This is a genomic window from Neobacillus oceani (assembly GCF_046237595.1).
GTDB classification, from domain to species: Bacteria; Bacillota; Bacilli; order Bacillales; family Cytobacillaceae; genus Bacillus_D; species Bacillus_D oceani.
Map to the genome: position 1 here is coordinate 1958007 of NZ_CP143543.1, position 115343 is coordinate 2073349.

Below are 115343 nucleotides of genomic sequence, written 5' to 3' on the forward strand. Positions count from 1 at the left end.
GTTGTCAAGGAGCTGGCCGAAAATGCCCTTGACGCGGGTAGCACCATCATTGAAATAGAGGTTGAAGAAGCTGGACTTGCGAAAATCAGGATTACCGATAACGGGGAGGGCATCTCCGAGGACGATGTGGCGAAAGCATTCCATCGCCATGCAACCAGCAAGATCAAGGATGAAGCGGATTTGTTCAGAATTCGGACGCTTGGTTTCCGCGGGGAAGCTCTCCCGAGTATCGCTTCGGTTTCCCGGCTGGAAATGAAAACATCGACGGGCGACTCAGCTGGAACAAGGATTGTAATCGAAGGCGGGCGGGAAACCGCATTCGAAAAGGCGCCGAGCAGGCGGGGAACGGATATTACGGTCACTGATCTGTTTTTCAACACACCGGCTCGCCTGAAATATGTGAAAACAATCCATACGGAACTTGGCAACATCACGGACTTGGTCAATAGGCTTGCGTTGTCCCATCCCGAGGTATCGTTCCGGCTCGTCCATAATGGGAAAAAGCTTCTCCATACGAATGGAAATGGGGATGTCCGCCAGGTGCTTGCCGCGATTTACGGTATGGGAATCGCGAAGATGCTCGTGCCGATTGAGGGGAAATCACTCGATTACAAGATTAGCGGCTATGCGTCCCTCCCAGAAGTAACAAGGGCGTCGCGGAATTACATTTCGACGATGATCAACGGCCGGTTTATCCGGAACTACGGGCTCGCGAAGGCGGTCATGGAGGGGTACCACACGCTCCTCCCGATTGGCCGGTATCCAATCGTGCTACTGAACGTTGAAATGGACCCGATCCTCGTCGATGTGAACGTCCATCCTTCTAAAATGGAAGTACGAATCAGCAAGGAAGCCGAATTGTTTGAACTCGTCCAGTCGGCGATTTCGGCTGCCTTCAAGCAAAAACAGCTCATCCCGTCAGGGTTCAAACCTGAACGGACTGAAAAACCAAAATCCGAACAAATCTTCTTGGAACTTGATAATGGCCCGGAACAAACCCCAAGCTCAGATGGACTTCAAAGTTTTGGGGACCAAACACCTTCAGGGACTGGATCACCAACCGGGGCGGTGGCACAAGTACCTTCTAATTTTCAGGGCGGCGCGGTGCAGCGAACCGAAACAGGTATTGAAAGGCCAACCTCACAGGCACAATCGCCTACTTCGTACCCATCGAGGCGGACTTCTGGGCAGGAAACGTCCTGGTCGAGTTTGCCGGATCAGGTGAAGGAAATGTTCCTGCCGAAAGCCGAAGATGTGAGCCCGCAGCCGTTACCTATGGAAGGCGAACCCGATTTCGCTTCTGGCGGCACGGCTCAATCTGACACTGCGGCTCCTGAACGCGTACCCCGCATGTACCCGATTGGCCAGATGCACGGCACGTATATACTCGCGCAGAATGAGAACGGACTTTATATAATTGACCAACATGCGGCGCAGGAGCGGCTGAAGTATGAATTTTTCCGCGAAAAGGTCGGGCAAGTAGAAAGCGAGCTACAGGATATGCTTGTCCCGCTGACCTTTGAATATTCAACCGATGACTGTGTGAAAATCAATGAATACAAGGAAGAACTTGAAAGGGTCGGCGTCTTCCTTGAGGAGTTCGGGCCGAATAGTTTCATCGTACGGTCCCACCCGCAATGGCTTCCTCAGGGCGAGGAAAAGGAAGTCATCGAGGAAATGATTGAACAATTGCTCTCCATGAAGAAGGTGGATATTAAAAAACTTCGCGAAGAAGCTGCGATTATGATGAGCTGCAAAGGCTCCATCAAAGCGAACCGCCATTTGCGGAATGACGAAATCCAGGCGCTCCTTGATGATCTTCGTAGCGCTTCGGACCCATTCACCTGTCCGCACGGCCGCCCGATTATTGTCCATTTTACTTCGTATGAAATGGAGAAGATGTTCAAACGCGTTATGTAATGGATTTACTTTGCTGAGACCTTCTTGGAAAGAGCATTTGCATAAAATAAAAACATCCCCTGTTTTTTTCGGCAGGGGATGTTTTTTATTTATGTTTATTTAACTTTTGTCAGTTGGATGGTAACGACATATTCCTTACCCGGTTCAAAACGGGAATTGTCAATTGTTTCACCGGTGTTGCTCAAAGTAATGATGGTCTTGTTGGTATCGATTGTAATGGAATTGTGCTGCAACTAGTTTCTCCCCTTGCGCGTCCTTCTATGGGTTGCTTAAAGTTTCCGCTTTCGACAGCAACCTGTCCTTTCATTCTACAATGTCCGAGGGCCTGGTGGATAGATGATAGTGACAAATTTATTACACTTATACATTATGCATAGCTTGTCAACTGCATTCCGCCCTGGACGGGTTTATGGTTGTCCGGGTAGTGGAAAAGGGAAAGAGACTAACCGTTAAAGGGGATGTAATCATGAGTGAAAAAATTCTTACTTCAACTGCTACAGCATCTGGAGGAAGGGAAGGACATGTCCGTTCTTCCGATGGAAAAATCGACATGGATTTGGCAATGCCAGGTACCGACAGAGCGAAACAACTTCCTGACGCGGTAAATCCCGAGGAGTTTTTCGCAGCGGGTTACTCAGCCTGTTTTGACGGAGCGCTGCAGCTGATGGCAAAGAAGGAGCGCATAAAGTTTGACTCTGAGGTAACCGCGAATGTAAGCTTATTGAAAGACGAACAGGATGATGGCTTCAAGCTCGCTGTCACTCTCCAAGTAAAAGGGAAAGGAATCGAGCAGGAAAAACTTGAGGACCTTGTCGAAAAAGCCCATCAATTCTGTCCGTATTCAAAGGCAACCCGAGGAAACATCGAAGTCACGCTTGAATCGGCGGCGGAATAATCGAGCGAATCGGACCGCTTCCAAAGTGTAAGCTAAATACACCAGACGGACAACAGGGTGCTGCCATGCGGCACCTTTTGATTTTTTTGCGAAAAATATACAAACCAAGCGAATAGCTATTTTTAAAAAGGATGGTAATAATGGAGATTATCATAAAACCCGCAGCACTTGAAGAATTGAAAAAAGCCAATCTCGAGGACGGGGAAGGGATCCGGATAGAGGCTGTCTTTATCGGGAGCTGTTCAATCTATGCGGAGTACTCCCTGAAAATCGATAAAAAGAATGAAGATGACGATCTTTTTGAGGGGGAGGGCGTTCCGGTCCTTGTTTCGAAAGAAAGCCAAAAGCATCTGTACAAACGAATCACACTCGATTTCAATCCGGGGCTTGGATTCAAGCTGTCATCGGATGAAGAGGTGTACAGGTACAACCTGAAATTGCAAAGGGTATAGAAAAATGGGGATGATGACGAATGACTCCTGATTCAATCATTGAAAAATTAAAGAAGCATACGCCGAAGATATTGGGGAGCGAAAATTATTCCAAATACGCCGTCCTCCTGCCGCTCATCGAGACGGAAAATGGAGTATCGGTCATGTTCGAGGTGCGGTCGATGAATCTCCGCCGGCAGCCAGGCGAAATTTGTTTTCCTGGCGGGCGGTTCGACCCGGAGGATCCGGATGAAAAGGGAGCCGCCATCAGGGAAACCTGCGAAGAGCTTGGAATTAAGCGGGATTCCATTTCGGGAGTTCAGCCGCTTGATTACCTGATCTCCCCATTCGGCATGATTATCTACCCGTTTGCCGGCTTCATTCGGGATGCGGATGCAATCAAACCGAATGAAGCTGAGGTAGGCGAGGTGTTTACGGTTCCGCTCAGCTTCTTCATGGTGGCAAAGCCCGAAGTTTACCATATCCATTTTAAGCCGGAACCTGAGGAGAATTTTCCTTTCGACTGGGTTCCAGGGGGTAAAAATTATAACTGGCGGGGCAGGCATATGGAGGAGTATTTTTACCATTATGAAGGCAGGATTATCTGGGGCCTGACCGCCCGTATCCTAGCCCATTTCATAGAGATTTTAAAGGAAAACGGGCTGGGCGAAGTTTGATTATTTTAAGGAAACGGGCTTGCCAAAGCTAGCTCCTTTTTTAAGGACATCAGCCTTACAAAGGCTTGATTATATTTTTTTAAAAAAATTACTGGACATTCCCCGTAACAGATTAATAAAAATGTCAAGAGTGCCAAAATGTCTATCATTTGGCACTCTTTTCAGATTTAAAGACATTGTGATTAAATTACATAACTTTTTGGAATTTAAATCCAAGTAGAACCAACTAGTTATGTTAAGATGAAGGAAAGTTGGTGGAAAATGTAGAGGGGGGTTATCATGTATGTTGCCTTACTAATTTTAATATTGCTTCTTCCAATATCAGAATATTTCTTAAGGAGATGGATAGTCGGACCAGGAGGGCAGTATATTTCCGAAACGGATGGAAAGTATTTTTACTTAATGGGAAGAATTATACTCGTCATAACGGGTTTATTTCTTCTGTTTTTTGTAATAGATAGAACGGATGAAGTGACCATAAAAAGTTTTTTGCTAATTTTGATGGCAATCATTTATGGATTTGATTCATTTATTGAATGGAAGTATATCAAAAGTTCAAAGTCATTTCTTGTACCAATTTTATTGTTGTTGATTGGCGTAATATATTGTTTTCTTTTTATCTTTTAAAGCTGTTGGGTTTGTGAAAAAAGTAATTAAATCAATGTTCTTTAGTAAAAGAACACATAGAATCGATAGTGGTTCGCTTAGCTCAATCAATGAGGGCTGGGCTTTTTTTTCGAAAACAAAAAGCACGCCAAAATCAAGATAACGGATTCGGTTTTCGAGTACAAAAACTTAATTCACACACTAATTAGCAGTCCAAATTCGCAACTGAATTGGACTGCATCTTTTTATCGATATATCAGGGATTTCTGTGCGTTTTGTAGCGTTTAACACTCGAATTCGCACCCCTTTTAGCAGAGTGACTGAAGTTATTGTCAGCGTGCGAATTCGTATGCTAATTGCTATGCTGAATTGGTTAGTTAAAAATAGAACTTAGGTTTTTGGGTATTTATGTTAAAATTAATGAAGAGCATATTCAACATAAGGGAGTTTAGTATAATAAAGGAATTCAATAAAATGTATTAATGTGGTTTTAAGGGGGGAGTTCAATTGTCTATAGTAGACTTTTTATTTAATAAAGAATTAGTATATACGGCAACAAATCACAATGATTATTTTAAAGTAGCCCAAATATTCAAAAATGGTGGCTTGAAGTATAAAGTAAAGAAACAATCCCCGAATAGTTCACCTGGTCAACCGTTTAGTGCCGATAAATTTAGACAATCTGTTATTTACGATTTTTATGTACATAAAAATGAACGACATCTTGCCCAAAAGTTGCTTTCCACATTAAACGAATATTAATCATTAGGAATATTCAACAAACGGGGCAGCGTTGTATATGAAAAAGTTTGTGGAATTATTGACTAATGGTTAAGTTTTTTTATATTATTATACATAGAATATCTATATATATAGAATATTTATAGTGCAAAATAATAATGCGGAGATCACAAAAGCAAACTGGTGGGTTAGTTAATAGTGTTGTTTAATTTGATTTCAAAAATTGGGGGAAAATTATTGAGCAGTGTGGAGCTTTTTAAGATAACTATGGGGGGAAAAGATGAAGCAAACAATAAGAGCAAGGATGTTGGGCATTTATGATTTGTTTTTGGCGACAGGTGCAATTTGGATAGGAGCTCAAATGGTGTTGTCAAGTAGTGGAACAATCTTTGCTGAGGAATATCCTGATAGTGGGCATCCAGGCTCCCTTTTGATAGTTGGGTTATGCCTGGGGTTCTCGCAATCGTCATATTTGGACTGGGTAATATTATAGCGGCCGTGTTTAGTTTTAAAAAACGTCATAACAGTTCGTGGTATGCATCTGCCATTATGGGAGCCGTTTTCTTTTTCGGGTTGGCTTTTCAGTACATTGCTGTAGGTGAAATGTATATAGTAACTGGTCCTTTTTTAATCCTTAGCATTATACAGCTATGTCTTAGTGGGTATGTTTTCTTGGGTTATAAAAAAGGTCTCAAATTGTGACCAATTTAAGAATGGAGGGTCTTCGCAAACCGATTGTGATGTAAACGACATTCTCCTTCTTATAGTAACGGGTGCTTTAGTTGAACAACGCACTACTATAAAGAAAGCTCGAAGCATAATGCTTCGAGCTTTTTTGTGCTAATTTTACTGCTAAAGTGTTTGCTAATTCAACTGCGAATTACACTACGAAAAGCACTGCTAATTCGAATTTTGTTCTTCAAAACCGAACCCGTTAAAATCAAGGCGTGCTTTGTTTTTTTGCTGAAAGACTGCTATTTCGCGACAGTCTGCAGCTTTCCGATGTACTGGAGCGCTTTGCCTGTACCAATCGCAACCGATTCAAGCGGGTTTTCCGCGACATGGACAGGAACGAAGATTTCAGTTGAAAGCCATTCTTCCATCCCCTTCATCAATGCGCCGCCTCCTGTTAAAATAACGCCGCGGTCAACGATGTCGCCGCTAAGCTCAGCCGGGCAATCCTCTAGTGTCGCTCTGATTGCTTCAAGGATGTGAAGAAGCGATTCCTTAATGGCATCCCTAATTTCATAGGAAGAGAGTGTAATGGTTTTCGGCAGGCCTGTTACGAGGTCGCGGCCGCGGATTTCCATATGAAGCTCCTGATGGTCGACAAGCGCATAGCCGATTTCCATTTTGATTGCTTCTGCGGTCCGTTCTCCGATCAGGACATTGTATTCGCTCCGGACATGTTTGATAATGTCATCGTCCAGGCGGTCGCCGGCAATTCGGATTGAATGGCAGGCAACAACGCCGCCAAATGAAATGATGGCGACTTCAGTCGTTCCGCCGCCGATATCGACGACCACATTGGCGACAGGCTCGTCAACCGGCATCCCCGCGCCAATAGCAGCGGCGACAGGCTCTTCAATCAAGTGGATTTTCTTGGCGCCCGCGTTCCTGACAGCATCGTGGATGGCGCGTCGTTCGACACTAGTGGAACCAGATGGCGTGCAGACGACCACATTCGGCTTCCTCATCGACAGGCCGATTTTTTTCGAGGCTTGCTTCATAATATGGGTGAGCATTTCCGTGGTCATGTCGTAATCGGCAATCACCCCGTCCTTGAGAGGTCTGATGGCGACAATTTTACCAGGCGTCTTGCCGATCATTTCCTTCGCTTCCTTCCCGACGGCAAGGACGTTTTTCGTTTCCGTATCAATGGCTACAACGGAAGGTTCGTTGACGGCAATTCCTTTATGTTTGCTGTAAACAAGTATATTTGCGGTTCCTAAATCAATTCCGATTTCAGCAGATGTAAACATGTTTCTCAAATCCCCCATTCATAAATTTCGGAAGGCAGGGCGAAATGCCCTGAAAATCTCGTAATCAACGGGAGCAAAGTGAAATCTCCCTCACAAGATAGACTTCTATTAGATTACCATTGCTATGGGGGTAGACTGCCGAATGTAACGCATTCGTTATCGAACTGTAAAGAAACATGTAAATTTATGCAAGGCAACCAATTCAGTTAGAATAAGATTGAAAAAGAACGTCGATACTTGAACGGGATTTGCTACGGTTTGGTTCCTGCGCTTTCATTGTGTATAATAAGGGCATCCAGTATGAGAGGGCAGTGTGAGGCAATTTGGAAAGCTTGCAAAAATTAGTCGTCATTGTTGGTCCGACCGCGGTGGGAAAAACGAGGCTTGGAGTTGAAATGGCGAAACACTTCAATGGCGAGGTGATCAGCGGAGATTCAATGCAAATTTACCGAGGGATGGATATTGGGACGGCAAAAGTAACCGAAGAGGAAATGGAAGGTATTCCCCATTATCTCATTGATATTAAAAACCCGGAAGAAAGTTTTTCGGTTGCCGAATTCAAAAGCCTTGTCAGGGAAAAAATCGACGAAATCACATCCAAGGGAAAACTCCCGATCATTGTCGGCGGCACAGGCCTTTACATCCAGTCCGTGCTCTATGACTACCAATTTTCCGAAGCGCCTGCAGACGAGGCATTTCGCGCCAGGCTGGAAAGGAAAGCCGAAGAAGAGGGCAACGAGGCAGTGCATCGGGAATTGGCGGATCTCGATCCCGAAGCGGCGGAACAGCTTCACCCGAACAATGTGAGAAGGGTCATCAGGGCTCTCGAAATAGTGAAATCAACTGGCATGCCCCTAGCCGAAGTCCAGAAATCCACCAAGCCGGAACTCCTCTACAACGCCGCCATCATCGGTTTGACGATGGAGCGGGAAATGCTGTACGAGAGGATTAATCGGCGCGTTGACAAAATGGTGGAAGAAGGGCTCGTCGACGAGGTAAAGAAATTTTACGATATGGGCCTTCGTGATTGCCAATCCATCCAGGCAATCGGGTATAAGGAGTTTTATAGCTATTTCGACGGAACTTCGACTTTGGAGGAATCGGTCGATACCCTGAAACAAAATACAAGAAGGTATGCAAAACGCCAGCTTACCTGGTTTCGAAACAAGATGGACGTGGAATGGTATGATATGTCAGATACAGATGCCTTCCCAAAAATAATTCCGGAAATATTCAAGTATGTGGAAGGAAAGCTTGAACTTTAAATCGAATACATAAAATGTAGAGACTATAGAGGAGGATTTTAAATGAAAACAGCCATCAATATCCAGGACCAATTTTTGAACCAACTTCGCAAGGATAACACGAATGTTACCGTATTCCTTTTGAACGGTTTCCAGCTAAGGGGACAAATCAAAGGATTTGATAACTTCACCGTATTGTTCGAATCTGAAGGAAAACAGCAGCTTGTCTACAAGCACGCCATCTCAACGTTCGCGCCAGCCCGCAATGTCCAGCTCGACCTCGAAGGCCAGGGGCAGTAAAAATTTAAAATGAAACAGGTCCGGTTTTAATGAGCCGGGCCTTTTTTCGTGTTTTGAAGTGGCGGATAAATTCAAAATGTCCCCTCCGAAAAGGTGTTTTTGGCAAAAAAGAAATGTTTTCCCCATGGGCGAATAGGATAGTATGAAGGATTAATTCTCCGGTCGGGAACCGGAATCCGCGCAAAAGAGAAGGATTCTGAGAGGTGAAAGCTTTGGACCAGCCGATGCGCATGAAAGACAATGGCCAAATCAGCATTGTCCTGAATACCCAGAAACGAAATCCGGCACTTCTGCGTGAGCACGAACCCTCTCTGCCCAAGGCGGTACAGAAAATAGAGCACGCGGCATTGAAGGAAATTGAAGAAGAACTCGGCTCTCTTGTCGGAATGGAAGAAATGAAAAAAACGATTAAAGAAATTTATGCCTGGATATATATTAATAAAAAAAGGGAAGAGGCTGGCCTGAAAGCGAAGAAGCAGGCACTGCATATGATGTTTAAGGGGAATCCCGGAACTGGGAAGACGACCGTCGCCAGGCTGATTGGCAAGCTTTTTTTAAAAATGAATGTCCTCTCAAAAGGGCATCTGATCGAGGCGGAACGAGCGGACTTGGTGGGTGAGTACATCGGACACACGGCGCAGAAAACGCGCGACCTTGTCAAAAAGGCGATGGGGGGCATCCTGTTCATTGATGAAGCCTACTCGCTCGGGAGGGGCGGGGAAAAGGATTTCGGAAAAGAAGCGATCGACACACTAGTCAAACATATGGAAGATAAGCAGCATGAATTTATCCTTATCCTTGCCGGTTATTCACGGGAAATGGATTATTTCCTGTCGCTGAACCCCGGCCTCCATTCACGGTTTCCCCTCGTGATTGATTTTCCCGATTATAAAATTGATCAGCTAATGGACATTGCGGACAGGATGGTAAAGGAAAGGGAATATTCGCTCAGCCATGAGGCCGAAAAGAAATTAAGGGAGCATCTCATTTGGATCAAATCGGTCCTGTCGCCAAACAGCTTCTCGAATGGCAGATACATCCGGAACATCATCGAAAAATCGATCCGCGCCCAGGCGATGAGGCTACTTATTCAAAACAGCTACGACCGGCATGATCTCATGACACTCAGAAGCAATGACCTTGTTTTTGAAGATGGCTAACTTGCCCCAAAAACGGGGCTTTTTTGTTTTTTAAAAAAATTATTCCAATGATTTGGTAAGGAACGCAAATAGTTAAAAAAGCATTATGGTTAAATCCGTGTAATAAGGGAATGACAATATTGTATCCTCTTTTGCAAAGAACGAGGCAAAGCAGATTCATTGCACGAAAAGAGAATTTGGACAATAATACCTAAACAGGTAGAAATTAATAAGGAGGCAATTGAAATGAACGAAATTATTGTTTACACAACGAACACTTGACCGTACTGCACAATGATGAAAAACTTCCTTGAGGCTCAAGGATTGGACTATAGTGAAGTGAATGTTCAGAACGACCGCGCCGCCGCTGAAAAACTGGTGAACGAAACAGGGCAGATGGGCGTGCCGCAAACAAAAGTCAATGGCCACTGGGTACTTGGCTTTGATCCAGAAACATTAATGCAATACGTGAAAGAGTAGTTGAAAAAGAGGCCGCGGCCTCTTTTTTCTTTGGGCTGAGGGGACCTATCCACAAAGTTGAATAAGAAGCCAATTGATTGCAGGATTAGTGACATTATCCGGAGAGGATGTTCCTTAAAATCGGTTGAGTGACATTGTTCGGCCAAAATCCGAAAAGGAAGTCACTCAAACGCAGATGAGTGACATTGTCCAGCCAATATCCAAAAAGGAAGTCACTCAAACCCGAATGAGTGACATTGTCGGGCTAAAATCCAAAAAGGAAGTCACTCAAACCCGAATGAGTGACATTGTAGGGCTAAAATCCAAAAAGGAAGTCACTCAAACCCGAATGAGTGACATTGTAGGGCTAAAATCCAAAAAGGAAGTCACTCAAACCCGAATGAGTGACATTGTCCAGCCAATATCCAAAAAAGGAAGTCACTCAAACCCGAATGAGTGACATTGATGGACCAAAATCCAAAAATTATGTCACTCAAACCTCACCTACTCCAACCGAAACCAGAATTTATCATTTATCCGCAACCTCATTTATTCATTCCGAAAACTAGGCCAACATAGAGAAATCACCAAACTTTTGTTATGATGGGAACAAGATTATGGTGAAGGAAGTGTGGCGCATGGAAGTAAAGATGGAAAAAGAAAAAGCTATCCTAGTCGGCTGCCAGACGACCGAAGACGATGACCTTCGCTTTCAGTATTCAATGGAAGAGCTTGTTTCCTTGACTGAAACTGCGAAGGGCGAAGTACTGATTTCTGTTGTCCAAAAGCGTGAGCGGATCCACCCCGCCACTTATATTGGTAAAGGAAAGGTAGAAGAGCTGAAGGCGCTCGTCGGACAGCTTGAGGCCGATATTGTAATTTTTAATGACGAATTGTCTCCGAGCCAAAAACGGAACCTTGGAACGGAGCTTGATGCCAGAATTATAGACAGAACTCAATTAATCCTTGATATTTTCGCGCAAAGGGCCCGCTCGAAAGAAGGCAAGCTGCAGGTCGAGCTCGCCCAGTTGCAATACATACTACCTAGGCTTGCCGGCCAGGGGACGGAGCTTTCCCGGCTTGGAGGCGGAATCGGCACAAGGGGTCCCGGGGAAACAAAGCTTGAATCGGACCGGAGGCATATCCGAAGAAGGATCGATGAAATCAAGCAGCAGCTTGCCATCATCGTCCAGCACAGAGACAGGTACCGGGAGCGCAGGAAAAAGAACAAAGCGTTCCAAATCGCGATTGCCGGCTATACGAATGCTGGGAAATCCACGTTGTTCAACAGGCTTTCAGAAGCGGACTCCTACGAGGAAAATCAGCTTTTCGCGACACTCGACCCGATGACCCGGAAAATAATTTTACCAAGCGGATTCATTTGCCTGATCACCGATACGGTGGGATTCATCCAGGACTTGCCGACTTCGCTCATCGCGGCTTTCCGGTCCACGCTCGAGGAAGTAAGGGAAGCGGATTTAATACTTCACGTAGTCGACATGTCGAACCCGGATTATTTTCACCATGAAAAGACGGTTAACAGGCTGCTTGAGGAGCTTGATGTGAAAGACATCCCGCAGCTGACGGTCTACAACAAACGGGACATTCAGCATCCTGATTTCGTTCCGACCGCTGATACACCGACTGCCTTTATATCAGCATTTGACAAAGAAGACCGCGACGCGTTGAAAAAGAAAATTGAAGAAACGGCCATCGCAATGATGGAGCCATACAATGTCCTCGTTCCGGCGAATGAAGGAAAGCTTTTGTCGATGCTGAAAAACGAAACGATCCTAAGGGAGCTTTCTTTCCAGGAAAATGACCAAGTTTATCGCTGCACAGGCTATGCGTTAAGGGACCATCAGGTTGCTGGGCAGCTGCAAAAATTCACAATATAAGCTGGAAAAGACGAAGACTCTTCGTCGGAAAGGTCCAGCTGCAAAAATTTACATGATAGATTGGAGAAGCACCATGTATAAGCAATTGAAGCACGGAGAACGCCTAAGCCAGGCTGCGCGGGAGGTGGAAACACAAATTGCCAATATCCACAGGGCAATAGATGAAATAATTGAGACGAATCAATTCAGGGTACTGCAAAGCTTTCAAAAGCACAGGGTGAGCGACTCGCACTTCACCCCAAGCACTGGCTATGGCTATGATGATACAGGAAGGGACGTGCTCGCGAGCATCTATGCGGATGTATTCGGAGCGGAAGCAGGTCTTGTCCGTCCGCAAATCATATCAGGCACCCATGCAATTTCCATCGCCCTGTTCGGAATATTAAGGCCGGGCGACGAGCTACTCTACATAACAGGGAAGCCGTACGACACGCTTGAGGAAATCGTCGGAATCCGCGGGGCCGGGAATGGGTCGCTAAAGGAATTCGGGATTTCGTACAATAGCGTGGCGCTTACAGAAGAAGGTGGCATCGATTGGAACGCTGTCTCTGCCGCAATCAAACCGAATACGAAAATGATTGGCATCCAGCGTTCCAAAGGGTATGCGACAAGGCCGTCATTTACGGTTGCGGAAATCGGTGAAATGGTCCGTTTTGTAAAGGAAATCAAGCCGGACGTTGTTGTTTTCGTCGATAACTGTTATGGCGAATTCGTGGAATTGGAGGAGCCGTGCCACGCGGGTGCCGACCTGATGGCTGGTTCCCTGATTAAAAACCCCGGTGGCGGCATTGCAAAAACGGGCGGTTATATCGTTGGAAAGCAGGAGTACGTAGATGCATGTTCCTACCGAATGACCTCACCGGGAATCGGAGCCGAAGCTGGCGCGTCGCTTTATAGCCTCCATGAAATGTATCAGGGATTTTTCCTGGCACCACATGTTGTGGGCCAGGCGCTGAAAGGGGCTGTTTTTACAGCGGCGATGCTTGAGCGGTTCGGGATGAAGTCGTTTCCTAAATGGGATGCCCCAAGAACAGACCTTATCCAGGCGGTGGAGTTCAATGACCGCCAAAAGATGGTATCGTTCTGCCAGGCAATCCAGTTTTCGTCGCCGGTTAATTCTTACGTTACTCCATATCCCGCCTACATGCCTGGATACGAAGACGATGTTATCATGGCTGCGGGCACATTTATTCAGGGAGCAAGTATTGAGCTTACCGCAGATGGGCCATTGCGGCCGCCTTATGCAGCTTATGTGCAGGGAGGGCTTACGTATTCCCATGTGAAAATCGCCATCTGCCTGGCACTTGACCGGCTGATTGAAGAAGGATTGATATAGAGAAGAAGGCACCTCTCGAACAGGTGCCTTCTTTATATTTTTATAAAGGCGGTTGCATAAATGGGTACTTTTTGTCCACACCTGTATTTATTTCTATAAGCTTTTTTCAATTTTGGCTATTAAAGTAGAGAAAATAGGGAATAAGCCTAAAGGGACTGAAAATGCCGTTGTGCAAAAAAGGGCTTCTCAGCATGTGGCTCAAACAATCGGAAAGGCGCAGCCGGCCTGGCAAGCATGTGGAATGTTCCGCCACTTGGTGAAGGCTTCGGCTATATTAGCCTATTTTTCCTTTTCGGCATCCTGATTTCGGTTTCAACAGGAATCTTTTTTAGGATGTTCAGCTCAAAATAGGAAAAAGCAAAAGCCGTTTCATCAATGGTTTCCTGATTTTTCAGCCTGGGAAAATTTTTTAATTCCCATGTAAGGAAACCTAACATAGTATTGACAGATTTTTTAACATTGGAATATAATTCAGTTTGTAAGTCACGATAAGGAGGAGAAATCATGGGGGGAAGCAAGATCCGCCGCTCCATGCCGCTGTTTCCGATTGGAATTGTGATGCAGCTGACCGATTTGACCGCGAGGCAAATCCGCTATTATGAAGAGCACCAATTGATTTCTCCCGCTCGGACTGAAGGGAATAGGCGAATGTTCAGTTTGAATGATATTGACAGGCTCCTTGAAATTAAGGATCTGATTGACAAGGGCGTCAATATGGCTGGAATCAGGGAGTTGTTCCTCGTCAACAAGGAGAAAAGGCAGCGCGAATCCGAAAAGGAAAAGAAGCCGAAAAAGGAATTGACGGAAGTTGAATTAAGGAAATTGCTTCGCAATGAATTGCTCCATGCCGGGCGGTTCAACCGTTCGACCTTAAGGCAAGGCGATATGTCCCGATTTTTCAATTAATCCGTTGCTATTATAAAGGAGGAAACAACTTGGCAAGGTACACACGTGAAGACATCGAAAAAATGGCAAAAGAGGAGAACGTAAAGTTTGTCCGTCTGCAGTTCACGGACATTCTCGGGACAATCAAAAACGTGGAAATCCCAATTTCCCAGCTTGGAAAGGCGCTTGACAATAAAATGATGTTCGACGGATCCTCCATTGAAGGCTTTGTCCGGATTGAGGAATCCGATATGTATCTTTTCCCTGATCCTGATACATGGGTCATTTTCCCGTGGACAGCCGAGAAAGGGAAAGTTGCGCGCCTCATTTGCGACATCCATAACGCGGATGGAACGCCATTTGGCGGCGACCCACGCAATAATTTGAAACGAATTCTTAAAGAAATGGAAGAGCTTGGCTTTACAACCTTCAACATTGGGCCGGAACCGGAATTTTTCCTATTCAAGCTTGATCAGAATGGCGAACCCACTCTTGAACTGAATGACAGCGGAGGCTATTTTGACCTCGCCCCAACCGATCTTGGCGAAAACTGCCGCCGCGATATCGTACTTGAGCTTGAAGAAATGGGCTTTGAAATCGAAGCCTCCCACCATGAAACGGCGGCGGGCCAGCACGAAATCGACTTTAAATATGCGGATGCCATCACTGCGTGCGACAATATCCAAACGTTTAAGCTTGTTGTAAAAACAATCGCCAGGAAGCATGGTTTGCATGCTACGTTCATGCCAAAGCCATTGTTCGGCGTGAGCGGTTCCGGCATGCACTGCAACCTGTCCCTGTTCAAAGGTAATGAGAACGTGTTTTATGAAAAAGGGAGCAAATTGGACCTGAGTGAGAATGCATACCATTTCATCGCCGGCATCCTTAAACACTCAACAAACTTCACTGCCGTCACAAACCCGACTGTCAACTCTTATAAGCGTCTGGTTCCTGGCTATGAAGCGCCATGCTATGTTGCTTGGTCCGCGAAAAACAGGTCACCGCTCATCCGTATCCCTGCTTCACGCGGAATGAGCACGCGTGTTGAGGTGCGCAGCGTCGACCCTGCAGCCAATCCGTATTTGGCTATGGCTGTCCTATTGAAGGCTGGCTTAGACGGTATCAAAAACAAGTTGACACCGCCAGCAGCAGTTGACCGTAACATTTATGTGATGTCGAAGGAAGAGCGCATCGAAGAAGGAATTGCCGACCTGCCGGCTACACTTGCACAAGCGCTTGATATGATGAAAACAGACGATGTCATCCTGTCCGCGCTTGGCGAGCATATCGTTGAGCACTTCCTCGAAGCGAAGGAAATCGAATGGGATATGTTTAGAACCCAGGTACACCCTTGGGAACGCGAACAGTATATGAGTATGTACTAATAGAATTTAAAAAAGCAGTTCACTTTTGTAAAAGTGGACTGCTTTTTTTCATAGGATTTGTGTTTGGTATGGAATTGAGATACGTGTAAATGTGAAAAAACATTAAAATATGACAATTTTGTGACTTTTGTTTATGACTTTATATTCCAGGATGGTATATAATAAAAGAGAGACAACAAAAATAGCCGCCAAGGGGGTTAGCGGCTACTTTGGAATATATACAGGATTTTTCAATGCGGGTAATCCGGCTCAGCTGGCAGCCAGTTAAGCAAGTGCCAGCTGATCTGATGTAGTTCTTTATCTGCGCTGTCTCAGAGATGCATTTTCCTGGTGTCTCTGGGGTGCGATGGTGCACATTATGTCTCATGTTGCCATTCATTGATGTTACTAAGCTGTGTTGTTTTGTATCATGGTGCAATTCTTAGGTGTTTCTAGGCTGTGATGCTGTGTTTCTGGATGCGAATCATAGCTATTTCTAAGATGACCATTCTGTATCTTTGTGCAAATCGTAGATGTTTCTAAGTTGTAAGGTTTTGTATCTTGGTGCCAATCTTAGGTGCTTCTAGGCTGTGATGCTGTGTATCTGGATGCAAATCATAGCTGTTTCTAAGATGACCATTCTGTATCTGGATGCAAATCATAGATGAATCTAGTTGGAACCCCTGTCAATGACGATGCGATTCGTTTCCACTGATGCGTCTAGGCTGTTCGATCTCGTTGTGTTCTGGCTGTTCAATGCGATGTTTGACTAAGCAATCTTATGATGGCTTGTTTTTGAATCGATTGCTGTTGAAGTTTTTCTGTACTTTTAAAATAACAGATTCAAGGTTAAAAATGTTGGTATGTTGTTTATGTTCACAAAGCTGTAAAAACAAAGTGACAAACTTTTGAATTTCCGAACTTTGAGGGGGTATCAGCATGATCAGAATGGCAGTTGCAGGTGCGGCTGGGTTCGTATTGGTTTTTATTGAATCCTATCTTGTGATGATTTTAAAGGGGTATAAAACAATCGAGTTTGGGGGCATAAGCCCATTCATCGGAGTTTGGGCAATGAATTTCTTCCTGGTTTTCTCAATCCTTACCCACGCGAAGCTTTGGTATGACGAGCGGGCACAGCAAAGGGAAGAAGCCCAGACGGAACAATAAATATATAGAAGCAAAGAAAAACAGGCTATCCGCAATAGCCTGTTTTTTAATGGATGCTCCGGTATACGCCGATAACTTTTCCCAAAATGGATACTTCCCTAAGGATGATAGGCTCCATGGTTGGGTTTTCCGGCTGGAGGCGGATATAGTCTTTTTCTTTGTAAAATCTTTTACACGTAGCTTCGTCCTCTTCTGTCATTGCGACAACGATATCTCCGTTATTTGCTGTCTTCTGTTGCTTTACAATGACATAGTCCCCATCAAGGATACCAGCCTCAATCATACTTTCCCCCATAATTTCAAGCATGAAAACCTGCTCGTCTGAAGGGACCATCGTTTCCGGAAGGGGGAAATACTCCTCGACATTTTCAACAGCGGTGATTGGCTGTCCGGCAGTAACACGCCCAACGACTGGAACATTGACGACCCTGACTTTCGGGATGTATGCTTCATCGGCTTCAAGAATTTCAATTGCCCTTGGCTTTGTCGGGTCCCTTCTAATAAGGCCCTTCATTTCCAGCCGTTCCAGGTGGCCGTGTACGGTCGAGCTTGAGGCGAGCCCCACTGCTTCACCGATTTCACGGACGGACGGCGGATAACCCTTTCTTTTTACTTCACTTTTAATATAATCAAGGATCTCCTGCTGCCTCTTCGATATTTTAGCCATAAATGGAAACACCTCTTCTGGTATTGTTACCTAATTATAGCATGGGTTGTACAAAGATACAAACATAAGTTCGAGTTTTTTCATTGACATCAAACAGACGTTCGGATTATAATCAAATCAAATAAACCGAACATACATTCTTAAGGGGTGCGTCCAATGAAGAAATTTTTGATAAATAACTCTTATGTCGTACTATTGATTTTTGTCAGCAGCCTATGTGCAGGAGCGGTATCGTACTTTAGCAAACCTGCAACTGAAGATACATACATGACCATTACAGTGAAAGAAGGGGATTCCATTTGGGCGGTTGCGGAAGAGCTTGCCGAACGCCATTCGATGGACCGGTCTGATATTATAAACTGGGTAAAGAAAAACAATGAACTCGCGAGCGACACGATTTATCCAGGGGACAAAATCATTGTCCCTATTAAAAAGCTCACCATTAGCGAGGGACAGCAGCTAGCAAGTGTTGGAAAGGGTGAGTAAATATGGGGAACAAGGGCGTCCGGGCAGCGATATATTGCCGAGTCAGCACAGAAAAGGAAGCCCAGGAAACGTCCCTTGCAAGGCAGGAGGAGGAACTTCTTGCTCTTGCGAAAAGGCACGGGTTTGAAAAGGCAGCGGTCTACAGGGAGCAGGCAAGCGGATATTCCCTTGAAAGGGAGGGGCTCCTAGAACTGCTTAACCTCATAAAGGATGGGGAAATTGATGCCGTTCTTATTCAGGATGAAACAAGGCTTGGCAGGGGAAATGCCAAAATAGCCATCCTTCATGTATTATCAAAAAATGGCATCAAGCTATACAGTGTGGCGCATGACGGTGAACTCCAGCTGTCTGAATCCGACTCGATGATTCTTAATATTGTCGCGATGGTCGAGGAATATCAGCGTAAATTGCACAATATCAAGATAAAGCGTGGAATGAAAAGGGCCATTGAAAAAGGCTATAAGCCCCAGAAAAACCTGAAAAACCTGGATGAGAGCCCTGGCCGTGAACGGATCGAAGTCCCAGTAAATGAAATTATCAGGCTGAAAGACAATGGCCTCACCTTTGCGGAAATCGCCGCGACCCTTAGAGGGTTCGGTTACGATGTATCCAAAGCGACGGTGCACCGACGGTATAGGGAAGCAATCGAATCGGACAAGCCCTCTTCCTTGTAAAGGGCGGCGTTTTCTAGTATTATGCATGGTAGTCTAACCGAAAGAGGGAGTGCCATGCTTTCAAAAGAAAAAATCGCCAGGATAAATGAATTGGCCAGGAAATCGAAATCGGTCGGATTGACAGATGAAGAAGCCAAAGAGCAAACCATGTTACGGAAGGAATATCTCGAGGTTTTCCGTTCTTCCATGCTGGATACATTGACCAACACGACCATCATTGATCCGGAAGGGAACGACGTCACTCCGGAGAAAATAAAAGCGAGAAAAAACAACAGGCATCTCCACTAAAATGGGGTGCCTGTTTTTTTTACCAAAAATAACAATAATATTGCCTTTTTTTCGGCTTTTTTTCCGGAAAAACAAAAATAATGAAATGACAGCGCCTTCATGAAAGGGGATTTGTTGAATAATTCACATGAGAGCTATAATATTAAGAAGGTAGGAATTTGATGACGAAAGGATGTAATGTATGTTTGACAAAATTGATGCTTTGTCCGTGACCTCAATTAGGACGTTATCAATTGATGCAATTGAGAAAGCAAATTCCGGTCACCCGGGAATGCCAATGGGCGCAGCCCCTATGGCTTATACACTATGGACCCGGTTCATGAACCATAATCCGAAAAATCCAAACTGGCTTAACCGTGACCGTTTTGTTCTATCCGCGGGACATGGTTCCATGCTTTTGTACAGCCTGCTTCACCTTTCCGGTTACAATGTGACCATGGATGACATTAAACAATTCCGCCAATGGGGTTCAAAAACTCCTGGGCATCCTGAGTACGGCCACACCGAAGGCGTTGAAGCCACAACAGGCCCACTTGGACAAGGAATCGCAATGGCTGTAGGTATGGCAATGGCAGAACGCCACTTGGCAGCTACCTACAACAAAGACAACTACGAGCTCGTAGATCATTTTACATACAGCATTTGCGGTGACGGCGACTTGATGGAAGGCGTATCCGCAGAAGCTGCTTCGCTTGCGGGCCACTTGAAGCTTGGAAGGCTTGTGGTTCTTTATGATTCCAACGACATCTCACTCGATGGCGATCTTCACATGTCTTTCTCTGAAAGTGTAAAAGAACGCTTCCTATCCTACGGCTGGCAGTATATTAGAGTCGAAGATGGAAACGACCTTCATGAAATTGCAAAGGCGCTTGAGGAAGCAAGAAGCGATTTGGACCGCCCGACTATGATTGAGGTTAAAACAGTCATTGGGTTCGGTTCTCCGAATCTTTCCGGTAAATCCGATGTCCATGGCGCTCCGCTTGGAATGGATGAACTGAAGCTTACAAAAGAAGCGTACAAATGGACATTCGAAGAAGATTTCCATGTGCCTGAAGAAGTTTATTCCCACTTCCGCAAGCTGGTCGAGGAAAACGGCGCGAAAAAAGAAGCCGAATGGAACAGCTTGTTCGAGCAATACAAGAAAGACCATCCTGAACTGGGCAACCAGCTGGAACAGGCGCTTAAAGGCGAGCTTCCAGAGGGCTGGGATAAAGATCTGCCAGTTTACAGCGAAGGGAAGAGCCTTGCGAGCAGGGCATCATCCGGTGAAGCGATCAATGCAATCGCCAAAAACCTGCCAACCTTCTTTGGCGGCTCCGCTGACCTGGCTGGTTCCAACAAAACCTTGATCAAAAATGCAGGAGATTTCCTCCCGAATTCTTACGAAGGACGTAACATTTGGTTCGGCGTCAGGGAATTCGCGATGGGTGCCGCCCTTAACGGAATGGCTCTCCACGGTGGTTTGAAGGTGTTCGCTGGAACGTTCTTTGTATTCTCCGATTACCTGCGCCCGTCAATCAGGCTGGCAGCTCTAATGGGACTTCCGGTTACGTATGTCTTTACTCATGACAGCATTGCTGTTGGAGAAGATGGCCCGACCCACGAACCAATCGAGCAGCTTGCAGCGTTAAGGGCAATGCCAAATCTTTCTGTTATCCGTCCGGCTGATGGAAACGAAACTTCGGCTGCGTGGAAATTGGCTGTAGAATCAAGAGACGTACCAACTGCTCTTGTCTTGACTAGGCAAAACCTGCCTACCCTTAAAGGTACGGATAAAAACGCCTATGAAGGTGTTAAGAAAGGTGCTTATGTGGTCTCTCCTTCCTCTAAGGAAACTCCTGACGCGCTTCTCCTTGCTTCAGGTTCAGAAGTTAGCCTTGCAGTGAAAGCACAGGAAGAACTCGCGAAAGAAGGAATCGAGGTATCCGTAGTGAGCATGCCATCATGGGATCGATTCGAAAAGCAATCGAAGGAATACAAAGACTCTGTCATTCCGAAGTCCGTGAAGAAACGCCTTGGCATCGAAATGGGCTCTTCCCTTGGTTGGCACCGTTACACAGGTGACGAAGGCGAAGTACTAGCAATCGATACATTCGGCGCTTCGGCACCGGGCGAACTGGTCATGAAAGAATATGGATTCAGTGTTGAAAATGTTGTATCCAAGGTAAAAGACCTTCTTGAAAAATAAAATAATAAAGTTACTTAAAAGGCCGGGCAGAAAATTGCTCGGCCTTTTGCATAAAACCGTTTTGTAAATTCTTTGTTAAGGAATACCTCTCTATTCCGTGACAGTCCGGCCTTAAAATAGTATAATGAAAGACAAGGCAAAATTTCACAATTATCGAAATAATAAGCTCTATATAGTTATTTTTCAAAAAGTGATTATAAAAGGGGATACCGACAAACCAGCCACCGTAAATGATTAAGATTCGCTTTTCCTCCGTCACACGGTAACAGGAGAAAGGAATTGAAGCAGGGAGAGAATGGAATGAGAAAGTACCAGCTCTATTTAATTGAAGACGAGTTTGCCTCCCATTACTTCGGAAGAGAGCGCATATTTTTTCATTTATTTAAGGAAAATAGGCAGGCTGCCGGTGAACTGAAACAAATAACAGACAAGCAAATCAGCTACATAACTAAACAACTGCCCGTGCTGCGGATCCACCAACTGCTCCACAGACAGCTTGAAAAGACGAATAGCCTGAAGGTGGAAAATGGCCTTTATACAATTGAACTGAACAATCGGACAAGCAGGGCGAACCTCACCGTGCAGGAAACCTTCATATTAATTGAGGCGGAAGGCGGATACGAGGCGGAGACAGCATTCTTTGAAGTCCTCCGTAAATGCGAAGCGTCGTTCCTGGCGATTGATTTGGAAAATGATAAATATGGGTGGTTGAAACCAATCAAGGAAAGAAAATTTGTCTAAATGCCATGAACTATTGTATAATTACGCTTGGTAAATTACACTGTATTAGCAGGACAACATGAAGGAGGAAATAGTATGGTAAGTACTGGTTATGTAATCCTTATTGCTGTTCTGGCCCTAGTCGCTGGAATTGCAATTGGATTTTTTATAACACGTAAGTACATGATGGATTATCTGAAAAAAAATCCGCCAATCAACGAACAAATGCTGAAAGTCATGATGATGCAAATGGGCATGAAACCGTCCCAAAAGAAGATCAACCAAATGATGGCAGCAATGAACAAGCAGCAAACCAAATAACAAACTGGATGAAAACCCTTATGGGACAAGGTTTCTACAGTGTTCTAATAACCATAATAGGTAAATTATATGGAAGCAGATTCGTGATTTGAATCCTTTCACAATTTTTTTAGCATACTTGGTTAATCATGCCTCAATCCCAACTTAAGCCACTTTTACTGCGAATGATAAAGCAGGAGAGGTGGCTTTTTTATGTTGTTGAAAGAAGTAATCGAGAAATACCGGTACACGGGTTAGCCAGGGGATTTAATGGAGAACAACGCCCATAAACACCAGGAATTAAATTAGGCATGGTTTTTGTTGGAGAAAAGAGCCGTTAAAGAATTGGAGAGTGTTCAGGGCCAAAATTTAAAAGCCTATATTTATTTCTAAATCGGTGGGTGACGGGTTGGATAAAAACTGTCCTCTTCCTTACTCAAGAAAAATTTTAACCGAAAGAGAGAAATTTTTATAAAATGGCTAAAAATACGGTCATAAGGGATGTCAGCCACTTTTTCTGATTAGCTTTCCTGTAGGAAAGATTAACCGTTTCTGTGAATTAAGGGTAAAATCGGCTATTCAATACCTCTAATCGGAAAAATGAGCCGCTAGCATACCATTTTACTCACCCAGAAAAAAATAGAATTATTGATAAAATCGAAATTCCATGTAATCATATATTTTGGGTGATCAAAATGGAAAAATTTGATGAAAAAATTTATTGTAGAGTTTGTCGCAAGAAAACTTTTAATAACATAGTTTATGAAATTAGGGAAGAAGTTACAATTAAAGGTTCTATGGGTGGCTTTTTGGTCAAACACTCTGTTGTTGAATGTGGCGGTTGTCGTACGATAACTTATGCCGACATTATTTATGCTTTGGAATTTGACGGTGAAAATTGGGTAATTTCAGACTTACCACAACATATTAATGTTTTTCCAGAAGAACCAAAGGCCGCAGTAAGTAAAAATGTGAAGATGGATATTCAATATTCAATGACTGTTCCAGATAACATTAAGGAAATTTATATTGAGTTAATTTCCTCCTATAATATGGGACATAATCTACTTTGTGCAATTGGAATAAGAACACTAATAGAAGCGATCTGTAATGAATTAAATATTTCTAAAGGCTTTAAGCATGATAATGAAGGTAATCCATTAACAAAGGAAGGTAAGAAGGAAAGTATAGAAGGAAAAATTTATGGATTGTTTGAGAATAAACATATTGTCTGGAATCAGTGTCTTATTCTCCAAAGGATTAGGGAAATAGGGAACGCTGCAACTCATCAATTAATCACTCCTACTTCGGAAGAAATTTATTATGCTATTGATATTGTTGAAGGAGTAATTGAAAATATCTATAATTTAAAAAATCACAAACTATTAAGAAGTTAATAAGACATACAAAAACATTTTGTCTATTAATATCAAAAAATGTAAAACGATTTATTACTTTCCCCCTATTTTGTAATGGTAAAATTTAACTATAACTAGTTAGGGGGGGGTAAAGTTGGAGGAAATAATCAAAGGCCAAGAAACTAAGCAACCTAATGTAAAAAAAGAATCAATAATTATTGGTGCAATATTAATCATTATGGTTGTTGTAATTGCGATTGTATGGAATTATTTTCGATTGGATGATTCACGACTGAATAATTTATAAGAAATATTATCTAATGATAAAGAGATAAGTCCATACTTCATAGTTCCGAGTTTCAGTGAAAATGAATTTGATGAAGTTTTAAAACATGAAGGAAAGACGGTCTATCCATATAACCTCCTGGGTAGTTTAACTCAATCGTTTATGAAATTATCACCTAACGAACAATATAATGTATTTAAAAAGATAGAAGAAATAATAGAAGATAATGAACATAGTACCCTAATCAGATGTGGTAATAATAAATATTGTAGTATAAAGGAAATAACTGGATTAAAACCGCATGAAGGAGATTCCTTTTCAGATATTGAATCATATTCATATGACACTTACAGTGGTAAATTAGAACACTCTTATGTTGATAAGAAAGTTGGGTTACGGAAGGTAGAAACTGTTTCAAATACTACAACTAAATCTTCTAGTTCCACTCAAACTACTTCTACTGGCGGTTTAAAAATAGTTGAGAAGTCAGGAACAATTAATGGGGATTATATCTATGTTAGAGGGGCAGTACAGAATTTTGGTTCTGATTCTTATTCATATGTTGAAATAAAAGTAACTTATACAGACGATAACGGAAATGTATTGGATACTGATAGGACTTATGTGAATAGTTCAGATACCTTATTACCAAAGGAAAGAAAATCTTTTGAGATTATGACCAGAATGGTTGGTCAGAAATACCCAAAGTACAAAGTAGAAATTGTTGATTATGATATTGAGTAGAAAGAAGGATTTTCCATTTATTTGCCGAATGTTGTAAATGTAAATGTTTGGTGAGGAGTGGTTGTTATGATGTTAGAAGAAAAACATTTATGTGAAAATTGTAATAAGGAGTTTGAGTGGTATTATATTGTTCCTCAGCATATGAGTAGTGGACACTTTAAAACTCATGTTATCCCAAGAAATAAGTCGGAAGTTAAGCATGTGAATGCTCACATTAACAAAGTACCAACGAATGTTACTGTACATTGTAGTAATTGCGATCATTTGAATACTTTTGATGTGGATGTAAAAAATGGAACAGTATGAACTAGATTTTCTTAATCAGTGGAAAGAGGAATTACAGATACAAAAGGAACTGATTCATGAAGAACTTTCTACATTAGCAAAAAATCCACATATACTTAATCTAAGAAAGCAAATTATTGAAGATGTGATAAGTGTAAATAAGGAACTACATCATGACTCTGAAGAGTTTAGACAATTTTTTGATTATGATAAGACTTTAGAAGAAATTAAAGAGTATCAATTGACAGTAACCGAAAAAGTTGAGTATTTGAATAAGGAATTAAAATATACCAACTATTTACTCAGATATATAGAATTTAGATTAAAAAATAGAGTTTAACTTATTTTTGTCCACGATAAATAATCGTGGGCTTTTTTATTTTGTATGGAAGGGGATGTGAAATAATCAATAACCTTCTGCTGCAAAATTAAAAAGCAGTAGAAAGCCTAGAATAGCATAGCTACTTAGCCTCACTCAAAAATGGGAGGGACGTTTTTAATAGAAAATTTTTATTCAATTTTAACCAATTTAGGAAATGTTAGTATATAATAAGTGATGACAAATCATAGGGGGCCCAGAGTGAAAAATAAAATATTTTTATCAATTCTATTAATACTTCTTTTATCTGGTTGTGTAAAGATGGATAATACCCTAATAATCAATAAAGACGGCAGCAGTGATTTTACTATGATATATGGTATAGATAGTCAATTGTATTCATCCGAAATGGGCGCACCAGAAAGCATGGATGAATTCAAGAGTGATGCCGAGAAGAGCGGATTCAAAGTAGTTACTTATAAAGACAAAGAGTTTACTGGTCTTAAAATTTCAAAACACTTTGAGTCTTATAAGGATATAAAATTTGTCAACAATAGTGAATCAAAAATGAACTTCAAAGTAAACGAACAAAAAGGATTTTTTAAAAACAAGTACGCTGTAGAAGCTGTTTATGATTTAAGAGGCATGTCAGATGAAATGGGAGACGGATCAGAAGGCTTTGATGAGCAGATATTAAACTCAATCTTAGGTAAAATGGATTTAAAATTTACGTTAAAATTACCTGTCAAATCCGGAGATAACAACGCTTCTAATGTTTCTGATGAAGGAAAAACTTTAACGTGGGATTTGCTCCCTGATAAAAATAATGAGTTAAAGGTGCAATTTGAAAAGGTAAACACATTGAATATTGTTTTATTGGCAGTTGGTATTGTAGTAGCTCTAATTTCAACATTAATTGTTATTTTTAAGAAAAGAAAACCTACAATAGAAGAAACGTTTTAATTGTTAAAACCTCACTAATATAGTGGGGTTTTTCTTATTCCTTTTTCCAAATGTCACCCAGCTTAATGTCAGGGTTTCTTTTTCTTAACTCCTCAACTATAATGTTACCTTCAATGCTGATAACTGAATAATTAATGGGAACCCAAAAGTAAGAGGTTCCCATTCTATTAAGCGATATTCTTTAACCAAGTAATAATCCGAAGAATCTCCAATGGTTCGAACCAAGTAATTAAAAACATCACAACGAAAAAAGAAATAAGTGATATGTATTTTAAGGCTCCTACTTCACGTTTAGCAATTGCAATAAAACTTAGTACAATTCCAATTAAAAAAGAAATAAAACCAAAAAGGACTGCCAGTTCCGAATAGCCATCTATTATCCAATTCACACCGTATAATGATAGTCCTAAAACCAGCAAGGTTGTTGACAATATACTTAATTTTTTCACAATTTCACCCCCGAATATGATTTTACCATAAACAGGGTGAAAAATTGAAGGAGCGTAAATCAATTTGATTAGGTGCTCTTATACACGAAGTTCTTTTTCGTGAATCGGATTGAGTATCTACTTTCCCTTTCTTCTATAAGATGGCAGCTTAAATAAGTATTTTTGCCAGTTTCATTCAAAAATGTGAATTAACTGCTTAATTTTTTTGTCTTTGTGTACTTGTCCAAACCATTTTTATTACTTTTGAATTTATTAAAGAGAGGAGCGGAATGATTATAGTAGAGATGTAAGTTATTAAAATACATTTATACTAGAACATTCGATACTCATTTATGAAAGTATTTCAATAATATAATGACCGAAGGGAGGTAAAACAATGGCAAAGGTTCTTAATTTTACTATGCCTGCGGGTGGCACAATTACAAGTCCTTGCAACAATGAAACTATAGTTTTAACAGGAAATACTCATGTATTAATTACTCAAACAGTGGATGGTAAAGGAGGTTTTCATTTTAAATTTCATGTTAATACTCAAAACCTTTCGGGGACAGGTCTAACAACGGGTGCCCAATATAAATTTGTATCAACATCAAATGCCGAACAAAACACTGGATCTTCTGGCTTTCCATCTGAGTTTACCGCGATAGATACCCTTAGGGTAATAGCCCAAGGTAATGTTCCAAATTTCCTAACGCATGCTATTGGCAAATTTACATTCAATGCCAATGGTGAACTCACTTCATTTAAAATAGATTTCGATTCAGAATGTAAATAACCTTAAAATACCATTAAGTAGAGGATAAATTTACGATTCATTCTCTGCTTTCTTTTTTTTTGACTCACGTTAACAGTTTTAAAAATCAGCCTGGTGGTTTAAAAAAAATTTTCGCCTTCAACAATCAGCTAGTTTACAGCCATCAGCGCGTTCTTCAAGATTTAATAATCTTCCTTATTTTTAAAAAATTTGATAAAATAGTAATTCCGGTGATTGGGTAAAGTGGCTGGAATTGTCTCCGCCAACGCCCACTCGACGGAATCTAGAGAGAAAGAGTGGGGGGAATAATGAAAATATTTGCTGACTTAAAATGGTTTTTTTGGCAAGAGAGAAAGGCATACATAACCGGAATCATTATGCTTTTATTAGTTGCATTCCTTCAATTAATCCCGCCAAAGGTCATTGGGATTGTCGCCGACCAGATTAAGGACGGGTCGATGACATCGACCTCATTGATTCAATGGGTGCTGGTTTTGCTTGGCGCGGGGCTTTCGATGTACATCCTCCGCTATTTCTGGAGGATTAAGATCTTCGGCTCGGCGGTAAAACTGACGAGGAATCTCAGGAATAATCTTTATGAGCACTTCACCAATATGTCGCCAAACTTTTACCAAAACAGGCGAATTGGCGACTTGATGGCGCATGCGACAAACGACCTTTCCGCCATTCAGCAAACTGCTGGCGCCGGAGTGTTGACGCTGGTCGATTCACTCGCTACCGGAGGCTTTGTTATCCTTGCGATGGCGTTTACGATCAGCTGGAAATTGACGCTGATCGCACTCATCCCAATGCCGTTCATGGCGTTGTTGACGAGCTGGTTCGGGAAGATGCTTCACCGATCCTTCCACAAGGCACAGGAAGCATTTTCATCGCTCAATGACAAAACGCAGGAAAGCATTACCGGGATCAAGGTAATCAAAACATTCGGCCAGGAAGAAGAAGACATCGAGGATTTCCGTAACCAGTCTGAGGATGTTGTTCAGAAAAACATGGTCGTTGCGAAGATTGATTCCCTTTATGACCCGACGATTTCCATCATTGCCGGCATTTCCTTTTTCCTATCCATTGGCTTTGGAGCAAGGGAAGTCCTCAATGATAACCTGACGATTGGGCAGCTGATTTCCTTCACTACGTATCTTGGCCTCCTGATTTGGCCAATGCTCGCATTTGGGTGGCTGTTCAATATCGTGGAACGTGGCCGGGCCTCGTATGACCGTGTATCCCTATTATTACGCCAGCCAGTGGACATCCAGGACAAAGAAAACGCGATAGACGAAGTTCCTGCTGGGAGCATCGAATTCTCGATTGATGAATTTACATTCCCGGGTGAAAACGCGCCTCTTTTAAAAAATATCAATTTCGAAATTGGAAAAGGGCAAACGCTTGGCATTGTCGGGAAAACAGGCGCTGGAAAAACAACGCTGATCAAGCTTTTAATCCGGGAGTATGACATTAAAAAAGGAGAAATCCTGTTTGGCGGGCATAACATCTCGGACTATAAGCTCGAAAAATTAAGGCAGGCCATCGGCTATGTGCCGCAGGACCACTTCCTGTTTTCAGCTACAGTAGGGGAGAACATTGCGTTCACTAAGGCGGATGCGTCAGAGGATGAAATTATCGCGGCCGCGAAACTTGCGAATATCCATGACGATATCCTCGGATTCACCGATGGCTATGACACTGTCGTCGGGGAGCGCGGCGTATCGCTCTCGGGGGGGCAAAAACAGCGGATTTCGATTGCTCGAGCCCTACTTATGAACCCGGAAGTTCTGATTCTCGACGATTCGCTCTCCGCCGTTGACGCGAAAACGGAAGAAGCGATCCTATCCGCCCTGAAGCAGGAGAGGGAAGGGAAGACGACGATCATCACTTCCCACAGGCTGAGCGCCATCCAGCACGCGAATCTCGTCCTTGTCATCGAGGACGGCAAGATTGCGGAGCGCGGCACACACGAAGAGCTGATGGAAGAAGGCGGCTGGTACAGGGAAATGTATTTGCGCCAGCAGCTTGAAGAGCTCGTTGAGCATGGGGGGCATTAAGGTGGACACACATTTGACAGAAAAGGGGCAAAGGAAAATCCTCATTAGGCTCCTGACCTATACAAAACCGCATAAGAAACTGATCATCGTGGCCTTCACGCTCCTTTTGCTGACAACGATAGGGGACATTGCCGGGCCATATCTTGTGAAAATTTTCATCGATGACTATTTGACGCCGGGGAATTTGGCTGTGAAGCCGATGCTTATCCTCGGGTCAATCTATATGGGCATACAAGTTGTGAAAGTGTTCCTGTTGTTCTTCCAGCTCGTGAAGTTCCAGGAGATTGCGTTGAAAATCATCCAGCAGCTTCGGATTGAAGTTTTTTCAAAAGTCCAGGCGCTTGGGATGAGGTATTTTGACAAAACGCCTGCCGGAAGCATCGTATCAAGGGTGACGAACGATACCGAGGCGATCAAGGATATGTTCGTTACAGTCCTTGCGACATTCATCCAGAGCGGGGTCTTCCTGCTCGGGATTTATGTGGCGATGTTCTTCCTGAATGTAAAGCTTGCATTGTTCTGTACAATCCTGCTGCCGGTTATCCTCGGCGTCATGACAATGTACAGGAAATTCAGCTCACGTTTTTACATGGATATGCGCGAACGCCTGAGCCAGTTGAATGCAAAGCTTGCCGAATCGCTTGGGGGCATGCAAATCATCCAGGTATTCAGGCAGGAAAAGCGGCTCCGGAAGGAATTCGGAGATATTAACGAAAAGCATTTCCAGGCTGGGATGAAAAACATCAAGCTGGACGGCCTGCTTTTAAGGCCAGCTATTGACCTGATTTACATCATGGCCCTCATTATGGTCCTAAGCTATTTCGGCATCACATCAATGGATACTGCTGTTGAGATTGGGGTCTTGTATGCGTTCATCAGTTACTTGGATCGTTTTTTTGAACCTGTCAATCAGATGATGATGAGGCTTTCCTTGTACCAGCAGGCGATTGTCGCCGGTTCAAGGGTTTTCAGGCTCCTTGACGAAAGCGACCACGCACCAGAACAGGAAAGCATACCAGGGCTTGAAATCGAGGATGGAAAAATTGAAATCCGCAACTTGAGCTTCTCCTATGACGGGAAAACGGATGTGTTAAAAAACATCTCGTTCACCGCCAATCCAGGGGAAACGGTGGCGCTAGTCGGCCATACGGGAAGCGGAAAGAGCTCGATCATCAACCTCCTGATGCGGTTCTACGAGTATGAAAGGGGAGACATCCTCATTGACGGGAAGTCCACACGCGACTATTCAAAGGATGAATTGCGCAAGAAAATGGGGCTTGTCCTTCAGGATCCATTCCTGTTTTACGGGACAGTAAAAGACAACATCCGCCTCCATAATCACGATATGCCGGATGAGAAGGTAATCGAGGCGGCAAGGTTCGTCCAGGCTCATACGTTCATTGAAAAGCTAGATGATAAATATGACCACAAAGTCGTCGAACGGGGCTCCGCATTCTCGAGCGGGCAAAGGCAATTGATCGCGTTTGCAAGGACGATCGCGACCGACCCGAAAATCCTCGTCCTCGACGAAGCAACGGCGAACATCGATACGGAAACGGAAGAAGCCATCCAGACCGCTCTCGAAAAGATGCGGGAAGGGCGGACGACAATTGCAATCGCGCACCGGCTTTCCACCATCCAGGACGCCGACCTCATCCTCGTCCTGCACCAGGGCGAAATTGTCGAGCGTGGTACCCATCAGGAACTTCTGGCGCATAAGGGCTTGTACCACAAGATGTACCTCCTGCAAAACGGATTGGTCGATCGGATGGAGCACGCGGTCAGGCAAGGTTCGTAGAATCAAGAATAATATTGTGATAAAATGAAACAGCCTGGCAAATTTGCCAGGCCGTTTCTATGAATGGGTCGGAATTTTTTTTAGAAAGTCATTGTTATACTGGTTCAATAACTGGTCCAATTCTTGGCTGTGTCGTATAGCAATGGAGGAACTCAAGCCGTTGGTGCATGCGACTTGAATCAATTCCGCCCTCTTTTGCTCTATCAACGAGAGCAAGTCCTGTTTCAACACGGCTGCAATTCCTTTCTGGAGTTTCTCCGGTTATGAAGGCGTCCATATCAGACAAAATCTAACAATGTATGATTCTCGACTTAGTATAACGTATTATGGTAATAAATTCAAAAGATTTTTGTAAAAAAATATCCAATACATTTCTACGGTGGGAACAATTATTAAATTGGATACCCGACACAAAACGTTCAATCCAATTTGTATCTTTACTACCGCCCGGTTTGATAGAATGAAAGCAACAACATGTTTAGGAGTTGGATCGATGGCTACAGAAGTTAACTTATTCCTTGCGCTCGGCGCTGGCTTCCTGAGCTTCATATCGCCTTGCTGCCTGCCTTTATACCCAGCATTCCTTTCCTATATCACCGGAATGTCCGTGAGCGAACTGAAGGATGAAAACGGAATGATGCAAAGGCGCAGCATTATTCATACAATCTTCTTCCTGATTGGGTTCTCGTCCATCTTTATCATGCTGGGCTTTACTACTTCATTTATAGGGGAGTTTTTATTCCAGAACCAGGAACTAATCCGCCGGATCGGCGCAATTTTCATGATCCTTTTCGGTCTGATTATTGTCGGTGTGTTCAAACCGGAATTTTTGATGAAAGATGTGAAGTTCCAATTTAAGAACCGGCCTTCAGGATATGCGGGATCCATCCTAATCGGGATGGCGTTCGCCGCCGGTTGGACGCCATGTACAGGCCCAATCCTCGGCGCAGTCCTTTCAATGGCCGCAACGGATCCAAGTTCGAGCATGCCGCTCATGATCGCCTATGTACTTGGATTTGCGATTCCGTTCTTCATCCTGTCCTTCTTCATCGGACGCATGGCATGGATCAAACGCAACTCCTTGAAAATCATGAAGGTTGGCGGCTATGTCATGATTGTGATGGGAATCATGCTGTTCTTCGACTGGCTGACGCAAATCATTATCGTCCTTACTGAACTGTTTGGCGGATTTACCGGGTTTTAAGGCGCTTTTTTAAAAAAAGAGTTGTCGTCATAAACAGCATTGCTTCCGTGGAGCGGATGTGAAGTCCCTTTAATTTTTTAGTATACTAATAGTGTTAATCATACAAGAATGGGATGAAGCCTCAGTGAATCTAGTTCTCGTTTCTTCAATCGGCGCGATTGGCATGGCAATGCTCGCGATGTTCGTCCGAATGAAGGCTGCCAAAAAGCCCGCTTCCATCAAGAAAATTATCCTGCCCCCGGTATTCATGAGCAGTGGGGCGCTAATGTATATCGTACCGCAATTCAGGCTGACTCCACTTGAGATCGCCGAAGCAGTCATTGTAGGAATGCTGTTCTCGATTCTATTGATCAAAACATCGGCGTTCGAAATTAAAGGAAACGACATTTATTTAAAACGTTCCAAAGCGTTTTTCATTATCCTCGTTGGCCTTTTGGTTGTCAGAATCATTTTAAAGGCGATTTTGAGCACGACAATTGATTACGGGGAAGTGTCAGGGATGTTCTTCCTGCTGGCATTTTCGATGATTGTCCCGTGGCGGATTGCCATGTACAGGGATTTTAAGAAACTGCAAATCAAACTGAAGAATAGCAAACAGCCGGCTTAAGTGAGCCGGCTGTTTTTTTCTGCATGAATAAGGGAATAGAAAAAACCGCTCAGGCTGGCGGCTCTTTAAAATAAATGCTCATACGGCGTCATATCAATCTGCTTTTCTCTTAGATGCTTTCTTAGGAACTTATGGTCACGCTTCGGCGTGGCGAGGATATAGCCCCTGATCACCAGTTCCTGATCGATCCGATTCACCTTTTCAGTCAACGCCAATTCGCCAATCTTGCCGGCAATCTTGTGCCGCGCAACGTCGCGAAACAGTTCGGGAACAGGCGTCACCAATTCCTCGAGGAAATGCTTCTGCTCCTCGGGCCACAGGTGGCGCGACTCATTCACATAGTATTCTTCCCAATCCATGATGGACTTCCCATCTTCCTTGGGCAACTTTTTCAAAAACTTGCGGAACATAAAATAACCGCCAATCGCAAACAACCCAATCAGCGTTAATCCCCAGAAAAATATAAACCACTGGGCCCAAATGTTTTCCATACCCCTCACCTACAGAACATATTTATCCACTCTTAACGGGGAAGAAAAGACCCCGCTGCGTAAATAGTTATCCTTTATCTCCCTCTATTATAGGGTTAATCAGCAAAATATGACAAGACTTAGACATTTTAAGCGTTTTGTTAGATAAAACAAAACGATTTTAGTAGGAATAACTTTTCTTTTTGAAGGAAAATACTTCCTATTTGTCGAAATTAATCAAATAGATGAAAATAATAAATTATAAATAAAGATATGTATAGTTAATAAAAATGAAGTTCCACTTTTATTAATTAACTAAGAGGAGGGTTTTAGGGAATATTGGATTTATAATAAAATTTTACATAAATCACCTTTATAGGAAGTGAACTTTTTTATGTGGAAAGATAGTGAAACGGAATTAGATTACTTAGATTTTGACCATATAATAGGCTTAATTGAAGGACTCATTTCAGATGAATCTCTTTTACCTTCAAGTATAGGCGTATATGGTGACTGGGGTAGTGGTAAATCTAGCTTAATTCGAATGAGTATGAAAAAAGCGGAAGAAGTAGATGGGACAGTTTGTTTAATTTTTAATGGTTGGTTATTTGAGGGCTATGAAGATGCAAAAACGGCCTTAATGGGAACTATCTTAGATACCATTCGAGAAAATCAACCCCTTACTGATAAAGCTAAAAAGTGTATTAGTGGGTTATATAAAAGTATAGACAAATTTAAACTCGTAAAGAGTGGTATTAAATATACGGGAGATATTCTTTTTACTGGAGGAGTAGGGACAATAATTGATTTGACTGTCAAAAATGTTTTAGCAAATACTAAAGAAAAAGCACCTAGTTTGTTTGAAGAATTTTCTGGAATGGATTTAGAAAAGATAGTGTCTTCAATCAAGGATGAACTTGATAATAAAGAAATTCGGCAAGATATTAAAGTCTTTCAAAAGAACTTTGCTGAGTTATTGGAAGAAACCAAAATAAACCGGCTAGTAGTATTTATAGATGAATTAGACCGATGTAGTCCAGATACTATATTGGACACTTTAGAGGCTTTAAGGCTCTTTTTATTTACAGGTAGAACTGTATTTATTATAGGAGCTGATGAACGACACATTTCTTATGCTGTCCAAAAGAACTTTGATGAGATTGAAGGGCAACAGATCAACATAGGCAAGGAATATTTAGAGAAAATAATACAATATCCTATAAGAATTCCAAGAATGAGTGATAGAGAGATGGAATTTTATATCAATTGTTTACTCTTTGAAAAAGAATTAACAAAAGATGAATTCGAACAAGTAATTCGACTTTTACAAGATAAAAAGAGTGAAAACTTCTTGGAGTTTGAGTTGACATACGAATTAATAAGCGAAAAATATCCAGAAATAGCTGAAAAACTCAAAGATAGCTTAGTTGTTGCAAGACAATTATCAGATGTATTGGCCCAAGGATTAAATGGAAATCCAAGACATTGTAAACGCTTTCTAAACTCTTTGGTAATGCGTGAAAAGATGTCAAAGAACAAAAACATGAATTTAGATAGAAAAGTATTAGCAAAAATAATGTTATTGGAGTACTTTAAGCCCTCATTATTTAAAAAACTTGCTGAACTACAAAGTTTAGAAAATGGGAAGCCTAATGATTTAAAGTTACTAGAGCTTAAGGAATTAGGAGATGATAGTCCATTAAAAGTATGGAAAGACGATATTTGGGTTCAAAGATGGTGTGAGCTTAATCCATCTCTAAAAGATGTAGATTTAAGAGCGTATTTTTATTTTTCTAGAGATTCTTTACCTGAAAAAATTAATACAATAAGTAAGAAATTGAGTCCTATAGCACAAGATATTTATCAGAAATTGATTAGTAGGTCGGATGTTCAGAGAAATGCAGCTATTGAACATGCCATAGAATTAAATGATTATGAAGCAACTGAAATTGCACAAAGAATCTTTACTCTTATGATTAGTGAAACTAATATTGATAAAAATCTATTAAAGTCGTACTTAGAATTTTGCAACTTAAGAGACATATTGCATACACAAGTGCTAAATGAACTTGAGTCTTTACCTGGACAAAAGATTTTACTTGCGTTAGTACCTAGTATCTGTAGGTTTATAAAGATTACAAAGCAACAAAGTGCATTTCATTCAATTATACAAAAGTGGGTTGAAGATAATCCTACAATTCAAACAGCAATTGAGGTAGGGTTACGAGAGGAGTGAGGGAATAAATGGGAACCTCTAGTATTTATAATGGTCCTAAAGATAAAAATCCTTTATTACCTGAAGGATTTGAAGATGAATATAATCAGAATAAGCAAGAGAATAATGATGATTATCAAGAACCATCAGAACCATCATTGGATTTTCCATGGCAAGCTACAAAAAAATCAATGTCACAATTCATAAATGGACGATCACAAAATAGAGGAAGAATTGCTAAAAACTATGTAAGGGCTCTTGGTGGTGCAACTAATGCAGCTAAAAGTGCAAAAGCTGCCAAAAGTTCAACCATTCAATTAGGTAGATTTCTATCAGACATAATAACTGAGGGTATTGAAAAGACTCTCAATAGCTTAGAAATTGAATTTCGTGGAAAGAGTGTTGAGTCCTTATTTTCTGAACTTGTCAATGTGGTTGCGGGCAATTCGAATTCTAAAGAGGATATTGCCGCAAAAAATGCCTCAATGGAAGCTCTCTCGGAACTTTATGAATTTCTTGTGGAGAATGAAATGGATATACGACTATTAGAAAAAATAGATGAAAATCTTTTTAATAAAGTGATGAAGACTTTTGTCAATAGTTATTTAAAAGAGAGATTATTAAAAGATTTACAGAGTAGATTTGAGAAATATGCGGATGATCTTTCTATTGCTGTCGCAAAAGAGAATGAGGTGAAAGAATACATTTTTGAGTCAGTAGCGGTGAAATTAGATGAAGTTCGTTTTAATAGTTTGGATTATAGAAATAAAAACATTGATCAGATTGTTGAAGGTATCTTTAGGGATTGTTATGAAGTATTGGAGGCCTATATATGAGTAAAATTAACATAGTTGCCAAGATTGACAAAGAAGATGATTTTTCTGTTGATAGCACAGATATGCACTATAATCTTTATGATAATAACATATTTACTTATACATTTTGGAATAACAACTATTGTAACTTTCCAAATTTTTTCTCTGCAAGTGCCTTAGACTTATTTTACATCTCATTGATTATCTATGGCCTAGACAGAATTATACCAAGAGAAAAAGGTGACGATTGTTGGTCTAGGGATTTAAAAGTTTATTTACCGGTTCTTGATATTGAAAAATGGAATGAAAATAAAAACCATTTAGAAGAAATGTTAAATTTCCTGAGTGGGGACACTTGGGAATTTGAATTTAGAAAAAGAGAGTTTACAGCATTGGAACTAAAAGTGAAGAACAAAATGGAAAGCTCTACCACTGAAAAATTAGACATAAGAATAATTTGTATGTTTTCAGGGGGATTAGACTCTTTTATTGGTGCTATTGACTTACTCGAGCAGATACAGCCATCTGACATCTTATTTGTAAGTCATTATGGAGGAGGTAAGGGAGTAATTGAATATCAAAAAGCGCTATCAAAGAACTTAATTTCTGAATATAATTTAAGTCCTGAAAATTTTAAATCATTTTATGCAAGTGCTAAGCATGGTGTTGAAGATACTACTAGAACACGGTCATTTATGTTCTTTGCACATGCAATTGTTTTAGCTTCTACTATGAATAAGAATATTAAATTAGTAATACCCGAAAATGGTTTGATTTCTCTAAATATACCTTTGACCAATTCTAGATTAGGAAGTAGCAGTACTAGAACCACTCATCCCTATTATATTAAACTTTTAAAACAATTAATTAATAACCTTAATATAGAAGTTGATATAGAGAACCCATATCAATTTACAACAAAAGGCGAGATGATTCTTGAATGTCTTAATTTGGAATTTTTGAAGGAAAACATTAATAATACGATGTCATGTTCACATCCAGATCAAGGAAGAATGAAAGGTGATACGGTCACATCCCATTGTGGATATTGCTTACCTTGTGTAATTAGAAGGGCTTCGATTCTAAAAGCAACAATTACAGATACCAGCATTTATAGAGATTTAGATTTTTCTAGTGGACCAACCGCTAAAACTAACCTTATGTCGTACAAAATTGGAGTGCAAAAGTTTAATGAAAAATTATCCTTTTTAAAAATCCAAAATTCAGGGCCAATTACTTCCAACATAGAAGACTTTATAGGTGTATATAATAGAGGGATGAATGAACTCACAAATTTATTGGGGGAATTTAATGAATCAGTTTTATCATGATAGTCATGTTCATCTCGACCTTTATACAAATACGATTGAAATTATACGTGAAATTGAAATTAATAAATCATACACAATAGCTGTTACAAACTTGCCAGTTCTGTATGAGAAAGCAATTAAAATATACCCCAATAGCAAATATGTTAGATTTGCAGCAGGTCTTCACCCAGAATTAGTTGGCAAGTTCCCTGAACAAATTCCTAAATTGTATGAATCGATTAAAGAAAGTAGATATATAGGGGAAATCGGTTTAGACTTTTCAAATGAAAATATTATTTATAAGGAATTACAATTGGAAGTTTTTAAACAGACAATGGATATTTGCAATAGTATTGGTAATAAAATAGTTAATATTCATTCAAGAGGAGCCACTAGCAAAGTTATAGAAATAGTTGGCTCAGAGTTTAATGGGCAAGTTATTTTACACTGGTTCAGCGGAAGCATAGAAGATTTAAAAAAAGCAATCCATAATGGATATTTTTTATCAGTGAATATGAATATGTTAAAAACGGTAAGCGGACAAAAAATAGTTAATAATATCCCATTAGATAGAATTCTTATAGAAAGTGATGGTCCGTTTACTAAACCATTTAAAGATAATTACAACGTTTCTTCTATAAAAGAGACTATTTATTTGCTTTCCAAAGTTAAGTCGGTAAATTTAGAAGAATTAAATACTAAATTAAAGAATAATTTTAAAAACCTTCTCAAATAAAGCATTTCAAAATTATAATTCTGGATTCCAATTTAAGAAATCGTTATAAAAAAAGAGGTTATCGATATATAGTTTCTATTAATGTATAGAATACTTCTATAATTCACCACCTAGTATAAAAATTATAATATAGTAAAGCGTTTCAAACTTTATACTAAAATATAATTTAGAGTGGTGAAGTAAATGCAGAAAGTGGTTGGAATTATTGGGGGAATGGGTCCATTAGCAACTGTTGACCTTATGAGTAAAATTATTTTCTATACACCTGCCAAGAAGGATCAGGATCATATTCATATTATCGTGGACAATTATTCGCAAATACCGGATCGGACGACAGCTATTTTAGGAAAAGGTACAGACCCGACTCCTTTTATGATCCAATCAGCACGATTGCTAGAAAATGCCGGTGCCGATTTCCTGGTCATGGCTTGCAACACGGCTCACTTTTACTTTAATGCAGTAAGCAATTCTGTTAGCATCCCGATTCTAAACATGCCTTTAGAAACAGCTCGCTTTTTACATGGAAATAAGTTGAGAAGAGCTGGTTTGTTGGCTACTGATGGAACCATAAATACAAAGCTTTATCAACATAGTTGTGAAACTTATGATATTCATGTCATTGAACCTGATTTACAAATGCAGAAAGAGGTAATGGAAGGAATCTATGCGATAAAAGCCGGAAATTTAGATGAAGGATTTTTACATCTTTCTGAAGCTGCCGATAAGCTGAGAGAAAGTGGAGCTGAGGCCATTATTGCTGGTTGCACCGAAATACCGCTTGTATTGAAGTCATCCGAACAAATGAACATCATTGATCCAACAGAAATTTTAGCCAAAAGAGTGATTGAAACTGCGACTGAAACAGCTAAAGAATTAGTAGAGGTATAATGTGAAAGTAGAGAGCGTTAGGAGGCCGCATCCTTACTTTATGAAGGTGGTTTAAATACATCAATTGTACATGGTATAGTAATGATAATAGAGCAAAAGTAAGGAGCATGTACATATGAACATTGAAAATATTGAAGCTTTTATCTACGTTTGCCAACTAGGAAGTTTCAATAAAGCGGCCGAAGCTCTTTATTTAACCCAACCATCCGTAACAGCACGGATTCAATCACTCGAACGTGAAATTAACATAAAACTTTTTCACCGGAACGGAAATAAGATTTCCTTGACTGAAAAAGGAGAGTATTTTTTCCCGCATGCACAAAAAATCCTGCAATCTTATCAAGAAGCAAGGTATGGTTTGCAACAGGTCGCAATCCCATACGATTTGGTAATAGGGAGTGCTCTATCAATATCGAATAATATTCTTCCTGAAATTTTACCTGGTTTCAAATCGACATTTCAGGATGTCAAAATAAAAATTGTGACAGGCCATTCGAAAGATATCTTACAGAAGGTTATCAATAAGGAAGTTGACTTTGGCATAGTCCGGACAGAAACACATCCCCAAATAGAATCAATTCGTCTTTACAACGATCCCATCGGTCTTTTTGTTCCCCGAAATCATATTCTTTTAAAAGAAGAAAAAGTAACAATCGAACATGTAAGTAAACAACCCCTTATCTTTTTTGATTACGGATCAATGGATTGGCTCATGATTAATCGACTTTTTTCAAGTAACAATGTGGCCCCTAATATTTCTTTAGAAGTAGATAATATGGCAACAACGAAAAACTTAGTCCTCCAGGGGATGGGTATTAGTTTTTTGCCTGAACATTGTGTCAAACAAGAAGTAGAAAATGGAGAATTGGTTCGAGTGGAAATGACTCCTCCAGTGAAAATTGATATTAGTATCGATTTAATCTATTTAAAAGGAAAACCAAAATCTGTTTTTATTAATTTTATAAAAGATAAAATGTGTAAAGTAAATACCCAACACGCAAACACTGTTTAAGCTCCATGTTTTGGCTCCTGTTGGAGTCCTTACAGCTTTCCTAATTCCAATAAGACTACTGAAGCTGCTTTACTTCAGTGGTCTTTTTTTACTTGATAATTATACAGAGATAGTTCATAATGAAATTCGTTGACATATAAGTGGGACTGCACGAAAAACCGAGTGGGTACCGCTTGAAAACATTGATATTAACGCTTTTTTCACGGGGCTGAATGGGGTACTGGTGTCCTCCACGGTCTTCAAAACCGCTTGTGACCTGCGTGCCAGGTCAGGTGGGTTCGATTCCCACACAGTCCCGCCAATCCAGTAGTATCAAGGCTTTTAGCTATCATACATAGAGCAGGAGACCGAGCGCAATCGGTCTTTTTTTATTGAGTGGTGCCCAAAATGGTGCCATTTGTATTTTTGGTGCCCAAATTACCTAAGCAACCCAATTAAATGGTCGACTGCAATCCCTTCAATTGAATCTGTCAGGTGAGAATAGAGATCCATGGTCACGTTAATTTTGGAGTGGCCTAAACGGGCACTGACAATCTTCGGGTGAACATTCTCTTTTAGCAAGATCGTTGCATGTGAGTGCCTTAAATCATGGAACCGAATGTCTGGAAGGTTTGCTGCCTTTAAGCACCTTTTTAACGCTCTTGTAATTTCAGTTGGAGCCATGGTGTTTCCTTTTGTATTGCAAAAGACTAAGTGATGGGGGTTAAATGAATCTCCTAGGATTTCTTCTCGATGGTCGTTTTCAGCCTGCAGTTTTTGTAGAAGCTTAAATAATTCCACTGTTAGTCTAATACCTCTGGTTTTTTCGTTTTTTGGAATTCGATTAAAAAAATATTTCCCGTTCGCTTCTGTAATGGTTTGACGAATGTAAACCTTACCTGTTGTAAAATCAACATTTCCCCAAGAGAGTCCAATTAACTCACTCTTTCGCATGCCGGTATGGGCAGCTGCATAGATGACTGGAAAGTATACTGGAGTTTTTTCCTTTGCAACTTTTAACAATGCATTGAGCTGTACTATACTAAGAGTTTTCATTTCTCGCTTAACCGGTTTTGGGGCTAAGCTCCTTTAGTCGCATTTTTGCTAATAAATTCCCAATCAATTGCATCTTTTAGCTCCTTTGACAGAACGCGATGATGGTGAGTGACAGTTTGAGGATAAGAAATCTACTCAAGTCCCTTAAAATCAATATGCAAAAGAGTGGTTTTACGGTGAACATTCTTATATCGTTACAACTCAGACTTTAAGAGTGCATTAAATAGCTCCGGTGGGCAGTATGCATAAGTATATGAGGTTTTCCGAAGTGGAGTTGGAAGGGTTTTCGGAGATGAATTTGAATGGTAATATATTACTAGAAGACAGAAAGACGGTGAATAGAATGAAACTAAAAAAGGAATCAATAAAATGGGCAATAGAACATATTTACAATGATAGTGATACTGATTTATTTCCAAAACCAGAAGAAATAGTCATAATATACAAAGATAAAGAGAATATTTCGAATAAATTAGCAGATCTCGACTTAAGTAATTATATATGGAAACCTTATCGACGTTTTATCATCCCAAAAACAGAACTATCTTATAGAGTCGCTACTCAGTTAGACCCTTTAGATAGTATATTATTAGCCGCGATAATATATGAGTTTGGGCAAAAGATTGAAAACAAAAGGGTACCTGTATCAGAAGAAAAGGTTTTTAACTACAGATTTAATCCAAGTAATGATGGATACTTTTATAGTAGCTATAAATCTTGGGATAGGTTTTGGGAAACTTGTTTAAATAAGTCAAAAAAGTATAAATTTGCAGTTTATGTTGATATTGCTGACTTTTATAACCAAATCTATCATCATGTTATTGAAAACCAACTAATTAATTGTGAATTTCCAAATGCAGTGAAAAATTCAATAATGAATCTCCTTGAATCAGTTACTCAAGGCGTATCAAGAGGAATCCCCATAGGACCACATTCTGTACACTTACTTGCTGAAATGTCATTAATACCTGTAGACAATAGTTTATTGACGAGAGGAATTGATTTTTGTCGTTATTCTGATGATATTGTATTGTTTTGTGATGATGAAATAGAGGCTCAAAAATTAGTTTATGAAATAGCAACAGTACTAGATAAACAACAGAGATTAATGCTGCAAAACAAAAAAACAAAAATTTATGCAACGGCAGATTTTATAGATGTATGCGAAAATAATATAAAAGATAATCCCATTGATGAGTTAGAAGAAGAAATGATCGGTATACTTAGAAATTATACAACTGGGGGGTATGCGCTTTATTTAGTAAAAAAAATTCCTCCAGAAAAAATGTCGGTGTTCTCTGAGGAAAATATTAAAAAGTTATTAGATAAATATTTGGAACAAGCTGAACCTGATTTTTCTAGAATTAGATGGTTTTTTAGAAGACTTTCAATACTAGGAACTCCAAATGCAATCAATTATGTTTCAAGAAATATAAATAATCTTTTTCCGGCAATTAGTGACATTTGCAGATATTTTATTTCGGTTGCTAAAAAACAGGATACATCAATGCATGATGTAGGAGAAGATCTTATTAATCTACTAGATAATGACCTCATCGAAATAAATGAGTTTTTTTTAATCTCAATATTAAGCTTATTTTCAGGAACAATACATTTTAATCATATTGAAAAAATTATTAATTTATATAGAAACTCATCTGACATCGTAAGAAGAAAAGTCATATTATCTGCATATGAGGCTAATAAGTCCGACTGGATAAGGGAACTTAAAGAAGATTACCCAAGGTTAGACGTTTGGAGTAAAAGAGCACTATTAATTGCAGCAAGTAGGTTACCTTTAGATGAAAAGAAATTCTATTTAAATGGAATTAAAGGTAAATTATTAAAGAGTGATATACTTGATAATATTTTGATTGATTGGGCAAAAAAGTCTTAGTTATTTGCCGAGTAATGTTTTACAAGAGTTAACACCGGTTTATATAAAAACTGCGGAGACATAAAAATAAACAGCTACTTGGGGTCTAACATCAACTGGCTGTTTATTTTTTTCTTTTACATATAATAGGTTAAAAATCACTAAAGTGCTTATTGAATTTTTATTAAGGGAGGAATTTTGATCAATGTCAGATGATAAAGGAATAGCGAAAAAGATAGTATCAAAAGGGTATTTTGCAGATCAGATACCAGGAGAATTTAAATCTACTTCTTTAGGTGAAAATATAAGCAAACTTGATTTATAACAAAATCAAGACTATCAAAAGATGGTTTAAACAAATGGTGTAAACTAATAGATTTTTCAATACCAAAAACGGAAAACTTCCGAAGAATTTTATCGGTTCCACACCCGCTACACTTATATATTATTAGCGAGATTAATAGAAGAAAATTGGGAAGATTTAGAGGCACATTTTTTAAAGTCACAGTTTCTTTAACTACTTCACAAATTTATGAAGATAAGATAGAACCAAAATATAAAATGTCTGAGAAGATAAATAGAAGAATATATAATCTTGTATTAAAAAGATATATTTTACAAGCCGATATCACCAGGTAGGACACATCATTCTTGATTAAATACTAAGGATTGTAGTCGATGAGATTCTACTGAGCTTATAGTTTGTAAGTACCCATTGTCTTTAATTATAATGCTGTCTTTTTACATGAAGAAACTTTTGGAGAACAGGTGCATCATTTAGTTCGTGAAAACTAAAAGTATAATCCATAATGTACTTTTGGTGCCATGCATGGTGCCAAAATTTTGAAAATTTGAAATCACATAGAAACATCAGAAAGCAGGAAACCTTGATTTATCAGTATTTCTGAGTACATCAAGGTACTTGAAAAACAGATGCTGCGCAAACTTCAAAACTGCTTGTGACCTGCGTGCCAGGTCAGGTGGGTTCGATTCCCACACAGTCCCGCCAACTATACATAAATCTGAGGATTAAGCCGTACGGTGTGTTTTTCACGCGTTCGGTTTTTTTGCGTTTTTATGGTAGACCGAGGGAGACCAAGGGCTTAGAACGTGAGTGGCTCTCGCTTTAGATTGTACACATCTACTTCGGGTTCTCACAATTTAGTCCGAGTAAAGGAGTGCATTAATTGCCAAGTAAATTAAATGGAAGAAAGTAAGAAAATACAATGCAGGTAGGTCGTCAAGCAAATGCAAAATGCTAACCTAGAGACCGAAAGCGGGATAGTCGAGACCCTAGAGCGTAGCGAGGGAAGCGGCTCGGCCCAGCCCACGGAAAGCGTCCGCTTTGAGTGGAAATCTAGACGCACTGTCATTTCGATGTACAAAAATTGGACAATCAGCCTTGCACAGGTTGTGACATAATTTCCCTAATAATGCAGGGATTTTGCTTTTTTTGTCTAATTAGTTAATATGTATAAATTGTATCGAATACAAAGTATTAGGTTGTGTATTTATTGAAAAAACAAGGGACAGGCATGGTACCTAAAAAAGCGATACAACCTTTAGTGGATGTAATTAAGCGAGCTCAAAAAGAAACATGGGAAGCTAGGAAAAAGGGGGAAATCACACAAGAACATAAAATAACTTCTAGTCTAGCGACAAATATTAGAAGAGAGTGTAGAGACGTATTTAAACGACTTAACCTTAATATAGAAGTCTTATGTCACAATGTCCACGATAAAGGTCCAGGTGTAGAAGAATCCATTTCTGGGGCAGATATAGGAATCACCCTACGAGTAAATAAAAATGAAAATATTGAAAAAGTCGGCAAAGTTAAGACCGTATTAATACAATCAAAATTGCCTAAAAATACAAAAATGGACATTCTGGAAAATGAAATAGCACATATGGTAGGTGTATCGGGTGCGGGCATGAATGGTTCATTTGTTGCAGTTTATAATAATAATCAAACAAAGGTCTCTACTATTTTGGACATTGAAAATGCCAATTACAATGCGAATATTGCTAAAGTGGGATCGTTAAAAATATTTTTTAAGAAATTTTTTAGTTGCCATTATGGAAAAAGAGGGTTAGATTCCACAGATTTACGATTTAAACCGAAGTTTTATCTAGAGTTCATTGTTAACAAATAATATTTATAGAATTTAACAAAAAATTAGGCTTACCAATAGTTGAACCATGCCTCACAAAGTCATTCACACCCAATGAGATAAAGAGATTGCTTTCTGCCATTTTAAAAGGGCATACAACGAATTTAACGACAAAGTGATTATTTATGGATTGTTAGATACAAAGGAAAGTAAAATCTATTTATTAACTTTGATGGAGATTTTTCATAGTTGGCTATAAGGAGAATATTTTTGAAATATTTTTATGTCTCGAAAGTGCATGGCTTGGAATTAAATAGGACTTTAAATAAAGGTATTCAGGTGGTAGATAATTTACGCTTATCAACCAGTAGAAAAAGAATTGAAGAAAAAGCAGATGATTTCTTTATTGAGTTGGTAGGAATGTTAGAATATGATAGTTTGCTTTATGGTCCATATCTTTATGCAGAAGGGGAATATAATTTAGATGGAGAAAAAAATAGAGAAGACAGACTAGAGTTATTGAATTATTTTATGAGGTTAAGTCAAACTTTGCCTAATGCCTTATGGACTATTAAAGATAATAGTGTAAAAACTGAGTTAGGATTTTTATATATTTACGACAAAGACAAGGATTTACATTTGGAACAAGCTTCGGTCTCTTCGAATACCAGGGCTTCATATTTTTTAAATTCACATGGGGAAAATGTAGATACTAATTTTACTTTTGATGAAGTCTCCGAATGCTTAAAGCGCTATACTCTAATATTTGACCAAAATACCGCAGAGTTAGAAGACATGGAAACAGCTGGAATTGTAACTACTAAAGCAAATCGTATTGAAAGGTTTATGTATTTTCTTCAGTCTGCAAGAACGCAGTCCTTTTTACCTAATAGAATATCTTCTTATTGTACTGCATTAGAAACCCTTTTCTCTACAGATAACCAAGAAATTAGTCATAAAATGTCTGAGAGAATAGCAAGGATTATAGGTAAAGATTTTCCTTCTCGCGAGAAGATATTTAAATTCATGAAAACCGCCTACTCAGTTAGATCCTCTAATGTGCATGGGGATAAGTTACACAAAAAGTATAGAAGTGTAGAGAAGCAGTCACAAATCTCATCAGAATTGGATGAATATGTTAGACAATTGTATAACTTTGTTACGAGTGATGATGAAATTGGACCAATATACTTAAGAGATAACCAGGATGAATTAATTCAATATTTCAATAAACTAACGCTTGCTTAATTAGAAACTGCTTTTCACTCTGCTTATAAATCCTATTCATTTAAAAAATGAGGTGGAATAATGGCTGGTACTCGTTTGACAGATATTGCAGGGGTTGAACCAAACATCGATTAGGAATTGTTCAATCAAAGTTTAAACAAAATATAAACGATGTAATAGAAATTAAATGGGAGTATATATTGGGGAATGATGGAATTAGAGATGACTTTTTCTTGTTAATCCATACTGGTAAAGAGGATAAAAAGGAGAAATATTTTTGACTGCGACTGATATTGCTAACTTTCATGAAGAAAATGGGCTTTATAAAATTAAAAATTTGAACACTAGCAAATAAAAGTATACATCTAATAAGCAGATTCTTGACACTATAGAAGAGAATATAGAAAAACTAACATTTTATAACAATCGTAAGTTTGCTCATCAATACTTAACTGGTACTCTAGGAGATTTGAATAATATTAACAACCGATATAATCTTTATTTCACAGTCACTGATGATGATGAAACAGTGTTGGACGGCAGTTACAGAATAATGGTTTAAAGGCTCAAGGGCTTATTGAAAAGTAATTTCTCTGTAAAAAGAAACCTCAATTGCATTAAAAACTTAATGTAATAGAGGTATATATCTTTCATTTTGTTAACCGGTATACGTTATGGGCAAATTCTAGTGGATTGTTATCGTTAATTATAGTGCTTGAATGTTCACGAATACGCAAAAAACCTACTTGCTCATTGGATTCTTTTATTAAAATACCAATGTCGCAAAATGGGCTAACAGATTGGTTAACTAGTGAGATATCCTCTACGAATGCTGCACAGTTTTTAAGTGTTGTTACAAAATTTTGCTCGTGGTTTATTTTAGACTGGTAGCTATTAACAATAGAGACTTGATCTTCGCTGTGTCCAAAAGAAAAAAACTTATTTTTTCCACTTAATCCTCGTCTGCCCAAAATGCAATGGAGAGTCTCAATATGCATATCTGGATGACCTTGATCGTTAGCGTATGTAAACAAATAAGCAATCTGAGTGTTATCCAATAGATGGTCATTCGCATTAGTAGTATTCAAATGACCATTACCATTTAACATATCGATAAACATTCGGTCAATATCATCTACTCCAACAATTAATCTAGAACTAGTTATTTCATTAAAATTATCGATAAATGCAGCAGAGCCAGCACCTGCCACCCAGCCTCCATTGAACATGGCAAGTTTGACAGCATTATCGTTGTAATAAGATGGTTCGGTTTCTGGTAAGTAAGTAATTCTTGTATCTGCACCTAAAATTGCATATTCGTCTCTTACTATTCCAAATATTATGGTCACGTTTTTCTCCTTTTCCTTAATAGTGGTAAGTTATTTTAAAAAATTAACACTTTTCCCTAATGATATTTTAGCAAAAACTGGTCAGGGAATAAATTCAATTTCAGGCGGATTCTTAAACCAGGGGAGCAATTTCGAGTATATGGTTTTGAGCAGTTATATAGCGGCCAGTACAATGTCGGCGACGGCCTATGGATTACCAAGTTGGATGGCCATGTTTTGTATGTGATTCCGTCAAAGCAGTTACTGAAACCGGTCAGAGAATATTATAAACAATTATAAACCCTTCCCATGAGGGAGGGGCTTTTTTATTTTTATTGAATAGTCAATTTTATTAATCCTGATTAGATAATTCTTTTCTAATGTTTTCTTTAACTGTTTTCATATAATCTTGTAATTCATATTTAAGTTGCTTATCAAAATCAATATCATGGTCTGTAATAATCCCTGTTTCAGCATATGATCCATATGCGGTAATTAAAAAAATCATATTGCGGAGCAGAAGTGAAATCGTTTCTGATAATTCCTCGGGCAGATAAATGTCTACCCCGTAGTAGTAATCATGTGCATCAGTAATTAATTTTCTTGTCATTTCATAAGTGTAAAGAGAAAGTATCCTTTGTAAGATGAAAGAAATGGGAACGTCATGTCCCTGCCAACGTTCGTAGACTTTTGATAGGAATTCATTTGGAATATTTCTATCCTTCAGAAACAAATCAATTGATTTTATGTTTTCAAGTCGGGGTAAGGTTGTATTAATTTCATAAATTGATAAAGTGTCATAAGCCTTTTTTATAATTTTATATAATTCTGGATAAATCTCGTGTTTACGCGAAGAGAATAAATTAAAGTTCTGAATTTTTTTTTCATATTCATATTGCCTTTGTTCAGCAGTAATATTGATCTGCTCTTTAAACAATTCAAGTTTTTTAGTGAAAAAATTATTAACTCCAGCTTGTGATAAGTATTGGAATAAGGAAACTACCAAGGTACTTGTTAAAAAGGATACAAAAAAACTAGAAAAATTCATTTTATTATTTTGCCCCCTATCCTAAAATATTTGACGAAATTCTACCTTTAATTTTAATCATTTTTCATAATAATTCCATATAATAAAAAAGTCTGCCTGAGCAGTCTTCAAAGCTTTTCCAATCGTCAAGAGTGTAGCGGTATCAATTTCTCTAACGATGTATGTGTGTAAAACTCCTAATAGGTCAGGAAGCTTGGCGATGCTATGGACTTACGGCTTCATCCTCCTTTAATTTTGAGAGGGCTAATTGCTGTCTTTGCACCCGGAAACAATCTTGTCGAAAGCAAAAATTTCCTAACAGTTCTTTGCCATGAAGTCTTTGATTCCCTTCCTCTAAAGTCCTTCCAATCCCATTAGACAACTCTTAGGGTATGTTTACTTCAAATCCATTAGGAATGAGTAGGTCCACCTTTTTCGAATCCTTAAAGGTCGACAATCGCATAGTGATGAATATCACACGATAAAGTTAAATACAATGGTCTTCCTTAAAAATTCATTCCCTCGGTCTGGATATATGAATCGCCTTAATCCTTCTTTTAATATATTCTGTTTCTCCATTAATTCCACTCCTCCCGATTCGCCTGTCTACCCCCACGAAGAATGACACTTTATTCCTGTAAAATTACAGTCTTTTAACAAATCGCAGAAAAAGACAGAATTTCCAAGTTGGTGTCGAATTTTGTTGGTATAGAGAAAAATAGGGGTCAACATTTAAAGCTAATTGGAGGGGCTATATTTGCTAGAATTTGAAACTTATATCGATCAAGTTGCCACTATAAAAGTAATTGGGGTTGGCGGCGGCGGAAATAATGCCGTGAACCGGATGATTGAGGACGGTGTGCAGGGAGTGGAGTTCATTGCCGTGAATACAGATGCGCAGGCGCTCAAGATGTCAAGAGCGGAGGTAACCATGCAAATCGGTGGTTCGCTGACCAGAGGCTTGGGGGCGGGTGCCAATCCTGAAATCGGCAGAAATGCTGTCGAAGAAAGTAGGCAGCAGATCAAGGATGCCCTCGAAGGTGCGGACATGGTGTTCGTAACAGCCGGAATGGGCGGCGGAACCGGGACCGGGGCTGCACCGGAGATTGCACAAATCGCGCGCGAACTTGGTGCACTTACAATTGGAGTGGTGACTCGTCCGTTCGCTTTTGAAGGCCGTAAGCGAGCACAAAATGCGGCAACCGGAATTGAAGAGATGAAGAAAGCGGTTAATACCTTGATCATTATTCCAAACGAGCGATTACTGGAAATCGTCGATAAGAGAACGCCGATGATTGAAGCCTTCCGTGAGGCGGACAATGTCCTCAGGCAGGGTGTCCAGGGCATTTCCGATTTGATCGCCGTCCCAGGGATGATTAACCTCGACTTTGCTGATGTGAAAACGATCATGTCCCACAATGGAACGGCGCTTATGGGTATCGGAGTAGCTTCAGGCGAAAACCGTGCTGCAGAAGCTGCCAAAAAGGCCATCTCCTCGCCACTGCTTGAAACAAGCATCAATGGCGCAAAAGGAGTATTGATGAACATCACAGGCGGCATGAACCTCAGTTTATTTGAGGTCCAAGAAGCGGCAGATATTGTGGCGTCTTCAACAGATGACGAGCTTAACATGATTTTTGGATCGGTGATTAATGAAAATCTGGAAAAAGAAATCATGGTGACCGTGATTGCGACCGGCTTCGATCATGATGATGAGGAGGAAGATCCGCCGTCGAACAGATCGCGCCGTCCTGCAGATATGATTGCTAATTCCCGTGAGCATTACCATGCTCAGTCGAAACGACGAGAACCTGTTTCCCATGCAGAATGGGGGAATTACGGCCATACGCAAAACTATAGCCAGTCCGACAGCTACGGCCAATCAGGAAACTACAGCCAATCCGGCAATCACAGCCAGCCGCCACCCTACGAAGAGCATGTCAATTACGAACAGGATACTCAGCAGAAAGACGACTTTGATATTCCAATGTTCTTTCGGAATCGAAACAGAAGGCGGTAACCCAAACAAAAAGGCCAAATCATTTGCGATTTGGCCTTTTAAAATGGATAAAAACTAACGTAAATTCCACGTTTTAACGGGTAAATGTTGGTTGGAGAATTTACAAAACAGAATTACTATCATTTTGGGCTGGGAATTACAGGCGGGCATTTCTTTATTCATCTTCTACGCTGAGTATACATTTCAGTAGGGTTACAATTTTATAAAACCTATCCGTTCAAAGGTATTTATAATTAACCTCATAGTCATGTCACAAATACCCCTCCTATTCCGTCACAAGTGTGAAAGATAAAACAGGTTGAAAATGAAAAGGAGGCATATTTTATGGCAAATATTCATTCATCTTCCAAGGTTGGCTTTGGCAGAAAGGTAGCATTCAAGCTTGCACAATCGAAATTATTAGGTAAATTGGTGGAGAAATACCCCAAATTAATTGATCGAATCAGTAAAAAAAGTATGAATTTAGGGAGAGAAAGGAATGGAGATGTTCCCTGGACTCCATTAAAAAGGCCGATTGAGGAAAGTCGGGTGGCTCTCATTACCACTGGAGGCATCATCCTGAAAAGCCAACCAGCATTTGACTTGAACGATTCCAAGGGGGATTGCTCCTATCGTGAGATTCCCTCAGATACACCCCCAAGTGAAACGGTGATTAGTCATTTATTTTATGATCATAGCGACGTAAAGGTTGATTTGGAAATCATGTTCCCTTTAGCCACTCTTCACCGCTTGCAACGGGAAGGTAAAGTAGGGAGTATCGCTCCACGTCACTTTAGTTTTCAGGGAGGAATTCATGATCCCACCCCGTTGGTTGAAAAAACAGCACCGGAAGTTGCACGCAGTCTTGTGAATGACCAGGTGGAGCTGGCAATTCTGACTCCTGCCTGAAGCCACTGCCATCGGTCCGTGGGACTGATCGCACGAGAATTGGAAAAGCAGGGAATATCGACAATCACAGTAACCCTGTTACCCGAAACGACAAATGCTGTGGGGGTACCCCGATCGATTTATTTCCCCAACAAACTGGGGAGTCCGATTGGTCGTGCCAACAGAAAGGAGGAACAGTACTCCGCTTTGTTACAATGTTTGGATGCATTGGCCAAAGCAAAAAAAGGGGAGATGATCACCGGGACGAGATGAAACAATCTCGTCCCAATGGATAGAATAGCCCTATTGGACCCAAAATTGTGCTAAAATTTAGAAAATAGCGTAATACAGGGTCTAACAAACAAAAGGGTGTGCTTTGAATGCCGGACGGCTTTGAATCTAAACATCTTCCTTATGATGATGGTATGACCAACATGACAGAAGTTTACTCTTCTTATAAATCGGTACTTTTTTCGCTTGCTTATCGTATGTTGGGAAGTGTGACCGATGCAGAAGACATTGTGCAAGAAGCTTTTTTGAATTTGAATCAAGTTTCTTTGGATTCGATTCATCATGTGAAAAGTTATTTATGGAAGGTTACAACAAACCTAAGCATTGACCTCTTGCGTTCTGCACGAAAGAGGAGAGAAGTGTATGTCGGTTCCTGGTTACCGGAACCGATCCTTAACGGAAAGGATGCGGATCTGGCAGACCGGGTGATTGCCAATGAGGAGTTATCCATCGCTTTTTTACTCCTACTTGAAAACTTAACTCCGGTGGAAAGAGCGGTGTTCCTTCTGAGGGAAGTTTACTCTTATTCTTACGATGAGATTGCTCATTTAATCGGTAAATCTCCTGATAACAGCAGAAAAATCCAAAGCAGAGCGAAACAAAAAATCGGCGATTTATCCCCAAAAGAGGGGGGAGATAGGAGTAAAAAAGAAGAAACTGTGCGTGACTTTATGGAGGCAGTTCAAAGCAACAACACCGAAAAACTTTTGTCCATTTTATCAGACGACTTCACTATTTATTCCGACGGTGGAGGTAAAGCGAAATCAAACTTGCGTCCTATCTTTGGAATTGAACGAGCCGTCGCCGCTTTAAGGTCTTTCCACCGTAAAATCCCATCCAATTTGATTATCATCGAAGCCGATGTGAACGGACAACCGGGAATGATTATGAAGGTGGACGATCAAATTTTTTATGTATTTGCATTTCAATTCGATGAAGATAAACTTTCTGCTTTATACAACATCGTTAATCCAGATAAACTGAAGCATTTGAAAAAGCTGAAATGACAGTGGGAGTGAATCTTTATAGGGTTTGAACGTTATCTGCGGTGTTCACTGGCTGAACGGGTATAAAATCCAGGAAGTAAATGCTGAAAAGGTTGGCAGCTAATTCATAAAATCTTGTTGAAGCAAGGATATTTTCCTTGCTTCTTTTCTATTTGAACGGGGTTGAAAGTAAAGATCCACTAAACTTACATTTTTTTATTTTTTTGGGATGAATTATCTGCTTAAAAGAGACAGTAAAAAAGGTGGATACTATTTCTCAATAAAGGAAGTGTTTTGATGGATTTAATACTGAAGAAAATAATTTCTTCCTCTTTAATTGTGTTTTTAACGTTTTCTTTATTTGTTCCGCAGGTGGGTGCGGAGAAAAGGCAACAAACGGCGCAGCCAGTAATCGATGCTAGAGCTAAACAAACATTAACGGTTGAGGGAAAGACCTTTAAGGACTTAAACGGGAATGGACAGCTAGACCCTTATGAAAACTGGCAGCTTTCCGATGATGAACGGGCGCGGGACTTGATTTCTAAAATGACATTAGAGGAGAAGGCGGGTCTGCTGGTAATTCCGGAGTTTCCTAAGTTCCAGGAAGGGAAGCTGGTCCTCCCGAATAAGATGATTAACCAGACTACCCGTTATTTCATTTTCCGTGAATTCCCGAGCGCGGATGTGATCGCAGGTTACAATAATCAGATTCAGGAAGCGGCGGAGGCTACAAGATTAGGAATTCCGGCCGTGATTATTTCAAATCCTCGGAATCATCCGGCCAATGTCCCAAATTTGGAGGCTGCTGGGCAATTTTCTTACTGGCCGGATCCTTTGGGCCTGACAGCTACACGCGATTTGAATCTGATTTCGGAATTTGCGAGAATTTCCGGAAGAGAGTTCAGGGCTTCAGGTATACGAAAACTATATGGGTACTCAGCAGATGTGTCGACCGATCCTGAATGGCCAAGGATTGATGAAACATTTGGTGAAGATCCGAGGATTATTTCAGATATCATTTTTAGAATTGTTAAAGGATATCAGGGTGATATCCTTAATGAAAACAGTGTAACCACCACTGTTAGGCATTTTCCGGGCGGAGGAGCGCGTGAAGAAGGGAAGGATCCTCATTTTGAAGAAGGCCAATATAATATTTATCCGACAAAAGGAAGTCTTGTGAGGTACCATATTCCGCCTTTTCGGGCAGCGATTGAAGCCGATGCAACGTCAATCATGCCTTATTACGCGTATCCAAGTAATAAAAGTGCGGAGCAGGGCCTGCCACACTTTAGTCCACAACAGCAGTTTGAAGAAGTTGGCTTCGCATTGAACAGAAGTTTTATTACCGACTACCTTCGCGGCCAGCTGGGATTCCTCGGCTATGTCAACTCTGATACAAGTGCTGTCGTTGAGAGAGCATGGGGAGCTCTAGATTTGCCAATCGAACAACGGTTTGCGAAAGCACTGAACGCAGGAACGAATATTTTCTCTGGTGTTGCAAATCCAACTCCAATTATTACGGCGGTTAACCAAGGTTTGGTAAGTGTAGATAGAGTAAACCGGTCTGCAACCTATTTGGTGACTGAAATGATGAAGCTGGGCCTTTTTGAAAATCCTTATGTAGATCCACAGAATGCCCTTAACGTTGCGAATGACCCAGCATCACAAGAACGTGCTGATTTGGCGCATCGAAAATCCGTTGTTTTAATGAGGAATGACAACAATTTATTGCCGTTAACGGATGAAAAAATCAGAGGAATAAGGCTTTATGTGGAAATGTTTCCTGGAGGAACGAATGGAGCCGCCACACAAAGGCTTAGAGAAACAATTCGAAACTTCGATAAGAGTATTACGTTAACAGACAATCTGGAGAACGCAACGCATGCTCTTATCTGGATTATGCCGAAGCAAGACATATTAAAACGCTTCCCTCAGCTTTTGATCGGGCCTGAAACTGAAGTCAGCCAAATTGACAGAATCAATCAAATACAAAAGAGGGTTCCAACGATTACCGCTATTAACTTGAGAAGCCCATGGCTGCTTAATAATGTTGAGCCGAATGCCGCATCGTTTATAGGTACTTTTGGAACGAAACCAGAAGCATTAATCGATGTCATCCGCGGCAGATTTAATCCTGTCGGGAAACTTCCTTTTACGATGCCTGCCAACCAGCAGGCAGTCGACAATGAAGTGGGGGATATCCCAGGATTCAGGGAAGATCCATCCTATGTTTACCGTGCGAAAAGCGGGGATGCGTATATTTATAATTTTGGCCTCTCCTATAATACGGTAAGAAATGAGCGGAAAGGCTTCTTCGACAGATTAAAGGATTTTTTTGGTCAATAAATGGAGTAATTCCTTAAGTTGAAAAACCGCACAAGTCATCTTTGACTTGTGCGGTTTATAGCCGTCAAAAAGTGGTCATTAGAGGTTTCGAAAATATAATCAAGGATTACTTTCTTCTTTTCCTAAAAATTTATTAAGTGCTGCCTTATTTTGTTCCAAATCAATTTCTAGGACTTCTCCAATTCCTTCATGGCGTTCATTTGAAAAAGTTCCATCTTCCGGGATTCGAAGTGTTTGTATTTTTCCACTTTCATTGGTCAATATGTCTTTACCGATCGTCAAGAGTGTAGCAGTGTCAATGTCTGTATCGATGTATGTATGTAAAACGTCTAATAGATCAGGAAGCTTTGCGACACTTTGGATGCTTACGGCTTCGTCCTTTAATTTTGTGACGACTTCTTGCTGCCTTTGCACCCGGCCGAAGTCACTTAAACGGTCCTGACGGAAACGAACATATCCTAACAATTCTTTTCCATGAAGTCGTTGATTCCCTTCCTCTAAAGTCATTCCGATCCCATCAGACATCTCATAGGGGATGTCTACTTCAATTCCATCCGGAACGAGGAGGTCGACAGCTTTTTCGAATCCTTTAAAGTCGACAATCGCATAATGATGAATATCCAGACCAAAATTTAATTGAATGGTTTTCCTTAATAGTTCAGGTCCTCCAATTGCATAAGCAGCATTTAATTTATACTCTCCATGTTCGGGTATGGTTACATGCATATCTCGCATTAGCGAAATAAGTTTTGCTTGTTGGGTTTTGGGATTATAGTGGGCTACCATTATCGTATCCGTTCTAGCTTGTTTTTCTCCCTTGGAATCACTTCCCAGTAAAAGAACATTTACTGCGTCTTTTTTGATTTTCTCTCCTTGAAACGAATGCTTTGCTTCAACTTTTTTGAATGGTTGATTAACCTTTTTTACCGTTCCTTCTATAAACTGAAACACAGTAAAAAGACCAACAAAAAAAATACTAAATAGAAGAAGGGCAGTAGTTAATCTCATCCATCTTATCTTTTTTCTCTTTCGTGTTTCTGACATACTTGCACCACCTAGAATAATAGAAAATCAACTATTAAAATAAACTATGGGCCGATCCTCAGTTTTTGATAGGGTGAATCAGAAACTGAAAGGGTTGCCATCTTTTTAACTTGAAGTAGATAGTATCCCATAATAACATTTCAAATGAAGGGATATTGGATTACAATTCTTTATTATTTTGATAACAGTCTTTCGTTTCTACACTGTTACCTCCTTTGCGTATGTTGAGGCAAAACCCAGCTAACGCGAAGGAAGTTTTTGTTTTGCTGATTTTGGGGTCAAGACAAATCCGTTATTTCGAGTAGTTCAACAGAAAATTGTTGCAAACCTAGACCGGACCGGGGGATTGGATTGGCATCGTTTTGGGTTTTGAGAGGGTGAAATGGAACCAAAACTGTATTGGTACCGTTTATCAAGTACCGGTAGCCTAACTCCAGTAAAGGATAACTACATCTTTTTTTGGTTGAAGTGTACTTACTAATGAAGATTTTCAATATTTATAAATAAGAAAACTATAAAACCATAAATATGGACATTCCATTCGTATCGGGGAATCCATACGAATTTTTTGAAAGGAAGGTGTAATATGAAAGTTGCTGTATTAGGCTCTGGATTAATGGGGAAAGAAGCAGCCCGTGATTTAGTGCAAAGTGTTGGAGTAGAGGCGGTTGGATTGGCAGATATTGATTTAGAGCGAGCACAACAAGTTTGCAATCAACTTCAATCATCGAAATTAAAAGCGTTTTCCGTAGATGCCGGGAACTACGAGGAGCTGGCTAACTTTATTAGCCAATATGATGTCGTGGTAAATGCGCTATTTTATTCCTTTAATGTGGCGGTTGCGAAAGCGGCTATTTCAACTGGGGTAAGTTCAGTTGATCTTGGTGGGCATATCGGTAATATTACAGATCGAGTGTTGGAGCTTAATGAAAAGGCGATGGCAGCTCATTCAACGATTATCCCTGATTTGGGTGTCGCCCCAGGTATGATAAATATTTTGGCCGGCTATGGAGCAAGCAAGCTCGATTATGTGAAGTCCATTAAGATGTATGTAGGAGGGATTCCGGCAAGGCCAGAACCCCCGCTTGAATATAACCATGTTTTTTCAATGGAAGGATTACTCGATCATTATACCGACCCTTCATTGATCATTCGGAATGGAATAAAGATAGAAGTACCATCGCTTTCAGAGATAGAAAAAATCTATTTTGAGAAATTTGGTCCCCTGGAAGCATTTCATACGTCGGGTGGGACCTCCACATTGCCTCATTCATACCCATATTTAGATGAATTGGAGTATAAAACGATCCGCTATCCTCGACATGCGGAAAAATTCAAATTGCTTGTTGATCTTAACCTTACCCGTAAAGATTACGAGGTTGAGATTAAAGGGCAGCAAGTGAAGCCCCGAGACGTCTTGTTAAAGGTTCTTGCCCCGATTGTTGACTTAAAGGACAAAGATGATGTAGTATTGCTTCGCGTCATCGTCTCAGGAGAGAAAAATGGTGTGAAAACCACGTACGAATATGAAATGACGACATTTAAAGACCGTATAAATAATGTAACAGCGATGGCACGGGCAACCGCTAACACCATTTCCGTCGTAGCTCAAATGATTGGCAATGGAACGATAGACAAAAAAGGGGTTCATCCACCTGAGCAAATCGTTCCAGGAAAAGAATACATCGAAGAAATGGCAAAAAGAAATATTATCATCACGGAAAAGAAGTAGGATAATCTTATTAAATATTATTTCCTGAGCCTTCCTGCTATATTGAGGAAGGGCTTTTCTTTAACCTTAGGAGCAATATTTCATCCTCATTTACTATTCTATTATTTTACTTTTTTAGGAACCTCAATCAAATCGGGATCGGCAATGGAATATCCTTTGGACTGCAGCCCTTTGACGATATCCTCAAGTGCGTCCTTCGTCCACTGACGGTCATGCATCAAAAGGTTTGCCCCGTTTGTGAGGAATGGGCTTCCTACCATGATTTCAGCCAAAGAGTCGGGGTTCTGGTATTGTTTCTCCCAGTCATAGCCGTATGTCCAGTTCATCAGCAGCATTCCTTCCTCTGCGGCAATTTCCTTGGAATATTCTGTATTCATGCCGAAAGGGGCCCTAAAAAAGGCAGGAGAAACACCGATGATTTCTTTTACCCGTTCATTCAAACTTACGATTTCCTGCTTCTGTTCCACTTCAGGAATTTTTGTCAAGGTTGGATGCGAATATGTATGGTTGCCAATGGCAAAGCCCATTTCATGGATCTTTTTCAATCTTTCCTCTTCTTCGGGAGTGTCAAGAAAGTGCCCATTCACGAAAAAAATCGCTTTAACGCCAATCCTGTTGAGAATCTCAGCCATTTCAAGGGAATGTTTGTCTGGGGCATCATCGATTGTTAGCAGGACATTTTTTTCTTCTGACCCATCCAGCCGTTCGATGACCCAATTGGCCTCATTCAGCTTGTAGACTGGCTGGGTTTCTTCGGTAGTTTCCTCAGTGTTCTTTTCAATAGACTCATTTGTTTCCTGAGGTTTTTCTACTTTTTCCGTTTCCGTCGTTTCCGCTGTGGGTATAGTTTCTGTGACTCGAGTTTCATTGCTTTGCTTCGTTCCGCTGCATGCAACAAGCATGGTAGCGGCAAAGAAAACGGGAATAAATGATTTCATGCTGATTCCTCCAATATGCTGATTCTACTATCTGCATACCCACTGGGAAAGGGGGAAACCCATATTTCTTGAATTTCTCAGCGAAATTCGAAAAATTATCGAGTTTCGTCTTTATTATAGATAAAAGACTTACTAGAGGAGACATCACGATATGAACTACAAAACTCTTATCATTTTATTGATTGCTTTCCTGTTAATAGGATGCAGCAATCAGGAAAGAAGTGCTGGCCAGCCACCGCCAACGGAAAGTAAGCCAGAAAAACAAGAAGGAGAACCTGCTGACAAGCCCAAGCATGATAGGAAATCATCTGAAAAGCCTGAGCCTGAAGGTTCAACCGAAAAACCAGAGCCTGAAGGTTTTAAGTCACCATTTTCTTTTGAGTACCCGAAAGATGGGGTAAAAGGAATTTATGTGACCGGACCGACTGTGAGCGTTTCAAGATTCGATGAGCTTCTGCAGCTTGTCGAAACGACGGAATTGAATAGCATGGTCATCGATATCAAGGATGATTTTGGTTTATTGCAATATAAGCCGAAGGAAGGCTCCCCATTTGAAGAGATTGGCCGCAATTACATAAAAGATCCTGGCAAACTATTAAAAACTTTGGAAGAAAAAAAGATTTACCCGATCGCCCGTGTGGTGGTTTTTAAGGACAACCACCTTGCAACAAAAAGGCCGGACCTTAGTTTTACGGAAAACGGAAAAGTATGGAAGAACAGTAGAGGCGAAAGCTTTGTCAATCCGTTTATGAAGGAAGTATGGGAATATAACGTCGAAATTGCCAAAGAAGCAGCCAAAATGGGCTTCAAAGACATCCAGTTCGATTATGTCCGTTTCCCGGAAGGTTTTGAAACAAGGGATAGCTCACTTAAGTATTCCCAGGGGGATTACAGCCAAGTGGAAAAAGATAATGTCCAAAAAAGAGTCGATGCGGTAACCGATTTTGTCGCCTATGCGAAGAAAGAACTTGAGCCCTATAATGTAGATGTCTCTGTTGATATTTTCGGCTACTCGGCTACTCTTCCGGAAGCTCCGGGAATCGGGCAGAACTTTTCCAAAATCTCTGCCAATGTGGATGCCATCTCCAGCATGATTTATCCGAGCCACTGGACAAGCTATTTCGGCATTGAAAAGCCTGACCTGCATCCGTACGAAATCATTAACGAGTACGCCAAGCATGAAAATACAGTACTTGGAGCATTGGAAAACCGCCCGGTCTCAAGGCCGTGGATCCAGGATTTCACCGCAAGCTATCTTGGAGCAGGGAACTATAAAAAATACGGGAAAGCGGAAGTGGAGGCCCAAATCCGTGCCTTGAATGAAAATGGAATCAACGAATTCCTTCTATGGAATGCATCCAACCGCTATACACAAGGGGTTGACTATACTCCACTTACACCTTAAATAATTGTTGCGGATTCGGAACGATTATAAGAGCAATAGACTGAGGGGAAAAAGACTCGCCACGTGTGCGAGTCTTTTTCTTTGCTCAATTAAAGTATCCGTTTCTATCGAATGTAAATATCACAAGGGCTAAAGTATACTAAACTGTTCATTTTTTAGATCAGTTACAAACATATGGCCAGGGGCATGAGTAATCATAATCTCCGGTTTCATATGCATGGCAACAGCCTGGGGAGTCACCCCGCATGCCCAAAAGACAGGAATCTCACCATCCTTTATCGTTACGCTGTCACCGAAATCCGGAGAATGGATATCCTCGATGCCAATGGCAGCTGGATTGCCGATATGAATTGGGGCTCCATGTACAGAAGGGAACCGGCTTGTGACCTGGATTGCTCGGATGGCATCCTTTTCTGTCATTGGGCGCATGCTGACAACGGTCGGGCCTTCAAATTTGCCCGCTTTAACTGTTGGAATGTTTGTCTTGTACATGGGAACATTCCGTCCCTCTTCAATATGGCGGATTGGGATCCCGTTTTTTAAAAGCGCTTCTTCAAATGTAAAGCTGCAGCCGATTAGAAAACCAACCATGGAATCATCCCATAGGGCTGATACGTCTAATAATTCTTCGGTAGAGACCCCATTTCGATAAACGCGGTATTTCGGGATATCGGTCCTCAAATCGGCATCAGGCGCTGAAAGGGCTGGGACCCCGGACCCTGGCAAAGTGACATCAATAATGGGGCAGGGTTTTGGATTCCTTTGGCAAAACAAAAGAAATTCAAACGCCAAATCCTTCGGAAGCACAGCCAGGTTCGCCTGGATATAACCCGGAGCTAGACCGGAAGTAGGTTTTACCCACTGGTTTGTACGGATTTTTTCACGTATGGCATGTGGAGTCATTTTTCCTATTGTGCTATTCATAAAAGAACCTCGTTTCCTTCTTATTTAAATAGCTGAGGGATTCCGTTAACCAGTGAATATCCCCCCATAATCGCCATTGCAATGACGACGACAATTCCAAAGATCGTCATCCAGAGAGGGTGTTTATAGTCGCCAACAATTTTTGTCCTGTAGGCAGCGACCAGCATGACCCCTAGTGCGATAGGTAAAATAAGGCCATTAAGGGAACCGACCAGTACAAGGATTTTGACAGGCCTTCCTATTATCACAAAAACAAGGGTGGAAATTGCAATGAAGGCGACAATTGTCCATTTATTATACTTATCGACCGTCTTGCTTAACGTCTGGATGAACGATACGGACGTATAAGCAGCGCCGACAACAGAGGTAACGGCGGCAGCCCACATGACGACACCGAAGATTTTGTATCCGACGTTTCCGGCAGCCAGTTTAAACACAGAGGCTGGGGGATTGGCAGGATCAATCGCAAGACCCTGTGCCACTACTCCTAGGGCAGCGAGGAACAGGAAAATCCTCATAATCGAAGCGATACCAATGGCGCTCACGGCACTTTTGGTGACTTCCGGTAATGACTCTTTTCCTTTAATTCCAGCATCCAGCAAGCGGTGCCCACCGGCAAACGTGATATAGCCTCCTACGGTTCCACCGACAAGAGTAACAATGGCAAGGAGGTCAATTTTATCAGGAACAAAGGTTTTTACGACTGCTTCTCCCACAGGAGGCTGGGCTGTAAACATCACATAAACAGTAAGGGCAATCATGACAAATCCCATGATCTGGGCGAAACGATCCATGGCTTTGCCGGCTTCACGAACGAGGAAAATTCCAATTGCAATAATCCCGCTTAGAAGCGCTCCCATCTCTGTCGACCAGCCAAATAGAACATTGACACCAAGTCCGGCACCGGCGATATTTCCAATGTTAAAAGCAAGTCCTCCGGCAACGATAAGGGCCGCCAGGAAATAACCAAGGCCGGGAAGAACATCATTGGCAATGTCCTGGGCGCGTTTTTCTGAAATAGCGATGATCCTCCATATATTCATCTGGGCGCCAATATCAATGATAATCGACATTAAAATGACAAATCCGAAGCTCGCAAGAAGGGTCTGTGTAAAAACGGTTGTCTGAGTAAGGAACCCCGGGCCTATTGCTGAGGTTGCCATCAGGAACGCGGCACCCATTAGAATACTGGCAGTTGATTTTTTCTGCATATGAACCCCCTAAATGTTATAGCCTGCTAATAGGCCTAATTTTCATTATTTTAAAAAGCTGCCGATTGAGGCAATTGTGATACCACTTTCCTTTAATGCAGAGGTGATATACTTGGCAAAATCAAGGGCGTTTTCCCCATCGCCGTGAATACAGACCGTATCAGCCTTTATTGAGATATCGGTACCCTGTTGGGAAGTCACCTTGCTCTCCTTGACCATTCTAATAACCTGTCTTACCGCGGTTTCATGGTCCTTAATTAGAGCATTTGGTTCTCGCCTTGATGTTAAAGAACCATCTTCCTGATAGGTACGATCGGAAAAGACTTCACTAGCAGTCCGAAGACCCAGTCTATGACCGGCTTTCACCAATTCACTACCTGCAAGGCCGAAAAAGACAAGCTCCGGATCGACCTTGTATACCGCCTCAGCAATGGCCTCCGCAAGTCCAGCATTTTTTGCAGCCATGTTAAACAGAGCACCATGAGGTTTAACATGCTGAACTTGACCGCCTTCCGCTTTTACAAAAGCGCTAAGAGCTCCGATTTGGTAGACCACCATGTCGTATGCTTCCTGAGGAGAAATGTTCATTTCTCTTCTTCCGAATCCAGCAAGGTCCGGAAGGCCGGGGTGAACCCCGATTCCGACATTTTTCTCGATTGCTAGTTTTACAGTTTTCCTCATCGTTGCAGGGTCCCCGGCATGGAATCCGCATGCAATGTTGGCGGAAGTTACATAATCGAGGATTTCCGTATCCATTCCAAGTGTGTACGTACCAAAGCTTTCTCCCATGTCACAGTTAATATCAACAATCGGCATTTACTTGTTCCTCCTATTTGAATTTTAAAATAATCCCATTTTTAAGTTGTTTAATGTTTTCCTCTCTTTCCAGTAAAAGAAGCTGGGCCTCCTCATGTGTCACTTCTTTAAAGGTAATATAATCCCCAGGCTTTGCCTGGGCGATGAGGGGCAAATCAACTGAAGCAATTTGTCCAATTTTCGGATAGCCACCTGTAGTCTGCCGGTCGGCCAGCAGTATGATCGGGTTTCCTTCTGGAGGAACCTGGATGGACCCAAAACTTACGGCCTCTGAAATAAGTTCCTCTGGAACCTCAAGACGTAGAAGGGGGCCTTTAAGGCGGTATCCCATTCGATCTGATTGAGGGGAAACTTCAAACCTTTCACTGAAAATTTTTAGTTTGCTTTCCTCATCGAATAGATGATATTGCCTGCCTTTCATGACGCGAATCGGCATGTCCTTTCGGTGAATCGGAATTAAATTTGATGTTATTGACCAATCCATTTCGGCAAAAGGCTTATCCCCGGTTTGGCCCTCCAAGCTTTCCATCATGGCTGTTGAAAGGTCTCTTGGCTTGTCCACTCGTATGACGTCTCCTGGTTTTAAAGCACGGCCTTCATAACCTCCAATTCCCGCCCTTAAGTAGGTGGATTTACTATTCATGGCTTCCTGGACCGTTATACCTCCAGCCACGGCCAGATACACCCTGGTTCCAGCTACCGCTGGCCCAAATCGAAGTTCACTGCCTTTTTTTACAAAGATAGTTCGCCATGTCCTCACCGGAAAGCGGTTAATAGAAGGGGAAAGGTCTCCTCCACATATGGAAATCAAGCAATTCTTTTCAAATCGTAATACTGGTCCGAGCAGGGTTATTTCAAGAGTAGGCTCATTATCTTCGTTGCCTACCAGTATATTAGCAACCCGGTGAGCTATCTGGTCCATCACTCCGCTGGCTATCACTCCGTATTTTTGGTATCCATAGCGGCCCATATCCTGAACACTTGTAAGGAGGCCTGGTTTTACTACGGTGATCATGTTCGATCTCCTCCAAGCCTTTTGTATTCTTCAATGCTAATCGGAATAAACTTAATTTTATCGCCGGCCCTCAAGAGGGTGGGAGGATCGTCTTCAGGACGAAACAGCTCTACCGGTGTCCGGCCAATCAACTGCCAGCCACCTGGCGTTTCAATCGGGTATACCCCTGTTTGTTTGCCAGCAATCCCGACGGTTCTCGGAGGGATTTTTAATCTGGGACTATCTCTTCGTGGCGTGGCTATTTTTTCCGACATGCCTCCGATAAAAGGGAACCCTGGAGCAAAGCCAATCATAAAAACGGTGTAGTCACCAGCGGAATGTATGTGGATCACTTCTTCTTCGGAAAGGCCGTTATGCTTTGCCACAAACGGGAGATCCGGGCCCATTTCCCCTCCATAGCAAACCGGGATTTCTACTGTCCGCTGCAAGGTTTCTTCTGATGAAGACATTTTCTCCAATAATTTTTTTAGCTGGATACAGACAATATCATATGGGAATTCGGATATGCCTCTATACTTAGAAATTACCTCAACCGGGTCGTAAAACACCGTGACAGTCGTGAAGGCAGGTATGTATTCAATCATCCACGGTACCATGTTTCTATCTAGAAACGAGGTAACTAGCTGGACCTTTCGCTGTGTTTCTTCATTGATATCTTTTCCAAGCTCTATGACGACTGCCTGGTCTCCTAGAGGATGGAAAATGAACTTCAGGTTTTCTTCCATCATGCATTTAGTCTCCCTAAAATAATATTCTGTTTATTATAGCTCAAACATTTTGAATTTTGAAACATTACGTATATCACCTGGATTTTTTTAAGCTGACCATATGAATCCAATTGTCAGCAGGTTCGAAAACTGCGATAGTCGGTCCAAGCGGTTCAGGAAAATCATCTTTACTTCAACTTCTTTTGAAAATTTATCTTGTTGATTCAGGAGATATCCGCATTGCCAATCAATCAATTTCTGATATTAGCCAGGGAAACCTTTGGAGTGTGGCCAATGTAGTGTTGAAGGAAAAACATTTTTTCTATGGAACGATACGAAGTAATTTGCAGCTAGCGGGGGACGAACTGACTGATGAAGAAATGGAGGCAGCCCTGCAGAAAGTAAAGCTTGGCCATTTTTTGCTGGAAGATCCGGTATTTGAAAAAGAAGAAAATCTGGAGCAAGGGAGAATCATTGAGTCCGGTTCTTTCGCAAAGCTCGTTCGGAAAAAAGGGTATTTTTATGAAATGAAGAAATTGAAAAGTATTTGCTTTAGGGAAGAAACTATTCCATTGGGCCGCAAGCCTTTTAGGGGCTAGTTTTTTTCTAGTGAAATAAAAGACATATACTAAGATAAGCACTACCCAAACAGGTAGTACTCATCTTAGTATTCAAATCAAAATTATCTGCCTGCCTGAATAAATCGTACTGCATTCAAACCAATCATCTGACAAGGCAAAGCAGTGTTTCCATCAGGCAAAATCGGGGCGATGGATAAATCGGCCACTTTAAGATTCCGGGTGCCGAAGACATTCAGAAATCCGTCTACAACACCCTCTTCTTTAGTGTTGCCCATCCGGCACTGTCCCCCATAATGGTTTAGAGCAGTATAGGAGGCTCTGACATAGTCTGCGAGCTGGGCTCGTTTTTCTTGCTCATCCCTTAAATGAAAAATATTTTCAGATGGGTATACAACACGATAAACCCCTTCTGGATCTATTCTGCGGGCTCTTTCCATTATTTCGAAAGTATCAATATATCGATCAATCATGTAATTTAAGTCATCAGGATTTTCTAACGGGTTAAAGGAAACGGATGGAAGAGCCTCGGGATCGCTGTGCGCTGCCAAAATGGTTCCCGTGCTTTTGGGGTTAAGGTCGACAATGCCAATACTCATAACATTGGTAGGGTTATCGGGATTAAATTCCCAATTATTTATTGTGATATCTGGACCAGGTACAAATCTTGGTCCTATGTTACCTAATAATTGAAGGCGCCGTCCTGATCGCTGTACCCCATCTTCCTTTTTAAAAGCGCCTATTGGTATAGGTTGATCTGGATCTTTTTCCATGACCCTTAGAAGCCTTGATGTTTCCACCTCAATTCCGATCCCGACGGCATAATGGGTTTGAAGATTATGCCCGACATTTGGGCTTTCAACTACTGTAATAATACCCGCCTTAGCCAAATCCTCTGATTTTCCTATGCCTGAGCGCTGTAAGATAACCGAGGACATATTTCCAGCACATACGATGATTCCTTTACTTGCTGAAGCTTTTTGTGATTTTCCGTCCCTGACAAACTCAACAGTCCTGGCAACAGGGATTCCTTCATTTTCTGTAAAGAGAATTTTATTTACGGTCGTCTTGGTTAAAATCGCCAATTTTCTCCGGCCAACTCCAATCTCATCAGGGTTGAATTCATTTCCCTGTGTGACTATATGTTCATTTAAATACCCAGTTGCAGTAGATGAACGTATGAATCCGCCATCAACCTCTTCCTGGGTGTATTGGGACCTGAAAAACGTGCAATCTCTTATCCCTGTATTATAATCTTCAACAATAGGAATATCTAAAACATCCGATGTTGCCCTAGCCAAAACTGTAGTAAGTCCTTTGTTGGGGATTATTTGCTGTCTAACAAAAATCGGTCCGTCTGTTCCCCGTTCTTCGGGTTCTTGTGACTTCCCTGTATAGGTCTCGTTTTTAATGAATAGTGGGCGGACATTTTTGTAACTCCACTGGGGTCCCACCAAATTTGCCCACTCATTATATAGGTTGCTGCTGCAACGTACTGCCAACATTGCGTTATGCTCTGAACTTCCACCGATTGCTCTTCCGTTTGATAATAGAAGCTGGCGGCCTATCGTTGGTTCAAGTCTAGAAAGAACAATTAAGGAATGCCTATTATCACTTGCTAAAGCAGAGGATATTGCTCCTGAAGGACTGCTTAGTTCTTCAGTCATATTTGTTCCAGCTTCTAGAACAAGCACTGTAGTCCTTCTATCATCCGTTAATTTTTTTGCAATTACGCCTCCTGCTGTTCCGGCACCAATTACGATATAGTCGAATGGTTTTGTTCTTGACATCAAATCATTCCTTTCAAAAGGAGATACTGCAAACGCAAAATTATTCCGGACAAGTTCTTGCCCGCTAATAATTATTTATAAGTATTAATTTTTTTAAAGATAAATATAGGCCTCCTTTTACTTTAATAATCAGTTTATGAGTAGAATTTCAGAATTGTTATTACTTTTATTCTGTATTAATTGCCGAGTCTTCGTGCAAAAGTTTTTTATATGTACAACTCTTGATACTGAACAGCTTAATTTAATGGGGGATTGAGACACTTTGCTCTCTCAAATATAGATATAGGCAACGCTCTTCAATAGGACTTCGTAAAGCGATAAATAAAGCACCTCCCAGTAATGGAAGGTGCCCAAAGATTATTCTTGTAACATCATTTCAAGCTCCAGTATTGAATTCGCTAGGATTTCTTGAGTCAATGGGATGTCCATGAAATGAATCGATTCGTTTGAAGCAAGCGCATTGGCCGCTATGACTTTGGCTGCGCTTTCGGTGGAAAGGATGCCAAGGCTTTTTAGGCTGTATGGCAGGCCGGTTTTTTTGTAAAAGGGAAGTAACTCCAAAACTTCTTCTTTCCTGTCCTCGAGCATTAGCTGGACAAGGATTCCGTAAGCGACTTTATCCCCGTGAAGGTGCTGATGGGATTCCGGCAAATGGGTGAGGGCATTATGGATGGAATGGGCCCCGGCAATCCTTCCGAACCGGTCGCCAAAACCTCCAACCATTCCGCCTGCCATAATGATCGTTTCACAGACCTTTACAAGTTCCGGGGTAATCGTTGCCGTTGCCGCGGCTTCAAGCGCCTGCTGGCCGAAAGCAAGTAAATTCGTTTTGCATAGGAGGGCTGCTTCTCTCGCAATTTGCATTGGCACGGTCCAATTTTCAACCTGCCTGAGCAATGCGTCCGCTTCATACCATTTTGCGAGTGTGTCCCCGATTCCTGCACGAAGATAAGCGGGAGGGGAGGTGGCCAGGATTGCTGGCTCGACAAGAACGGCTAGGGCACTTCCTTTGAAAATGGAATAGTAAAGGAATCGGCCGTCATTGTCATAAATTACGCTTAGCGGTGTCCAGGCTGCACACGTTGCCGCAAGAGTTGGAATTAATAAGAATGGAACCGAAACAAGGTTTCCGGCCGCCTTTGCGAGGTCAAGTACTTTCCCGCCGCCAATTGCGATGATTGCATCAAGGCCTTTATTTTTAATGAGCCCGCCAATCCGTTCGATTTCTTCAATAGAACATTCCCCGCAATACGTTTCATGCCGCGCAACGATTCCTTTTGGAAAAAGAGATTTTGCCGCGTTCCATGAGTTTTTTCCTGTCAACAAAAGGGGCTTTCTTAGTCCATGGTTGGCAAGGATATCGGGGAGGGTATCTAGAATCCCGGACTCACACGCATAATAATTTGGTGCGCCCCGGACTTCAAGTTTCATGCTGCTCATCTCCTTATAAATGAAGCCAGCCCATAACGGTGCTGGCTTCTTAAAATGATTATTTTTCAAAAAAAAGTTGTTAAAAATGTTCCGTTTCAGGCAACGCAACGGTTACAGCGCAGCGCCAGCAATCCTCTTAGCGGTTTTTCATCCATTCAGGCTTGCCGAACCCCTGGAAGTCGCTGTCGATTGTCTTTTCGAATTCTTCTGATTCAACTGCGGCCTTCAGGTCTTTTGCAAGCTGAGAATCAAGGTCTTTCGTATTGACAACGACGCGGTTGCGGTAATCATCCGGCATATCTTCCAGCTGAAGTGCATCGAGCAGGTTCATTTTTGCTGCAAGGGCGAAGTTGCCTGGTACAAGGGCAAGGTCTACGCTTTCAACAGAGCGTGGAAGCTGGGCTGCCTCGATCGGAGTGAACTTAAGCTTCTTTGGGTTATCCTTAACATCCTTTTCTGACGCTGTTAGTGGATCGATTGAAGAGTCAATTGTAATGAGATTGGCGTCTTCAAGCACACCCAGCGCCCTTGCTAGGTTTGTCGGGTCGTTTGGCAGGGAAACCGTGCTGCCTTCCGCGACTTCATCGATTGATTTGAATTTCGTAGAGAAAATTCCCATTGGGGCAGTCGGAACGATGACGAGTTCAGAAAGCTCCAGGTTGTTTTGTTTCGCGAAGTTTTCCATATAGATTTTGTGCTGGAACAGGTTTGCATCGATATCGCCATTTCCAAGGGCAAGGTTTGGCTGGACGTAGTCGCTGAATTCAACTACTTCAACTTTGTAGCCATTCTTTTCAAGGACAGGCTTGATCGCTTTTGTCACCATATCGCTGTATGGGCCAGCGGTAGCACCGATTTTAATGTCTTTCTTCTCGGCTTTTTCCCCGCCTTTGGAGGCGGATTGGCCGGAATTGCCACAGGCAGCCATGACACCGAGGCTTAGTACGAGAATAAGGGCAAACAAAACTTTTTTCATTTTGGAATCTCCTTTGTTGTTTTAATTTATTTTGAAAAGCAAAGTGCTTTTGCAAAAGCAGGTTAACGTCTGTCGACTTTCCGGCTGATCGCATCGCCAGATAGCTGGATAATCTGGACCAGGCAAATCAAGACCACGATCGTAACGAGCATGACGGTGTTATCGTAGCGGTAATAGCCAAAGCGGATGGCAAGGTCTCCAATCCCGCCGCCGCCAACAATGCCGGCCATCGCCGAAAAGCCAATCAAGGAAATGGTTGTCAGCGTGACGCCTTGGATTATCCCGGGCCGAGCCTCTGGGAGGAGGACATCCTTGATAATCATCCACGGAGTCGCGCCAACCGCAACAGCCGCCTCGATAATTCCCTTATCAATTTCCCTCAGGGAGGTTTCTACCAATCTCGCAAAGAACGGAATGGCGGCAACCGAAAGGGAGACACTGGCGGCAATCGGACCGATTGTTGTTCCTGTAATCAATTTTGTCAGCGGCAAAAGGCCGACAAGCAAAATGATGAACGGAATGGAACGGATCATATTGACCAAAAAGCCAAGAATCGATTTAATCGGCCTGTTTTCAAGGAATAATCCTTTGTCCGAAATAAACAGCAGCACTCCGAGCGGCAGGCCAACGACAAGTGCCACGCCCAGTGAAATAAGGACCATTTGGAGAGTCTGGAAAAATGCCTTATTCAGGTCAGGGAGCATTAGTTGGATTGTTTCAACCATGTGCAATCACCTCCACGTTATTGGTCCTGTCGATGAGATAGGAAATGGCTTTATCAATTTCTGTTTTTTCACCAGTCAGTTCCATAATGAAAATTCCTAGGGGAACCGATTGAATATACTCGATTTTTCCATGAAGGATATTGCCTTTCACCCTGAATTGCTGAAGTACATCCGATACAATCGCTTCCTCGGCCGCGTTGCCCTTAAAGGTGATTTTTATGACAGTGCCCTCACGCCTTGCCAAAAGATGTTCCGGTAGCTCAAAATGAAGAACGCTGTTAATGAAAGCCTTTGTCAGCAGCTGCTTTGGATTGGCGAAAACATCGTAAACCTGGCCTTCTTCGATGATTTTTCCGTCCTGCATAACCGCAATCCGGTCACAGATTTCCTTTACAACATCCATTTCATGGGTGATAAGCACAATGGTAAGGCCAAGCTCCCGATTGATTTTTTTTAAAAGAGAAAGAATGGACTTCGTCGTACTCGGGTCCAATGCGGATGTCGCTTCATCGCACAGAAGGACATTCGGGTCGTTTGCGAGGGCCCTTGCAATCCCAACCCGCTGCTTTTGCCCGCCGCTCAGCTGGGCCGGATAGACATCCCGTTTATCGGTGAGCCCGACAAGCTCGAGCAGCTCGGTTACCCGTTTTTCAATCTGGGATTTATTCTTTCCAGCCGCTTTAAGCGCGAACGCAATATTCTCGAAAACCGTCTTTGAGGAAACGAGATAAAAGTGCTGAAAAATCATCCCGATTTTCTGCCTCGCTTCACGCAGCTTTTTATCCGAAAGGGAGGTAAGCTTGAGCCCATCGATGGTAATCTCGCCCGAGGTCGGTTTCTCAAGCAGGTTGAGGCAGCGGATCAATGAGCTTTTTCCTGCACCGCTGTAACCGACTATCCCGAAGATTTCACCTTTTTTAATCTGAAGCGAAACATTGTCGACCCCTGTAACCGTTCCCTTTTTCGTTTTATATATTTTTACAACTTTATCGATTGCGATCATGGATATCCCTCCTGGATCGTTCCTAAAACATTATTTTTCCATAACAAAAAGCCTCTTTCATTCAGAAAGAGGCATCGTAAACAATTTTGTTAACGACTTATCTTCCAGAATGAATCCATTCTGCAGGAAGTGGCACCGTACCCAAACTTGGGGGTTGCCGGACGTCATAGGGCCTGATCCCTCGGTCTCTCTTGATAAGTGTTTATGTATGAAATTAACAATACTTATCTTAATCCCTGGAAAAAAGGCTGTCAACAGCCAATTTCCACAGAATTTTCTTGTTAACGCTTACAATGTTGCTAATTAAGGGAATTATCGAAAAATATTTTTTAAAAGAGTTATTAGCTTCTAGATTGCACAGATGTAGAATTTTCGGAAAAACTGGCCTTTAGCCAAGGGCAGTTTGAAATGAGGCAGACCCCTTGAAGAGACTTACCTTAAAGGCTCCGAACCAGGCAAACTTTTGGGGGAAGAATCCATTTAGACTTTCGTATATCGTTAGTTGATGTGGGGCATATTCGCTTTTTGTTTACTTTTTATGTTAAAAACCGTCTAATTGAGAAAGGGGGGGTTGTTTTGAAAATTAAAACGTTAACATTTTTGATATTTGCTTATTCGATATTTTTCATGGCAGGCTGTACGAATGGCAACGAAGGAGACAGGGCGATAGAGGCTGAATTTTTCAGAATGGGAGCATTTATTGAGGCTAATGGAAAAGAGTACGAACTAAAACGAGGGGGCTATAGATGGGAAACCAGGTTGAAATCAGGGCAAACCAGGGTTGAAATGACAGATTACGCATCCCCTTTTCAAATGGCCTCAAGTTTAGAGGCAATCAAATTAGAACCGAATCAACACGTAAAGATCTTAAATGAAGGCGACCCGCAAATAGAGGTATATGAATGGACAGAAGGTGGAAGAGAGAATAAATATGAACTAACTCGAAATCAATTTGTTACCCCTGCCGATAAAGGTGAATACATCTTTGAAGTTTTTTCAAAATGGAAAAACGGCGAGGCTTCGTATGCTTTTGTGGTGGAAATACAGTAAAACGGTATGATAGTGAATATATCCTTTTTGGCCGTATTATAGAATAAAAGGAGCTAAAAAATGGAGCTGTTCGACCAGTTGATGAAAGAAGCAAACTATTGGATTCGTTTTGAACTAGGGCTTGATGAATTAAAAAGCAAGGATTACTTTAATGAAATCCATCATCGGGTATCCTCGATTTTTCATTCCCTTTTTTACGAGAAAGATACGGTCCTGCTAATCGCAACAGTTAATCAACACATTGATTACAGAGGATACGACCTGCCTGGAATCCATCGTTTCATTAAAAATACCAATTTAGTAAAACGGTTGAAAGTTGAAACCGTCCCTTATGAGCATGATGAAGAGGAGTTAGAAAGAAAAACCACTCGATATAGTTTAAGGGTAGAAAAAGGGGACTTGCGTTGGGGATATCTTTTTCAAGCGATTGCAAATAAGGATTTTGGCAGGAAACCAACGATTAACGGAAATATTTATCTCCTTAATTTGACTAGGAAAACAGTGTTGCACATGTATGATGACCGCGGCTGCGATGTTTATAGTCTGGAGAAAGAAACCCTGCTGCCTATTTACCATAAATTCAGGAAGTGGATTTTGGACTATAATCGGATACAAATTGACCACATATTCCAAGAAGGATTATGTGGTTACTCTGAAACCTCCAATGAATTGGAATATAGACTTAAGATGAATGAACAGAAGGCAAAAGAAACGAAAATCAATTTATTTTTTACAAATACATGCGTCATCACTCACAAGCTGGAAATTCCAAAAGAAGCTGCAGAACAGTGTGTCAATGAAATGAGGCAAACAGGGTTTCCAATTGAAGTTGATGAGGATCATTTTGATAACATTGTTGTTAAGGCCATAAAAACTGAGGCTTTGGCACTGATTGATTATCAGTCAGAACTTATGTCTTTGTACGCCAAGAAATATAAAGGTAAGTATAACGGCTGGTCAGCGAAAAGGGCTTTTTAATTATTCTGGACGTCTGGGTGCATGAAAAGTTAGGGGTATTGCCGTTTGGCCTCGGGCCGAAGTTTCCGTATTTTTTTCAAAACGAGAGGTGAATGAAAGATGAATTTCAAACTGAATCCCGTAGCAAATTTAAAAAATGAGTTTAATGGATATACCGTCGCGTCCGCATCTTTGGGCCCAAGGGGAGAAATTTGCATCCTTGGGGTGAATGAAGTCCCTGAAAGAATTGATGGGATGTTCCCGCCTGTGCAAACCGAAACCAGCCACAATTACAAGGTGATTATATTAGGAAACGGTTACAGGCAAGAGGTTGAACTTCCAAATCAAAGTTGGAATTACCATTTCATCCAATTAATCGACGAGAATCACATTCTCCTGGTATGCGCGAGGGCTGAATTATATGAAAATGGCGATTATGACCGTAACGCGAAAGTATTTGATATGGATGGCAACCTCATTCGCGAGTTTTTGCTTGGCGATGGCATCTAGGATTTATATGTTACTCGCGAAAATAAAATCTGGACTTCGTATTTTGATGAAGGCGTTTTTGGGAATTATGGCTGGGATAACCCGATTGGAGCGTTTGGGTTAAGGGCATGGGATTCGGAAGGAAAGGAAGTCTATACATATCCAAATGACGACCCGCACTTCATCAGCGACTGCTATCCGCTTAATGTTGCCACGGAAGAGGATGTATGGTTTTATTTTTACACGGAGTTCGACCTTGGAAGATACCATTATGGAAAATTAGAGTATTACCGACCGGATGTTAGCGGTTCGGATAGCTTTATCCTCTATAATGGGTATTTTTTATTTCGAGGCGGCTATGAAGACCGGAATCAATATACTCTTTATAAAATGGGGCCTGGGAATCGTTTGACTAAGGTAACGACACTTTCACTCGCCAATGAAACAGATAATTTGCTGACAACTTATCTTCTTAGCTGCCGTGGGCCTGAGATGCTTTTTGTAAGTGATAATAAAGCAGTGTATGTGTTACATCTTAAAGATCTATTGCGTGAGAGAGGTTTTCTGGAAGGTTAAATCCTCATGGAAAAGGAGCAATACTAATGAGGTTATTGAAAGTTATTTTTGGAACCATCATTTTATCATTAATAATTTCACTCTTTGGTTCGTTAAAAAACTTCACCCCACTATCAAAGAGAGAACCTGATGTTTACTATTCATCAATTGGGGAAAGTTTCATCTTTGCATTTATGTACATTACGCCGTTTTTGCTCTTGACGAGTATAATAGCTTTTTTGATCTATGTACTAATGGAAAAGATACACCGTTTGTCAAATATTTATAAGGCCTTTAAGGTTGTTTTAAGTATATTTATAGCAGCTTCTATCACGGCGCTAACTCTTTTTTTATTTGACAATAACAATGAAACCAACGATATTTACCTGATACCGCAAGGGTTTGAAGGAGACGTTTACGCTTTCTATAATTTAAAGGGAGCACCGAGGGTTAAAACTGAGGATGGTTATGAAGTCCATGTAATTAATGAAAAAGGTTATTTTTTAACATCGAAACCTGATATGGACTATGGCACTGTAACGGATAAATATTTTTATGTAGATGAAAAAGGGAAACGAACTCCTATTAGCAATAAATGTGTCAGCTTATTCGGTACTGGCGGATTTTCAACAACTTCAGGTCATGTAAAAATAGATCTTCGTTATACTGGCTTCAAGCTAACAAAAGATCGTTGTGGCCAGGAATTTATGACGGAAACTTATGGTTCGGGAGAAAATAAAGAAAACATCATCGATGAAATCGTAAAGGAATACTACGGAGTTGAACTTGGACTTTAACCCTTAAAGGGAAGCTGGTTGGAGAGAAATTGTTTTTAGGGTAATTATGAAACGAAATAGAGGAGCCGGTCGGTATGTCTTATGCACCGTTTAAAATCCGTATTTACGCTTTCTTACTAGATTACCTTGTAATCGTTTTATACGGTATTTTTGTAGTAGGAGCGATTTCTTTTGTGTTTCGATCCCATTTTACCCCCTTATTTTCAAGTTCCCCTGTAACAGCTGAACTGACAGGTTTTATTATGATGACATTCCCAGTTTCGCTTTATTTTATTTTAGGGGAATGTTCCAAATGGCAGGGGACATTTGGAAAAAGAAAAGTGGGGATACGTGTTGTTGACAAGGTGGGTCAGCGTATTGGATTCGGCCGCTCAGCTTTGCGAACAGCTATCAAGTTTCTTCCTTGGGAGGTAGCCCACTTCGGCATGTGGCAATTAATGCTTCCGTCTGACTGGTCCGAGAATACGGTTTATATGATCCTAACCGCTGTCAATCTTGTAATCGTATTCTATTTAATAATTCCTTTCACGAATAAAAAAAGGAAAAATGTTTATGACTGGTTAGCCGGTACGGAAGTCGTTAGATGAACAGTAGGTCAGCGCTTATATGTAAAATTACAATTTAGGTTTCAAAAATTTAGGAGGATGATAAGTGAATAACTTGGTAGATCGAGCAGTGAAAAATAATATAGCGTGGTGCGGGATTGTTTGTGATTCACACGGAATTGCAGGAATTTCAAAAGAAAACCTATGGGGATTGCTTTCAAAAGCTCCACCATTTTACCCCGAAATCATTACACCAAGTAAGAATGTAACGATTGAAGAATTAGTGTACTTTATCGAAAATGGAAAGGTATCAAGCATTAAAGATAGTTATGCAAATATTGATTTGGCACCTCTTGGTTTTAAAATTCTATTTGAGGCAGAATGGATTTCTCATGCTTCTTTATCAAATCAAGAGCCAATTCAAACAAACTGGCGTGTGATTTCAACAGAAGAAGATTTAGCTCAATGGGCTACAACTAGTGAATTGGATGGCGTGATTAAACCAGACCTATTAAAACTAAAAAATGTGAAAGTTTTTATACTCCAGAAAAATGATGGTATATACGGGTTTATAGCGAACTTGAATGCCAATGTTGTAGGGATATCCAATGTTTTTTCAGTAGGTATGGAAAATGAAAATCTGTGGCGGGATATTCCCCAGGTTGTAGCAAACCAATTTCCAGGGCTACCCTTGGGGGGATATGAACACAATGATACATTGGAAGCAGCCCATTTGGCTGGTTGGAGATCGCTAGGGCCACTCCGTGTATGGATTAAATCACAGGAATGGCTCAATTCATAAGCAACGTAATGTCGGTGTTGGGCGGAGCTAACAGTGTAAATGGGATCGATGATGACTGGGGGGAGATAAATATGAAGTTTGAAATGGAAAGTGAGCGGCTGACATTTACGAAATTAGTTGAAAGTGATTGGGAACTATTCAGATCAATCAATACCGATCCAAAGCTAATGAAACATATTCGAACAGTACGGAGTGAAGAGGCAATTCGAAACACGTTCGAAAAGGAGCTCGCCTCATGGAGCTTGACATCTACACATTGGTTGACTTGGATAATTCGTGAAAAAGCATCGAACAAAGAAGTGGGTATGATAAGCATCTATTCCCATGATGGAGAGAAACGGGTCGCGGAAGTCGGCTTCATTCTTCTGGAAGCTGCCCAAGGAAAAGGGTACGGGACTGAAGCTATTAGAAGTGTAATCAAGTTCGGGATAGATACCTTTGCCTTTGAGAAATTCACCGCAGTCTGTTCTGAAGACCATCTAGCGTCAAGAAGGGTATTAGAAAAGGTCGGAATGAAGTTGGAAGAGGTTTTACCCGAAAACACGGAAATCAATGGAAGGTTGGTCAATGACTGCTTTTATTCGAGGGACATCTGAGTGTTCGGGGAACGAGCGATAACCCAAATGGTGACCCAGTGACCTAGACAGGGAAAAATAGTGATGCCGGGCTTTTCAGTTTCTGAAATGGCCCGGCATCTTTTTTATACCTAATATTTACTCCGATGCTTCGGTATAAACAGCAATTAGCACTTTAGCGACGTCATCGCCTATATTTTTTACATAATGAGGGACGCTTGCACACCAGCTGAACGTATCGCCCTCTTCCATGATATAGGATTCTTCTCCTTGCTCCGCGAGGATTTTTCCCTTTAGCACCAGATGGCATTCTTCGCCTTCGTGTGCATTTTTACCCCCGGTAGAAGCCCCTAGAGGGAATTCGACGACTCGAATGCTTAATCCTCCCCGTGATGCCAAATGCTCTACCTTCATTTCGGATTCGTTTGAAGTCATAACCTGCCGCTCATTTTTCCTAATGACCGTCATTTGTTTATCTTTTTCTAAAAGAAGGTATGGTAAAGGTACTTTTAAGAAGTTAGCAATCGTTTGTAATGTGTTTATTGATGGAGAAGTGTTGTTGTTTTCAACATTGCTTATAAATCCTTTCGAAAGCCCTGTTCCTTCGCATATTTGCGCGATCGTAATGTTCTTTCTCTTTCTGATGGACCGTATTTTGGAACCGATATCCATTCTTCTCACCTCCCCAAAAAGTTTCTTAATAGTAAACTTAATTTCATATTAACAAAAAAATCGTTGACACGCCATATTCACTTTTGGTATTGTATGAAAGAACAAAGATTCATATAAGTAAACTTTTTGAGCTCAAGCATTTTACGATGAATTGTTTTTTGTGTTTATCATCATGTTATATACAAGGAGGTGTGGCTATTGGACACAGAAATGAATTATGAACTTCGCCGTCCCAGGAATGCTGTTCAAGGGGAAAAATATCCGGCATTATTCATTATGCATGGAATAGGAAGCAACGAACAAAACATGCTTTCTTTAGTAGATGGCTTGGAAGACCGCTTTTATATCTTTAGTGTTAGAGGCCATTTGCCTCATGGACCCGGCTTTGCTTATTTTACGATAGAAGGATACGGCAAACCGCACCGGGAAGTTTTTGACGAGGGAATCAATAAATTATCATCTTTTATAGATTATGCTACTGAGAAATACCCGGTGGACTCTAACAAGGTTTACTTGATGGGCTTTAGCCAGGGAGCGATTGTTTCGATGACTCTGGCGCTAACCCTTGGAAGCAAAATTAAAGGTGCGGTAGCTCTTAGTGGTTATATTCCACAATTTGTTAAGGAAGAATACACGATAAACCCTGGCAATCAGTTATCATTGTTTATCTCACATGGGGAATACGACAATGTTCTGCCTTATGAATGGGGAAAAGAAAATGTGGAATTTTTTACTCAGCTTGGGGTAGCGGTCACGTTTAAATCGTATCCGGAGGGACACACCGTATCCTTGGAAAATTTACGAGATTTCCAATCGTGGATTTTAAACGATTTATAAAATGAACTACCTGAAAAAGATTGGAGGGATATGAAATGTTGCCATCATTCTTTATCGCTCATGGTTCTCCAATGCTGGCCATTGAGAACAACGATTATACACAATTTGTAAATCAATTAGGCAAGGACCTTCCCCGTCCAAAAGCAATTGTGTTGTTTTCCGCACATTGGGAATCGAGGGTCCAACAGGTTAGCCGGGTCGATCAATATAGTACGATTTATGATTTCGGCGGTTTTGATCCATCGCTATACACAATCGAGTACCCTGCTCGTGGAAGCAACGAGATAGCGGGGGAGATAGAGGATCTGTTCACCCAGAATGGTATTTCGTATGAAAATGAAACAACTCGCGGCCTTGACCATGGGGCTTGGGTAGTCCTTCGCATGGTTTATCCGAATGCGGATATTCCGGTGATTGCCATGTCTGTGAATCCGGCTCTTACTCCTGAGGAGCAATATAAAATTGGAGCCGCATTATCCGTTTTACGGGAAAAGGATGTCTTGATTATCGGAAGCGGAGGAACTGTTCACAATCTGGGAGCATTAAAGTGGGCTGATAACGGAACGATTGACTCTTGGGCGCTTGAATTTGATGATTGGTTGGCAGTTAACCTTCAAAATTGGAATCTGCAATCTTTATTTAACTACGATACTCTTGCTCCCAACGCTTCAATAGCTGTCCCTCCATACGGAAATGAGCATTTTATACCAATCTTTTATGCAATGGGAGCAGCTAACAATGAGCCAAAGGCGACGATGCTTCATCGCAGCTATCGATATGGCAATCTAAGCCACAGTGTATGGCAATTTGGTTCATAAGAGATTGCAACAGCCGGTTTTTGGATAAGATAGAAGAAAGTAGACTCGCTTATATCTCGAAGTAAGAAGGATTATATTAAAGATAAAACAAAAAGTAGGAGTGGTAAAAATGGAAAATAAACACGAAATCGGAGCACTTATTTTACGGGTAGTATTAGGGTTTTTATTCTTTTACCATGGGCTTGTAAAGTTCCAGGGGGGAATTGAAAATACTGTTGGCTGGTTTGATAGTATTGGAATACCAGGATTTATGGCATATGTAGTTGCATTGGTTGAGTTACTCGGTGGAATTGCGTTAATAATCGGATTTGCGACAAAGATTGTCTCTGTTTTGTTTGTAGTTTTGATGATTGGTGCAATCGTTTCAGTAAAATTTGCGGTTGGTCTGCTGGGCAATGGCCAAATGGCTGGTTATGAATTAGATCTAGCTTTCATGGCAATGGCAGCAGCTCTGGCATTTACAGGCAGCAATCTATACTCCGTAGACAGCCTTTTTAATAAAAAGGATTAATCAATAGCCAATAACTACAGAAAGGGGTCCGTGAAAACGGATCCCTTTCTGTGTTAGTAAGGAAAGTTTTGCCGTAATAGGAAAAGTGACTTCTAAGAAGCATTCATTGTGGAGACGGATTTATTCTTTTTATGAAACACAATTCCAAGAGCTACATGAGCAACAAGGGTAGCCAACCAAAAAATCGGAATAAGAAAGAAGGGGAATGTAAAACCAAAAATGTGTGATAAAGAGACTAGTAACATAATAGCCGCGGAAATCATGTACAATACACGGATAAACAAAGGGACAATCTTACGGGCCATAATGATAAAAAGGACAATTCCCAATCCCCACAACAAATTAGCTGTATCGATTCTTGATTCTACTATTTGGAACACTGTCATTTGAATTTCTTTTAGCAATTCCTGTTGTTCGGCTGTAGCTTTTCCATACCGTTTTGCCATATCCATAGCGGCTGTCCATTGAACATTTCCCGCAGACATCGGAATAATAAATCCAATCCCGGTTGCTCCCAAAAAGGTACTTTTGATTGGGTGTTCATTTTTGAATAGCCTCGCTAATGAAATAAAGAAAACTGCTACAGAACCCCACAATAAAATAAGAGACAAACCCGCCAACCTTAACCCTATCGGATTTTTTGAAGCAGCAATCATAAAGGCTAATTCAACTGGTGAATCTCCACTGGAACTTAATAAGATACCTATGGATAAAAACAAAAGCAAGACAGGAAGAGGTAAGAAAAATATAAACCTGGAAAGAAAATGAAGCCACATTTTTTCTTCGTTAGTTTTCATAAAAATTTCACCCCAAAATAATATTATTTTCCTTATCCACATTATGTTTAACGTATGAATATTATGATAGAAGGAATACATAGTAAAATAGTTAAATAGCTTCATTCCGGTGGCTTAGCCCGAGATGAAAAACCTGAATGAAGAAAAGGTCGAAACCGCAGTGACCAAGATTGATAAAGTGATTTCCGAGGATTAATAATAAATGGTTTTGAGGCATCCTGCCGGCATGGGGGATGTCTTTTTTTATGACAGGAAAAAATTCCTCGAGTAGGTGTTCCGCGTGACATTCGAAGGCTCGAATCTGGTTTACATATCGAGGAAAATCCCGTTACGTGCCAGTTTGGAGGCAAAAACCTAGTTTAAGTGTCATTTGAAATTGCTGACAAAATACATTGAATGTAAATTTATTCCTCGCCAACTGTGATGGCGCGAATTTTTTCGAATATATACCGTGTTTTTCATTTTTATCGGGCACTTTCTGAATATTATCGGGCACTTTTTCGAATATATCGGGCACTTTTTCAAATATATCCGGGAATTTTTCAATTTATCCGGTTCTGTCACTTTTTAGACACAATTACATACCAATTCAAGGTGGGTGAAAGCACTAAATGATAAAAGCCAAGAATCCACGATGCGCAAAAACCAATCAACCTAATACCTACAACATTCGGGTATGGCTAGCGCAATAAATTAAAGCTGGCCTTTCAGCAATTTGGCCACAATAGGCTAAAAGACTCCAAATCAATAGAAATAGAGTCCTTTCTTCAAATAGCCTCAATATCAATTACCCCCTTTTCCTCACCCTGAAATTTTGCCTGAGGACTGGCCAGTTTTGGGGGAGGGGTGGGCCGAGGACCCAAAAACTGACGCCTCTTAAGCCATATTGTTTAACCAAATCATATTTTGCCTGCAGGCTTCGGGCGTCTTCGTACCAGACTTCATGCTGCTGGCCCGTTTCGTCCGTGTACCTGAAAAACGGTGCCTCGTACGTTTCGTTGTATTGAATAGCCTGGCCGAACCGGGTGGCGAGTTCAATTGCGCTTTTCAAATTAACTGTTTTTGCATACGTACCCTTTACCCATGGAATTTTCCAGTCGCGGCCATAGAGCGGGACGCCCATCATGATTTTGCCAGGTGGGATGACAGTAACGGCATAATCAAGAACCTTCCGCACTTCGGTAACAGGGGCGATCGCCCAAGGACTGCCGCCGGACCAACCCCATTCATAGGTCATCAGCACAACAAAGTCGGCGATTTCGCCGTGCGCGGGGTAATCATGGGCTTCATAGAGCAAACCTTTCTGGGTGCCGCTTACCTTTGGGGCGAGGGCAGTTGACAGTGAATAGCCTGCCGGGTGGAGACGGGCGGCTGCTTTCCGCAAAAATGAGTTGTAATTTTCTCTGTCTTCGGGATAGACGTATTCAAAATCGATATTCAGCCCACGGTACCCTTTTTCCTGTATGCGCGCGATGATGTTTGCCAAAAGGGTATCCTGAATAGCGGGATTGCGTAAAATTGCCCCAGCCCTGTCGGAACTGAAAGAGCCGGCAACGGTATTCGTAATTGTAAGCAATGGAGCTGTGTTCGTGGCAGTTGCGCCTTGCAGGACAAGAGTATCCTGCAGATTGGCGAGTGAGCCGTCTTCGTTAACCCCGTAAGAGAAAGGGGAGAGATAGGTGAACAGGTTGCCGCGAGCGGTTACTTCATTCCTGCCCCGTTCGTCCATCCTTGTAACATAGGTGTTCACTTCTTTGACAGGTTTGGCCTCGGCTGGAATTCTTAATATCTGCCCAGGATGAATCAGGGACGGATTGGCAATGTTGCTGGCTTGTGAAATCTGGTTAACGGTTACGCCATACCGCTTGGCGATTGCCCAAAGCGTTTCACCGGCGCGGACTGTATGGCGGAAGTAGGGGATGAACAGCATTAGGCCGACATAAATCAGGGAAGGGTTGGTGATATTGTTGAAGCTGGCAAGATCCTGTACCGTCACACTGTACCGCGCTGCAATTTGTGATAGCGTATCGCCGCGCTGTACGACATATTCCTTATCCGATTCAGGAATCACTAGCGATTCCCCGACGACGAGAACGTTTGGGTTCTCCAATTCATTAACGGTGACAATCTGGCTGACAGTGGTCCGGTACGTTTGCGCCAGCCTCCAAAGGGAATCCCCCGGTTTTACAACGTAAATCCTCATCGGCTCACCTCCAAAATCTCTTTTCTATAAAAGTATGCGGATGAGGGAGCTCTTCATGATTTTATAAGAAAGAAGGAGACATCGAAACCTTCCATGTTTTAAAAGAAAAAAGCCCTTCAGGATTTCAAAGAAAAATCCGAAGGGCCCTAGCCAAAACTTTTGTTTTTTTACAAAAAATCGTTCCAAATCATTTTTCTTCAACCATCTCTACTTCCCGGAATCCATCCCCGTCATTTGACTCGGCCATCTTCACGTTCGTTAAATAGGATGCCCTTGCGATCAGATGGGCTGAAACCGGGGCAGTCAAGAACACGAAGAATATACCGAGTATCAGCCTCACGCTAAAATACCCTTTACTAAAGAGGAAGAATACAAGGGTGCCTACTAGTGTGAATAAAACCCCTAGTGTTGAGCTTTTTGATGCTGCGTGCGACCGTGTGTAAACGTCAGGAAGCCGGATTAATCCGATGGAGCTCAAGAAACTGGCCAGAGAACCAGTTAAAATGAGAATAGCGGCAACCATTTCACTGAGGGCGCTTGGGTTCAATAGCTACACCTCTTTCCAGAAACCTTGCAAAGGCAAGTGTTCCAATAAATGATAAAATCCCAATCAGTAGGATAACTTCAAAAAACGCGTGTGTTCTGAGTATGACGGAAATTACGGCCACACCGGCGATTGATGTAACTCCGATAGCATCCAGTGCCTGGATCCGGTCCGGTACGGATGGCCCAATGATTAGCCGGTAGAAGAACGCAAGGAATGAAAGTGCCAGGAAGAATAATGAAATCTTTAATATTAAATCGAACATTTCCGCGTCACCCTCTTGATCGAGTTTTCAAATCTTTTTTGCGATTTCAAGATCGCCTCATTCGAATCAGACGTATCCAGTACGTGGACAAAAAACTTCCTTTTGTCATCCGAAACCTTGATTACGACTGAACCTGGAGTTAACGTTAAAAGAAGAGCCAAAAGGGTCACCTCGATGTCACTCTCCAGGTCCGTTTCAAGCGTCAAGGTACCCGGCGTAATCGCCAATTTAGGCTTAAACACATGGCGAATAACCATATAACTGGAGGAGAATAATTCCTGAATAAATACAGCAGCCAATTTAATGATATTCAAAAGAGTAATGATATAAAAATTTTCCGGAAGGAAGCGTCGCATTAAAAACAGGACAATGATTCCAACGAAATAGCCGCTTATAAAGGTCAAGGCGCTCCAATCATCCTGTAGCCCTGACCAAAGTATAGCGATAAAAAGATTGGTTAATACCTGCATAGGCACATCGACCACCCCTTTCTGCAAGAATGAAAGACTGGTTTTGCATCCGATCCCACTCAGCTTTTGCCGAGGACTGCTTCAATATAGAGGGAAGGATTCGTTAAACTTTCAACAGCCAGTTCCGTAAAGGCATAAATCCCTTCCGCACCGAGCCCAAGCGCAATAGTCAGAGCGGTAAGAACGGCGATTGGGAATAGCAATCCTTTCGTTTTCTTTTTCTCTATCTCTTGTTCTTCATCCAGATAGGATTCTCCCCAAAAGCCATTCATAAAGATTTTCATAACGGAATACAGGACCATTAAGCTTGTAAGAAGCCCGATAGCCCCAAGCCAAAAGTAGCCCGCTTCAAATGTACCTTCCGTAATATACAATTTGCCGATAAACCCGCTGAGTGGCGGGATCCCCGCCAGTGACATAGCAGCTACAAAAAACATCCATCCTAAGTAAGGATACGTCCGAATTAATCCGCTGATATCCTTAAGCTTAGCTGTTCCAGTAATAGCGATAACCGTTCCGCCGATCAGGAAAAGAAGGGCTTTAATTATGATGTCATGGATCAGATAGTATACGGCTCCTGTCAGTCCTTCAGAAGTATTGGAAGCCAACCCTGCTAAAATAAATCCAACTCCGACAATTACGTTGTACGTCAGTATTTTTTTAATATCCCAATACGCAACAGCGCCGATTGCTCCTAGTACCATCGTTAAGGCCGCCATGATCCCTATAATAAGATGCGTATCCGGATCATGGTAAAACACAAGAGTAAACATTCTTATAATCGAATAAATGCCAACCTTGGTCAAAAGCGCTGCAAAGATAGCCGCAATTGCTGTCGGAGGGGCACTGTACGAACCAGGAAGCCAAAAGAATAACAGCAAGCCGGCTTTTAAACTAAATACAATTAAAAATAGCAGCGAAATGGCTGTTAATAGTCCGTCCTGCCCGGCTTCAGCCACCCGGACTGAAAGGTGGGCGTAATTCAAAGTGCCCAACGTCGCATACAAGTATGAAATCGCAACTAGAAAAAGGAGCGATGATGTAAGGTTTACGAGGACATATTTAATCGATTCCCTCAGTTGTATCCTAGTTCCACCGATTGATATAAGTACATATGAGGAAATCAACATTACCTCAAAACAGACAAAGAGATTGAAAATATCTCCGGTAATAAATGATCCATTCACCCCTGTGAGCAGGAATAGAAACAGGGGGTAAAAGAAGTTTTTTTCACGTTCCCTCCCGATTGAGCGGAAGGCGTAAATGAAACAGAATAGGGACACGATGCTTGCTGTTAAAAGAAGCAGGGCGGAGAACATATCCGCAGCCATGCTTACCCCAAAAGGGGCTTCCCAGCCGCCAAGGTGGAGAACCTGGATGCCGCTGGCCGTTATTTGGGACATTAATACCGCTGATACTGCTCCGGTTCCCGCAATCGCAAGAATCCCCAACAGCCGCTGGGCGAAGATTCTTCTTCTAATAATGACCATGACCATCCCTGTAATTAACGGGATAATGATGGGCAGTATGAGTAAATTATTCATTTTCATTACCTCTCATCTGTTTCGTGTCATCCGTGCCAAGCACCTTGTATGCACGATAGCTCAGAACAAGGAAAAGGGCGGTCGTTCCGAAGTTAATGACAATCGCGGTCAAAATAAGCGCCTGGGGCAACGGATCCGTGAAGGTGTTCGCGCCATAATCCAGAAGGGGCGGTCCGCCAGTCTTCAAGCCCCCCATCGTGAGGATGAGTAGATTGACTGCGTGGCTGAGAATGGAAGTTCCCAAAATAATTCTCAGTAAATTTTTGGATAACAGTAAATACGTTCCAATGGTAAAGAGGACACCAACAAGTATAGACAGCATAGTTTCCATATTTATCGGTCCTCGCTTATCGTGATTATAATTGTCATGGCGGTGCCTATTACCGCTAAGGCTACCCCGAGGTCAAAAATCATTGCCGTTGCCAGCTCTGTTTTTCCGAAAATCGGGAGGTCGAAGTAACCGTAAGCCTGTGTAAGGAAAGGAGCATTAAAGAGCAGGCTGCCAATCCCTGTGAAAATTGCAATCAATACGCCGGTTGCCGCCATCGACTTAAAGTCAAAAGGCATGTTCGCCCGTACCGTTTCGATATCATAAGTCAGGAAAAGAAGTGTGATCGCGCAAGCAAGCGCAAGCCCGCCCACAAAACCGCCCCCTGGAAAATGGTGGCCGGAAAAGAAAAGGTTAATGGCAAAAGTGAGAATGATGACTACAGCAACTCTCGCCACACTTCGCAGGATGACGTCATTTTGTTCCTTCATTCTTCTCACCCCTATTTACTTCAAGTTTTATTAATGTAAAGACCCCAAGAGCCGCAATAGCAAGAACCGATATTTCCAACATTGTATCGATGCCCCTGAAATCGACAAGAATGGCGTTCACAATGTTTCGGGCTCCGGCTAAATCATAGGAATTTTTATAAAAGTCTGAGATAGGCTCAAACAGCCTGTTGGCATTGGCAGACAAGGCAAACAAAGTAACCGTAACCCCGGCGCCTATAGAAATAACGAGATTTAATGGCTTAAATGGAATACGTCCGGTCCCTTTGAAAAACTTCGGCAAATGGAAGTAACATAGAAGGAACAAAGCAGTTGTCACCGTTTCAATGACCATTTGCGTCAAGGCTAAATCCGGAGCCCTGAAAATTACAAACAATAATGATACAAGATAGCCTAATCCCCCAAGGGCGAGGACAGCTGTCATACGTGATTTTGCAAAAAGAATTGTAAGGGCAGCGGCAAGCAGCGCTATGGCAAGCGCACCTTCAAAGAAAGTTATTGGCGCATTATTTGCCGAATCAAATGAAAGCCGATTAGAAACAAGGAGAGCACCACCAGCGAGCAGAATTAAAAATCCAAACGCATAGACGATGTAATCTCTAGTATAGCCAGTCATATACCGTTCAGTCAGATTGCGGGATGCCTCTTCGCCCCGCTCCAGCCCAAGATCATAAAACGTATTCAGGGTTAAGGATTCCGGATAGCGCCTTAGCAATCCAACCCAATTTTTTCGATACCGATAGAGGAATATCCCTAACAAAACAACGCCGATTGTCATGGCCAATTCTGGTTTAAAGCCATGCCAGGCACTAATTTCTTTTGCAAAAACTGCTTCCGGCAACCCCGGCAATACCGCGTGGGCAGCAGGCTGCAGCAAGTATTCGGAAAGGGTATTCGGAAAGAAGAAGATGGCTACAACAAGGACGGCCAGCACGATTGGCGGAATCAGCATCCCGAGCGGCGCTTCGTGAGGCTTCTTATCCAATCGTTCAGGCTTATATTTGCCTCTAAACGTCTTAATGACTAGAACAAGGCAGTAAACGAAAGTGAATACGCTGGCAACCCATGCGATGGCAGGAAATAGAACCCCAAGCGTGCCCATGTTAAAAATAGACATCTCTGATGCCCTCAGCATCGCTGTAAAAAACATTTCCTTACTTAAAAAGCCATTGAATGGGGGCAAGCCCGCCATTGAAAAGGCACCAATTACTGCTAGGGTAAAGGAGACAGGCATGATTTGCATCAAGCCGCCTAGCTTTCGGATATCACGTGTCCCAGTTTCATGGTCAATAATTCCGACTACCATGAAAAGCGCACCTTTAAAGGTTGAATGGTTAATAAGGTGAAAAACGGCTGCCAGCACAGCTACAGCATAGACGGAAGACTCGCTGCCTCCTGTAAAATACAAAGCCGCCGATCCGACCCCAAACAGGCTCATAATAAGGCCCAGTTGGCTGATGGTCGAGTACGCAAGAAGGGCTTTTAAATCTGTTTGTTTCACCGCGTTTAACGAGCCATAGAGCAATGTGGCAAGGCCAACCCCGGAAACGAGCCAGAACCATTCCGCCTCTCCACCGAATACAGGCGTGAAGCGGGCAACTAAATAGATGCCGGCTTTGACCATGGTGGCTGAATGAAGGTAGGCGCTGATTGGTGTCGGTGCTTCCATGGCCCCCGGGAGCCATATACTGAACGGGAATTGGGCCGATTTTGTAAAAGCGCCAAGCAGAATCAAAATCATCGCCGGCACGAACAGGGAATGCGTTGTGATGTCCCCGACATTGGCGACCATTTCCCGAATGCTGTAGGTTCCGGTTATCATTGACAGCATGATGAAGCCAGCAAGCATCGCAAGGCCACCAAAAATCGTAATGAGCATCGATTTTTGCGCTCCATAACGAGAGCGTTCACGCTGGTACCAATAAGCAATTAACAAAAAGGAAGAAATGCTTGTCAATTCCCAGAACACATAGAGAAGCAGTATGTTGTCAGAGAAGACGACCCCGAGCATCGCGCCCATGAACAAAAGCAAGTATACATAGAAATTGTTTAGAGCTTCAGTGTATTTAGACATATAATAAATAGAGTAAAGGATGACTAGCGCGCCTATACCGGTAATCAGCAACCCGAAAATAAGGCCAAGTCCATCCACATAAAGGGTAAAGTTTAGATTCAGCGATGGCATCCAGGGAACAGATCGTATGAGGTCCATACCATTGGAGATGCGTGGCAAAAATCGGAGCAGATACAAGAAGAGGACGACCGGAACAAGTAGAACAAACCATCCAGTATGCACCCGCGGCGTAAAATATTTATATAATAACGGCACGAAAATGGCGAATATAAAGGGAATTAAAGCAATAAAGTGCAACATATGCAATTTAACCGCCTCCTATTATAAAATTATCGGCAGTGACTTCAGTAGTTTGCTGCCTATATGTATGAGATTCTTGGTTCAATGGGATTGACTAGCTTACTTGCATAAGATATAGTCATACAGAGCCACCCTATTATCAATATTTGTTAAGTACTTCACATCTATACCGAGGTGACATCATAATGGAAAAAATCAAGGGGCGCATGGACGAAAGCATCCTCGTCTGTGTCTACTACGGTCCGAATGGCGAACGGCTTATCCGCCGCGGCTGCAAAATTGCTAGTATGCTGGACTGTCCACTTTACATTTTAACCGTAGACCCAAAGCCATACAGCGAAATGGATGCGGAAAAAGCTCACTATATCGCAAAGTGGAATAAAATTGCGGAAGCCCATGACACAGTCTCGTTCATCCTGAAGGATAATGAGAAAAGGCCTATTTCAAAGGTGATTGCACAAGTCGCTAGGGAAAAGCAGGTTACACAAATCATTCTGGGCCAGACCGCGCAAAGCAGATGGGAGCAAATTGCAAAAGGATCGATCATCAATTCACTATTGAGGGAGATTCCATTTGTCGATTTACATATCATCTCGGTTCCCCGTTATTTAAAAGAAGCGGAAGGCCACTATGAAAAAGGTGTCCGCGCTTATCTTGTCAAAGACAATGAAAACTACCGGGTGATTTTTAAGCATACAAAGGATGTTTTATACGAAGGCATCTTCTTTAAGGAACAAGGAACGGATTTCAATACTGGCGTTTTCAAGTTTATGAAAGACCAGCAAATGCTTCATGTCCAAGTAATAGACGATGCCGTTGCGGCTCTGGAAAACGTCGAAATGGAATTGGATATCCAGGACGATGATGATGAATAGTACTTGTGGCCTCCGCGTAATTTGCGGGGGCTTTTTTTGTCGTTGCCGGGGCTGACCACTAAGGAAAGCTCCTTGGAAAAATCATCGCAGGGACACAAAGGAAAGCTTCCGAGAATAAACATCGCAGGGACAGGCGATCTTTGCCTGTCGCGAAGCGGTTTTTGCTTGTCGCGAAGGCTCTTGAGCATTTTGTTCTACCCCCGGGCAGGCGAGGCATTTGAGGTAAAAAAGGCCTTGCATTGGCTTTTAATTTGCCTTTGAGCTGCCAGGCTGGCATTGCAGAGATTATAGGTTTACATCAACTCTGATGAAGGAGTCCTCGTCTTTTTCAATTCCGATATATTTTAATGTCTCCTTAGGGCTATGGTGGTTAAAGACCGACATGAGAATAGAAATTGCGATTCCTTTCCGGTATGCGTGGTAGCCGAATGTTTTCCTAAGGGTATGCGTGCCGATTTTTCCTGAGACTCCGACCTTTTTGGCGGCATGGTTGATAATCCGATAGGCTTGCTGCCTGGTAATAGGCAGGTCATTCTTCTTGGATTTGAACAAATAATCGTTCCCATCAAGCTGTTGCTGTTGGAAATACAATTCCAGCTCATTCCGTATGCTGTTATTGAAATAAAAAGCCTGTGGTTTCTCGCCATCACTTTCATGAATCATCATGAATTCCTTTATAGACTCGCCGTCCCTAACATCTTTTACTTTAAGTGAAAGCAAGTCGCTGACCCTGATTCCGGTATTGATTCCAAATACAAAAAGCAATACATCCCGTTGTGAATTCTCTCTTAACTCTTCCTTAATGGCATTGATTTGGTCAATGTCTTTTATAGGGTCAACGTACTCCACTTGTATTCCTCCCAATGTTACATAATTGGATTTTATCATAAGTTAAGTTACATAACAAAACGATAAACGCAAAAAATGTCGATTTTTTTTAGGAAATGGGAGGGTCCTTTAAATACTTCCTGCTCAACACATACAAGCTAATAAAAAGGGTAATGATTGAAATGAATTTGCTGCCAAGAATTAACCCAGCCGCATAGCTTTTATCAACGGGGACAAACGGAAGGGCAATCCCAATTACAACGAGGGCAATCATACTGAACAGGACGAAAAATGCGTTTGTATACGATTTGTTAATGATTAATAAACCGGTCCGGCTGCTTGTGGATACATAAATCGAAGCCATATATCCCAACGCCACGATGATTAAATAAACCAATAAGATGATACTGACAGTGATCGTCATAAAATCCCTCCTCGTATGAAAAGTAAATTAGAAAAAAGCCAACAAGAATGGGAATCGCGCCAAGTGATTTTTGTTCGAACGTAGAAGAAGGGGAGTCGTGATACTGCTGAATTTTAAAGATGGGGGTACCAGCACCGTGAGAAAACATCTTAAAATGACCATCTAATGACAACGCGAACTTTTTAGAGCAACACAAAAAACTTGATGTTACATAATCTTATTATATCACAGGATTAAGTAACATATTGAATTTTTGGCCAAAAAAAGGAACGGCGATTCGCCGTTCCTGGATTTTCGTTTACTTTTATCATTGTGGTACTGATCCTGCATATTCTCCATTAATAAAGACATGTTGTTCTACTTCTCCAACCGGATTCACAAATGGAACCATGACCATAACTAACTGTGGAAATGGGTTTATTACTTCTATAGAGTGGGCTCCGTTCCAGTTGTAGCCTTTGGACCACAATTCCGCCTTCTTATCTTTAAAAGCATCACTTCTTAATAACCCTGCGACTTCTTTATTCCGCTCGGCTCCTGAAATCGGTACCCAGGAATGGCAATCACATGGTTCTTCTGCAGCCTTGACCGCATTTCCCGGTACAGCAAATACGCCAAAAGCAAGTGCTCCGCTAAATAAAACAGACAACAATTTTCTTTTCAAATTGACGCCTCCCTTTTTTTGATACAATTCCTATTTCTATAGATTATGGCAAAACCCTTCTTTTTTCGAGGAAAAAAGTGAAAAGAAAACCAGAATATGTCGGTTAGGTGAATTGCTCGAAAGGAAACTTTCCCAACAAAAATTTCTATAAATGTGAACATTCTGTGACAAAATACTATTTATTCTGTTAATATAGGAAAAAAGGAAGGAAAGAAGAGGGTGAAGGAATGGGCCGGGTTTTAAAATTCTTTTATCTAGCGATTGGGTTTTTTTGTGTGGCTAGTTTCGTTGTCCTTATGATGAAGCATGCATACCAGCATATGGTATTGTCTTTTTTCCTAGCTTTATTCAATTTTGGGCTTTACTCACTGTTTAAAAAGGAAGGCAGCGTCCCGCAGCTGCGGCTGATTAAAGGTGGGCGGAGATGAGAGATTCTTAGAATGGTATGAAAACAGTTTCGGATGTTACTTTTTTTGAAAGCGTCTTCACCGAGGTTATGAAGACAGTTTGGGAGTAATCTTCATCTTGAAAGTGTCTTCATCGAGGTTATGAAGACAGGTTCGGAGTGATATTCCCCTTGAAAGTGTCTTCATCAAGGTTATGAAGACAGTTTTGAAGTGATATTCCCCTTGAAAGTGTCTTCATCGAGGTTATGAAGACAGTTTTGGAGTAATCTGCATCTTGAAAGTGTCTTCATCGAGGTTATGAAGACAGGTTCGGAGTGATATTCCCCTTGAAAGTGTCTTCATCGAGGTTATGAAGACAGGTTCGGAGCGATATTCCCTTTGAAAGTGTCTTCATCAAGGTTATGAAGACACGTTTGGAGTGATTCTCCCCTTAAAATTGTCTTCATCGTGAATGAAGCAGCTTGGGCTGAGCGTGTGTTGTCATCATCGCATGAAATGCAGAGGTTTTCAAAAGAGTTTCCCAACAAATGCATCATTTAATGGGGAAGGGAAACGGCAATTATCAATAATACCCCGTAAGATGACAAAAGCAGGCGACCCAGAGGGAAGCCTGCTTTTTTTACAAACAATAAAGAAAAATCAGTGGGAGTGGCCGGACGTGAGGACCCAGATTGAACCCGCCACAATGACGAAGGCCAGGAAGAATGCATAGGCCATGTTGATGACATTCGCCTTGCGGTCTTCACCTTCCCTTAGATGCATGAACAAGAACAGTTGGATGGCGGCCTGCACGAATGCAAGCGTGCCGATAAACCACATGATCGTGTTAGGTGGAAGGGAGGTCTTCAGTGCCACCCACGCCGCCCCGAGTGTCAGGACAAGCGACATGAGAAATCCAATGACATGGCTGATAGGAAAACGATTCTCTTGATGATTCATTTAATTCACCAACCCTGCTAAATACACGAATGTAAAAATGAAAATCCATACGACATCAAGGAAGTGCCAGTATAAGCCGAAGATAAATGCTTTACGGGCAGTAATCGGTGTAAGGCCGCGCTTCTTCAGCTGGATAATCAACAGGATAGCCCAGCCGATTCCGATTGACACGTGGAGACCGTGCGTTCCAAGCAGGACAAAGAAGCTTGATAGGAACGCGCTTGTCTGCCAGGTCGCGCCTAAATCGACGTAATGGATGAATTCGCGGATTTCCATGAATAGGAATCCTGCGCCGAGAAGGAGTGTCAGGACTAACCAGAGGATCAATCCTTTCATATTACTCCGGCGCATTTCGTAAATCGCGATGCCCATGGTGAAACTACTTGTTAACAGAAGGAACGTTTGGATTAAGACATCCCTGACGATAAAAATATCCTGCTGGGTCGGGCCGCCTGCATAGCGTTGGCCCAATACCCCGTATACCGCGAAGAGTGTCGAAAAAAGGACGATCTCAGCTCCAAGGAAGAGCCAGAAGCCGAGGATGTTCATCCTGTTTTGTTCGGTTTGCAGTTCAAGCGGCAATGATGCTGTGTTTGCATTAGCTGACATGGCTCTTCACTCCTTTGCCGAATTTTCTCCACTTGCGCTCGGTCTCGATGATTTCGTCCTTAGGGACATGGTAGCCATCGTTATAGTCAAATGAACGGAAGGCCATTCCTGCAAATATGCCAAGTCCGACAATACCTGCTGCGATTGTCCATTCGAAGACGAGCAGGAAGCCCGAGACCCCGAAGATAAAGCCCATGTAGATTGGAATCCAGGAATTGCTTGGCATATGGATTTCCTCTACCTCTGAATCTTTTAAAGGCTGAAGTTCATTGTTCTTTTTCATATGCCAGAAAGTATCAAGTGACTTGACTTCTGGGATTTTTGCAAAATTGTAATGTTGAACTGGTGTCGCAGTCGCCCATTCGAGCGTCCTGGCATCCCATGGGTCGTTGCCGACATTCCGGTCAGCGTAGCGCGCGCTGTAGTAAATGTTGTAGCAAAGCGCTGCGAAGCCCGCCGCTAGAACAAACGCCCCGATAGCGGAAACCATCATGAGCGGGCCGAAGCCTGTTTCAGCTGAATACGTGTACGCGCGGCGTACCGCTCCGTCAAGGCCAAGGAAGAACATTGGCATAAATGTCATGTTGAAACCGATGTTGAACAACCAGAAATTCCATTTGCCGATCCGTTCGTTCAGCATATAGCCGAACATTTTTGGCCACCAGTAGTACAATCCGGCAAAGATTGGGTACACAACTCCCGGAATCAGGACGTAGTGGAAATGCGCCACAAGGAACAATGTATTATGGTACTGATAATCGGCTGCGGCCATTCCAAGCATTACGCCGGTTACCCCTCCAATAACGAATGTTGGCACGAATGCGAGCGACCACATCATCGGCACAGTGAACCGGATACGGCCTTTCCGCATTGTGAATAGCCAGTTGAATACTTTAACCCCGGTCGGAATCGCGATTGCCATTGTTGTAATCGAGAAGATCGAGTTCGCCGCCGGGCTGTTGCCCATCGTATAGAAGTGGTGGACCCAGACGAGCATGCTCAATACGGAAATCATGACAATGGAAGCGACCATTGATTTATAGCCATAAAGCGTTTTTCTCGCAAAAGTTGAAATGATGTCTGACAGCATTCCGAATGCTGGCAGGACAACGATATAAACTTCAGGGTGACCCCAAAGCCAGAACAGGTTCGCCCAAAGCATGTCGATACCGCCGCCGGAAACCGTGAAGAAATGTGTTCCGAAAACCCGGTCGAATGTCATGAGTGCAAGGGCAACCGTAAAGATCGGGAAGCTTGCTGTGATAATAATGGACGTGATGAACGTTGTCCAGGTGAACATCGGCATCCTTAACAAGGTCATGCCTTTCGTACGCATTTTAAGGATGGTGACGACAAAGTTGATACCAGTCATCAGTGTACCGGCCCCGGCGATTTGCAGGGATACGGCATAGAAATTGTTCGCGATGCCCGGACTGAATTCCTTGCCGGCGAGCGGGAAGTAGGACGTCCAGCCCGCGTCAGGTGAACCGCCGATGATAAAGCTTATGTTGAAAAGCATCGCACCGCTGAAGGTCAGCCAGAAGCTGAGTGCGTTCAGCTGCGGGAAGGCTACGTCCCTTGCGCCAATCTGGAGAGGGACGGCAAAGTTCATTAGGCCAACCAAAAGAGGCATAGCAACGAACAAAATCATGATGACGCCGTGTGTCGTAAACACTTCATTATAGTGCTGAGCATCCAAAAACGTATTTTCAGGTACGGCCGTTTGGGTTCTCATCATCAAGCCGTCGACGCCGCCGCGGAAGAACATCAGGATCCCGACAAGGATGTACATAATCCCGATTTTCTTATGGTCGACCGTCGTCAGCCAGTTGTCCCAAAGCCATCTCCATTTTTTGAAATAAGTAAGGGCTGCAACAATCCCGATGGAAGTCAGGGCAATAGCAATTTGCGAGGCAAAAATCAGTGGGTCGCCCGTTACAAAAAATTCATCCCATTTAATGCCCACTATGCTCACCTCCGTCTGATTCTTTTGAATGGGAACCGTGATCCTGGTGATGTTCCGATTCTACAGTTCCTGCATCTTTATTTTTGTAGTTGTTCTCGTCTTCGAAAATTTTCCCAGGCCATCCGTGGCCGCGGTCATACATTTCCGGGTTCAAATAGTTTTTCGAATTGCTGTCTGAATGGTCTACCCATTCAAGATGGGTATTGGAGTACGTTTCCCGTCCAAGGTGGGAAGGCTCAAGCTTCTTTAAATACTCTTCTTTAGTGAGTTTAGGAGCAGTTTCCTGTACTTCCTTCACCCATTTGTCGAAGTCTTCATGGGTCATGGCCTGGACTTCGAATTGCTGTTCAGCGAAACCACGCCCGTTAAAGTTACTGTTTTTTCCGACATAGGAGCCAGGATTGTCGGCAACAAGATACAGCTGGGTTTCCGCTTTGGCCATTGAATACTTTTGCCCGGCAAGAGCCGGGATCCAGAAGCTGTTCATTGTTCCAGCTGATGTCAATTTGAAATCAATCGGCCTGTCCTCAGGGATGTTTACATAGTTAACCGTCTCAATTCCCTGTTCCGGATAGCTGAAGATCCATTTCCAGTCGGCTGATGTCACTTTAATGACAAGCGGTTCCTGATTTTCGTAGCCTTTAGGTATCTTTTCAGTCGCATAAATTGTTTTTATAGTGGGAATGGTCAATGCGATGATAATAATGATTGGGATGGCGGTCCAAATTGTTTCCAGGACTACGCTCCCATGCTCCTCAGGTGGTTCATAATCCATATTGTCCTTGCGTTCGCGATACTTCCAGACAATATAAATGAACAGGGCAAAAACAACACCTACGACAAGAAGCATCAACACGATCGAGTAGTTGATTAACCCCGTGATTTCCCTAGCGACAGGGCCCTGTGGGTTAAATACAACCATGTTGTTTTCACAGCCTGCCAAAATGGAAATGGTAAAAACAGAAAGCAAAAATGCAATGACTCCCTTTACCTTTCTCACTTTTTCATCTCCTTTTCTCGTAAAACGATATGTTCAATTAATCACAAACTATTATCCAGCGGTTCCATAAATATGTAAACGCCGAATATAAATGGCTCCTTGTTGTGACATTTATCACACATATAGGTCAACGCTATTTTAACATAGATAGATGTGAAGGTTGGCGGGGTAATTGTGAACAAAATATGAAAACAATAATTGTAAAATAGTTTCCTTCCTTTCCCTATTATATGGGCAAATTGGGTTTCAATTTGTGGTGGATTTCTTTCTTTCCAGACGATGGGGCGCAGACCTGGTTGAAAAAACGAATAATTTGTGAAACTTAAAGATTGCTTGTAACATTGAGGTAAAATCAATCACTCGGAGGCGTATATGGATAAAGATTTTCTTTTGCTTGGGAAAAAATTATTTGAGCGAAGATTTGACATCGCCAAGAAGGTCCACGAAATCAGGCTTTCGGAAGCAACATTCGAGCAAAGGCAGCTTCTGTCATCCATGATTAATGTGGATGAAATTATTGCGATTAGGGCAAACTTTATCTCCCATTTTGCCGAAACTCTCTTGCATGGCTTGAGCAAGGAAGAAGCCTATGGGAGGATTGAACAATGGGGAAGGGAAACGGGGGAATTTACTTACAGTTTGGGCATTCCTCTTAATGAAGCGCTGAAAGATACGAGCTATTACCGGATGTTTATCATTGATGCGTTGGAGGAGGAGATTGAGAAACACAACATGTCCATCAAGACAGTCTTTGCTGTTTCGAGAAAAATCGATCCGCTTCTTGACCATGCGGTCTATTGCTTCAGCCTCACATATGTCCATTATTATAAGAAGAATCTCGAAGCATCAAAAACGGCTTTCCTTGAGCTTTCGGTACCGGTTGTCCCTCTCATGAATGGAATCGCAATCCTGCCCCTGATCGGGAACATCGATACGGAAAGGGCCCAGTTGATAATGGAAGAAGCGCTTGAGGCGGCTGTAAGGCTAAAGCTGACAACGCTCTTTTTCGATCTTTCCGGCGTGATGATCGTCGACACAATGGTTGCCGACCAATTGTTCAAGGTCATCAACGCCCTTGAACTTCTGGGTGTTAAGTCAATCCTGACAGGAATCAGGCCGGAAATTGCGCAAACTGTCATCAAGATGGGCATCGACTTCAGGAATGTTACCATTAAAGCAACCTTGCAACAAGCGTTCAAAGAAATCGGTAGTATGGAAGAATAATACCCATAGTAGATTTTCCATCAGCGGGTGGTTTGATTCTCTTAATTAAAGGAGTTTATCTGACACTTTGCCTTATAGCTGGCTGTCCGCAACGTCCGACATAAATCGTTCACTTTTTTGAAAAAAATGTTGTCGATTTTTCTCTGATAATTCACTATACTTAAAAAGTAATTTAACAAATACATAGTGTAAGAGAGAAGGCTCGGCATGTGGTTCGTTGGGGCAATCGTGACAACGGTTTGTTTCGGGGTGAATAATGCAATCTTCAAATGGAGTACCGGAAAAGGGTATTCAAAAGTTTCGCTGCAAATTTTCTTTTATTTAACCGCATTTATCCTGTCGTTAGGGTATGGGCTAGCAGCTGGAGGCTTAAACGTTTCGTTCATTTCAATCGTGCTCGGCGCGGCGATCGGAATCCTGAATGCAAATGGCAATATCCAGATGTCGAAGGCCTATGAAAAGGGACCGGCAAGCCTGACATCGCCTATCATCTCGTCAAATGCGGTGTTTCCAGTCTTAAGCGCGGCACTCATTTTCCATGAACACATCAGCACGATGCAATGGGTCGGGATCTTGATTATCCTTTCATCCGTGGCAGCCATCCAGTACACCCCGGCCAGGAAAGAAGGAAAATCCGATTACTATGCGTGGATATACAGGATCGTTCTTGCGATTTTGTCGTTTGGCGCGCTCGGGATCTTAATGAAGCTTGGATCCACAATGGGCATTAGTTCAATCAGTATTCTTATCTCGATGTATGGCGGCGGTGGCCTGTATTTATTGATTGCGATTATTGCCGGAAAAGAGCAAGCCGGGAAGCAGGAAATAAAGATTGGCGCAATCGTTGGTTTGATAAGCATCGCCGGCTACAGCAGCTATTTTTACGCGCTGAAAACAGGTGTAGCAAGCATTGTTTTCCCATTGATCAGCCTTAATTGCCTAATCGTCGTGTTCACCGGATGCGTCATCTTTAAAGAAAAAATTCGCGCCTATCAGCTGGTTGGAGTCCTGTCCGCCCTTTTAGGAATCGTCCTTATAAAAATGTAGCTTTTGAATGCTTCCCGACAATGAGCGGGGAGCTTTTTTCTGTTGGAATGATGATAAAAGCCTTTTTGAAAAAAATAACCATTTCGCCACAACTTTATGAATGATATGTTAACTTATCCAATTTGGCTATGAAGTGGCCGCGGCATCCTTTACCATAATAATGGATAAGTGTTATTTAACGTGAAAGGGGGCGAGAGCATGGTCGTATCCGGATATTATATTGAAACAATAGAGGGCAAGGCTTTATCGGCTGCAATCGCGATGAGCAAAATCAAAGGTGTCGATGTGCGCCATATAGAGGAAGACAAAAAAATCATGGTAACAATCGAAAGTGATACCCCCGGCCAAAACGAAACCATTTCCGACTCCCTTAAATGTATTGAAGGTGTGTTAGGTGCATCCGTTGTGTTCAGCAATTACAACGGAATGTGAAGTTTCCGGTTAACATGCATGTTTCCAGAGCTTCCCGGGAAACTAAGGGAAAAGGAACATGAGGTGGGCATATGGTAAAGTGGGATGAACAAGGTGCGCCAAACAACAATCTTTCCCCGAAGACCATCAGGACTTCAAAGCTGTTGGGCAAGGAAAAGGACCAGGAGTTTTCTGAGGAATTATCCGATGGCGGCGAGCGCAACCGGTTTATTGAAAATAGGAATCGAAAATCATAAATGCAAAAAGCGATGCCGATGTGCATCGCTTTTTGTTTTTAGCGCCGGGACTTGAGCCATTTGACCGTTTGTATATAAAGTTGATGGATGAATACCGCAAGTGCTGCAACAGTCAGAGCTTTGGTAAATGCGACTAGTGTTAGCCCGAAAACGATAAGTGCTATGATCAGGGCGATACCAAACAGGAACCAGATAATCGCATGCCTTGGTACATTTGATGAGTGCTTTAGGAAATATCCGATGATCCAGAGGATAGGGATCAAATAATAGAAGTGGTCATGAAGAAATTGTACAAGTGCCATAGGTTTCACATCCTTTCACAACACCATATTGCCTGGTTGAAGAGAAGGATTGTACGTTATCCCAGTTGAAAATGTTTTTTATTATTTTTACTAGTTTTTATTCGTTACCGGATTTAAGGCCTTCAATTGTTTGCTTCAGCGTCTGGTGGCCAAAAACTGCAGTCCCAGCCGCCATCAACCCATTTATAATGGCATCTATGCTAAAGCCAAAAGCTATCCACGCCAAGACAACCGAAATGCCAAATAGATACCAGATGATCGACCAATCAGGAACCCGCGGTGTTTGCTTGAGCGCGTAGCCAATGACCCACAGGACAGGCACTAGAAAATAGTAATTTTGATTTAGAAATTGTATGAAATCCAAGTTTTTCACATCCTTTCAATCTACAATATGGCGGATAGGGGAAAAGGTTTGTACACTTTCCTATAAAGTTAAAAATTTTATTTCCATTCTTTTTTTGTGGCTGTAAAATGAAGTATATTTGGATGGTGCCCGGCGAACCCGAAATTGCCTTCCCCGCCAATATCAAGGTAAGGCCCGTTAAAATAATGGCCCATAAATGAAAGAAAGCTCCCTTCAAATTGGTGGTGGCTAATCCTTTCCGCATACACTTGTAAAGGAGTGAGGACAACTACCCCGAATAAGATCTGAAGGGTAGAACCGATTGGGAAATAATTGGTTTATTGGCGGACTTTTCTGTAAAATGAAGCTAGAAACAGGTGAGGGGGAGTATATTGAAGAACAAAAAGATTGTTATTTTTCTGCTGGCCCTTATAGTGGAAGCTCTGATTACATATGCGGTCGCGGCAAAATTTTCGGTCCGCTTTATCGAGGTCATGTTTTTCATCGGCCTTGCCTTTACGGCCGTTTCGTTTTATTTTTCGAGCAGCGGGGGCACGACGTCCGATTTCGGCAACCTTTCAACGAGTGCGCAAACCGGTTTGATCCAAAAGCGTCAGGAGTTTGTGTTTAGAAGGGGGCCAATTTTTACTGCTTCGGTTCTGTTTATGGCGATTGGACTCATTTTCTTTATACTATTAGTAACAGGAATAATACCGCCTTCATAAACGAGGGAACTGTTTGCAGCCTGGAGGAAACTTCGGGCTGTTATTAATAGATAAAAACCGCTGTGCTTGTGGCGCAAACTCATTATCAGCTTAGAGGAAACTTTAGGCTGTTTTTTATGTTTTTTTAAAAAATGATAGTTTTTTAATACCTACCATGTCCATTCCATCCCCCAAGCCTATATATAAAAGGTGAAAGGAGGTGATGGACAATGGCACAGGCACTTCTCGCAGATTCTAAACTGCGCCTAGTTTTTGAAACAGGCGTGAATGAAAAGGGGGAACCGGTTTTTAAGTCGAAAACGTTCAGCAATTTGAAGACGGAAGCGACTCCGGACCAGATGCACATGGCAGCTACGGCAATCGCGGCCCTATCCGCGGATCCACTGAGCGTGGTCGAACGGAACGACCGCTCGGAAATCATCGGTTAATTGGTAAAAAATCTGAACAGACAGGAGGTGAATCAGGATGGCAAAATCATTGGAGCTAAGCTTTATGACGGAAGCCGGGAAGGTTTCAAGGCTCACAATCGATAACCCGAAAGAACCGATTGATCCGGCGCTTGTGAAACAATCGATGGAAAATATCATCGCGGCTGGCATTTTCGCAACGCCAAACGGCAATTACACAGCTGTTGAAGGCGCGAAGGTAATCGAACGCAACGTAACCGATTACGAAATCGTTTAATAAGGAAGGGGCCGGTTACGTTTTGATGCCGGCTCCTTTTTTAAAAAAGAAAGGCCAATAAAAATTTGCGCCTCTTCGGGGGAGCCTACAAAGAAATTTTAAAATGAAAATGGTCTAGGAAAGTTTAACCCAACAAAAAATAGGGAATGGAGGTAAGCAAATGGATCAGATTATCCCGATTATTAGCGAAGTCGGCTTTCCAATTGCGGTGACGCTTTACCTGCTGTACCGGATTGAAACCCGTCTCGACCTGGTCGTACAGTCGCTCCAGGACTTGCCGGGAAGGTTAAGTGACCGGATTTAATGGTCTGGGAACCACCTAAATCTTTACAGTACTGATGAAATATGGTATAGTTGTTAAAGCCGTTAAGCGGATTGGCGCTTCGAAATAGGGTTTTCGCAGCATGCTGAAAGGTCTGATGGCGAAATTTACATTTGGCCGCACTTGGCCAATAGCAATAGGAGGATTTTTTTACATGAACAACGGTAAAGTTAAATGGTTCAACGCAGAAAAAGGTTTTGGCTTCATTGAGACAGAGGAAGGCAACGACGTATTCGTCCACTACTCTGCAATCCAATCCGAAGGCTTCAAATCTCTTGAGGAAGGCCAAGAAGTTTCTTTCGAAATCGTTGAAGGAGCACGCGGCCCTCAAGCAGCCAACGTAACGAAATTATAATTAGCCAGACCCGATAAAGAACAGCCAGGCCTAGTGCCTGGCTGTTTTTGTGGATACAAACAACGTGGCGGAAATTCCCGAAAATGAAATTGTGGTATAATTTGGATGTGCTTCACATAATGGCCGCTTCATTCCTATTTGGGCTGAGTTCACCAACTTCGTGAAAGCGACTCTATATGGCGAAGAAATCGAATCTCCTTTTAACAGTATCCAAGGTTTACCTTATTTTGGTTTTGCCAATGGTGGGGAATAGTGTCTTATAATGATAGAAAACAAGAAATTTGGAAGAGGTGGGGAACATGAAGTTTATCCATACGGCGGATTGGCATCTTGGCAAATTGGTCCACGGCGTCTACATGACCGGACACCAGCGTGAAGTGCTCGAGCAATTCATCAACCTGGTGGACGAGGAAAAGCCGGATGCAGTCGTCATCGCTGGAGATTTGTATGACCGCTCCGTTCCGCCAGTCGATGCTGTCAATTTGCTGGACGAAATTCTATTTAAACTGAATGTTGAGCTGAAAACACCGATTGTCTCGATCGCCGGAAACCATGACAGTGCAGACCGCCTCTCGTTCGGCAGTTCATGGTACAGGCACAGCCATTTTTATTTGAGCGGAAAATTGACTGATAGCTTCAAGCCAGTACATATTAACGGCGTCAATTTTTATTTGCTGCCCTATGCTGAACCCGGGGCGGTCAAGGAATTGCTGGATGATCACTCAATACATACCCATCACGATGCAATGAAGGCCCTAATTGGAAGGATTGAGGATGAACTAAATCCGAATGAGCCGAATGTGCTTGTCGGACATGCTTTTGTTACCGGCGGGGAAACATGCGAATCCGAACGGCTGCTTTCAGTCGGTGCTTCCGGCAATGTAGGGGCCGAATTGTTCGCGCCATTTTCCTATACGGCGCTCGGCCATCTTCACAGCCCGAATGCAATCCGCCATGAAACGATTAAATATTCCGGCTCTCTATTAAAATATTCTTTTTCAGAGGCGAAACATAAAAAGTCGGTTTCGATCATCGAGATGGAGGGCAACGGCACCTTCTCCATCCGCGAAAGGTCGCTTGCACCTACAAAGGATATGCGCGAGCTCGAAGGCTATCTGGACGAGCTGCTCGACCCGGCATTTTATGAAAAACAGAAGGGTGACGATTATTTGAAGGTGACACTCCTTGATGAAGGAGCGATTCTCGACCCAATGGGCAAGCTGCGCCAGGTCTACCCGAATGTAATGCACCTCGAAAGAAAATCCGATATTGCCGACCAAAAACGAAACAACGGATTTTCGATTGGCGATAGCAGGAAAAAGAAATCCGAACTTGATTTATTCGAGCAATTTTACAAGGAGATGACCGCCCAGGAGTTCACCGAAGAGAAAAAATCGGTCGTAGCTAGCGTTATCGAAACCGCAGTCAAGGAGGAATTGCCGGTATGAGGCCAATTACATTGACGATGCAGGCTTTCGGGCCTTACGCGGGCAGGGAAACAATCCATTTCTCTACGCTCGGCAATAGGACGATGTTTGTCATTTCCGGAAAGACAGGATCCGGGAAGACAACGATTTTCGATGCGATCAGCTATGCGATTTATGGGAAAGCAAGCGGCGAGGACCGGACTGGCGCCGATTTGCGGAGCCAATTTGCCAAGGACGACTTGATTACCGAAGTCTCACTCGAATTTTCGCTACGGGACAAGCGCTACATTATCATCCGGACGCCCCAGCAGGAAAGGCGGAAGGAGCGCGGCGAAGGGACAAGGACGCTTCCCGCGACGGCCACCCTCTACAGGGTCGACGAACAAGGCCGCCAGCAGCTGCTCGCCTCAAAAGTGACCGAGGTGGAAGAACGGATTAAGGAAATCATGCTCATCGACAGCAACCAGTTCCGACAAATCCTGATGATTCCGCAAGGCGAATTCCGAAAATTGCTGACGTCCGACAGTAAAGACAAGGAAGTGATCCTGCAGCGACTTTTCCATACGCAAATTTACAAACTTGTCGAGGAGAAACTTCGGACCGAAGCCCAGGATTTGAAAAAGAAAGTGGAAGACAGGATTGCGAAACGAAGCGATGAACTGAAAAGGATACAGGCGTCCTTTAACGAGGAACTGATTACGCTCATGGAAGCCGGCAGCGTGAATGACAATCTTATTTTGCCGCTGCTTACAGATGAAATCGCGGAGATGGGCGCGGAAATCGAGGTGCTTACCGAAAGGGTATCCGCCAAACGCGGTGAACAGGACAAGCTGAAACAAAACTATTTCGAGGCTGAAGCAATCCTGAAGCAATTCCGCGACAAGGAAGCGCTTGAAGCGAAGAAACAATCGCTTGAAAGCCGGAAGGATCTCTTCTTAGAAAAAGAAAAGCAGATTGTGCTCGCAAGAAAGGCCGCATTGCTCGCTTCGCAGGAGGAGCTTTGCCACCGGTTGAAAAAAGACGTCGATGGCGCGCGGGCTACCGTGTTAGGGCTCGAAGAAAACCTGAAACGCCTTACTGAATTGAAGGTTTCCAGGGAAAAGGAGTACGAAATCGAAAAAAGCCGCGAACAGGAGCGCCAGGACCTTGTGGAACAGGCAAACAAGCTTTTGAACATGAAGGATGATGTGCATTCCTTCGCGGAAGTCCAGGGAAACCTATCGAATATGGAGGGTTTGCTTGTGCGGAAGAAAACACGATTTGCCGCCATTGAAGGGAAACTGGTGGAGATTGAGGGCGAGGAAAAGGCGCTTCTTTTAAAAAAGGCCGAAATTGACAAGGCGAAAATCGCCAAGGTTGAAAATGAGCGGAGCCTCGAAAAAGTTGAAAACACAATTGGATTGCTTGAAAAGCTGGGAGGGCTAAAGGCCAGATTCCAGCAGGCATCCACGGATCTTGAAAGGAAAAAGGCTGCCTTCGAGTCAGCGGAGAACGGATTTCTTGAAGCAAGGCGGCACGTGGAGGAGCTAGAAGATCAATGGTTGAAAGGGCAGGCATCAATCTTAGCCGCAACGCTTCAACCTGGAGACCAATGTCCCGTGTGCGGGTCTAACCATCACCCTGCACCCGCCCATGGAACTGGCGGCGATATACCGGACGAGCAGGCACTGAGGGTTGCCAAGCAAAAGGCGTCCCGACTTGAGCAGGAAAAGGCGAAAGCGGAAAGCGCCTATCTCGAAAGCAAATCGGCCGCGTCCCGGCTGGCGGAGGATGTGGAGGCCGCGGCTTGCGAACTTGGCAAAATAGCGCCGGAATTTATTGCTAATGGGGAAGAAGCGTTCCGTTCAGCGCTGGTTGAGGAAAAAAAGACGCTCTCGATGGCTAAAGAACAGATTGCTGCGATTCTTTCACAAGAAACAAATGTCGCGAAGTATTTGAACGGGATGGAAGAAACAAGGGTTTCCCTGCAGAAAGAACTTGATGGGTTGCGGGTGGAAATCGGTGACGTTTCCGTCCGAATCGCGGAGCTGAAAGCACAGTTTAACAGGATGCTTACTATTGTACCGGAAGGCCTCCGCTCGGTACCTGTGTATGAAAAAACGCTTAACGATGTGAAAAACCGCCACGAATTGCTTGTAAAGCAGCTTGAGCAGGCCCAAAAACGTCTTCAGGAAGCGGTAGAAAAATCGGGTGCGGAAGCGGCGCGGCTCGATGATGCGCGCCTTTATTTTACGAAAAAGGAAAAGGAACTCGCTGAAGAACGGGAAAGCTTCCGTTCGCAAATGCTTGCGAGGGGCTTCGAAAATTATTCCACATACGAGACGGCAAGGCTGAAGGAAGACGAAATTGCCCGGATTGATGAGGAAGTAAAGACGTATAACGAAGATATGAAAGTTTGCGCGGAACGATTGGCCGATCTTTCCGGAAAACTTGCCGGCGTCCAGCCGCCGAACCTGGATGCCCTTACCGAATCGCTCACTGCCATCGCGGCGGAAATCGACACCCTCCAGAAGCGCGGTTCGGACCTTTATTTGCGGAAAAACCAGAATGAGGAAATATTGCACCGCGTCGAAAGCCTAAATCAGGAAATGAAGCAGCTTGAGGAACGCTATCGCATTGTCGGAGACCTCTCGGATATCGCGAGGGGCCAGAATTCGTATCGCCTCACCTTCGAACGTTACGTTCTCGCCGCCTTCCTCGATGATATTTTGCGGGAAGCGAACGGAAGGCTTTCCAAAATGACATCCGGACGCTTCCAGCTTCGGAGGAAAACGGATCGTTCGAAAGGAAATGTCCAAAGCGGCCTCGAACTGCTCGTTTTCGACCAGTACACTTCCCAGGAGCGGCATGTAAAAACGCTCTCGGGCGGTGAAAGCTTCAAGGCTGCGTTGTCCCTCGCACTCGGGCTCGCGGATGTCGTCCAGGCGAACGCTGGCGGCGTATCGCTTGAAACGATGTTCATTGATGAAGGATTCGGAACCCTTGACCCGGAATCGCTCGAACAGGCAATCGACGCGCTCATCGACATCCAGTCGAGCGGCAGGCTTGTCGGCATTATCTCGCACGTGCCGGAACTGAAGGAACGCATTGATGCCAGGCTCGAAGTTGTTTCAACACAAACGGGAAGTAAAACGGAGTTTGTGGTTGGCCTTTAAGATGCATAAATTTTGAATGAAGACCGTTTTGGCGGGTGTCGGCGCTGAAACGGTCTTTAAGTTCCAGGTATTTACAGATGAAGGCCGTTTTGGCGGTTTCCCATCCTCGAAACGGTCTTCATGTTCCAGGTATTTACAGATGATGACGTTTTTGAAGGTTTCTTCGCCTCGAAACGGTCTTCATAGCCTTGATGAAGACCGTTTTGCCAAGGTTTTGGTGCTGAAACGGTCTTCATGTTCCAGGTATTTACAGATGAAGGCCGTTTTGAAGGTTTCACAGCCTCGAAACGGTCTTTATGTCTATATCCATAACCATAGGTCACTTATTTTAATTCATCTTCAACTGAAGGGTCGGCTTTGTTTAAGAAGGAAAACGCTATCTCTGCATAGAATTTTTATACAGTAACTGGAAAAGAGGAGTTTGCAACTCATTTAACCCTCAAATTCAGGTTAATTAATAGAGAACTATTCTAATTATGGGGGCGTATTCCAATAAATCGAAAGAAATGGGTTATGTTTTTCATATGTCTTATAGGTTTGATTAGCATTGCAGTTTGGTATTCCATTCCAAAAGATATCAATCAAGAATTTGATGGATTCGTTTTCGGAGTTGGAAGGAAAAGCAATCAAATACATGAAAAAGTTACAATCACAATAAAAGGGAGTTTACATAAAAAAATATTTAACCAAGACCGTTTTAAAGGAACGATTGATATAAAAGGAGAGGTCCCCCAAAATATTCTAATTGATAAGAAAGAAGTTGAAGTTGTTTTTCTTGGAAACAACGGTACTTTATCCTTTAAGGATTATTCCCACCCAACTAAACGTAACAACTATGGTAATCTCTATATAAATAATGATTTTAGTGAACTAGCTATTATTGTTTATGAACTTGTTGAGTCTGGAAGTGATCATGCTACTTATGAATGGGATCCTGATGGCGGGCTTTTAATATCAGGACCAGCAACAAATAGAAAAGAAGCATTAAACATATCAAACAAATTAATAGGGGACCTACTAAAACCACTAGACTAGAAGCATATTTGTATTAGTTTATATTTCAGCCATCAGGTGAGTTGATCCAGGAAGGATTAGCCACCTTAATTGTTGAATTCCTTGCCTTATTAAACAAACGGGGCAAGATAGCGAAAGAAGGAAATACATAAAATTAATATAAGATGAAGTGAGAAAATAACAAGAGAACTGACCTTTCTGTTCCCTGAGAAATCATACTTTTCTTTTAGTGTCTTTTAGTAATTTCTTATTTATTTTGTATTGTTTAGAAATACGTCTAATGACAAATAAACCTGCAATAAGGGCTAAGAGATTTAGTGAATCACCAAAATTAAAAGAAATAGTAATGTTGTTATATATATCGTTCTTTATTTGGAATTTGCCTTTGGAATCCTTTTCCTTGGTATTCAATTTTATACCTCCAATTTGGTTAATACTCGTTCACGAATGATTCCCCTTTGCATTGATATAAATATATGAATGTATAAAAAATTGTATGCAGCCAAGTGTGTGAACAATTATACTTAAAGTAACGGTGCTTTCCTTCAAAATCTACCTATTAAAATACAGCCACTTTCTTATTCGACTAACGGCAGTTAGTTAAAGTAGTAAAACGTTGAAGACAACTTTTTTCATTAATAAGCCAATATACAACCTCGTCAGAAATGACGGGGTTTTTGAGTGGCTTACATCAGTAAAAATGTATGGCAATCTTTAAATAATTTGTTAAAATTTTTGAGCCGTATACCTACCTAGCATCGTCAATTTTATTAGGGAGTAAAGAAAGGGGGAGAATCCGTGGAGCAACAAAAGTTTGGAGACACCAATAAGTTCGATGAATTGGTTAAAGAGTATGTAAATGATATAAGAAAAATTGTTTACACGTATGTCAAAAACCATCACACAATGGAAGATATCACGCAAGAAGTGTTTTTGTCTGCCTTTAATAATTTTGCAAGTTTCAGAGGGGAAAGTTCCATAAAGACTTGGCTTGTAAAAATAGCTATAAATAAATCAAAAGATTATTTAAAAAGCTGGCATTATAGGGCCATTCAAATAACCAACTGGATTAAGGAAGAGTCGGGAAATAGTAATACTGAAAAAACTATTATTGACAATGACCGTGATAAGGAGCTCGCCAGAATCATTATGGAGCTTCCAATCAAGTATCGGGAAGTAATTATCCTCTATTATTATGAAGAACTAGATTCAATTGAAATAAGCAATATCCTTAATTTAAAAATAAACACTGTGAAGACGAGATTAATACGCGGCAGGGATTTGGTTAAAAGGAGGTTTGAATTAAATGGATAATTTTCAAAAGAAAATCAAAAAGGCACTTGATAACCAGATTTTTGACCCACTTACTTTGTCGGAAACAGAAGTAGGAAATTTTATCTCTACTATAAAAGAGCACCCAAAGGAAAGTTCTAAAAAACAATTCGCTTTAATCATACCTAGTGTGGTTTTGTGTTTGGTTCTGTTAATTTCTTTCGTGTTGTTAAAGCCCTATTTCAATGGAATAGAACAAACTTCAGCCGCGATTGAAAAGCAGGCAACAGAAGAATTTGGGCAACTCATTTTCATTCCAAGGTTTGAAAATTACCCAATTACTTTTGCAGGTATCACTAAATCGCCCATTAATGATACCCCAGTGGACCTCACAATCTCTTATGGAAAAGAACAGGGGAAAATAGAACAGGGCTTTGCAAATAAAGCTGAACGTCAAAAGTGGGAAAAAGAACAAGGGGCTATTTTGTTATATGGCCCATATCAAGCCAAAACAGCATTTAGCATCAATTATCGACCCGGTCATGTAGAATTTGACGGAGTAAACGAAGAGGAACGTGAAATTAATGGCGTTCCATTTATGTATGATCATGTAAAAAAAGAAGCTGTTGAATTTGTCACAGTTAGCCTAAATGCAGGTGGTGGAGTTTATTTTGTGAATTTCATTATAACGGAGGATTTTACATTATCAAACTCGGAAAAGGTGCTTGAGGAAATGATTAATCAAATTAAGAAGCTCCCTTCCAATAGTATTGATACTAATACCAACCCGTAACCTTTTCGAGATTGGAGGAGAATTGTGTCTAGAAAAATATGTTTTTATACTCATTACCTTAATGTTCCAAGCAGCTATAACGTATTTTTTTGCCTTGAAATTTCAAGTTGCGGAAAATTCTTATCAAAGAGAAAGCACCCTTTTTACAAAGGATGTCTGCATTTATCTGCATTTAGTTATTTCATTTGGCTTTAATCTTTTTCGTTTGAAATCAATAGCCTGCCACTCTAGGGATTTTTCGTTGCTAAAAGTGATTGTCACTAAATCATTAGGAGGATTGTGAGCACCCTCAAATGTTCTTACCTGCACGGTAACATTAAATAAGTAAGTACCATTGGGCAGCCTTTTAATTTGGATGATTTCAGCACACTCATTTTGTTTAATTTCGCCATATTGCTTCTTCAATTCCTGTTGAATAGATGGATAAATCAAAATGAAAATAAGATCATCACGCAACTGTATATCATTTTTAGTTACGGTTTCAGCTTTAACAGGTGAATAAGAGAAAAGGGTCAAGCAAGTAATCAATATTAAAAGGCTTTTTTTCATAAAAATCCTCCATTCAATGCTGCTTATATTATGAACAATTAAGAAATTCTTATTATTTTTTCGAGTGCGATGATCCTGGAACGATTACCGCCTTTTTTCTTGAATTCATTATTGAACAAACGGTGCCGTTTGTTAAATAAGCTTTTTATTTTCAATGGACTGAAAATCAATAATTTTATGGAATATAATGTAATCGAAAGGAGTGTTTAATATGATATGGTGGTTTTTTAGTTTCATAATTCTCGGTATGTTAGGATTTGCTTTATTAATTGACATAAGACGTAAGAAAAATAATAATAACCCCCATATTCCAACCGATCCAAATGCTAAGCCAGGGGATAGTTCAAATTATTTGATGGGAGATTACAAAGACACTGGAGGAATTCAATAACTTTTTATTCTTGAGCTTATATGTGCGGTGTCCAAAGGGGAACCGCATTATTTTTCTTGAACTTCTTATTGGGGGAGGATACAAGAGTGAAGGAATGGATTTTTATGGTAGAATTAATCTAAAGGGAGGGGATGAGCATACATAAAAAGAAGTATTTTATTCTTATGCCACCTACGCTAATAATCGGGATATTTTTATTGTACTTTCTTCCAGTAATTCAAAGACCCTATGTGTTATCTGTTCCTATTGTTTTTTGGATAATTTATTACACGTGGATATATATTGAAAGAAAACAAGGAGGAAAAACATAATTGGCTTTTATTTAAGTACTGGAGCGCTTTTGGTTCACAACAAATGGACTGTTTTCGGCAGTCCATTTTCGTTTCACATGTTTAACTAAAGAGGCAGAAGAGTTAAATAAGGAGAATTGTTGCCATCATTCAAAGGGGAAGAATTATATTGAATAAAAAAATGAAGATGTTTTTCAGAATTTCAATAGGTTTAAATGTATTACTCATTACGATTGTGGCTTGGGGATTTTATCATATGAACTACGTTACAGAACGTGTTCTTACAGTGAATGTCGCTTATAACTTATTTGAATTGGACCATAGCATTTCTCATCAAAGTGATAATGATTGGTCAGATCCAAGTTTGGTTACCACTACATTTGGACAAATAATTGAAGGGGCATCATAGTCTAAATGTCGGTTCTGAATCAAAAACACTATCAAAGAGCGATATGGAAATTCTTCAAGATTTGATTAATAGTTTGAGGAAATATCAAGTATATCCTATGGAATCATTGGATAGTTATAGTGATTTAACAGATGAGGGTAAAAGGCAATATGAGGAATTAGGCGAAATACTACGTGAAGTCGGATTTGATTCTAAAGAAATTGAACAGTTTACTAGCTGGGATAAAAAATCCCTTATAAAAAAATTTGGGGAAGTAACAGAAAAAATCGAATCTCGATAGTCAAATTGTTCAACATCACTATAGAACTTCTTTAATGGGTGCGAGAACAAAAAAGCGACGTCCACAGCGTCGCTTCTTTCGTTAGAAATATTTTTGATAAAATTCCTGCCTTAGCCTTCCGCTTAGCTGGGTATATATTCGAGTGGTCTCACTCTTCTCGTGGCCCAAAAAACTTTGTATGACTTCGACAGGGGCTCGGTTATTCAACAAATGGGTTGCATAACTGTGACAGATTTCAATTCCCGAGCGATTGGACCAATACATATCAACTACGTTGAAGAGAAATCTATTTCGCCGATCCTGCGCCCAGTTAAATCTAGATTCAAACAAGGCTTATTTAGTCGGGTTTTTAGAAAAAAACGGAATAAATAAGTACCTATAATTTAATTTTTTTTGTGTACGGAAAATTATCAGGTGGGAAGAAGTGATTTATATAGGAGATGTCGGAATGACTAAATGGAATTATAGTGAAGTCAATGACAAAGATAGGTTGGGAGTATTTATAGGGGAAAGTAAAAAAGATAAATATCTACGTAAATTTGGTATGAGGGTTTATGATGAAAGATGCATAAACTTACCACGTCGAGCAAAACTATCGTGGAATTGGAGTGCATTCTTTGGTGGGGTACTTTGGATGGGATACAGAAAAATGTATATCGAACTAATAGTTCTTTCTACATTAATTATGCTACCCATTTTAATCTTTTCTGATATAAGTGATACACAAGATACAATAATAACGGCTTTGTATTGGCTTGTACTTGGACTCATATCTAATTCATTATACTTTGCTAAGTGTAAAAGAGAGATAACAAGGATAAAGAGTTTAAATCTTTCTCTATATGATGAATTAGAGGCTCTAAAACAAAAGGGGGGAACTAGTGTAATAGGCATATTCATAAGTGTCTTAACACTAATTATTGAAATAGCAATATACGTAGTTGCCCATTTATACTTAATATAAAAATCCCAATCCACCTAAAAATGTTATATAAGCAAGGTTGAGATTAAAGTTCTGCTATAGAACTATCGGTTGCGTTGATCCAAGAAAGATTAAGGCAATGTGAGTTTTTGAATGCGTTTATTGAATTTATTGAAAGGTAAAGGATGGAGTTTCGGTGGGGCTTCTCAAATAGATGAAGAGGGAAAAAAGATATCTGATATAGATTAGGTTGTTAACTAATAGGTACGTTGAACCAGGAAGGATATTGTTATTGCTCTTTTAAGGTGCATTTTAATCATAGATGATGTCATAGGACGTGGACTCACAATGTTTGGGCTTATTTTATCCAAAGTAGTTTATATTTTTGGTATCTGAATTACTTACAGGAAAAGAAAGACGAATTGTTAATTGGTCATTTTTTAGTGTGGTGGCAATAATTTTTATGATTGGTTTCACTTTCGTATAAATTCATGTTTGTTAAGCGAACGGGAGGTTAGTTGAAAAAGCGGTAGCGTCAGGAAAACGCATATTTACGACGATAAGTAATTCTGAATTTAGGGGCTGTTGTATTTGCAGTTCCTTCTGAGAAGTAATGTATTATTAATCGAATAAGTAGTCTTATAAGCCATCGTAACCAACTACAACATTCTGGAACAATCTGAAAAGAGGGTTGTTCCTTTTTCTATTTATACTTTAGATTTCAGATTGTAAAAAAATTTTTTGTATTTTCAAACCGGATGAAGATTAGCTCCGTCTATACTATGTGAGAGGGTGATAACTAAATGAATGGACTAAAACAACTGGCGGTGACAGAGGGAAGTATGTTGGATGAGAGAGAGCAGATCATTGATCAATTAATGCATGAATATAGCGATGATATTCTGCACTTCGTATATACATATGTAAAGAACCGAGCGACAGCAGAAGATTTAACGCAAGAGATATTTATAAAGTGTTATGAAAAGCTGAATCAGTTTAATCAGCAATCAACAATAAAAACGTGGCTATATCGCATTGCGAGTAATCATTGTAAGGACTACTTAAGAAGCTGGCATTATCGCAAAATAACGCTTAGCAATACTATTTTGGATTATATCCCTTCAAAAGCAAAACAGGTTGAAGAGGAAATTATCACGATTAGTGAAGAAAACAGCTTAACGGACGCAGTCATGAATTTACCTCTAAAGTATAGAGAAATTGTATTTCTCCATTATTATGAGGAACTGTCTTTAGGGGAAATAAGCAAGATTACTGCAGTTAATATAAATACAATAAAAACGAGATTAAAGCGTGCGAAAGAATTATTAAAAGACAAGATGATAGAGGAGGTTTAGGAGATGAATGATCCATTTACGAACCTGAAGAGTTCAATGAAAAAAACGATTTTTAAGGATCTTTCTTTTTCAAATGAAAGAAAAAATGCGGTGAAAGAAGCCATTCGTATGAATCAATCTCAATCACAATTTCATTCTTGGGAGATAGAAACCATTATAGCTCTATTAGAATCGGTTCAGCGTGAATCAAAAGACGGCTACACTATTTCCGTCCAACTTTTTCAAAAAAATGAACGTACCTTCCAAAAAAATGAAGGGCAACTTTATATACTTCTACATCTTTTGGAAAATAAAGAAATCCTTACTTCAAAGTGGATAGATGAAAAGAAATATTACTCCTTACATTCCAAAGGGAAAAAATACTTAGCTAGTTATAAACAAGATACCTCAAAATCAGAGTTATCCCTTAAACACTTACTAGAGGAGGCGTCCTTATGAGTTCTCACAAATCTGAAGAATTTTTAAGTAAAGTA

124 protein-coding genes, 1 tRNA gene, 1 pseudogene and 1 riboswitch (2 of these 127 cut by a window edge) are annotated in these 115343 nt (G+C 41.5%); of the genes and pseudogenes, 83 read left to right on the forward strand and 43 right to left on the reverse strand.

From position 1 onward, the window contains the following. A protein-coding gene (mutL, locus tag V1499_RS09695) for a DNA mismatch repair endonuclease MutL (protein WP_409275782.1) crosses the window boundary here: on the forward strand, positions 1–1920 show its 3' portion. It extends 78 nt beyond the left edge of the window; the window shows 1920 of its 1998 coding nt (coding positions 79–1998); its start codon lies off the left edge, out of view; it ends in the stop codon at positions 1918–1920. 95 nt (positions 1921–2015) lie between these two features. Here mutL and V1499_RS09700 read toward each other — a convergent pair whose 3' ends face one another. Then, positions 2016–2153 (reverse strand): hypothetical protein, encoded by a 138-nt coding sequence (locus tag V1499_RS09700; RefSeq protein ID WP_409275783.1) that lies wholly within the window; start codon positions 2151–2153, stop codon positions 2016–2018. 233 nt (positions 2154–2386) lie between these two features. Here V1499_RS09700 and V1499_RS09705 point away from each other — a divergent pair, with 233 nt between their 5' ends. The 6 genes from V1499_RS09705 to V1499_RS09730 all read left to right on the forward strand — a co-directional run bounded on the left by V1499_RS09705 (position 2387) and on the right by V1499_RS09730 (position 5763). Beyond that, entirely contained in the window at positions 2387–2815 is a 429-nt protein-coding gene (locus tag V1499_RS09705) for an organic hydroperoxide resistance protein (RefSeq protein ID WP_409275785.1), read from the forward strand. Positions 2816–2955: 140 nt separating this feature from the next. Beyond that, a complete protein-coding gene (locus V1499_RS09710; protein ID WP_409275787.1) occupies positions 2956–3267 on the forward strand; it encodes an iron-sulfur cluster biosynthesis family protein in 312 nt (103 codons plus the stop codon). A 20-nt stretch (positions 3268–3287) separates the two neighbouring features. Then, entirely contained in the window at positions 3288–3923 is a 636-nt protein-coding gene (locus V1499_RS09715) for an NUDIX hydrolase (RefSeq protein ID WP_409275789.1), read from the forward strand. A 279-nt stretch (positions 3924–4202) separates the two neighbouring features. Beyond that, a complete protein-coding gene (locus V1499_RS09720; RefSeq protein ID WP_409275791.1) occupies positions 4203–4550 on the forward strand; it encodes a DUF4181 domain-containing protein in 348 nt (115 codons plus the stop codon). A 486-nt stretch (positions 4551–5036) separates the two neighbouring features. After that, positions 5037–5291, forward strand: coding sequence for a hypothetical protein (locus tag V1499_RS09725; RefSeq protein WP_409275793.1), 255 nt, complete (start codon positions 5037–5039; stop codon positions 5289–5291). A 259-nt stretch (positions 5292–5550) separates the two neighbouring features. Beyond that, the gene (locus V1499_RS09730; protein WP_409275795.1) at positions 5551–5763 is read left to right on the forward strand and encodes a hypothetical protein; all 213 of its coding nucleotides are present in this window, start codon (positions 5551–5553) and stop codon (positions 5761–5763) included. A gap of 481 nt (positions 5764–6244) precedes the next feature. Here V1499_RS09730 and mreBH read toward each other — a convergent pair whose 3' ends face one another. Beyond that, on the reverse strand, positions 6245–7252 hold the full coding sequence (gene mreBH, locus V1499_RS09735) for a rod-share determining protein MreBH (protein ID WP_409275797.1): 1008 nt from the start codon (positions 7250–7252) through the stop codon (positions 6245–6247). Between the two features lie 323 nt (positions 7253–7575). Here mreBH and miaA point away from each other — a divergent pair, with 323 nt between their 5' ends. The 10 genes from miaA (at position 7576) to V1499_RS09785 (ending at position 17044) form a co-directional block, all read left to right on the forward strand. Then, positions 7576–8517 carry a tRNA (adenosine(37)-N6)-dimethylallyltransferase MiaA gene (gene miaA / locus V1499_RS09740; protein ID WP_409275798.1) on the forward strand — a complete coding sequence of 314 codons (942 nt, stop codon included), beginning with the start codon at positions 7576–7578 and terminating at the stop codon, positions 8515–8517. A 42-nt stretch (positions 8518–8559) separates the two neighbouring features. After that, complete coding sequence (gene hfq / locus V1499_RS09745) at positions 8560–8796, forward strand: RNA chaperone Hfq (protein ID WP_053366255.1); 237 nt, start codon at positions 8560–8562, stop codon at positions 8794–8796. Positions 8797–9008: 212 nt separating this feature from the next. Then, positions 9009–9956: a stage V sporulation protein K gene (gene spoVK, locus V1499_RS09750; RefSeq protein WP_409276269.1), complete on the forward strand. Its 948-nt coding sequence runs from the start codon at positions 9009–9011 to the stop codon at positions 9954–9956. Positions 9957–10181: 225 nt separating this feature from the next. Then, positions 10182–10415, forward strand: a complete 234-nt coding sequence (locus tag V1499_RS09755; protein WP_409275800.1) for a glutaredoxin family protein — start codon at positions 10182–10184, stop codon at positions 10413–10415. A gap of 124 nt (positions 10416–10539) precedes the next feature. Beyond that, positions 10540–10854 carry a hypothetical protein gene (locus V1499_RS09760; protein WP_409275802.1) on the forward strand — a complete coding sequence of 105 codons (315 nt, stop codon included), beginning with the start codon at positions 10540–10542 and terminating at the stop codon, positions 10852–10854. Positions 10855–11032: 178 nt separating this feature from the next. Continuing rightward, entirely contained in the window at positions 11033–12292 is a 1260-nt protein-coding gene (hflX, locus tag V1499_RS09765) for a GTPase HflX (protein WP_409275804.1), read from the forward strand. Positions 12293–12365: 73 nt separating this feature from the next. Continuing rightward, positions 12366–13628 (forward strand): aminotransferase class I/II-fold pyridoxal phosphate-dependent enzyme, encoded by a 1263-nt coding sequence (locus tag V1499_RS09770; protein WP_409275806.1) that lies wholly within the window; start codon positions 12366–12368, stop codon positions 13626–13628. Positions 13629–14132: 504 nt separating this feature from the next. Continuing rightward, a complete protein-coding gene (locus V1499_RS09775) occupies positions 14133–14534 on the forward strand; it encodes a MerR family transcriptional regulator (RefSeq protein WP_409275808.1) in 402 nt (133 codons plus the stop codon). 29 nt (positions 14535–14563) lie between these two features. Beyond that, positions 14564–15898 carry a type I glutamate--ammonia ligase gene (glnA, locus tag V1499_RS09780; RefSeq protein ID WP_409275810.1) on the forward strand — a complete coding sequence of 445 codons (1335 nt, stop codon included), beginning with the start codon at positions 14564–14566 and terminating at the stop codon, positions 15896–15898. Between the two features lie 918 nt (positions 15899–16816). Beyond that, positions 16817–17044 carry a hypothetical protein gene (locus tag V1499_RS09785; RefSeq protein WP_409275812.1) on the forward strand — a complete coding sequence of 76 codons (228 nt, stop codon included), beginning with the start codon at positions 16817–16819 and terminating at the stop codon, positions 17042–17044. 46 nt (positions 17045–17090) lie between these two features. Here the strand turns inward: V1499_RS09785 and lexA are convergent, their stop codons facing one another. Continuing rightward, positions 17091–17711, reverse strand: a complete 621-nt coding sequence (lexA, locus tag V1499_RS09790; RefSeq protein WP_316568583.1) for a transcriptional repressor LexA — start codon at positions 17709–17711, stop codon at positions 17091–17093. A 156-nt stretch (positions 17712–17867) separates the two neighbouring features. Here lexA and V1499_RS09795 point away from each other — a divergent pair, with 156 nt between their 5' ends. The 12 genes from V1499_RS09795 to V1499_RS09850 all read left to right on the forward strand — a co-directional run bounded on the left by V1499_RS09795 (position 17868) and on the right by V1499_RS09850 (position 26322). Continuing rightward, a complete protein-coding gene (locus V1499_RS09795; protein WP_409275813.1) occupies positions 17868–18197 on the forward strand; it encodes a LysM peptidoglycan-binding domain-containing protein in 330 nt (109 codons plus the stop codon). Between the two features lie 2 nt (positions 18198–18199). Continuing rightward, the gene (locus V1499_RS09800) at positions 18200–18871 is read left to right on the forward strand and encodes a recombinase family protein (protein WP_409275815.1); all 672 of its coding nucleotides are present in this window, start codon (positions 18200–18202) and stop codon (positions 18869–18871) included. Positions 18872–18925: 54 nt separating this feature from the next. Then, positions 18926–19159 (forward strand): DUF896 domain-containing protein, encoded by a 234-nt coding sequence (locus V1499_RS09805; protein ID WP_316568586.1) that lies wholly within the window; start codon positions 18926–18928, stop codon positions 19157–19159. Positions 19160–19340: 181 nt separating this feature from the next. Further along, complete coding sequence (gene tkt / locus V1499_RS09810; protein WP_409275817.1) at positions 19341–21347, forward strand: transketolase; 2007 nt, start codon at positions 19341–19343, stop codon at positions 21345–21347. A 300-nt stretch (positions 21348–21647) separates the two neighbouring features. Next, entirely contained in the window at positions 21648–22088 is a 441-nt protein-coding gene (gene sirA, locus V1499_RS09815; RefSeq protein WP_409275819.1) for a sporulation inhibitor of replication protein SirA, read from the forward strand. A gap of 75 nt (positions 22089–22163) precedes the next feature. Beyond that, positions 22164–22388: a YneF family protein gene (locus V1499_RS09820; RefSeq protein ID WP_316568589.1), complete on the forward strand. Its 225-nt coding sequence runs from the start codon at positions 22164–22166 to the stop codon at positions 22386–22388. Between the two features lie 674 nt (positions 22389–23062). Further along, positions 23063–23764: a DUF4145 domain-containing protein gene (locus tag V1499_RS09825; protein WP_409275821.1), complete on the forward strand. Its 702-nt coding sequence runs from the start codon at positions 23063–23065 to the stop codon at positions 23762–23764. Positions 23765–23879: 115 nt separating this feature from the next. Continuing rightward, complete coding sequence (locus V1499_RS09830; protein WP_409275822.1) at positions 23880–24032, forward strand: hypothetical protein; 153 nt, start codon at positions 23880–23882, stop codon at positions 24030–24032. Between the two features lie 141 nt (positions 24033–24173). Next, positions 24174–24755 carry an FxLYD domain-containing protein gene (locus V1499_RS09835; RefSeq protein ID WP_409275824.1) on the forward strand — a complete coding sequence of 194 codons (582 nt, stop codon included), beginning with the start codon at positions 24174–24176 and terminating at the stop codon, positions 24753–24755. Between the two features lie 66 nt (positions 24756–24821). Further along, on the forward strand, positions 24822–25061 hold the full coding sequence (locus V1499_RS09840) for a hypothetical protein (protein ID WP_409275825.1): 240 nt from the start codon (positions 24822–24824) through the stop codon (positions 25059–25061). Next, complete coding sequence (locus V1499_RS09845; protein ID WP_409275827.1) at positions 25048–25380, forward strand: hypothetical protein; 333 nt, start codon at positions 25048–25050, stop codon at positions 25378–25380. Before V1499_RS09840 ends, V1499_RS09845 begins: the two co-directional genes overlap by 14 nt. A 240-nt stretch (positions 25381–25620) precedes the next feature. Then, positions 25621–26322, forward strand: a complete 702-nt coding sequence (locus tag V1499_RS09850) for an LppM family (lipo)protein (RefSeq protein WP_409275828.1) — start codon at positions 25621–25623, stop codon at positions 26320–26322. A gap of 167 nt (positions 26323–26489) precedes the next feature. Here the strand turns inward: V1499_RS09850 and V1499_RS09855 are convergent, their stop codons facing one another. Then, complete coding sequence (locus V1499_RS09855; protein WP_409275830.1) at positions 26490–26771, reverse strand: hypothetical protein; 282 nt, start codon at positions 26769–26771, stop codon at positions 26490–26492. Positions 26772–27147: 376 nt separating this feature from the next. On the opposite strand from V1499_RS09855, the gene V1499_RS09860 reads away from it, so the two are divergent. The 3 genes from V1499_RS09860 (at position 27148) to V1499_RS09870 (ending at position 31383) form a co-directional block, all read left to right on the forward strand. Continuing rightward, a complete protein-coding gene (locus V1499_RS09860) occupies positions 27148–27546 on the forward strand; it encodes a hypothetical protein (RefSeq protein WP_409275831.1) in 399 nt (132 codons plus the stop codon). 287 nt (positions 27547–27833) lie between these two features. Next, entirely contained in the window at positions 27834–29585 is a 1752-nt protein-coding gene (locus V1499_RS09865) for an ABC transporter ATP-binding protein (RefSeq protein ID WP_409275833.1), read from the forward strand. Beyond that, the gene (locus V1499_RS09870; protein ID WP_409275834.1) at positions 29572–31383 is read left to right on the forward strand and encodes an ABC transporter ATP-binding protein; all 1812 of its coding nucleotides are present in this window, start codon (positions 29572–29574) and stop codon (positions 31381–31383) included. Before V1499_RS09865 ends, V1499_RS09870 begins: the two co-directional genes overlap by 14 nt. A 57-nt stretch (positions 31384–31440) precedes the next feature. On the opposite strand, the gene V1499_RS09875 is transcribed toward V1499_RS09870, so the two are convergent. Beyond that, positions 31441–31614 carry a Spo0E family sporulation regulatory protein-aspartic acid phosphatase gene (locus tag V1499_RS09875; protein ID WP_409275836.1) on the reverse strand — a complete coding sequence of 58 codons (174 nt, stop codon included), beginning with the start codon at positions 31612–31614 and terminating at the stop codon, positions 31441–31443. A 262-nt stretch (positions 31615–31876) separates the two neighbouring features. Between V1499_RS09875 and V1499_RS09880 the strand changes: the two genes are divergently transcribed. Both V1499_RS09880 and V1499_RS09885 read left to right on the forward strand, forming a co-directional pair. Further along, the gene (locus V1499_RS09880) at positions 31877–32587 is read left to right on the forward strand and encodes a cytochrome c biogenesis CcdA family protein (RefSeq protein ID WP_409275838.1); all 711 of its coding nucleotides are present in this window, start codon (positions 31877–31879) and stop codon (positions 32585–32587) included. Positions 32588–32711: 124 nt separating this feature from the next. Then, positions 32712–33194 (forward strand): CcdC family protein, encoded by a 483-nt coding sequence (locus V1499_RS09885; RefSeq protein WP_409275839.1) that lies wholly within the window; start codon positions 32712–32714, stop codon positions 33192–33194. A gap of 65 nt (positions 33195–33259) precedes the next feature. On the opposite strand, the gene V1499_RS09890 is transcribed toward V1499_RS09885, so the two are convergent. Then, positions 33260–33685, reverse strand: coding sequence for a DUF2621 domain-containing protein (locus tag V1499_RS09890; RefSeq protein WP_409275841.1), 426 nt, complete (start codon positions 33683–33685; stop codon positions 33260–33262). Between the two features lie 373 nt (positions 33686–34058). Between V1499_RS09890 and V1499_RS09895 the strand changes: the two genes are divergently transcribed. From V1499_RS09895 to V1499_RS09925, 7 genes are all read left to right on the forward strand, one after another. Further along, positions 34059–35900 (forward strand): P-loop NTPase fold protein, encoded by a 1842-nt coding sequence (locus V1499_RS09895; protein WP_409275843.1) that lies wholly within the window; start codon positions 34059–34061, stop codon positions 35898–35900. Positions 35901–35908: 8 nt separating this feature from the next. After that, positions 35909–36715, forward strand: coding sequence for a Qat anti-phage system associated protein QatB (gene qatB / locus V1499_RS09900; RefSeq protein WP_409275845.1), 807 nt, complete (start codon positions 35909–35911; stop codon positions 36713–36715). After that, positions 36712–38025 carry a Qat anti-phage system QueC-like protein QatC gene (gene qatC / locus V1499_RS09905; protein ID WP_409275847.1) on the forward strand — a complete coding sequence of 438 codons (1314 nt, stop codon included), beginning with the start codon at positions 36712–36714 and terminating at the stop codon, positions 38023–38025. The genes qatB and qatC overlap by 4 nt, the downstream gene beginning before the upstream one ends. Beyond that, positions 38006–38740, forward strand: a complete 735-nt coding sequence (gene qatD, locus V1499_RS09910) for a Qat anti-phage system TatD family nuclease QatD (RefSeq protein WP_409275849.1) — start codon at positions 38006–38008, stop codon at positions 38738–38740. Before qatC ends, qatD begins: the two co-directional genes overlap by 20 nt. A gap of 183 nt (positions 38741–38923) precedes the next feature. Next, on the forward strand, positions 38924–39628 hold the full coding sequence (locus V1499_RS09915; protein ID WP_409275851.1) for an aspartate/glutamate racemase family protein: 705 nt from the start codon (positions 38924–38926) through the stop codon (positions 39626–39628). Positions 39629–39743: 115 nt separating this feature from the next. After that, positions 39744–40640 (forward strand): LysR family transcriptional regulator, encoded by an 897-nt coding sequence (locus V1499_RS09920; protein ID WP_409275853.1) that lies wholly within the window; start codon positions 39744–39746, stop codon positions 40638–40640. A 204-nt stretch (positions 40641–40844) separates the two neighbouring features. Beyond that, positions 40845–40941: transfer RNA gene (locus V1499_RS09925), tRNA-Sec, on the forward strand. Between the two features lie 116 nt (positions 40942–41057). Here V1499_RS09925 and V1499_RS09930 read toward each other — a convergent pair. Then, the gene (locus V1499_RS09930) at positions 41058–41675 is read right to left on the reverse strand and encodes a site-specific integrase (RefSeq protein WP_409275855.1); all 618 of its coding nucleotides are present in this window, start codon (positions 41673–41675) and stop codon (positions 41058–41060) included. A 268-nt stretch (positions 41676–41943) separates the two neighbouring features. Here V1499_RS09930 and V1499_RS09935 point away from each other — a divergent pair, with 268 nt between their 5' ends. The 3 genes from V1499_RS09935 (at position 41944) to V1499_RS09945 (ending at position 46910) form a co-directional block, all read left to right on the forward strand. Further along, positions 41944–43572, forward strand: coding sequence for an RNA-directed DNA polymerase (locus tag V1499_RS09935; protein ID WP_409275857.1), 1629 nt, complete (start codon positions 41944–41946; stop codon positions 43570–43572). A gap of 1493 nt (positions 43573–45065) precedes the next feature. Beyond that, on the forward strand, positions 45066–45704 hold the full coding sequence (locus tag V1499_RS09940) for a hypothetical protein (RefSeq protein WP_409275859.1): 639 nt from the start codon (positions 45066–45068) through the stop codon (positions 45702–45704). A 228-nt stretch (positions 45705–45932) separates the two neighbouring features. Beyond that, entirely contained in the window at positions 45933–46910 is a 978-nt protein-coding gene (locus V1499_RS09945; protein WP_409275861.1) for a hypothetical protein, read from the forward strand. 629 nt (positions 46911–47539) lie between these two features. Here V1499_RS09945 and V1499_RS09950 read toward each other — a convergent pair. After that, on the reverse strand, positions 47540–48238 hold the full coding sequence (locus V1499_RS09950) for a hypothetical protein (protein WP_409275863.1): 699 nt from the start codon (positions 48236–48238) through the stop codon (positions 47540–47542). Positions 48239–48569: 331 nt separating this feature from the next. Next, a complete protein-coding gene (locus V1499_RS09955; RefSeq protein WP_409275865.1) occupies positions 48570–49265 on the reverse strand; it encodes a hypothetical protein in 696 nt (231 codons plus the stop codon). Between the two features lie 736 nt (positions 49266–50001). Here V1499_RS09955 and ftsZ point away from each other — a divergent pair. The 4 genes from ftsZ (at position 50002) to V1499_RS09975 (ending at position 55754) form a co-directional block, all read left to right on the forward strand. After that, positions 50002–51264, forward strand: coding sequence for a cell division protein FtsZ (gene ftsZ, locus V1499_RS09960; protein ID WP_409275867.1), 1263 nt, complete (start codon positions 50002–50004; stop codon positions 51262–51264). A gap of 324 nt (positions 51265–51588) precedes the next feature. Further along, positions 51589–52152, forward strand: a complete 564-nt coding sequence (locus tag V1499_RS09965; protein WP_409275869.1) for a glycine/sarcosine/betaine reductase selenoprotein B family protein — start codon at positions 51589–51591, stop codon at positions 52150–52152. A gap of 359 nt (positions 52153–52511) precedes the next feature. Continuing rightward, the gene (locus V1499_RS09970) at positions 52512–53429 is read left to right on the forward strand and encodes an RNA polymerase sigma-70 factor (RefSeq protein WP_409275871.1); all 918 of its coding nucleotides are present in this window, start codon (positions 52512–52514) and stop codon (positions 53427–53429) included. Between the two features lie 276 nt (positions 53430–53705). Further along, a complete protein-coding gene (locus V1499_RS09975) occupies positions 53706–55754 on the forward strand; it encodes a glycoside hydrolase family 3 N-terminal domain-containing protein (RefSeq protein ID WP_409275873.1) in 2049 nt (682 codons plus the stop codon). Between the two features lie 99 nt (positions 55755–55853). Here the strand turns inward: V1499_RS09975 and V1499_RS09980 are convergent, their stop codons facing one another. After that, positions 55854–56798 carry an LCP family protein gene (locus tag V1499_RS09980; protein ID WP_409275875.1) on the reverse strand — a complete coding sequence of 315 codons (945 nt, stop codon included), beginning with the start codon at positions 56796–56798 and terminating at the stop codon, positions 55854–55856. A gap of 586 nt (positions 56799–57384) precedes the next feature. Between V1499_RS09980 and V1499_RS09985 the strand changes: the two genes are divergently transcribed. Then, positions 57385–58530: a saccharopine dehydrogenase family protein gene (locus V1499_RS09985; protein WP_409275877.1), complete on the forward strand. Its 1146-nt coding sequence runs from the start codon at positions 57385–57387 to the stop codon at positions 58528–58530. A gap of 101 nt (positions 58531–58631) precedes the next feature. Here V1499_RS09985 and V1499_RS09990 read toward each other — a convergent pair whose 3' ends face one another. After that, positions 58632–59468, reverse strand: coding sequence for a polysaccharide deacetylase family protein (locus tag V1499_RS09990; protein ID WP_409275879.1), 837 nt, complete (start codon positions 59466–59468; stop codon positions 58632–58634). A gap of 151 nt (positions 59469–59619) precedes the next feature. On the opposite strand from V1499_RS09990, the gene V1499_RS09995 reads away from it, so the two are divergent. Further along, on the forward strand, positions 59620–60873 hold the full coding sequence (locus tag V1499_RS09995; protein ID WP_409275881.1) for a putative glycoside hydrolase: 1254 nt from the start codon (positions 59620–59622) through the stop codon (positions 60871–60873). Between the two features lie 129 nt (positions 60874–61002). Here V1499_RS09995 and V1499_RS10000 read toward each other — a convergent pair whose 3' ends face one another. Genes V1499_RS10000 through pxpB form a run of 5 tightly spaced genes read right to left on the reverse strand, consistent with a single transcriptional unit; the run spans position 61003 to position 65552 of the window. Beyond that, the gene (locus V1499_RS10000) at positions 61003–61776 is read right to left on the reverse strand and encodes a putative hydro-lyase (RefSeq protein ID WP_409276270.1); all 774 of its coding nucleotides are present in this window, start codon (positions 61774–61776) and stop codon (positions 61003–61005) included. Between the two features lie 41 nt (positions 61777–61817). Then, the gene (locus V1499_RS10005) at positions 61818–63008 is read right to left on the reverse strand and encodes an NRAMP family divalent metal transporter (protein ID WP_409275883.1); all 1191 of its coding nucleotides are present in this window, start codon (positions 63006–63008) and stop codon (positions 61818–61820) included. A 45-nt stretch (positions 63009–63053) separates the two neighbouring features. Further along, positions 63054–63824 (reverse strand): LamB/YcsF family protein, encoded by a 771-nt coding sequence (locus V1499_RS10010; RefSeq protein ID WP_409275885.1) that lies wholly within the window; start codon positions 63822–63824, stop codon positions 63054–63056. A gap of 13 nt (positions 63825–63837) precedes the next feature. Then, positions 63838–64839: a biotin-dependent carboxyltransferase family protein gene (locus V1499_RS10015; protein WP_409275887.1), complete on the reverse strand. Its 1002-nt coding sequence runs from the start codon at positions 64837–64839 to the stop codon at positions 63838–63840. Then, on the reverse strand, positions 64836–65552 hold the full coding sequence (gene pxpB, locus V1499_RS10020; protein ID WP_409276271.1) for a 5-oxoprolinase subunit PxpB: 717 nt from the start codon (positions 65550–65552) through the stop codon (positions 64836–64838). Before pxpB ends, V1499_RS10015 begins: the two co-directional genes overlap by 4 nt. 125 nt (positions 65553–65677) lie before the next feature. Between pxpB and V1499_RS10025 the strand changes: the two genes are divergently transcribed. Next, positions 65678–66145 carry an ATP-binding cassette domain-containing protein gene (locus V1499_RS10025; protein WP_409275889.1) on the forward strand — a complete coding sequence of 156 codons (468 nt, stop codon included), beginning with the start codon at positions 65678–65680 and terminating at the stop codon, positions 66143–66145. An 83-nt stretch (positions 66146–66228) separates the two neighbouring features. On the opposite strand, the gene V1499_RS10030 is transcribed toward V1499_RS10025, so the two are convergent. The 5 genes from V1499_RS10030 to V1499_RS10050 form a co-directional block, all read right to left on the reverse strand. Then, positions 66229–67914 (reverse strand): GMC family oxidoreductase, encoded by a 1686-nt coding sequence (locus tag V1499_RS10030; RefSeq protein WP_409275891.1) that lies wholly within the window; start codon positions 67912–67914, stop codon positions 66229–66231. Between the two features lie 357 nt (positions 67915–68271). Further along, the gene (locus V1499_RS10035; protein ID WP_409275893.1) at positions 68272–69345 is read right to left on the reverse strand and encodes an iron-containing alcohol dehydrogenase family protein; all 1074 of its coding nucleotides are present in this window, start codon (positions 69343–69345) and stop codon (positions 68272–68274) included. Between the two features lie 136 nt (positions 69346–69481). Then, positions 69482–70321, reverse strand: a complete 840-nt coding sequence (locus tag V1499_RS10040; RefSeq protein WP_409275894.1) for a MetQ/NlpA family ABC transporter substrate-binding protein — start codon at positions 70319–70321, stop codon at positions 69482–69484. Positions 70322–70383: 62 nt separating this feature from the next. Continuing rightward, on the reverse strand, positions 70384–71046 hold the full coding sequence (locus V1499_RS10045) for a methionine ABC transporter permease (RefSeq protein WP_409275896.1): 663 nt from the start codon (positions 71044–71046) through the stop codon (positions 70384–70386). Continuing rightward, positions 71039–72049, reverse strand: a complete 1011-nt coding sequence (locus V1499_RS10050) for a methionine ABC transporter ATP-binding protein (protein WP_409275897.1) — start codon at positions 72047–72049, stop codon at positions 71039–71041. Before V1499_RS10050 ends, V1499_RS10045 begins: the two co-directional genes overlap by 8 nt. Positions 72050–72143: 94 nt before the next feature. Beyond that, positions 72144–72250, reverse strand: a riboswitch (SAM riboswitch). A gap of 375 nt (positions 72251–72625) precedes the next feature. Here V1499_RS10050 and V1499_RS10055 point away from each other — a divergent pair. From V1499_RS10055 to V1499_RS10085, 7 genes are all read left to right on the forward strand, one after another. Beyond that, on the forward strand, positions 72626–73099 hold the full coding sequence (locus V1499_RS10055; protein ID WP_409275899.1) for a hypothetical protein: 474 nt from the start codon (positions 72626–72628) through the stop codon (positions 73097–73099). 60 nt (positions 73100–73159) lie between these two features. After that, entirely contained in the window at positions 73160–74077 is a 918-nt protein-coding gene (locus tag V1499_RS10060) for a DUF3885 domain-containing protein (protein WP_409275901.1), read from the forward strand. A gap of 99 nt (positions 74078–74176) precedes the next feature. Then, a complete protein-coding gene (locus V1499_RS10065) occupies positions 74177–74566 on the forward strand; it encodes a hypothetical protein (protein ID WP_409275903.1) in 390 nt (129 codons plus the stop codon). Positions 74567–75147: 581 nt separating this feature from the next. After that, positions 75148–75897 (forward strand): DUF6843 domain-containing protein, encoded by a 750-nt coding sequence (locus tag V1499_RS10070; RefSeq protein ID WP_409275904.1) that lies wholly within the window; start codon positions 75148–75150, stop codon positions 75895–75897. 74 nt (positions 75898–75971) lie between these two features. Continuing rightward, positions 75972–76484, forward strand: a complete 513-nt coding sequence (locus V1499_RS10075; protein ID WP_409275906.1) for an RDD family protein — start codon at positions 75972–75974, stop codon at positions 76482–76484. A 64-nt stretch (positions 76485–76548) separates the two neighbouring features. After that, entirely contained in the window at positions 76549–77244 is a 696-nt protein-coding gene (locus V1499_RS10080; protein ID WP_409275908.1) for a hypothetical protein, read from the forward strand. A 71-nt stretch (positions 77245–77315) separates the two neighbouring features. Then, positions 77316–77840 carry a GNAT family N-acetyltransferase gene (locus V1499_RS10085; RefSeq protein WP_409275909.1) on the forward strand — a complete coding sequence of 175 codons (525 nt, stop codon included), beginning with the start codon at positions 77316–77318 and terminating at the stop codon, positions 77838–77840. A 117-nt stretch (positions 77841–77957) separates the two neighbouring features. On the opposite strand, the gene V1499_RS10090 is transcribed toward V1499_RS10085, so the two are convergent. Beyond that, on the reverse strand, positions 77958–78491 hold the full coding sequence (locus V1499_RS10090) for a helix-turn-helix domain-containing protein (RefSeq protein WP_409275911.1): 534 nt from the start codon (positions 78489–78491) through the stop codon (positions 77958–77960). Between the two features lie 189 nt (positions 78492–78680). Here V1499_RS10090 and V1499_RS10095 point away from each other — a divergent pair, with 189 nt between their 5' ends. The 3 genes from V1499_RS10095 to V1499_RS10105 all read left to right on the forward strand — a co-directional run bounded on the left by V1499_RS10095 (position 78681) and on the right by V1499_RS10105 (position 80657). Further along, the gene (locus V1499_RS10095; RefSeq protein ID WP_409275913.1) at positions 78681–79328 is read left to right on the forward strand and encodes an alpha/beta hydrolase; all 648 of its coding nucleotides are present in this window, start codon (positions 78681–78683) and stop codon (positions 79326–79328) included. A gap of 35 nt (positions 79329–79363) precedes the next feature. Beyond that, positions 79364–80146: a DODA-type extradiol aromatic ring-opening family dioxygenase gene (locus V1499_RS10100; protein WP_409275915.1), complete on the forward strand. Its 783-nt coding sequence runs from the start codon at positions 79364–79366 to the stop codon at positions 80144–80146. A 109-nt stretch (positions 80147–80255) separates the two neighbouring features. Next, entirely contained in the window at positions 80256–80657 is a 402-nt protein-coding gene (locus V1499_RS10105) for a DoxX family protein (protein ID WP_409275917.1), read from the forward strand. A 92-nt stretch (positions 80658–80749) separates the two neighbouring features. Here V1499_RS10105 and V1499_RS10110 read toward each other — a convergent pair whose 3' ends face one another. The 9 genes from V1499_RS10110 to V1499_RS10150 form a co-directional block, all read right to left on the reverse strand. Beyond that, a complete protein-coding gene (locus V1499_RS10110; protein ID WP_409275919.1) occupies positions 80750–81454 on the reverse strand; it encodes a hypothetical protein in 705 nt (234 codons plus the stop codon). A gap of 787 nt (positions 81455–82241) precedes the next feature. Beyond that, a complete protein-coding gene (locus V1499_RS10115) occupies positions 82242–83657 on the reverse strand; it encodes a LysM peptidoglycan-binding domain-containing protein (protein WP_409275921.1) in 1416 nt (471 codons plus the stop codon). A gap of 187 nt (positions 83658–83844) precedes the next feature. After that, positions 83845–84180 (reverse strand): monovalent cation/H(+) antiporter subunit G, encoded by a 336-nt coding sequence (mnhG, locus tag V1499_RS10120; protein ID WP_409276272.1) that lies wholly within the window; start codon positions 84178–84180, stop codon positions 83845–83847. A gap of 1 nt (position 84181) precedes the next feature. After that, the gene (locus V1499_RS10125) at positions 84182–84466 is read right to left on the reverse strand and encodes a Na(+)/H(+) antiporter subunit F1 (protein WP_409275923.1); all 285 of its coding nucleotides are present in this window, start codon (positions 84464–84466) and stop codon (positions 84182–84184) included. After that, entirely contained in the window at positions 84454–84936 is a 483-nt protein-coding gene (locus V1499_RS10130; RefSeq protein ID WP_409276273.1) for a Na+/H+ antiporter subunit E, read from the reverse strand. The genes V1499_RS10125 and V1499_RS10130 overlap by 13 nt, the downstream gene beginning before the upstream one ends. A 59-nt stretch (positions 84937–84995) precedes the next feature. Further along, on the reverse strand, positions 84996–86480 hold the full coding sequence (locus tag V1499_RS10135) for a Na+/H+ antiporter subunit D (RefSeq protein ID WP_409275925.1): 1485 nt from the start codon (positions 86478–86480) through the stop codon (positions 84996–84998). Continuing rightward, positions 86473–86811: a Na(+)/H(+) antiporter subunit C gene (locus V1499_RS10140; RefSeq protein ID WP_409275926.1), complete on the reverse strand. Its 339-nt coding sequence runs from the start codon at positions 86809–86811 to the stop codon at positions 86473–86475. Before V1499_RS10140 ends, V1499_RS10135 begins: the two co-directional genes overlap by 8 nt. A gap of 2 nt (positions 86812–86813) precedes the next feature. Then, a complete protein-coding gene (locus V1499_RS10145; protein WP_409275928.1) occupies positions 86814–87239 on the reverse strand; it encodes a Na(+)/H(+) antiporter subunit B in 426 nt (141 codons plus the stop codon). Further along, a complete protein-coding gene (locus V1499_RS10150; protein WP_409275930.1) occupies positions 87223–89637 on the reverse strand; it encodes a Na+/H+ antiporter subunit A in 2415 nt (804 codons plus the stop codon). The genes V1499_RS10145 and V1499_RS10150 overlap by 17 nt, the downstream gene beginning before the upstream one ends. A 179-nt stretch (positions 89638–89816) precedes the next feature. On the opposite strand from V1499_RS10150, the gene V1499_RS10155 reads away from it, so the two are divergent. Beyond that, a complete protein-coding gene (locus V1499_RS10155) occupies positions 89817–90506 on the forward strand; it encodes a universal stress protein (RefSeq protein ID WP_409275932.1) in 690 nt (229 codons plus the stop codon). Positions 90507–90791: 285 nt separating this feature from the next. Here V1499_RS10155 and V1499_RS10160 read toward each other — a convergent pair whose 3' ends face one another. The 7 genes from V1499_RS10160 to qoxA all read right to left on the reverse strand — a co-directional run bounded on the left by V1499_RS10160 (position 90792) and on the right by qoxA (position 97343). Further along, positions 90792–91355 (reverse strand): site-specific integrase, encoded by a 564-nt coding sequence (locus tag V1499_RS10160; protein WP_409275934.1) that lies wholly within the window; start codon positions 91353–91355, stop codon positions 90792–90794. A gap of 88 nt (positions 91356–91443) precedes the next feature. Next, positions 91444–91758 (reverse strand): hypothetical protein, encoded by a 315-nt coding sequence (locus V1499_RS10165; RefSeq protein ID WP_409275936.1) that lies wholly within the window; start codon positions 91756–91758, stop codon positions 91444–91446. Positions 91759–92065: 307 nt separating this feature from the next. Continuing rightward, positions 92066–92422, reverse strand: a complete 357-nt coding sequence (locus V1499_RS10170) for a hypothetical protein (protein WP_409275938.1) — start codon at positions 92420–92422, stop codon at positions 92066–92068. A 1046-nt stretch (positions 92423–93468) separates the two neighbouring features. Beyond that, positions 93469–93768, reverse strand: a complete 300-nt coding sequence (gene qoxD / locus V1499_RS10175) for a cytochrome aa3 quinol oxidase subunit IV (RefSeq protein WP_409275940.1) — start codon at positions 93766–93768, stop codon at positions 93469–93471. Continuing rightward, positions 93769–94377: a cytochrome aa3 quinol oxidase subunit III gene (gene qoxC, locus V1499_RS10180; RefSeq protein ID WP_409275942.1), complete on the reverse strand. Its 609-nt coding sequence runs from the start codon at positions 94375–94377 to the stop codon at positions 93769–93771. Beyond that, entirely contained in the window at positions 94367–96343 is a 1977-nt protein-coding gene (gene qoxB / locus V1499_RS10185) for a cytochrome aa3 quinol oxidase subunit I (protein ID WP_409275944.1), read from the reverse strand. Before qoxB ends, qoxC begins: the two co-directional genes overlap by 11 nt. Beyond that, positions 96333–97343: a cytochrome aa3 quinol oxidase subunit II gene (qoxA, locus tag V1499_RS10190; protein WP_409275946.1), complete on the reverse strand. Its 1011-nt coding sequence runs from the start codon at positions 97341–97343 to the stop codon at positions 96333–96335. The genes qoxB and qoxA overlap by 11 nt, the downstream gene beginning before the upstream one ends. A 372-nt stretch (positions 97344–97715) precedes the next feature. Between qoxA and V1499_RS10195 the strand changes: the two genes are divergently transcribed. The 4 genes from V1499_RS10195 to V1499_RS10210 all read left to right on the forward strand — a co-directional run bounded on the left by V1499_RS10195 (position 97716) and on the right by V1499_RS10210 (position 100282). Beyond that, complete coding sequence (locus V1499_RS10195) at positions 97716–98567, forward strand: STAS domain-containing protein (protein ID WP_409275948.1); 852 nt, start codon at positions 97716–97718, stop codon at positions 98565–98567. A gap of 207 nt (positions 98568–98774) precedes the next feature. Further along, the gene (locus V1499_RS10200; protein WP_409275950.1) at positions 98775–99614 is read left to right on the forward strand and encodes an EamA family transporter; all 840 of its coding nucleotides are present in this window, start codon (positions 98775–98777) and stop codon (positions 99612–99614) included. A gap of 198 nt (positions 99615–99812) precedes the next feature. Continuing rightward, on the forward strand, positions 99813–100046 hold the full coding sequence (locus tag V1499_RS10205; RefSeq protein WP_409275952.1) for a chaperone NapD: 234 nt from the start codon (positions 99813–99815) through the stop codon (positions 100044–100046). Positions 100047–100117: 71 nt separating this feature from the next. Then, entirely contained in the window at positions 100118–100282 is a 165-nt protein-coding gene (locus tag V1499_RS10210) for a hypothetical protein (protein WP_409275954.1), read from the forward strand. 38 nt (positions 100283–100320) lie between these two features. Here V1499_RS10210 and V1499_RS10215 read toward each other — a convergent pair whose 3' ends face one another. After that, positions 100321–100584 carry a phage holin family protein gene (locus tag V1499_RS10215; RefSeq protein WP_409275956.1) on the reverse strand — a complete coding sequence of 88 codons (264 nt, stop codon included), beginning with the start codon at positions 100582–100584 and terminating at the stop codon, positions 100321–100323. Between the two features lie 97 nt (positions 100585–100681). Continuing rightward, on the reverse strand, positions 100682–100957 hold the full coding sequence (locus tag V1499_RS10220; protein ID WP_409275958.1) for a phage holin family protein: 276 nt from the start codon (positions 100955–100957) through the stop codon (positions 100682–100684). Between the two features lie 362 nt (positions 100958–101319). Between V1499_RS10220 and V1499_RS10225 the strand changes: the two genes are divergently transcribed. From V1499_RS10225 to V1499_RS10260, 8 genes are all read left to right on the forward strand, one after another. Continuing rightward, positions 101320–101652 carry a hypothetical protein gene (locus V1499_RS10225; protein WP_409275960.1) on the forward strand — a complete coding sequence of 111 codons (333 nt, stop codon included), beginning with the start codon at positions 101320–101322 and terminating at the stop codon, positions 101650–101652. A gap of 209 nt (positions 101653–101861) precedes the next feature. Then, positions 101862–102080 (forward strand): DUF1659 domain-containing protein, encoded by a 219-nt coding sequence (locus V1499_RS10230; protein WP_409275962.1) that lies wholly within the window; start codon positions 101862–101864, stop codon positions 102078–102080. A 37-nt stretch (positions 102081–102117) separates the two neighbouring features. Then, the gene (locus tag V1499_RS10235; RefSeq protein ID WP_409275964.1) at positions 102118–102336 is read left to right on the forward strand and encodes a DUF2922 domain-containing protein; all 219 of its coding nucleotides are present in this window, start codon (positions 102118–102120) and stop codon (positions 102334–102336) included. Positions 102337–102496: 160 nt separating this feature from the next. Further along, positions 102497–102640, forward strand: a complete 144-nt coding sequence (locus tag V1499_RS10240; RefSeq protein WP_409275966.1) for a YvrJ family protein — start codon at positions 102497–102499, stop codon at positions 102638–102640. A 172-nt stretch (positions 102641–102812) separates the two neighbouring features. Further along, positions 102813–103013: a cold-shock protein gene (locus tag V1499_RS10245; protein ID WP_409275968.1), complete on the forward strand. Its 201-nt coding sequence runs from the start codon at positions 102813–102815 to the stop codon at positions 103011–103013. 299 nt (positions 103014–103312) lie between these two features. Further along, a complete protein-coding gene (locus V1499_RS10250; RefSeq protein WP_409275969.1) occupies positions 103313–104461 on the forward strand; it encodes an exonuclease SbcCD subunit D in 1149 nt (382 codons plus the stop codon). After that, positions 104458–107595, forward strand: a complete 3138-nt coding sequence (locus tag V1499_RS10255; protein WP_409275971.1) for an SbcC/MukB-like Walker B domain-containing protein — start codon at positions 104458–104460, stop codon at positions 107593–107595. The genes V1499_RS10250 and V1499_RS10255 overlap by 4 nt, the downstream gene beginning before the upstream one ends. A gap of 513 nt (positions 107596–108108) precedes the next feature. Continuing rightward, positions 108109–108630 carry a hypothetical protein gene (locus V1499_RS10260; RefSeq protein WP_409275973.1) on the forward strand — a complete coding sequence of 174 codons (522 nt, stop codon included), beginning with the start codon at positions 108109–108111 and terminating at the stop codon, positions 108628–108630. A gap of 192 nt (positions 108631–108822) precedes the next feature. On the opposite strand, the gene V1499_RS10265 is transcribed toward V1499_RS10260, so the two are convergent. Continuing rightward, positions 108823–109020: a hypothetical protein gene (locus V1499_RS10265; protein ID WP_409275975.1), complete on the reverse strand. Its 198-nt coding sequence runs from the start codon at positions 109018–109020 to the stop codon at positions 108823–108825. 387 nt (positions 109021–109407) lie between these two features. Between V1499_RS10265 and V1499_RS10270 the strand changes: the two genes are divergently transcribed. Both V1499_RS10270 and V1499_RS10275 read left to right on the forward strand, forming a co-directional pair. Then, complete coding sequence (locus tag V1499_RS10270; RefSeq protein WP_409275977.1) at positions 109408–109923, forward strand: sigma-70 family RNA polymerase sigma factor; 516 nt, start codon at positions 109408–109410, stop codon at positions 109921–109923. Continuing rightward, entirely contained in the window at positions 109916–110674 is a 759-nt protein-coding gene (locus V1499_RS10275; protein ID WP_409275979.1) for a hypothetical protein, read from the forward strand. Before V1499_RS10270 ends, V1499_RS10275 begins: the two co-directional genes overlap by 8 nt. Positions 110675–110836: 162 nt before the next feature. On the opposite strand, the gene V1499_RS10280 is transcribed toward V1499_RS10275, so the two are convergent. Continuing rightward, a complete protein-coding gene (locus tag V1499_RS10280) occupies positions 110837–111223 on the reverse strand; it encodes a DUF3888 domain-containing protein (RefSeq protein WP_409275981.1) in 387 nt (128 codons plus the stop codon). Positions 111224–111434: 211 nt separating this feature from the next. Between V1499_RS10280 and V1499_RS10285 the strand changes: the two genes are divergently transcribed. The 3 genes from V1499_RS10285 to V1499_RS10295 all read left to right on the forward strand — a co-directional run bounded on the left by V1499_RS10285 (position 111435) and on the right by V1499_RS10295 (position 112593). Next, positions 111435–111614 (forward strand): hypothetical protein, encoded by a 180-nt coding sequence (locus V1499_RS10285; RefSeq protein ID WP_409275982.1) that lies wholly within the window; start codon positions 111435–111437, stop codon positions 111612–111614. A 459-nt stretch (positions 111615–112073) separates the two neighbouring features. Continuing rightward, positions 112074–112313: a hypothetical protein gene (locus V1499_RS10290; RefSeq protein WP_409275983.1), complete on the forward strand. Its 240-nt coding sequence runs from the start codon at positions 112074–112076 to the stop codon at positions 112311–112313. Continuing rightward, positions 112297–112593: a hypothetical protein gene (locus V1499_RS10295; protein WP_409275984.1), complete on the forward strand. Its 297-nt coding sequence runs from the start codon at positions 112297–112299 to the stop codon at positions 112591–112593. The genes V1499_RS10290 and V1499_RS10295 overlap by 17 nt, the downstream gene beginning before the upstream one ends. 81 nt (positions 112594–112674) lie before the next feature. Here V1499_RS10295 and V1499_RS10300 read toward each other — a convergent pair. Continuing rightward, positions 112675–112830 (reverse strand): annotated as a pseudogene (locus V1499_RS10300) (tyrosine-type recombinase/integrase); the annotation flags it as partial. Between the two features lie 211 nt (positions 112831–113041). Here V1499_RS10300 and V1499_RS10305 point away from each other — a divergent pair. The 4 genes from V1499_RS10305 to V1499_RS10320 all read left to right on the forward strand — a co-directional run. Next, entirely contained in the window at positions 113042–113557 is a 516-nt protein-coding gene (locus tag V1499_RS10305; RefSeq protein ID WP_409275985.1) for a DUF2628 domain-containing protein, read from the forward strand. Between the two features lie 761 nt (positions 113558–114318). Then, complete coding sequence (locus V1499_RS10310) at positions 114319–114870, forward strand: sigma-70 family RNA polymerase sigma factor (protein ID WP_409275986.1); 552 nt, start codon at positions 114319–114321, stop codon at positions 114868–114870. 3 nt (positions 114871–114873) lie between these two features. Beyond that, on the forward strand, positions 114874–115308 hold the full coding sequence (locus tag V1499_RS10315) for a PadR family transcriptional regulator (RefSeq protein WP_409275987.1): 435 nt from the start codon (positions 114874–114876) through the stop codon (positions 115306–115308). Next, positions 115305–115343, forward strand: partial view of an FtsW/RodA/SpoVE family cell cycle protein gene (locus V1499_RS10320; RefSeq protein ID WP_409275988.1) — the start only. The gene runs 1293 nt beyond the window's last position; only the first 39 of its 1332 coding nucleotides appear in the window; the start codon lies at positions 115305–115307; its stop codon lies beyond the right edge, outside the window. The genes V1499_RS10315 and V1499_RS10320 overlap by 4 nt, the downstream gene beginning before the upstream one ends.

Excerpts from the sequence above, each read along its gene's own strand:
- V1499_RS10140 (WP_409275926.1), bottom strand. The coding sequence starts at position 86,811 with ATGGAAACTATGCTGTCTATACTTGTTGGTGTCCTCTTTACCATTGGA.
- V1499_RS10210 (WP_409275954.1), top strand. The coding sequence starts at position 100,118 with ATGGTAAAGTGGGATGAACAAGGTGCGCCAAACAACAATCTTTCCCCG.
- V1499_RS10035 (WP_409275893.1), bottom strand. The coding sequence starts at position 69,345 with ATGAAACTTGAAGTCCGGGGCGCACCAAATTATTATGCGTGTGAGTCC.
- tkt (WP_409275817.1), top strand. The coding sequence starts at position 19,341 with ATGTTTGACAAAATTGATGCTTTGTCCGTGACCTCAATTAGGACGTTA.
- sirA (WP_409275819.1), top strand. The coding sequence starts at position 21,648 with ATGAGAAAGTACCAGCTCTATTTAATTGAAGACGAGTTTGCCTCCCAT.
- qatD (WP_409275849.1), top strand. The coding sequence starts at position 38,006 with ATGAATCAGTTTTATCATGATAGTCATGTTCATCTCGACCTTTATACA.
- V1499_RS10235 (WP_409275964.1), top strand. The coding sequence starts at position 102,118 with ATGGCAAAATCATTGGAGCTAAGCTTTATGACGGAAGCCGGGAAGGTT.
- V1499_RS09775 (WP_409275808.1), top strand. The coding sequence starts at position 14,133 with ATGGGGGGAAGCAAGATCCGCCGCTCCATGCCGCTGTTTCCGATTGGA.
- V1499_RS10090 (WP_409275911.1), bottom strand. The coding sequence starts at position 78,491 with ATGGATATCGGTTCCAAAATACGGTCCATCAGAAAGAGAAAGAACATT.
- V1499_RS09720 (WP_409275791.1), top strand. The coding sequence starts at position 4,203 with ATGTATGTTGCCTTACTAATTTTAATATTGCTTCTTCCAATATCAGAA.
- V1499_RS10250 (WP_409275969.1), top strand. The coding sequence starts at position 103,313 with ATGAAGTTTATCCATACGGCGGATTGGCATCTTGGCAAATTGGTCCAC.
- V1499_RS09785 (WP_409275812.1), top strand. The coding sequence starts at position 16,817 with ATGATCAGAATGGCAGTTGCAGGTGCGGCTGGGTTCGTATTGGTTTTT.
- V1499_RS10260 (WP_409275973.1), top strand. The coding sequence starts at position 108,109 with ATGTTTTTCATATGTCTTATAGGTTTGATTAGCATTGCAGTTTGGTAT.
- V1499_RS09845 (WP_409275827.1), top strand. The coding sequence starts at position 25,048 with ATGGAACAGTATGAACTAGATTTTCTTAATCAGTGGAAAGAGGAATTA.
- V1499_RS10045 (WP_409275896.1), bottom strand. The coding sequence starts at position 71,046 with ATGGTTGAAACAATCCAACTAATGCTCCCTGACCTGAATAAGGCATTT.
- V1499_RS09805 (WP_316568586.1), top strand. The coding sequence starts at position 18,926 with ATGCTTTCAAAAGAAAAAATCGCCAGGATAAATGAATTGGCCAGGAAA.
- V1499_RS10115 (WP_409275921.1), bottom strand. The coding sequence starts at position 83,657 with ATGAGGATTTACGTTGTAAAACCGGGGGATTCCCTTTGGAGGCTGGCG.
- V1499_RS09970 (WP_409275871.1), top strand. The coding sequence starts at position 52,512 with ATGCCGGACGGCTTTGAATCTAAACATCTTCCTTATGATGATGGTATG.
- V1499_RS10275 (WP_409275979.1), top strand. The coding sequence starts at position 109,916 with ATGGATAATTTTCAAAAGAAAATCAAAAAGGCACTTGATAACCAGATT.
- V1499_RS09895 (WP_409275843.1), top strand. The coding sequence starts at position 34,059 with ATGTGGAAAGATAGTGAAACGGAATTAGATTACTTAGATTTTGACCAT.
- V1499_RS10165 (WP_409275936.1), bottom strand. The coding sequence starts at position 91,758 with ATGACGATCACTGTCAGTATCATCTTATTGGTTTATTTAATCATCGTG.
- V1499_RS09920 (WP_409275853.1), top strand. The coding sequence starts at position 39,744 with ATGAACATTGAAAATATTGAAGCTTTTATCTACGTTTGCCAACTAGGA.
- V1499_RS10060 (WP_409275901.1), top strand. The coding sequence starts at position 73,160 with ATGGAGCTGTTCGACCAGTTGATGAAAGAAGCAAACTATTGGATTCGT.
- V1499_RS10255 (WP_409275971.1), top strand. The coding sequence starts at position 104,458 with ATGAGGCCAATTACATTGACGATGCAGGCTTTCGGGCCTTACGCGGGC.
- V1499_RS10050 (WP_409275897.1), bottom strand. The coding sequence starts at position 72,049 with ATGATCGCAATCGATAAAGTTGTAAAAATATATAAAACGAAAAAGGGA.
- qatB (WP_409275845.1), top strand. The coding sequence starts at position 35,909 with ATGGGAACCTCTAGTATTTATAATGGTCCTAAAGATAAAAATCCTTTA.
- V1499_RS10085 (WP_409275909.1), top strand. The coding sequence starts at position 77,316 with ATGAAGTTTGAAATGGAAAGTGAGCGGCTGACATTTACGAAATTAGTT.
- V1499_RS10100 (WP_409275915.1), top strand. The coding sequence starts at position 79,364 with ATGTTGCCATCATTCTTTATCGCTCATGGTTCTCCAATGCTGGCCATT.
- V1499_RS09975 (WP_409275873.1), top strand. The coding sequence starts at position 53,706 with ATGGATTTAATACTGAAGAAAATAATTTCTTCCTCTTTAATTGTGTTT.
- V1499_RS09955 (WP_409275865.1), bottom strand. The coding sequence starts at position 49,265 with ATGAATTTTTCTAGTTTTTTTGTATCCTTTTTAACAAGTACCTTGGTA.
- V1499_RS09770 (WP_409275806.1), top strand. The coding sequence starts at position 12,366 with ATGTATAAGCAATTGAAGCACGGAGAACGCCTAAGCCAGGCTGCGCGG.
- V1499_RS10135 (WP_409275925.1), bottom strand. The coding sequence starts at position 86,480 with ATGAATAATTTACTCATACTGCCCATCATTATCCCGTTAATTACAGGG.
- hfq (WP_053366255.1), top strand. The coding sequence starts at position 8,560 with ATGAAAACAGCCATCAATATCCAGGACCAATTTTTGAACCAACTTCGC.
- V1499_RS10070 (WP_409275904.1), top strand. The coding sequence starts at position 75,148 with ATGAGGTTATTGAAAGTTATTTTTGGAACCATCATTTTATCATTAATA.
- V1499_RS09985 (WP_409275877.1), top strand. The coding sequence starts at position 57,385 with ATGAAAGTTGCTGTATTAGGCTCTGGATTAATGGGGAAAGAAGCAGCC.
- V1499_RS10285 (WP_409275982.1), top strand. The coding sequence starts at position 111,435 with ATGATATGGTGGTTTTTTAGTTTCATAATTCTCGGTATGTTAGGATTT.
- V1499_RS10305 (WP_409275985.1), top strand. The coding sequence starts at position 113,042 with ATGACTAAATGGAATTATAGTGAAGTCAATGACAAAGATAGGTTGGGA.
- V1499_RS09825 (WP_409275821.1), top strand. The coding sequence starts at position 23,063 with ATGGAAAAATTTGATGAAAAAATTTATTGTAGAGTTTGTCGCAAGAAA.
- V1499_RS10030 (WP_409275891.1), bottom strand. The coding sequence starts at position 67,914 with ATGTCAAGAACAAAACCATTCGACTATATCGTAATTGGTGCCGGAACA.
- mreBH (WP_409275797.1), bottom strand. The coding sequence starts at position 7,252 with ATGTTTACATCTGCTGAAATCGGAATTGATTTAGGAACCGCAAATATA.
- V1499_RS10310 (WP_409275986.1), top strand. The coding sequence starts at position 114,319 with ATGAATGGACTAAAACAACTGGCGGTGACAGAGGGAAGTATGTTGGAT.
- V1499_RS09990 (WP_409275879.1), bottom strand. The coding sequence starts at position 59,468 with ATGAAATCATTTATTCCCGTTTTCTTTGCCGCTACCATGCTTGTTGCA.
- V1499_RS10040 (WP_409275894.1), bottom strand. The coding sequence starts at position 70,321 with ATGAAAAAAGTTTTGTTTGCCCTTATTCTCGTACTAAGCCTCGGTGTC.
- V1499_RS10215 (WP_409275956.1), bottom strand. The coding sequence starts at position 100,584 with ATGGCACTTGTACAATTTCTTCATGACCACTTCTATTATTTGATCCCT.
- qoxC (WP_409275942.1), bottom strand. The coding sequence starts at position 94,377 with ATGTCAGCTAATGCAAACACAGCATCATTGCCGCTTGAACTGCAAACC.
- V1499_RS09840 (WP_409275825.1), top strand. The coding sequence starts at position 24,822 with ATGATGTTAGAAGAAAAACATTTATGTGAAAATTGTAATAAGGAGTTT.
- V1499_RS10130 (WP_409276273.1), bottom strand. The coding sequence starts at position 84,936 with ATGCAGGTATTAACCAATCTTTTTATCGCTATACTTTGGTCAGGGCTA.
- V1499_RS10280 (WP_409275981.1), bottom strand. The coding sequence starts at position 111,223 with ATGAAAAAAAGCCTTTTAATATTGATTACTTGCTTGACCCTTTTCTCT.
- V1499_RS09980 (WP_409275875.1), bottom strand. The coding sequence starts at position 56,798 with ATGTCAGAAACACGAAAGAGAAAAAAGATAAGATGGATGAGATTAACT.
- V1499_RS10005 (WP_409275883.1), bottom strand. The coding sequence starts at position 63,008 with ATGCAGAAAAAATCAACTGCCAGTATTCTAATGGGTGCCGCGTTCCTG.
- V1499_RS10145 (WP_409275928.1), bottom strand. The coding sequence starts at position 87,239 with ATGAAGGAACAAAATGACGTCATCCTGCGAAGTGTGGCGAGAGTTGCT.
- V1499_RS09915 (WP_409275851.1), top strand. The coding sequence starts at position 38,924 with ATGCAGAAAGTGGTTGGAATTATTGGGGGAATGGGTCCATTAGCAACT.
- V1499_RS10015 (WP_409275887.1), bottom strand. The coding sequence starts at position 64,839 with ATGATCACCGTAGTAAAACCAGGCCTCCTTACAAGTGTTCAGGATATG.
- V1499_RS10000 (WP_409276270.1), bottom strand. The coding sequence starts at position 61,776 with ATGACTCCACATGCCATACGTGAAAAAATCCGTACAAACCAGTGGGTA.
- V1499_RS09865 (WP_409275833.1), top strand. The coding sequence starts at position 27,834 with ATGAAAATATTTGCTGACTTAAAATGGTTTTTTTGGCAAGAGAGAAAG.
- V1499_RS09715 (WP_409275789.1), top strand. The coding sequence starts at position 3,288 with ATGACTCCTGATTCAATCATTGAAAAATTAAAGAAGCATACGCCGAAG.
- V1499_RS09965 (WP_409275869.1), top strand. The coding sequence starts at position 51,589 with ATGGCAAATATTCATTCATCTTCCAAGGTTGGCTTTGGCAGAAAGGTA.
- V1499_RS10315 (WP_409275987.1), top strand. The coding sequence starts at position 114,874 with ATGAATGATCCATTTACGAACCTGAAGAGTTCAATGAAAAAAACGATT.
- V1499_RS10065 (WP_409275903.1), top strand. The coding sequence starts at position 74,177 with ATGAATTTCAAACTGAATCCCGTAGCAAATTTAAAAAATGAGTTTAAT.
- V1499_RS10200 (WP_409275950.1), top strand. The coding sequence starts at position 98,775 with ATGTGGTTCGTTGGGGCAATCGTGACAACGGTTTGTTTCGGGGTGAAT.
- V1499_RS09835 (WP_409275824.1), top strand. The coding sequence starts at position 24,174 with ATGAAATTATCACCTAACGAACAATATAATGTATTTAAAAAGATAGAA.
- V1499_RS10110 (WP_409275919.1), bottom strand. The coding sequence starts at position 81,454 with ATGAAAACTAACGAAGAAAAAATGTGGCTTCATTTTCTTTCCAGGTTT.
- V1499_RS09710 (WP_409275787.1), top strand. The coding sequence starts at position 2,956 with ATGGAGATTATCATAAAACCCGCAGCACTTGAAGAATTGAAAAAAGCC.
- V1499_RS09800 (WP_409275815.1), top strand. The coding sequence starts at position 18,200 with ATGGGGAACAAGGGCGTCCGGGCAGCGATATATTGCCGAGTCAGCACA.
- V1499_RS09890 (WP_409275841.1), bottom strand. The coding sequence starts at position 33,685 with ATGGAAAACATTTGGGCCCAGTGGTTTATATTTTTCTGGGGATTAACG.
- V1499_RS10195 (WP_409275948.1), top strand. The coding sequence starts at position 97,716 with ATGGATAAAGATTTTCTTTTGCTTGGGAAAAAATTATTTGAGCGAAGA.
- V1499_RS10230 (WP_409275962.1), top strand. The coding sequence starts at position 101,862 with ATGGCACAGGCACTTCTCGCAGATTCTAAACTGCGCCTAGTTTTTGAA.
- V1499_RS10075 (WP_409275906.1), top strand. The coding sequence starts at position 75,972 with ATGTCTTATGCACCGTTTAAAATCCGTATTTACGCTTTCTTACTAGAT.
- V1499_RS10155 (WP_409275932.1), top strand. The coding sequence starts at position 89,817 with ATGGAAAAAATCAAGGGGCGCATGGACGAAAGCATCCTCGTCTGTGTC.
- V1499_RS09930 (WP_409275855.1), bottom strand. The coding sequence starts at position 41,675 with ATGAAAACTCTTAGTATAGTACAGCTCAATGCATTGTTAAAAGTTGCA.
- V1499_RS09705 (WP_409275785.1), top strand. The coding sequence starts at position 2,387 with ATGAGTGAAAAAATTCTTACTTCAACTGCTACAGCATCTGGAGGAAGG.
- qatC (WP_409275847.1), top strand. The coding sequence starts at position 36,712 with ATGAGTAAAATTAACATAGTTGCCAAGATTGACAAAGAAGATGATTTT.
- V1499_RS10010 (WP_409275885.1), bottom strand. The coding sequence starts at position 63,824 with ATGCCGATTGTTGATATTAACTGTGACATGGGAGAAAGCTTTGGTACG.
- hflX (WP_409275804.1), top strand. The coding sequence starts at position 11,033 with ATGGAAGTAAAGATGGAAAAAGAAAAAGCTATCCTAGTCGGCTGCCAG.
- V1499_RS09995 (WP_409275881.1), top strand. The coding sequence starts at position 59,620 with ATGAACTACAAAACTCTTATCATTTTATTGATTGCTTTCCTGTTAATA.
- lexA (WP_316568583.1), bottom strand. The coding sequence starts at position 17,711 with ATGGCTAAAATATCGAAGAGGCAGCAGGAGATCCTTGATTATATTAAA.
- V1499_RS10205 (WP_409275952.1), top strand. The coding sequence starts at position 99,813 with ATGGTCGTATCCGGATATTATATTGAAACAATAGAGGGCAAGGCTTTA.
- qoxD (WP_409275940.1), bottom strand. The coding sequence starts at position 93,768 with ATGAATCATCAAGAGAATCGTTTTCCTATCAGCCATGTCATTGGATTT.
- V1499_RS09795 (WP_409275813.1), top strand. The coding sequence starts at position 17,868 with ATGAAGAAATTTTTGATAAATAACTCTTATGTCGTACTATTGATTTTT.
- V1499_RS09860 (WP_409275831.1), top strand. The coding sequence starts at position 27,148 with ATGGCAAAGGTTCTTAATTTTACTATGCCTGCGGGTGGCACAATTACA.
- V1499_RS10105 (WP_409275917.1), top strand. The coding sequence starts at position 80,256 with ATGGAAAATAAACACGAAATCGGAGCACTTATTTTACGGGTAGTATTA.
- mnhG (WP_409276272.1), bottom strand. The coding sequence starts at position 84,180 with ATGGTTGCCGCTATTCTCATTTTAACTGGTTCTCTGGCCAGTTTCTTG.
- V1499_RS10240 (WP_409275966.1), top strand. The coding sequence starts at position 102,497 with ATGGATCAGATTATCCCGATTATTAGCGAAGTCGGCTTTCCAATTGCG.
- V1499_RS09870 (WP_409275834.1), top strand. The coding sequence starts at position 29,572 with ATGGGGGGCATTAAGGTGGACACACATTTGACAGAAAAGGGGCAAAGG.
- V1499_RS10125 (WP_409275923.1), bottom strand. The coding sequence starts at position 84,466 with ATGTTCGATTTAATATTAAAGATTTCATTATTCTTCCTGGCACTTTCA.
- V1499_RS10245 (WP_409275968.1), top strand. The coding sequence starts at position 102,813 with ATGAACAACGGTAAAGTTAAATGGTTCAACGCAGAAAAAGGTTTTGGC.
- V1499_RS09880 (WP_409275838.1), top strand. The coding sequence starts at position 31,877 with ATGGCTACAGAAGTTAACTTATTCCTTGCGCTCGGCGCTGGCTTCCTG.
- V1499_RS09730 (WP_409275795.1), top strand. The coding sequence starts at position 5,551 with ATGAAGCAAACAATAAGAGCAAGGATGTTGGGCATTTATGATTTGTTT.
- V1499_RS09820 (WP_316568589.1), top strand. The coding sequence starts at position 22,164 with ATGGTAAGTACTGGTTATGTAATCCTTATTGCTGTTCTGGCCCTAGTC.